Here is a 115,343-nt window from a genome sequence, read left to right as displayed (position 1 = left end):
GAACTCGGTTGTTCTTGGCGTAGAGGCCGATTTTTCCGGAGCCAACATCAAGGGACACTCCGACGAAATCGATGTTGGCCAAGGTGATACTTACGACACCAAGATTGACTGGTTTGGAACGCTTCGCGCCAGGGCTGGATATGCGTTCGACAATACCCTGATCTATGGAACCGGTGGCCTGGCCTACGGGAGTGTCGAAAACCGGTATCTCGACGGTCCCCTCAATAGCATTTCCGAGAAGAATACCAAGGTCGGCTGGACGATCGGCGCCGGACTGGAGCAAGCGGTCACGGACCATTGGTCAGCAAAGTTCGAATATCAATATGTCGACCTCCGAGACCAGACCATCGACTATGGAGTGAACTCCAACACCACATTCGACAACACGTTCAATGCGGTCAAGATCGGCATGAACTACAAGTTCTGACAACCATCCGAAATAGACGATTAACCGCGAACAGGGTAGCTTGTCGACTACGGGCAAGCGGGATTTCAGGCGGATGACAAGCGCAGGGTTGAAGCGGGCGCATGCTGCGATGCTGCTTGGCCTGCTGCTGTCCGGCGCCACCATCACCGAGCCACAGGCCGCTTCGCGGGTCTGCCGTCAGCTGGAGGCCGATCTTGCCGCGGCTTCTCGTGGCGGTGGCGGTGGCCCAGCCATGATCCGGAAATACGATGCCGCGATCGACCGGCAGCGCGAACAGATCTCTAAGGCCCGCGACCAGGCAAGCAACGCCGGTTGCGGGTTTTCGTTGTTTTCCCGCAACGTCAACCGATGCGCCGGGCTCAACGCCACCATCGATCGCATGAATGCCAATCTCGACGGTCTGCAGGCCAAGCGTGCCCAACTCGCCGGTGGCGGCGGATCGCGCCGCGACCGTGGCCGTATCTTGGCCGCGCTCGATGCCAATGGCTGCCGTGACGACACGGTTGCGCCACGCCGCGAGCCGCTGCAGGAAGCGGATCGCCGAGAAGAAGACGGCACTGCGAACCTGTTCAACCAGCTTTTCGGCAACGACAACCAGCAGAGTGATCCGCTCGACCAGTCAGAGGATTCCGGCGAGGGACGCAATGTCCGTCGCGTGCTGAACCAACCCGGCATTCCGGACTTCCCGAGCAGCGGCGGTGAGTTCCACACCACTTGCGTGCGCACCTGCGACGGCTATTTCTTCCCGATGTCGAACGCCGCCTCGGTCGGCGACTTCGAGCGTGACCAGAAGAATTGCGAATCGAGCTGTCCCGGCACCGAGATGCAGGTCTTCTATTCACGCGGCATGGACGACGATTCGGCCTCGATGGCGTCGTCCACTACTGGCAGGCCTTACGCCGAATTGCCGACCGCCTATCTCTACAAACAGACCAACGTGTCGCGGCCGCCGGCCTGCGGCTGCAATGCCGCGCAGAATTTTCAGATCATTGGCGGCAACCCGCCGCCCCTACAACAGTCACAGCCCGAACCGGACGCGGCGCCATTCGTTCCCGTGCCGGCATCCAAGCCCGATCCGGGTGCCGACCCGGAGACGTTGGCCAACATGGAAGGCGGGCTCGACCGGGAGGCCATCAAGCGGCTCTCCGCCAAGCCGGTGACGCCGCCCGTGTCGGCTGTACCGCCCGAGCAGCGCAAGGTCAGGGTCGTCGGGCCAACGTTCCTTCCCGACCCATCAGCGGCAATAAATCTGCAAGCTCCGGCCCCGAAGGCAGTCCAGTAAGGGCAAGCCTCAGCGGCATGAACAGCCCCTTGCCCTTGCGCCCGGTCGCTTCCCTGATTTTGCCGGTCCAGTCCTTCCAGACCGTGCCGTTCCAGGGCTCCTCCGGCAGCAGATCGAATGCCTGTCCGAGAAACTCACGATCATCATCGGAGAATTCCGGTCTGTCGCGTGCCCCCTCGCGCAGGATGCGCCACCAGCTTGCCGCGTCAGCCAGCCGGTCGAGATTGCCGCGCACCGCCAGCCAGAACGGCTCGGCCTGTTCGCCGGAGATGCCCAACACCATCAGCCTGTCGCGCGCTTCGTCGAACGGCATATGGTGCAACAGCACGCGGTTGAGCACGAACAGTTCGTCGGGATCGAACTTCGCCGATGATTTCGAGGTCGCGGCGGGGTCGAAATGGCCTGCGAGTTCGGTCAGGTCGTGCGCGGCCGCGACATTTTCCGAAGTGCCGACCAGGACGGCCAGCGAAGCAACGGCCATCGGCTCGATGCCGTCCTCACGCAGGCTCTCGATGGAGAGCGCCCCGGTGCGCTTCGACAGCCCCTCGCCCGACACGGTGGTCAAGAGATTGTGGTGGCCGAAGACAGGCGGCTCGGCGCGCAACGCCTTGAACAGCGCGATCTGCACACCCGTGTTGGTGACGTGGTCGTCACCGCGGATGACATGGCTGACGCCCATCTCGATGTCGTCGACGACGGAGGGCAGCGTGTAGAGATAAGTGCCGTCCTCGCGCACCAGCACCGGATCCGAGAGCGAAGCGAGATCGACCGTTTCCTCGCCACGCACCAGATCGTTCCAATGGACCTCGGTGCGTTCGGGCTGCAGCGCATCCCCGGTGAAGTTGGGAAGCAGAAGGCGCCAGTGCGGCCGGCGTCCGTCGGCGTGGTATTCGGCCACCTGCTCATGTGTCAGCGCCAGGGCTTCGCGACCATAGACCGGCGGCAGGCCGCGCGTGCGGCGCACCTTGCGCCGGAGATCGAGTTCTTCCGGCGTTTCGTAACAGGCATAGAGAACGCCCGCCGCCTTCAGCCGTTCGACCGCCGCGTCATAAATCTCGAAGCGCCGCGACTGATATTCGGTGGCGTCCGGAAAAATGCCCAGCCAATGCAGGTCGTAGAGGATGGCATCGGCGAATTCCTGCTTCGAGCGGGCGATGTCGGTGTCGTCGAAGCGCTGGATGAAGCGGCCCTTGTTGTTGAGGGCAAACAGCCAGTTGAACAGAGCGGTGCGCGCATTGCCTATATGGATGCGGCCGGTCGGTGATGGGGCGAAACGAACGGTAACTGTCATGAGCGGGGCGTACCGGATGCCTTTGTGATTGACAAGATGCGCCCCCGCACCGTGCCGCAGACATAGAACATGGCGCGCGCAATGAAAAGACCGGGGGAAATGCGAGACTCCTGTCCGACCGACAAGATCAGATCATTGGAAGCAATCAGCGGCCGAAGTCGTCGGAGCTGAGGCGGGTCCAGCGGTCGCCCATCAATCCGCCGATGAAGATATCGCCGGAGCGAACCGCTTGCGTGACCTCGTGGATGCGCGAGCGCACCATCGTCCCCCCGGCATAGCGGAAGAAAACATTCTTGTAGCTGAAGAGCTGCGGCATGAATCTGCTCTGCGTCTGCCCGATGATGCCGGCGCAACCCATGGTCCACGCGTCCGCGATCAGGCCATCCAGCGTTGCACCCCAGTGAGATCCAGTGGCCTGGATCTGCAAAAGGTTCGCCATGCCGCCAGCCTGTCCGTAGAAAGCGTAGCAACCGAGCATTTTACCGGCTTCGTCGTAGGTCCCGCCGAAGTGAAGCGGGCCATCGGCCCGCTTCTCGGACGCCAGCGCGAGCAGCCGTGGGAGCTCGCCGTCCTGCCAACGCGGTCGGAGCGAGTAGTCGGACACCAGGGTCGGCAACCGCTCCGCAAACTGCGCGGCATCCATAGACTCGCGATGGACCCGGTGTGACGAGGAATGCTGGACGGATGGCTCGAACCTTTTTTTCGTGAAGGCGTCGAATGCCTTGGCGCAAGGATCGAGCGCGAAGCGAGACAGGCTCGGCCATTTGCCGCGCACCACGGCGGAGGCCACCGCGGCCGGCCGGAAAATGCGGGTCCACCCCAGACAATGTGCCGGCAGGAGCTGGTATTTCATCGGACGGGCGAAAGCCAGGGATACCCGGTTGGCTGAATCGGTCAGATACAGATCGAATTCGCCTTGATGCAGGGCACGCAGCAATTGCGGTCCAGCCGAGCCGTGATCGGTGCCGGGATCGGCCATCAGCGGTCCGATGATCGCAGCATCCAACACCGCTCCGTTGAGCTCGTAGCGGGCTTTAAGGACACCGAGGAAGCCACCCAGATCGCCCTGCGGGTTGATCTGGACAAGAGCATTGTTCGCGCCGGACGGGCCGGCAGGGTCGAGATAGATCTTTCGCATATACTCGGCCGTCTCCGCGATCGCGCGATCGAGGAGACGGCGCCGGCGCCGAAACTTCGTCAGGAAGAGCGCGGCGACGCGCTCGAGATCTTCTGCTGCAAGCGGCCGAACCGAGCCGTGCTGAGTTGCCAGCACGGTCGGCGCAGCCACCGGTTCGGCATTTGTGGAAACAAGAGGCATCGTGAAGCCGAAATCCTGCGCTGGTCAAATCTGATCCCAGGATAGGCACGTACCATCTCTGGATTGCTTTTGAGTAAATGCAGCACAACCCATGGTAGAGGCAACGTGTCACGGCCAACGTCAAACAAGACGTCTCAAAGCTAGGGATGCCGCATGCGCATAGGTCACTCTAGCGGATAGCGCCTGATGGAAATGGCCTCCGGCCGAAACCGGAGGCCGCCCAATTCAGATGACCAGTCCCTTGGTCAGCTCGAGCGCCTGGCGCTCGAACAGGCGACGATAGATGCCGCCCTTCAGCCGGATCAGCTCGTCATGCGAGCCTTCCTCGACGATGTTGCCGCGGTCGAAGACCAGCAGCCTGTCGAGCGCCCGCACCGTCGATAACCGGTGCGCGATGACCAGAGTCGTGCGGCCGACCATCAGGCGTTCCATCGCCTGCTGGATCAGCACCTCCGATTCCGAATCGAGGCTTGAGGTCGCCTCGTCCAGGATCAGGATGCGCGCATCGGCCAGGAAAGCGCGCGCGATTGCCACACGCTGCCGCTCGCCGCCCGACAGTTTGACGCCGCGCTCCCCGACCAGCGTGCCGTAGCCCTTCGGCAGGCTGGTGATGAAGTCATGCGCGCTTGCCAGGCGTGCGGCATGCTCGATCTCCTCCTGCGTCGCGCTGGGCCTGGCATAGGCGATGTTCTCGGCCAGGGACCGGTGGAACAGGATCGGCTCCTGCTGGACGATGGCGATCTGCCCGCGCAGCGACGCCTGCGCCACCTCGGAGATGTCCTGGCCGTCGATCAGGATCTTGCCGGCATTCACGTCATAGAGCCGCTGGATGAGCTTGACGAAGGTCGTCTTGCCTGAACCCGAGTGACCGACGAGCCCGACACGTTCACCCGGCGCGATATCGACCGAAAAGTCGCGGTAGAGCGGCGACCGGTGACTGCCGTAATGAAAGGTGACATTGTCGAAGTGGATGGCCCCTCGTGTGATCCGGATCGGCTGGGCGCCGGGGAGGTCTTCGATGCCAAGCGGTTCGGACTGGAAATCGACCAGTTCCTCCATGTCGTTGATCGAGCGTTGCAAATTGCGGATATGCGTGCCGATATCGCGCAAATAGCCCTGCAGCACGAAGAACGAGGTCAGCACGAAAGCGACGTCGCCGGCGCTCGCCTGCCCCCACGACCAAAGCAGCAGCGCCAGACCGATAACGGCGGCGCGCATGACCAGCAGCAGCACCCCTTGCGTCGTGCCGTTGATGGTGCCGCGCACCCAGGTTCGCCGCGTGCGCGTACGCCATTTGGCGACAACCTTGGCGAGGCGGCGCTCCTCGCGCTCCTCGGCGCCAAAGCCCTTGACCACGGCGTTGCAGCTCACCGCGTCGGCCAGCGAGCCGCCGAGGCGCGTGTCCCAGGTGTTGGCGAGCCGTGCCGCCGGCGCGACATAGCCGAGCGACAGCATCGCCGTCACCATGATGAACAGCACCGAGCCGGCGGCGACGACCACGCCCATCAGCGGCCAGAACCAGCCAAGCAACAGGGTCGAGCCGACGAGCATGACCACCGACGGCAGCAGCGCGATCAGGATGGTGTCGTTGAGCAGATCTAGCGCCCACATGCCGCGCGTCACCTTGCGCACGGTCGAGCCGGCAAACGAGTTGGCGTGCCAATCGGTGGAAAAGCGCTGGACACGATGGAAGGCATCGGCGGCGATGTCGGCCATCATCTTCAGCGTCAGTTCGACGATGCCCATGAAAGCAAGGTTGCGCAGCACCACGCCGGTCAATGCCAAAGCCATCAGGATGAAGAACGCCGTCATCGCGGCATTCCAGGCAATGGCGTCCGCGCCGGCGCTGCTGGCGACGGCATCGACCAGCCGGCCGGAATAGAGCGGCGTCAGGACGTCTGCCAACGTCGACAGCAGGAAACCACCCATGATCAGCGAAAGCCGCCAGGGCTGGCGCCGCCAATGGATGAACGTGAAACCCAGAACGCTGCGAAAGGCGCTCGCGCGCAAATCGATCTTGAAACGAGCCATGATGTCATTCGGGCGCAAACGAGCCCGATCCCAGTAAGGACGAAAATTGAAGAAGCCGCGCAAAGGCTAGCGATTGCCCAGAAGCGGAATGGCATAGTTTGGCGTCACGCCCGTAATCGGGCGGTGATCGGCATCGGCATAGGCCTGTGCTCAATCCGGCGCCGAGACGAAGGATGAACCTTCGCGGAGCGCCTGAGGAGACCTAGGCTTCGCGGCCTCGCATTACCATGTGAAATACTGCCATTCGGACCTCCCGCAAATGAATCGCGGAACGGCCCTTATAAACGCGCCCTGATGCATCGCCAAGATCGAGGCCCGCCCAAAAGCCTATCTGGTCCAAGCACTGATGTTATTTTGCAACAAGGGCGACCTGCGCTTTACCCGCGGTCCCTAAAACGGTTGGTGATGGGATAGCGGCGGTCGCGGCCGAAATTCTTCCGGGTGATCTTTACACCCGGCGCCGCCTGCCGGCGCTTGTACTCGGCGATGTAGAGCAGGTGCTCGATGCGCGTCACCGTTGCCCGGTCATGGCCGCGCGCGACGATGTCGTCGACGCCCATCTCGTTCTCGACCAGGCATTCGAGGATATCATCCAGCACCGGATAGGGCGGCAGCGAATCCTGGTCGGTCTGGTTTTCGCGCAATTCCGCCGACGGCGCCTTGTCGATGATGTTCTTCGGGATGACCTCGCCCGAGGGCCCGAGAGCGCCCGGCGGCACATGGCTGTTGCGCCAGCGCGACAGCGCGTAGACCTGCATCTTGTAGAGATCCTTTATCGGATTGAAGCCGCCATTCATGTCGCCATAGAGCGTGGCGTAGCCGACCGACATCTCGCTCTTGTTGCCCGTGGTGACCACCATCGAGCCGAACTTGTTGGAGATCGCCATCAGGATTGTGCCGCGCGCGCGGCTCTGCAGATTTTCCTCGGTGATGCCTTCCTTGGTGCCTTCGAAAAGCTGCGTCAGCGTATGCAGAAAACCTTCGACCGGCTCGAAGATCGGCACGATGTCGTAGCGGCAGCCGAGCGCGCGGGCGCAGTCCTCGGCGTCCTTCAGCGAATCTTTCGACGTATAGCGGTAGGGCATCATCACCGCGCGCAGTCGCTCCTCGCCGAGCGCATCGACGGCAAGGGCAGCACAAATCGCCGAATCGATGCCGCCCGACAGGCCGAGCACCACATTCTTGAAGCCGTTCTTGTTGACGTAGTCGCGCAGGCCCAGCATGCAGGCGCGATAGTCGGCCTCCTCCCGCTCGGGGATCTTCGACATCGGCCCTTCCGAACAGACCCAATGATCGCCTTGGCGCTTCCAGATGGTGACGTCGACCGCGTCCTCGAACTGGCTCATCTGGAAGGCGAGCGTCCTGTCGGCGCCGATGGCGAAGGAGGCACCGTCGAAGATCAGCTCGTCCTGGCCGCCGAGCTGGTTGGCGTAGATCATCGGCAAGCCGCATTCGATGACTTGCTTGATGACGACCTGATGGCGCACGTCGATCTTGGCGCGATAATAGGGCGAGCCGTTCGGCACCAGCAGCATTTCGGCGCCGCTTTCGGCCAGCGTCTCGCAGACCGCGACGTCACCCCAGATGTCCTCGCAGATCGGAATGCCCAGCCGCACGCCCCGGAAGTTGACCGGCCCCTGCAGTTCCGGCCCGGCCTGGAAGACACGTTTTTCGTCGAACTCACCATAGTTCGGCAGGTCGAGCTTGTAGCGTTCGGCGATGATCTTGCCGCCATCGGCGACGATGATCGAATTGTGCGTGCCGCTCTTGCGCTTCAGGGGCGTGCCGATGATGACGCCAGGGCCGCCATCGGCAGTGTCGGCGGCAAACTCCTGCGCCGCCCGCTCGCATGTCTTCAGGAAGGCCGGCTTCAGCACCAGATCCTCCGGCGGATACCCGGCAAGGAAAAGCTCGGTATAGAGCACGAGATCGGCGCCCTGGCGCGCGGCGTCCGCCCTCGCCTCTCGCGCCTTGGCTAGGTTGCCGGCGACATCGCCGACGGTCGGGTTGAGCTGGGCGATGGCGATGCGCAGGATGTCGGGCTTCTTGGTCATGCCTGCTGACTTAGCGCGGCGGAATTGCCCCCGCAATGGCGTTCGTTTGGACCAATCCAACGTGGTCGATTGAGGTCAATCCCGTCTCGGCCGACAGGCGATCGACGATCAATCCTCGCCCATATACTCGCGCAACGACTGCGGCGAATGGTTCTCGCCGATCGACATCGCCAGGATGCGCGAAATGTGCCGGCGCGGCAGCCTCGTGTCCGCCACCCACTGATTGATCTGGGCCTGGATCTTGTCGAGATCCCTCTTCGAGGTCGGGCTTTCGGCGATGTCGAGGCCCGCGTCACGAAGCGCTGCCGCCATGTCGCTCGAAATGACAAAGGCATCCCAACCCAGCCAGCGCAGGAAATACTGTCCGGTATTGCCACCCAGCCGGCTGCCATGCTTGCCGAGGTAGGCCATCAGCCCGACCTGGTCGTCGGCAGGCCAGTTGGCCAGGAATTCGCCGAAGCCGCCATGTTCCTTGGAGACGCGTTCGACGAAGGCCGCGTTGTCGCGGACGGACTTGATCTTCTCCGGGTTGCGCACGATGCGCTGGTCGGAAGCCAGATCGTGCCAGAAATCGTCAGGCTGGAACAACAGCCGCTTCGGCTCGAAGCGCAGGAACGCCTCCTCGAATCCCGGCCACTTCTGTTCGATGACGCGCCAGACAAAGCCGGCGGCGAATATGCGCTCGGCCATGGTCGAAAGAATGCGGTCGTCCGCGATATCGGCGACGGCGGCATTGTCGGGCACGGGTCCCAGCAGCGACGAAAGCTGCGCCTCGCCGCCCTTGCGTTTTGCCGCGCGCTGGCGAATTTTCTGGAAATCGGTCATGGGTTCCTCACCTTAGCCCCAGATGTAACACTTCCCGTGAGGGCCTGCAGCCTCTACGTCTTATGGCAGGCAAGCCTTGGAGACGGCCATGTACAAGACAATCGACGATCTGGCGAACCGCTGGCTCAAGCGACGGCCGGACGGCCTCAGCCAGTTGGAAAGCCGGGTGCTGCAATCGACACTCGAACGCACCACCATATCGCGGGACACCAACAAGGCGGTCGCTTCCCACCAGACCTTCGGTGACCGCCTCGCCGATACGATCGCTCGCATCGGCGGCTCCTGGTCCTTCATCCTGGGTTTTTTGGCCTTCCTGATCGTCTGGACCGTTGGCAATGTCTGGCTTTTGACGCGCGACGCATTCGACCCCTACCCGTTCATCTTCCTCAACCTGGTGCTGTCGATGGTCGCCGCCCTGCAGGCGCCGGTGATCATGATGGCGCAGAACCGCCAGACCGAGCGCGACCGCATCGACGCCGCCCACGATTACGAGGTCAATCTGAAGGCCGAGATCGAGATCATGGCGCTCCATGAAAAGCTCGACGAACTGCGCCACAGCCAGATCATCGGCATGCGCGACGAGATCGTGCGGCTGGCCGAGACGGTCAAGCGCATCGACGAAAGGCTGACGCGGCAGCAGTCGGCTTCATGACTGACGCGATCCATCATTTCATCGAGCAATATGGGCTCATTGCGGTCTTTCTCGGCTGCGTCGCCGAAGGCGAGAGCGCCGCGATCCTTGGTGGCTTCTTCGCCCACCAGCATGTCTTCGTCCTGTGGCATGCCATGGTCGCCGCGGCCCTCGGCGCCTTCACCGGCGACACCTGCTTCTTCATCCTTGGGCGCAGTTTCGCCGATCATCGCTATGTCAAAAGGCTGCGCCGGCGCCCCGGTTTCAGTCGGGCCTATCGCCTGCTCAACACCCACCCCAACATCTTCGTGCTGTCGAACCGCTATATCTACGGCATGCGGCTGGTCGGCGGCATCGCGGCTGGCCTTTCGACCATACCGATGCCGCGCTTTGTCATCCTCAACGCCATCTCATCGGCAATCTGGGCGGCGCTGTTCATCACCATCGGCTATGTCTTTGGACTTGGCGCCGAACACTTCATCGGTCAGGCGCTATTGCGGCACGAGCGGTTGTTCATCGGGCTAGGCATCGGCTTGACGGTAGCGATCCTTGCCTGGTTCATCGCCGGCCACATCGCCAAGCGGGAACGTCGCCGGGAGCAGTGACGCCGCCGGCCGCCATGGCCGCTCGGAAAGTCAGATGGGAAAGCCGGTGACCCGCTCGATGAGCGCGATACCCCAGACCCCGGCGACGATGACCACCGAAATCAGCACCGCCAGCGAGCCACAGTCCTTGGCCAATTGGATGTCGACATTGAACTCACGGCTGAACGCATCACAGGCCGCCTCGATGCCGGTGTTCAACACCTCGACCATGATCAGGAGCAGCACCGCGCCGATGAGCAGGCCGTAGCCACGCCACGAAACCGAAACGAACCATCCGGCTGGCAAGGCCAACGCCAACAGCATCAACTCCTGCTGGAAAGCTTTCTCATGGGCGGCCAGTTTGCGAAACGCCCGCACCGAATTGATAAATGCATCGATCAGCCGCTGCATGCCCAAGTCCCTTTCCGAGTCACCGGCACGGGATAAAGCAATGGCCCGATCAAGGGAATAAGACAGCCCGCCCAAAATTCATTCGGCAACCGCTATAGAAGGCGTCGATTTCTCAAACTGCGGCAGCCCGTCGTCGATCGAATAATAGTCGCCCTTGTCGCCGACGAAGATATGACAGTCGGCCTTGAGACCCGTCGGTCCGTCGAACGCTCCCGCCATGACCGAAATATAGTCTTGAGTCCTTGGCTTCCAGAAAAGCACGGACCCGCATGTCTTGCAAAAGCCGCGACTGGCGAAAGCGGACGCTTCATACCAGGTGATGCTTTCCGCACCTTCGATCACGATGTCGGCGTCGGCAACATTGGTCGCGGCATAGAAATGCCCGCTTTGCTTCCGGCATTGCGAGCAATGACAGTAGACGACCCCCCGAAGCGGTCCACTTGTGCGGAAGCGAACCGCTCCGCACAGGCATGATCCATGGTGGCTGTCGCTCATTTCGGCACCCCTAGGCAAACCTCGTCCAACTCGATTGCCAGGATTCCAGCTTTGCGGTGGGTGTGCGCAAGCAAATACGACATCGATTGGCGTGGTAAAATCGGTATTTGGTGTCATCTCCAGCAGCGCGCCGCTCGGATTTCGAGTTCAAAGTCGCCAAACCGTGCTCCACTTCGCGATAATGGTGCAGAAACTTACGCATCTACAGCCACAGGTAGAGGGAAACCTGCGGAAGCCGTACGGATTAAGGAAACTTTAGCGCTACCGCATTTATAGTCATGTCAAGCGAAGGTCGCGGGTGGGGACGCGCCTCTTCGCAAGATGTTCCGGACTATCGGGTCGCGCTCCCCAGCTCGGCGATCAATGGAACCCGCAAATTCCGCGTGGGATCCGAGGGGAAGAGTGATTCAGACATGCAGCCGGCAGCAGCCCCAACCGAACGAAGCACCGATATCGCGGCCACGGTTGTGGCGACCATGCGCCAGCTTGGCGTTCTCGGTCTGCCCCGCAACTACGAGATCTTCTACGAGGCCTTGAGCGGCACCAACCGCGAGCTCAGCCTCGCCGTGCTCTCGCTGAGCAACCGGCCGACACAGGACGAGTTGGACAAGATCGGCCGTTCTTTCTTCGCCCAAAACCACGGTCCAGGTATCGTCGAGCATGCTCGGGACGTCATCGCCAGGGAGCTCGAGGAAGTCGCATCGCTGCTGCGCAGCGAACGTAGCCACATTGAGAAATACGGCAGGATCCTCGATGAGACCTCGAGCGGCTTGAGTGGCCGCAGCCTGCTCTCCCAGGATCTTCTGCAGAAGATCGCCAACGCCATGTCGGTCGCCACCAGTTCGACCATCGATCACGGCCGGCAGGTCGCCTCGATGCTGAGCGACAAGACGGCGGAACTCGAGAGCGTCAAGTCGAAGCTCGAGGAATACAAGCGCCTGGCCGACACGGATCCATTGACCCAGATCTGGAACCGCCGCGCCTTCGACAAGGAGATCACTCGGATCTACACGAGCAACAAGGGTATCCTGTTCAATGCCCTGATCCTCGCCGACATCGATCGGTTCAAGGATATCAACGACCGCTACGGCCATCCCGTCGGCGACAAGATCATCCAGATCATCGCCGAGATCTTCCAGACCAGCATTCGCGGCGACATGTTCGTCGCCCGCACGGGCGGCGAGGAATTCGCACTGATCATCGAGGGCGCCAGCGAAGATGCAACCTACGAGATCGCCGAGCGCATTCGCTCGCTGATCGAGCAGACGCCGTTCACCAGCAGCCAGACCGGCACGAATTACGGCACCGTGACGGTATCGATGGGCATCTGCATGGCGTCGGAGGCCGAAGGCCCGGAGGACCTCTACACCAAGGCCGACCGGGCGCTCTACCGTTCGAAGGTGAGCGGACGCAATCGCGTCACCAAGCATTCGACGATGGCCGGTCGCCCCGGCAAGAGCTGGCTACTCTACAAGAAGGATTAAACAGATCACCGCGCGCTGGCGAAGCCGGCGAGGTCAGACATAGGCGAAGCCGGCCGCGATGACGCCCATCGCGCCAAGCGCCAGCGAGCCGATCCAAGGCCAGCGCTTGCCGTGGGTAATGATCGACAAGGTCGCAACGGCGATCGAGATGTGCAACAGAGTCACCGCGAAGGTCAGCACATGGTGGCGATGTTCCCGGACGTCACTATCACGCAGTTTTTCGTCCACCTGATTTTCAAATTCGGTCGCCTTGGCCTGTATTTCCGCGCCGTCGGCCTCGTTGCGCTTGGCGTTGGCCCGGAACTGGTCGGCAACGGGACCGCCCATCGCGGAGGCGATCTCATAGCTGTTCTTCTTGATGCTTTTCGCCTGAAAGAAGCTCCACTGATCGCTGGCCTTGTTCTGGAGGTACGCCGCCTCGCTCTTGTCGTTGATCGCTTCGGCGGTTTCGAGCGACTCGAAACTGCCCACCGTCGCGGCAAGGACCGCCAGCACCGCAATGGTTACCGAGACCGTGGTCAGAAACGGATTGCCCTGCTGCGCGGCATGTTCGGCATGCTCGGCGGCCTCAAGGTGCTCCTGGGTGGCGTCTTCCATTGCCATTGCCGAATCCTAGCCGAATAAGGAAATCTCGGCGGCAAATCTTCGCCTCAATGTTGGTCTGGCAATGGTCGAGCGGGCATAAATTTTCGTAAGGTTTGACGCGGCGACTGTTCGGGCGGCATCGCCACGGAACGAAAAAGGCGCCAGATTCCTCCAGCGCCTTCTAACTCTTTGTTTTGGTACAATTTCAGGAAAACCGCTCACGCTTTTCCTGAAATTGCTCTGAGTCCAACAGAGACCGCGGCAGTCAGCCGTTGGCGACCTGCTTGTGCTGCACCGGATGGCTTTTCTTCAGCAGGTCCGACACCAGGAAGGCCAGTTCGATCGCCTGATCGGCATTGAGGCGCGGGTCGCAATGGGTGTGGTAGCGATCCTGCAGTTCCTCGGCGGTGATGGCGCGCGCACCGCCCGTGCATTCGGTGACGTTCTTGCCTGTCATCTCCACATGGATGCCGCCGGGATGCGTGCCTTCGGCGCGGTGCACCTCGAAGAAGGTCTGCACCTCTTTCAGGATGCGGTCGAACGGCCGCGTCTTGTAGCCGGCGGCCTCGATCGTGTTGCCATGCATCGGGTCCGACGACCAGACCACGCTGCGGCCTTCCTTCTGCACCGCGCGCACCAGCTTAGGCAGATGGTCGGCGACCTTGTCGGAGCCGAAGCGGGCGATCAACGTCAGCCGGCCGGGCTCGTTCTCGGGGTTGAGCAGGTCGATCAGCTCCAGCAAGCCGTCAGCGGTCAGCGATGGGCCGCATTTCAGGCCGAGCGGGTTCTTGATGCCCCGGCAATATTCGACATGCGCATGATCGGGCTGGCGCGTGCGGTCGCCGATCCAGATCATGTGGCCCGAGGTGGCGTACCAGTCGCCCGAGGTCGAATCGACGCGGGTCAGCGCCTCCTCATAACCGAGCAGCAGTGCTTCATGGCTGGTGTAGAAATCGGTCTCGCGCAGCGCATAATTGGTCTCCGAGGTGATGCCGACGGCCTTCATGAAGTCCATCGTTTCGGTGATGCGGTTGGCCAGCGACTCGTATTTCTCGCCCTGCGGGCTGTCGGAGACGAAGCCGAGCATCCAGCGATGCACGTTCTCCAGACTGGCATAGCCGCCCTGGGCGAAGGCGCGCAGAAGATTGAGCGTCGCTGCCGACTGGCGATAGGCCATTTCCTGGCGGGCGGGATCGGGAATGCGCGACTTCTGGTCGAATTCGATGCCGTTGATGATATCGCCGCGATAGCTGGGCAGCGTCACGCCACCCTTGGTCTCGTTGTCGGACGAGCGCGGCTTGGCGAACTGGCCGGCGACGCGGCCGACCTTCACCACCGGCTGCGCGCCGGCAAAGGTCAAGACGACCGACATCTGCAGGAAGACGCGGAAGAAGTCGCGGATGTTGTCGGCGCCATGTTCGGCAAAGCTTTCGGCACAGTCGCCGCCCTGGAGCAGGAAGGCGTCGCCGTTTGCGACCGCCGCCAGCTGCTTCTTCAGCTTGCGTGCCTCGCCGGCAAAGACCAGCGGCGGGAAGGTAGCGAGTTGGGCTTCCGTGTTCTTCAGTGCGGCAAGGTCCGGATAGGCAGGAACCTGCTTGATCGGCTTTGCTCTCCAAGAATTCGGCAACCATTTCGTCATCGCTGCACCCAACGCTCTTTCCGGCGGGTATCATCACCCGCCACTTCCCGCCCCTATATGGGGTGGCGGCTCCATACACGAAGCCGATTTCCTATTCTAGACTGGAATTTCAGTGCTGGCGAATGGGTCGGGTGGGCTACGCCGCCTTCTCCACCAACCGCGCCAACTGCGTCATGACCACGGCAGAACCTGCCAGCCGCTTCTCGGCCGTCGGCCAGTCACGGGTGAAGACGACGCTGTGATCCGGCCGGATCTTGGCCAACGCCCCCTGTTCGCCGATGAACTTGACCAGCCCGACCGGGTTGGGGAACTCACGCTTGCGGAAATGGATGACGACGCCCTTCGGCCCGGCATCGAGCTTCTCGACATTGGCCTTGCGGCAAAGCGCCTTGATGAAGACGATCTTCAACAGATGCTTCACCTCGTCCGGGAGCGAGCCGAAGCGATCGATCAGCTCGGCGCCGAAAGCGTCGATCTCCTCGGTGTTTTCGAGATCGCCGAGACGGCGGTAGAGCGCCAGCCTGAGCTGCAGGTCGGGCACATAGCTTTCCGGGATCATCACCGCCGTGCCGACGGCGATCTGCGGCGACCAGCCGCCATCCAGCACCTCGCCGGAATCCTTCACCTCGGCAACGGCCTCCTCCAGCATCTGCTGGTAGAGCTCGAAACCGACCTCCTTGATATGGCCGGACTGCTCCTCGCCCAGAAGATTGCCGGCGCCCCTGATGTCCAGATCATGGCTGGCGAGCTGGAAGCCGGCGCCCAGCGTGTCGAGCGACTGCAGCACCTTCAGCCGGCGCTCTGCGGTGTCGGTCAGCTTGCGGTTCGCCGGCAGCGTGAACAGCGCATAAGCGCGCACCTTGGAACGGCCGACGCGACCACGCAGCTGGTAGAGCTGCGACAGGCCGAACATGTCGGCGCGGTGGATGATCAGCGTGTTGGCGGTCGGGATGTCGAGACCGGATTCCACGATGGTCGTCGACAGAAGCACGTCGTACTGGCCGTCATAGAAGGCATTCATTATGTCGTCGAGTTCGCCCGGCGGCATCTGGCCATGGGCCACCGCAACTTTCAGTTCGGGGACGGATTCTTTCAGGAAATCATGGATTTCGGCGAGATCGCTGATGCGTGGCACGACATAGAAGGAATGGCCGCCACGGTAGCGTTCGCGCAGCAGCGTCTCGCGGATGACCAGCGGATCGAACGGCGAGATGAAGGTGCGCACCGCCATGCGGTCGACCGGCGGCGTGGCGATCAGCGACAGTTCGCGCACGCCCGTCAGCGCCAGTTGCAGCGTGCGCGGGATCGGCGTCGCCGACAGCGTCAGCACATGGACGTCAGTCTTCAGGTCCTTCAGCCGCTCCTTGTGCTTGACGCCAAAGTGCTGCTCCTCGTCGATGATCAGCAGGCCGAGGTTCTTGAACGAGATCGACGATCCGAGCAGCGCATGGGTGCCGACGACGATGTCGACCTGGCCTTCGGCCAGAGCCTTCTTCGTCTCCGCCAGTTCCTTGGCACCGACCAGCCGCGAGGCCTGGGCAACACGGATGGGAAGGCCGGAAAAGCGCTGCGAAAACGTCTTGAAATGCTGGCGCGACAACAGCGTCGTCGGCACCACCACGGCGACCTGGAAGCCTTCCATGGCTGCGATGAAGGCGGCGCGCAACGCCACTTCGGTCTTGCCGAAACCGACATCGCCGCAGATGAGCCGGTCCATCGGCTTGCCGGCGCCGAGGTCGTCCCGGACCGAGTCGATCGCCGTCTGCTGGTCGTCTGTTTCCTCATAGGGGAAACGCGCGGCAAATTCGTCGTACAGGCCTTCGGCCGGCACCAGCGCCGGCGCGGCGCGCATCTGGCGTTCGGCGGCGATGCGGATCAGCTGCCCGGCCATATCGAGCAGGCGCCGCTTCAGCTTTGCCTTGCGTGACTGCCAGGCGCCGCCGCCGAGCTTGTCCAGCGTCGCCTCGGCTGTGTCAGAGCCGTAGCGTGACAGAAGCTCGATGTTTTCCACTGGCAGGAACAGCCGGTCGTCGCCGGCATAGTGGATTTCCAGGCAGTCATGCGGCGCACCGACCGCTTCGATGGTGCGCAAACCGATGAAGCGGCCGATGCCGTGGTCGGCATGGACGACGATATCGCCGGCCGACAAGGCCGAGGCCTCGGCAATGAAGTCAGATGCGCGCTTCTTGCGCTTCGAGCGCCGGATCAACCGGTCGCCCAGAATGTCCTGTTCGGCGACGACGACCAGCTTTTCGGTCTCGAAGCCGGATTCGAGCGGCAGAACGGCAAGCGCCGCCTGCCCCGGCTCGAGCTTTTCGGCCTCGGCAAGCGTTTCGACCTGCTTGAGATTGCCCAGATGATGCTCGGCGAGGATCTGGCCGAGCCGGTCGAGCGAGCCTTCGGTCCAGCCGGCGATGACGACGCGGCGGCGCGCCGCGCGTTCGTCGGCGATGTGCCTGACGACGACGTCGAAGACATTCACGTTGGGATCGGCGCGTTCCTCGACGAAGCTGCGGCCATGTCGCGAGCCGGCGTGGTAGACCTTTTTCGCACCGGCATCCGGCGCGTCGAACGGCGTGAAGTCGATCGCTTCGCGCGGCCCGAGCGAGGCAATCAGGTTTTCCGGCGACAGGTAAAGCAGATCCGGCGCCACCGGCTTGTAGGGCACCGCATCCTTCAGCGCGGCGTCGGCCTGCTTCCGGCGCGCCTCGTAGTGGTCGAGGATCAGCGTATGGCGTTCAGCCAGCGCCTCATGCGCCAGATGGTCGAAAACAACCGGCGTATCCGGCAGATAATCGAACACCGTCTCCAGCCGCTCGTAGAAGAACGGCAGCCAGTGCTCCATGCCGGCGAAGCGCCTGCCCTCGCTGACCGCCGCGTAAAGCCCGTCATCGCGCTGCGGCGCGCCAAAGGCTTCGATATAGGAGCGGCGGAAGCGGCTTATGGTTTCTGGTGTCAGCGCCACTTCGCTCATCGCCTGCAGCGCCATCGATTTGCGCTGTCCGGTGGTGCGCTGGGTGGCGGCGTCGAAGACGCGGATCGATTCCAGCGTATCACCGAAGAAATCGAGCCTCAGCGCCTCGGTCCAGCCCGGGGCGAACAGGTCGAGAATGCCGCCTCGCACGGCGAACTCGCCGATGCCGCGCACCGTCGGCACGCGCTCGAAGCCTGATGTTTCCAGTCGCGCGATCAGCGCATTCATGTCGATCTGGTTGCCGGGCCTGGCGTGAAACGTCTGCGCTTCGACAAGATCGGCCGGTGGAATGCGCTGCAGCAGTGCATTGGCGGTGGTGAGGATGACGGCGCGATGCGGTTTCTTCGCCAGCGCGATCATGGCGGTGAGCGCGTCGAGACGCTTGGCCGCGGCGTCCGAACCGGGCGAAACGCGATCGTAGGGCAGGCAATCCCAGGCCGGCAGTTCCAACACCGGTAGGTCTGGTGCGGCGAAGGCCAATCCCTCGACGATTGCCGGCAGGCGCTGGCCGTCTCGCGCCACGAACAGCACCGGCTTGTCGGGCGCGATTTCGAGTGCGGCCTGCACCAGCGCGAAGGCTTCGTAGCCGTCGGCAACCCCGTCGACGATAAACTGGCCGGCACGGCCTTTCGGCAGACCTATGGTGGGAACAAGGCTCATCAAATCACGGTCTTGATTATCGCAATTCCCGTGGGAAACCGCTTTGCGCTTTTCCTGGAATTGCTTGTGTTCAGAATGTCATGGTCCGGCGGGACGCCAAGATTTTTTGCAGGACCGCACAATCGATATCCTGGGGGATCGGGCGTTCGCCAGTGATCAACGGCAGGAATTCGGTGTCGGGAATATCGAGGAGCCTTTCATATTGGTCGATTTCCCCGCCGGTCAAGGCACCGATCTCGGCGTCGGCAAAGGTGCCGAGGATGAGATCCATCTCGCGCATGCCACGATGCCAGGAGCGGAACAAGAGCTTGCGGCGGTGGGCGTCCAGCGCCTCGCTCGATCGTTTCGTTCCGGTCATTGTGCCGCATCCTCACTTGCTGCGGCGCATATAGCGTGGATAGAAGGTGCTGTCAGCCTTGCGCTGAGGCCGTCGCAACATAAGCTGACATTATGCGTCCTTCCATCCTCGATCCGCTGTTCGTCCCGATCACTTCGCTTGCCGGTGTCGGGCCGAAGGTTGGCGCGTTGATCGAGAAGGTCGTCACGGCTGATCTCGGTGATCGCGCGGCCCGTGCGGGCGACCTTCTGTTTGTGCTGCCGCATACCGTCATCGACCGCCGCAGCCGGCCAGGAATCGCAGGTGCCGCGGAAGGGCAGATCGTCACCCTCGACCTGCGCATCGACCGCCATCAGCCGCCGCCGCGCGGCAACAGGGCGGTGCCGTACCGGGTCTACGCCCATGACGACACCGGCGAAATCGGCCTGACTTTTTTCCATGCCCACGCGGCCTATCTCGAAAAAGCTATGCCCGTTGGCGAGCATGTCGTGGTCTCCGGCCGCATGGAATGGTTCAACGGCCGCCCGACCATGGTCCACCCCGACCATATCGCCCTGGCCAGCGAGGCGGAAAACCTGCCGCTGGTCGAACCGGTCTATCCGCTCACCGCAGGCCTCTCCGGCAAGGTGCTACGCCGCGCGATCGGCCAAGCGTTGGCGCGCCTGCCCGAATTGCCGCAATGGCAGGATGCCGCTTTCATGCGCCGGCATGCCTTTCCCACCTTTGCCGATGCGCTTACCCGCATCCACAATCCGGCCGACCCGATCGACGTTTCCATTGATGGCGCTGCCTGGCGCCGCCTTGCCTATGACGAGTTGCTGGCCGGCCAGGTCTCGCTGGCGCTGGTGCGGTCAAAGGTCCGCCGCCTGTCCGGGCGTCCCCTGGTTGGCGACGGCCGCATTGTCGAGAGACTGCGCGCCGCCCTTCCCTATTCGCTGACCGCGAGCCAGGAATTCGCGCTGGCCGAAATCAATGCCGACCTTGCCGATCCCGAGCGCATGCTGCGGCTGCTGCAGGGCGATGTCGGGTCCGGCAAGACGGTGGTGGCGCTGCTCGCCATGGCGCGCGCCGTCGAGGCCGGCGGCCAGGCGGCACTGATGGCGCCGACCGAAATCCTGGCGCGTCAGCACTTGGCGACCATCGCGCCACTAGCCGCCAAGGTCGGGCTGCGTGTCGCCATCCTGACCGGCCGCGAGAAAGGCCGCGAACGCACCGACACGCTGGCCGGCCTGGCGAACGGCGAGATCGACATCGTCGTCGGCACCCACGCGCTGTTCCAGGAGACGGTCACCTTCCACGATCTTGTGCTCGCCGTCATCGACGAGCAGCATCGCTTCGGCGTCCACCAGCGGCTTGCCATCACCGCCAAGGGCGATGCGCCCGACATGCTGGTGATGACGGCGACCCCGATCCCGCGCACGCTGGTGCTGACCGCCTTTGGCGACATGGATGTGTCGAAACTGACGGAGAAACCGGCTGGCCGCCAGCCGATCCGCACCGTCACGTTGCCGCTTGAGCGGCTGGACGAACTGGTCGCTCGCATGGAGGACGCCGTCGCCGGCGGCCAGAAGATCTACTGGATCTGTCCGCTGGTCGAAGAGTCAGAAGAGATCAAGCTGATGTCGGCCGAAGACCGCTTTGCTTCACTGAAGCCGCTGTTCGGCGACCGCATCGGCCTTGTCCACGGCCGCATGAAGGGAGCCGAGAAAGACGAGGCGATGCGCGCCTTCAAACAGGGCGAGACCCGCATCCTGATCGCCACCACGGTCATCGAGGTCGGCGTCGACGTGCCTGACGCCACGGTCATGGTCATCGAACATGCCGAGCGTTTTGGCCTCGCGCAACTGCACCAGCTGCGCGGCCGGGTCGGGCGCGGCGACAAGCCTTCCTCGTGCGTGCTGCTTTACAAGGATCCGCTCGGCGAGACCGCAAAACGCCGACTTTCTGTCATGCGCGAGACCGAGGACGGCTTCTTGATCGCTGAGGAAGACCTGAAATTGCGCGGCGAAGGCGAGCTTTTGGGAACCCGCCAGTCCGGCACACCGGGCTTCCAGGTGGCGCGGATCGAGGCGCATGCCGATCTGCTGGAGGCTGCCCGCGACGACGCCAGGCTGATCCTGTCACGCGACCCGGAGCTGCAATCCGACCGGGGCGAAGCGCTGCGCCTGTTGCTCTATTTGTTCGGCCGCGACGAGGCGGTACGGCTCTTGCGCGCCGGATGAGGCCCCAGTGGCGGATTGGCCACCATTCCATTGATAGGTTCGCCGTTCAGCGTCACCATCTTTGTCTTCACCTCGGGCGCCACCAGCCCTGCGGAAACGATCAGCTTGGCGCCGTCCTCGATCGTCATGTCGAGCAGCACGATGTCCGACTTCAGCACATACATAAGAAAGCCCGTCGTCGGGTTCGGCGTGCAAGGCATGAACACGGCGATCAACGGGTCGCCTTCCTGGTCGAGCTTCTGGTTGATCTCGGTTTCCTTCTCGCTGGCGACGAACACCAGCGACCACACGCCCTTGCGCGGATATTCGACCAGCCCGACCTGCCGGAACATGTCGCCCTTGTTCGACAGCACGGTCTCGAAAATCTGCTTCAGCGAGCCATAGATGCCGCGCACCAGCGGCATGCGGCCAAGCAGGCGCTCGCCGAACCCGACAATGGCGCGGCCGACGATGTTGGCGGTGAGAAAACCGATCAGCGTGATCAGGATCAAGGCGACGATCAGCCCAAACCCCGGGACCGGGAACGGCAAATAGGTGTCTGGACTATAACGCGCCGGAATATAGGGTTTTACCCAGGAATCGACCCAGCCGATGAACGACCAGGCGATGTAGGCGGTGATCGCCAGCGGCGCGCAGACGATGAAACCTGTGAGGAAATAGTTCCTCAGCCGGGTCATGCCGGAGGTCTTGGGAGCGTCGGACATGGTTCACCGGGGCGCGGGTTGCAGCGCAACATTAATGAACCGCCGCGAGCTTTGGAACTGCGAAGTTTTTAAAAAAGTGCCTTTGCAACCGCGTCGAGCGGGAGGCCCAAACGGAGCCGTTTCCGTCGACCACCAGCCGAAAACAATCGCCCTTTCTCGGGTCCGCGCAGGAGCTTGGCTCTTGCTTCGCCCGTGGATGACGAAGGTATGGGGCGAACTTACTCCACCGTCACCGACTTCGCCAGATTGCGCGGCTGGTCGACGTCGGTGCCCATGAACACGGCGGCGAAATAGGCCAGCATCTGGATCGGCAGCGCGTAGATGATCGGCGAGATGATTTCCGGCACGTCCGGCAGGATGATCGTCTCCATGGTCTTAACGCTTACCTGTGCGGCGCCCTTGGCGTCGGTGATCAGGATGATCTTGCCGCCGCGAGCCGCTACTTCCTGCATGTTGGACACGGTTTTCTCGAAAATGCGGTCATGCGGCGCAATGACGATCACCGGCATGTTCTCGTCGATCAGTGCGATCGGTCCGTGCTTCAACTCGCCCGCGGCATAGCCTTCGGCATGGATGTAGGAGATTTCCTTGAGCTTCAGCGCGCCTTCCATGGCCAGCGGGAAATTGGTGTCGCGGCCGAGATAGAGCACGTCCTTGTAGCGCGAGAGTTCTCGCGCGATGCGTTCGATCTGCTCTTCGAGCTTGAGCACCTGGTTGGCATAGCGCGGCGCTTCCGAGAGCGCGCGCACCAGGTTTTTTTCCTGTTCTTTCGAAATCGTGCCGCGCGCCACGCCGGCGCGTACGGCAAGCGACGCCAGCACCGACAGCTGGCAGGTAAAAGCCTTGGTCGAGGCGACGCCGATCTCGGGCCCGGCCAATGTCGGCAGCACCACGTCGGATTCGCGCGCCATGGTCGATTCCCGCACATTCACGACGGCGCCGATCTTCATGCCGGCCTTGCGGCAGTAGCGCAGCGAGGCCAGCGTGTCGGCGGTCTCGCCCGATTGCGAGATGAAGAAGGCGGCATCGTTGGCCGACAGCGGCATCTCGCGATAGCGGAACTCCGAGGCGACATCGATGTCGACCGGCAGCCGGGCATAGCGCTCGAACCAGTATTTGCCGATCAGGCCGGCGAGATAGGCGGTGCCGCAGGCGGAGATCGCCAGCCGGCCGATTTTGGCGAAGTCGAATGGCAGATCGAGCGGCTTCGACACGCCGGAGACGAAGTCCACATAATGGGCCAGCGTGTGCGAGATCACCTCGGGCTGTTCATGGATTTCCTTCTCCATGAAATGGCGCCGGTTGCCCTTGTCGACCATGAAGGAGGTCGACAACGATTGTTGCCGCCTGCGCTCGACCTTTTTGCCGTCGATATCGAAAATGGCGACGCCGTCGCGGCGCACCACGGCCCAGTCGCCATCTTCGAGATAGGTGATCGAATTGGTGAATGGCGCGAGCGCGATGGCGTCCGATCCCAAAAACATCTCGCCATCGCCGTGGCCGACAGCCAAAGGCGGTCCGTTGCGCGCGCCGACGATCAGGTCTTCGTCACACTTGAACATGATCGCCAGCGCAAAGGCGCCTTCCAGCCGCTTCAGGGCCTTGTGCGCGGCCTCGACCGGCTTCAACCCTTTGGCAAGCTCGCGTGCCACCAGATGGGCGACAACCTCGGTGTCGGTCTGCGATGAGAAAGAATAGCCGTCGCGGATCAGTTCGTCCCGCAGTTCGGCGAAATTCTCGATGATGCCGTTGTGGACGATGGCGACGCCGTCGGAAAAATGCGGATGCGCGTTGGTTTCATTCGGTACGCCATGCGTTGCCCAGCGGGTATGGCCAATGCCGATCGTGCCGCCGAGCGGCTCCTCCTTGAGCCTGCGTTCGAGGTTGATCAGCTTGCCTTCGGCGCGGCGACGGCCAAGTTGACCCTTCTCGATGGTGGCGACGCCTGCCGAGTCATAGCCGCGATATTCGAGCCGCTTCAGCGCGTCGACGATGAGCGGCGCAACCTGCGAATGGCCGACGATTCCAACTATACCGCACATGCAGACAGCCCCCGATTCCCCATGGAAAACCGGCGCTATTTAGGGATGGCCGGCCTGCCATGAAAGTCACATTGCATTTCGCCCGGTGTAACGGACGGTTGCGCATGCATGCACCATGCCAGACCGCTCTTGCAATCCCGTTACTGAAATCGTTTGGTTTCCGGCGGTCCGGTTTTACTTCTTCTTCGCCGCCGCGGCCGACGCTAAGCGCTCTCGCAATTCCTTGCCTTTTCCCGGGATCGTCTTCTGCCGGGCGCGGCCGAAGGCCAGCGCGTCGTCCGGGACGCTTTCGGTGATCACGCTGCCCGACGCAATGTATCCGCCCTTGCCGATCGATATGGGCGCCACCAGCGACGAGTTCGAACCGACAAAAGCGCGTTCGCCGATTTCGGTAAAGAATTTCGAATAGCCGTCATAATTGCAGGTGATGGTGCCGGCGCCGATATTGGCGCCCGCCCCGACCCTGGCATTGCCGATATAGGTCAGATGGTTGATCTTGGCGCCGTCCTCGACGACGGCCTGCTTGACCTCGCAGAAATTGCCCACCTTTGCCTTGTTGCGAAGATCGGCGCCCGGTCGCAGCCGCGCGAATGGCCCGACATCGCAATTCGTGGCGATAGTGGCGCCTTCGATATGGCTGAAGGCGTGGATCTTTGCGCCGTCGGCGATCTTCACGCCCGTACCAAACCAGACATTCGGCTCGACGATCGTATCGGCGCCGATTTCCGTATCGTGCGAGAAATACACGGTCTCCGGCGCGATCAGCGTCACGCCGGACAGCATCGCCTCATGACGCCTGCGTTGTTGCCAGATGCCTTCCGCCTGCGCCAGTTCGGCGCGATTGTTGATACCGAGCGCGCTTTCGAAACTGGCCTCGGTGGCGACGACATCGAGGCCTTGTGCGGTGGCGATCTCGACGATGTCGGTCAGGTAATACTCACCCTTGGCATTCTTGTTGCCGACGGCGTCAAGCAGCATCAGCGCATGGCCACCAGCCACTGCCATCATGCCGGCGTTGCAGAAGCCGATCTTTTTCTCCTCTTCGGAGCAATCCTTTTCCTCACGGATGGCAATCAGCCTCCCATCCTTTTCGATCAGCCGGCCATAGCCGGTCGGGCTGGGCGGCCGAAAGCCGATGACCACGACGGCTGCTCCTTCCGCCAGCCTCGACCGCGCCACTGTCAGCGCATCCGCGTCGATGAGCGGCGTGTCGCCGAACATCACCAGCACATCGTCATATCCCTTTGATATCGCTTCGCGAGCCGCAAGAACCGCATGCGCCGTACCGAGCCGCTTCTCCTGCACGAAGGTCTCTGCCTTCGGCGCAAACTTTGCCGCAGCCTTGCGCATGTCATCCGCGCCATGCCCGATCACCAGCGCCTGGCTGCTCGCCCCCGCGGCTTCTGCCGCCTTCACCACATGGGCGACCATCGGCAGCCCCGCGATCTGATGCAGCACTTTCGGCAGCGCGCTCTTCATGCGCGTGCCTTCGCCGGCGGCGAGGATAACGGACAGGCAGGATCTCTGGCTCATGGATAGGCAACCATCTGAAAAGGGTCGGGAATCAAAATCATGCTAGCAGCGGCGCCATGCTGCACCAATGCGGTTAAATTCCGGTGAGATAGGTATAGCGACCGACTTTTGATCAGTAGGTCAACAGTAAGATCCTGGGTCGCTATCCCAGCCGCCCCAGAACCGGGAAATTCTCCAGCAGCCAATACGACACGCTCTGCACCCCGCCGGTGAGGAAAAACACGCCGGCGACCACCAGCAACGCGCCGATCGCCTTCTCGACCCGGCCGAGATGGACGCGGAATTTGCCGAGGAAACGCATGAAGGCGCCGGAAAACAGCGCCGCGATCAGGAACGGAATGCCGAGCCCGAGCGAATAGGCAGCGAGCAGCAGCGCGCCCTCGCCCACGGTTTCGCGCCCGCCGGCCAGCGTCAGGATCGGCCCCAGCACCGGGCCGATGCAGGGCGTCCAGCCGAAGGCGAAGGCCAGTCCCATGACATAGGCGGCGACGGCACTGGCCGGCTTGCCCTGCGACTGGAAGCGCGCCTCGCGCGACAACAGCGGAATGCGCAATATGCCGAGGAAATTCAGGCCCATCAGTATGATCAGCACGCCGGCGGCCATCGCCAGCGGCTCCTGCCAGACGCGCAGCAGCCGGCCGATGGTCGAGGCACCGGCGCCGAGCGCCACGAACACGGTGGAGAAACCGAGCACGAAGGCGATCGAGGAATAAAGCAGGGCGCCGCGCGCGCCTTGCCTTGCCGTCACACCGGCATTGCCGCGAAAATCGTCGACCGACACACCGGCCATGTAGCAGAGATAGGGCGGCACCAGCGGCAGCACGCAAGGCGACAGGAACGAGATGGCCCCCGCCCCGATCGCGCTGACATAGCCGATGTCCAATGCCATTCCAAAGCTCCGACTGTTCCGCCGATATAGCGACGCTCCGCCATGTTGGCCAATCACCATTCTGTCGCAACCGATCGCCATCTAGGCAATCGGACTGGCCGGGATTCCCGCCGCGCCACACCCGAGTACGGCCGGACAGGGAGAATTGTTACCATCGGCTAAACGCCAAACGTTCCTGTTCGGGAAGAACCGATGGCCGGCGGGCGTTGGCATGTCGAGGCCGCAAATTCCGCGCGTCTCCAGATATCAGCCAGGGAGATTTCCATGAAGACCATAGCCACAGGGCTGGCCGCACTGCTTCTCAGCACCGCCGCATCCTTCGCCGCCGAGGCGTGGAAGGAAGCCGAGGTCAACGGCACCAAGATCTACACCGACGCCATGGGCATGACGCTCTACACCTACGACAAGGACGAAAAGGGCAAGACCAACTGCTACGACAAATGCGCCACCAACTGGCCGCCACTGAAGGCCGAAGCCGGCGCCAAGGCGGATGACGAGTGGAGCGTCGTCGACCGCACCGATGGCACCAAGATGTGGGCCTACGACGGCAAGCCGGTCTACACCTTCATCAAGGACAAGAAAGCCGGCGATGTGACCGGCGACGGCGTCGCAGGCGTCTGGCACATCGCCAAGGCCAACTGAGTCTTCACACCATTCCCGCCTGCTGGCGGGACGTCAGCTGGTCGCCCGCATCCTCCATGCGTCTGGCGACCAGCTTCGTCTGATGGGGCGTTCGAACGGGTCCGGCACGCAACGCAATTCGTCGACTCACCGGAAACGAGTGACCATTTCCGGTGACCGGTGGCCATCATCTCGCCTGAGCGAAATTCTGTGATTTTCTCCATACACTCTTAGAGTGTATTGCTGCGGACAGCCCTGCAATTTGGGCGCTTCCCCTTGACCGGATGGAAAAGCGCGGCCATGTGAGCGACAAACAGAAACGAGATTTCGTCGCGCGCAGCGGAATTCTTCTGGCGCATCACAGCAGATAAGAGACCTCATGGACGTCGTCGTCGTCGAATCGCCGGCCAAGGCGAAGACAATCAACAAATACCTCGGCAGGAACTACAAGGTTCTGGCCTCGTTCGGCCACGTCAGGGATCTGCCGGCCAAGGACGGCTCGGTGCGCCCGGATGAAGACTTCGCCATGTCCTGGGCGGTCGACACCGCGTCCGGCAAGCGCCTCGCCGACATTGCCAAGGCGGTCAAGGACGCCGACGGCCTGATCCTCGCCACCGACCCGGATCGCGAGGGCGAGGCCATCTCCTGGCATGTGCTGGAAGTGCTGAGGCAGAAGCGCGCGCTGAAGGACAAGCCGGTCAGCCGCGTCGTCTTCAACGCCATCACCAAATCGTCGGTGCTGGAAGCGATGGCCAACCCGCGCCAGATCGACGTGCCGCTCGTCGATGCCTACCTCGCGCGGCGGGCGCTCGACTATCTCGTCGGCTTCACGCTGTCGCCGGTGCTGTGGCGCAAATTGCCGGGCGCCCGCTCGGCCGGCCGTGTCCAGTCTGTCGCATTGCGTCTGGTCTGTGACCGCGAATCCGAGATCGAGCGCTTTATCCGCGAGGAATACTGGCAGATATCAGCTCTCCTCGGCACCCCGCGCAACGAGACCTTCGAAGCGCGGCTCACTGCCTTCGAGCGCAAGAAGCTGCAGAAGCTGGACATCGCCAACAAGACGCAGGCCGACGACATCAAGGCGATGCTCGAGGGCGCTGTTTTCAAGGCGTTGTCGGTGGAGGCCAAGCCGACCAAACGCAATCCCGGTCCGCCCTTCACCACCTCGACGCTGCAGCAGGCCGCCTCGTCGGGCCTCGGTTTCTCGGCCACCCGCACCATGCAGGTGGCGCAGCGCCTCTATGAAGGCATGGACATTGGCGGCGAGACCGCCGGCCTCATCACCTATATGCGAACCGACGGCGTCCAGATGGCGCCCGAAGCGATCGACGGTGCCCGCGACGCCATCGCCAAGGAATTCGGCCCAAAATACCTGCCCGAAAAGCCGCGCCAGTACACCGCCAAGGCCAAGAACGCCCAGGAAGCGCACGAAGCCATCCGCCCGACCGATTTCATGCGCACGCCGGCATCGGTCAGGCAATATCTCGATGCCGATCAGGCGCGGCTCTATGAGCTGATCTGGAAGCGCGCCATCGCCAGCCAGATGCAGCCGGCCGAGATCGAACGCACCACCGTCGAGATCGAGGCTGTGAACGGCGCCCGCACCGCCGAGCTTCGCGCCGTTGGTTCCGTGGTTCGCTTCGACGGCTTCATTGCCGCATACACCGACCAGAAGGACGACGACGCCGAAGACGAGGAAAACCGCCGTCTGCCCGAAATCCGCGCCGGCGAGCAGCTTGCCCGCCAGGCGATCAACGCCACCCAGCACACGACCGAGCCGCCGCCGCGCTATTCCGAGGCGTCGCTGATCAAGAAGCTGGAAGAGCTCGGCATCGGCCGGCCCTCGACCTACACGGCGATCCTGAAGACGCTCGAGGACCGCGACTACGTCACGATCGACAAGCGCCGGCTGGTGCCGCAGGCCAAGGGCCGCCTGCTGTCGGCCTTCCTGGAGAGCTTCTTCGAGCGTTACGTCGAATACGACTTCACCGCCTCGCTGGAGGAGAAGCTCGACGAGATTTCGGACGGCAAGCTCGCGTGGAAAGACGTGCTGCGCGATTTCTGGAAGGATTTTTCCGGCGCCGTCGCCGACATCAAGGAACTGCGCGTCACCGACGTGCTCGATGCGCTCAACGAGGAACTGGCGCCGCTGGTGTTTCCCGCGCGGGAGGATGGCTCGAACCCCCGCATCTGCCCGAAATGCGGCACCGGCAACCTGTCGCTCAAGCTCGGCAAGTTCGGCGCCTTCGTCGGCTGCTCGAACTATCCCGAATGTTCGTTCACCCGCCAGCTCGGCGACGCCGCCAACCCGAATGGCGAGAATGGCGGCGGCGAGGACGGCACCAAGGTGCTCGGCAAGGACCCTTATACGGCCGAGGAAATCACGCTGCGCTCGGGCCGTTTCGGCCCCTACCTGCAGCGCGGTGACGGCAAGGAAGCAAAACGCTCGAGCCTGCCCAAGGGCTGGACGCCCGAATCGATCGACCATGAGAAGGCGCTAGCCTTGCTAGGGCTGCCGCGCGACGTGGGAAAACATCCCGAATCCGGCAAGATGATCTCGGCCGGGCTCGGCCGCTACGGCCCGTTCGTGCTGCATGACGGCACCTACGCAAATCTCGACAGCATCGAGGACGTGTTCTCCATCGGCCTCAACCGCGCCGTCACCGTGATCGCCGAGAAGCAGTCGAAGGCCAAGGGCGGCCGCAACGGTGGCACCGCGGCGGCCCTCAAGGAGCTCGGCGACCATCCGGACGGCGGCGGCAAGATCGTCGTGCGCGACGGCAAATACGGACCTTACGTGAACTTCGGCAAGGTCAACGCCACGCTGCCAAAGGGCAAGGATCCGCAATCGGTGACCGTGGAAGATGCGCTGGCGCTGATTGCCGAGAAGGAAGCCAAAGGCGGCGGCGGCAAGAAGCCGTTCCGCAAGGCGGCAGCGGCCAAGGCCCCCGCTGCCAAGAAAACGGCGGCAAAAAAGCCGGCCGCGAAGAAAAAAGGGTAGGACGGCGTGGCGCGCAGGATTTCCGGACGAAGCCACGGCGATCCGCGCACCGCCGACACCAGGGCCAAGGTCAAGGACGACTACCGGCCCTCGCGCGACGAAATCCTGCGCTACATCGCCGAAAACCCCGACCGTGCCGGAAAGCGCGACATCGCCAAGGCGTTCGCGCTGCGCGGCGACGACCGCATCTGGCTGAAAGACATTCTGCGCGACCTGCAGGAGGAAGGTGTGCTCACCAAGGAGCGCAAGCGGCTGGCCCGCGTCGGCGCCCTTCCCCATGTCGCCGTGCTCGACATTTTTGGCCGTGACGGCGACGGCATCCTGCTGGCGCATCCGGCCGAGTCCGTGGGCACCGGCGAACCGCCCGTCGTATCGATCCGCGTGTCGCGCGGCGGCAACGGACCGGCGCCGGGCATCGGCGACCGCGTGCTGGCCAAGACCTTCCCGACCGATGATCCCTCCGGCCCCGCCTACACCGGACGGGTGATGAAGATCTTCGAGAAGCGCAACGATGCCGTTCTCGGCGTCTTCCGCGTGCTGAAGGACGGCACATTCCGCATCGAGCCGGTGGAACGCCGCCAGCCCGAACTGATCGTCGACAAGGAATTCCAGAACGGCGCCAAAAACGGCGACCTGGTCGAGGTCGAACCCGCACGCGCCTCCCGCTATGGGCTGCCGCGGGCAAAAGTACTGAACGTGCTGGGTTCGCTGACCAGCGAAAAGGCGGTCTCGATGATCGCCATCCACGCCCACGACATACCGCACATCTTCCCGGCCGACGTCATCGCCGAATCCGAGGCGGTCAAGCCGGCGACGCTCGATCACCGCGAGGACTGGCGCGACCTGCCGTTGGTTACCATCGATCCCGCCGACGCCAAGGACCATGACGACGCTGTCTTTGCGACGCCCGACCTCGACGAGAAGAACCCGGGAGGCGTTATCGCAACGGTGGCGATCGCCGATGTCGCCGCCTATGTGCGCTACGGCACGGCGCTCGACCGCGAAGCCTTGAAGCGCGGCAATTCGGTGTATTTCCCTGATCGCGTCGTGCCGATGCTGCCCGAACGCATCTCGAACGATCTCTGTTCGCTGCGCGAAGGTCAGGATCGCCCGGCGCTTGCCGTGCGCATGACCTTCTCCGCCGACGGCCACAAAATCAGGCACTCCTTCCACCGCGTGATGATGAAATCCGCGGCGAAGCTTGCCTATCCGCAAGCGCAGGCGGCCATCGACGGCGTGCCGGACGACAAGACCGGCCCGATCCTCGACACGGTGCTGAAGCCGCTCTGGGACGCCTATGCGATCATCAAGCGCGGCCGCGACGATCGCCAGCCGCTCGAACTCGACCTGCCGGAGCGCAAGATCCTGCTGAAGGACGATGGCACGGTCGACCGCGTCATCGTGCCGGAAAGGCTCGATGCCCACAAGCTCATCGAAGAGTTCATGATCCAGGCCAACGTCGCCGCCGCCGAGACGCTGGAGGCGAAGAAGCACGCGTTGGTCTACCGCGTCCACGATGCGCCCTCGCTCGCCAAGCAGGAATCGCTGCGCGAGTTCCTGCAGACGCTCGGCCTGTCGCTGGCGCGCGGCGCGCAGATGCGGCCCAGCCAGTTCAACGGTATTCTGGAGCGCGTGCGCGGCGCCGACAACGAGGCGCTGGTCAATGAAGTGGTGCTGCGCTCGCAGAGCCAGGCCGAATATTCGCCCAAGAACATCGGCCATTTCGGCCTCAACCTCAGGCGCTACGCGCATTTCACCTCACCGATCCGCCGCTACGCCGACCTGATCGTTCATCGCGGCCTTATCGCTGCGCTCGGCCTTGGTCCGGGAGGACTGACGCAGGATGAAGCGGCGCGGCTGGAAGATGTCGCGGTATTGATTTCCGGCACCGAACGGCGTGCCATGGCGGCCGAACGCGATACGGTCGACCGGCTGATATCGGCCTATCTCGCCGAGCGCATCGACGACCGCTTCGATGCCCGCATCTCCGGCGTCACCAAATCAGGACTTTTTGTCCAATTGCCGCAATATGGCGCCGATGGTTTCATCCCCGTGTCAACTCTGGGCGGCGATTACTATATATACGACGAAACGGCTCGCTCCCTATTCGGAGAGCGCTCTGGCAAAGGCTACCAACTGGCGGACCGCGTCGAGGTCCGCCTTGTCGAGGTGGCACCGATGGCCGGAGCGATGCGTTTCGAGATGTTGACCGACCCGAAGCCCCTGCCAGGCTCCAGCAGGTCGTTTCACAAGGCCAAAGGCCGCGCCCGTGCGTCGCAATCGCGACCGGGTTCGCGCGGCAGGAGACGATGATGCAAAAAGAACTAGGGATACAAGAACAGGTTTTCGGCGGCGAACATCATACGGGCCGGGCCGCCCGCCCGTTGTGGACGGCGATGAAGCGTGGCCTTCTGGGCCGCTGCCCGAATTGCGGCGAAGGCAAGCTTTTCCGCGGCTTCACCAAGACCGTCGAAACCTGCAGCGTCTGCGGCGAGGAAATCCATCACCATCGCGCCGACGACCTGCCGGCCTATCTGGTCATCGTCATCGTCGGCCACATCGTGCTTGGCGCCTTCATGGGTGTCGAGGCGACATCCGACCTGTCGACCTGGCAGCACATCGCCATCTGGGTGCCCTTGACCATCCTCTTGTCGGTTGCCCTGCTGCAGCCTGTCAAAGGCGCCGTCATCGGACTGCAATGGGCATTCTATATGCACGGCTTCGGTGGCGAAAAGGATGGGACCGAGACCCATCACGGCGCCTGACGCGCCGCTGGCGCAACACGCCAATCGCTAAGGCCACTTTCGCATGCAAGAAGTTTCCGCTAGGTCCTGCGCATGGAAGCAATGACCAAGGCGGCCGTCGACAAGCTCGACAAGGGTCTTGCCGCGCATCGCGGCCGGCCTCTGCGTCCGCGTGATGCCGCGACCCTGATCCTGCTCGACCGCAAAGGCGACGAGGTGCTGGTGCTGATGGGCCGCCGCCACGCCGGCCACGCCTTCATGCCCGGAAAATTCGTGTTCCCCGGTGGCCGCACCGATCCGGCCGACAGCCGCGTCGCAACGGCGACGGCATTGCATCGCGACGAGGAAGCAAAGCTGCTTGCCGGCCCCGGCCGTACCAGTGCCGCGCGGGCTCGCGCCGTCGCCCTGTCCGCCATCCGTGAGACCTACGAGGAAGCCGGGCTGCTGATCGGCCAGAAGGCAGCCTTTGCGACCGACATGAGTGACTGGCAAGGTTTTGTCGAACACGGCGTCAGGCCTTCACTCGAAACGCTGCGTTACATCGCGCGCGCCATCACCCCGCCCAACCGGGTACGCCGCTTCGACACGCGCTTTTTCAGCGCCTGGCGCAACGATGTCGCCGTCGAACTACCGGGCGGTGGTCCGACCAACGAACTCGAGGAACTGGTCTGGCTGCCGCTTGCCAAGGCCAGGGAAGCCGACATACCCGACATCACTCGAATGATCCTGGACGAGCTGGAAAAGCGCCTCGCCCATGATCCACTGCTGCGTCCAGGAGGTCCCGTCCCCTTCTACCGGCTTGTCCGCAACCGCTTCACCCGCGAACTTCTTTAGAGCAATTCCAGGAAGTGTGACGCGGTTTCCGTCCGGAATTGCGTAAGATAACAGACAGAGTATTCAGCATCCCATGACGGTCGATACCCAACCACAGGGCGACGAACGCGTACACTGGCTGCCGATGGTGGCGGCGATATCGTCGATCAGCGTCGTCGGCATTGCCATTGGCCTCGGCATGCCGCTGCTCAGCGTCATCCTGGAAACGCGTGGCCACTCGGCTTCCATGATCGGCCTCAACACCGCCGTCGCCGGCCTGGCCTCGATTGCCGGTGCGCCCCTCGCCACGCCGCTCGCCATGCGCTTGGGTGTCGCCTGGACCATGATCGCCATGATCGCCGCCGGTGCGCTCGCCTTCGTCGGCTTCCATTTCGCGCCCGACTTCTGGATGTGGTTCCCGCTGCGCATCGTGCTGCACATCGCACTGACGGTGCTGTTCATCCTGTCGGAATTCTGGATCAGCACGTCGGCGCCGCCGCACCGGCGCGGCCTTGTCCTTGGCATCTACGCCACCGTCCTTTCGCTCGGTTTTGCCGCGGGACCGTGGCTGTTCGCCCATCTCGGCAGTTCCGGCTTCAGGCCGTTCGGCGTGATCATCGCGCTGGTGACGCTGGCCGCGATACCGGTGCTGGCAGCGCGGAACGAAAGCCCCTCGATTGTCGCCGATGGCGAAACCAGCAATTTCCTGCGTTACATCTGGCTGGTGCCCTCGGCTACCGCCGCGGTGCTGGTGTTCGGCGCGGTCGAAACCGGCGGCTTTGCGCTGTTCCCTGTCTATGGCAACCGGATCGGCTATTCGGAAGCCGACGCCGCCTTGCTGCTGACCATGATCGGCCTTGGCAACGTGCTGCTGCAGATCCCGATCGGCATGATCAGCGACCGCGTCAGCGATCGCCGTTATCTGCTGCTCGGCTGCGCCACGGTCGGCCTCGTCGGCACGGTGTTCATGCCGTTCTTCGCCCAGAACTGGCATCTGATGGCTGCTCTTTTGTTCGTCTGGGGCGGCGTGGTGGCCGCCATGTACACGATCGGCCTTGCCCATCTCGGCTCGCAGCTTTCCGGCCACGAACTGGCGTCAGCCAACGCCGCCTTCGTGCTCTGCTATGGCGTCGGCATGGTGCTTGGCCCGCAGGCGATCGGGATCGGCATGGATGCTTTCGGACCATCCGGTTTCGGCTGGTCGCTCGGTCTGTTCTTCGGCGCCTATATGGCGCTGGTCGGCGTCAGGCTCGTCCGCAAGATTCTCCTCTGACGCTGCGACGCAGCAACCGCTGCTGACAGAACCGTGTCAGCAGCGCCGGGTTAAAAGAGTGTCCCAAAAACATCGGAAGTCGAGGACACTCCCATGATCGACAGCGGCTTTGAAACAACGTCCCTGCGAATGACGCTCCTGCTGCTCGTAACCTTCCAGGCTCCTGCCGCGGATGTCGACCGCATCATGGACGCGGTGGTTGCGATCGCCCCGCTGGCCATGGGCAAGTATGACCGCAACGCCTATCAGTCCGCCCATGGCGTCGAGCGCTACAGGCCGCTCGAGGGTGCCGCGGCCGGCGCTGAAACCGAATTGCGTCGCCGCCCGGGCACGGTCGAGGTTTCGTTCGAACTGCCGGACGACCAGGCGCTGGCGGCCCGTGTCGTCGAGTCGATTTTCCAGGCGCATTCCTATCAGGAGCCGGTAATCCGCATCCAGCCGATCCTCGCCAGCCGCTCCAAGGGGCTGGATGACCGCGCCAATCCGAATCGCTGGTGGAACACGACTGGAGACTGGAAGAAGGTCGCGGCGCCTGAGGCGGAAATCGCCTGATTTGCGCGTAATGGGCTGCGCGGGCGGATCACTTCGGGTCCGCCGGGCTTGACTTTCCAGGCACGTTCTTTATGTGTCGCGCCAAGTTTCCCGCGTCCGGGTGTTTTCCCCGTGCTCCAGCGGCCAAAACTCCACGAACGAACGGACTGATACCATGGCCAAAGCCGCAAACATCAAGATCAAGCTTCTGTCGACCGCCGACACCGGTTTCTTCTACGTGACCAGCAAGAACAGCCGTACCAAGACCGACAAGCTGTCGTTCCGCAAGTACGACCCGGTCGCCAAGAAGCACGTCGAATTCAAGGAAACCAAGATCAAGTAATCTGGGTTTTCCCTTTGAAATGCCGAAACGCCGCCCCTCGGGCGGCGTTTTTGTTTGCAAGGCAGCTACTTCAGGCTGAACCCCTCAATCCCGGCTCGGTTTTCTTCAGCCCGGACTGAGGCTGCTCAACCGATTCGATCACCGCTTTTCGCATCGAAAAGATGTAGCGACGCGGGATCAGCCGCCAGACCCACAACATCGCCGGGCCTCACGCCGGCGCGGCCCATGGCAAAGACGCAAAGCTGCTGGCCGGCCAGTTTGACGTAGAACTGAGTCGAAAGGCCGAGCGGCTCGACCACACCCACCTCGCCCCGCAGCGCGCCGTCTTCGGCCAATCTTATATGCTCGGGCCGCAGACCGATTGTGATCGCATCGCCATCCCTAAGCGGCAGGTCGTCGGGCAGGCGCAGCGCCTGGCCATCGGCCAGCACCGCTTCCGATCCACTGCCCTTGCGAACCGTCGCCGGCAGGAAATTCATGCCCGGCGAGCCGATGAAGCCGGCGACGAACATGTTGGCCGGGCGGTCGTAGAGATCGAGCGGCGCGCCGACCTGCTGTATCAGCCCGTCATGCATGACGACGATCCGGTCGGCCATGGTCATCGCCTCGATCTGGTCGTGCGTGACGTAGACAGAGGTGGTTTTCAGCTGCTGGTGCAGCGCCTTGATCTCGGCGCGCATATGGACGCGCAACTTGGCGTCGAGGTTCGACAGCGGCTCGTCGAAGAGAAAAACCTTGGGATCACGCACGATGGCGCGGCCCATGGCGACACGCTGGCGCTGGCCCCCGGACAGCTGGCGTGGCAGGCGCTGAAGGTAGGTGTCCAAACCCAGCCGCTTGGCCGCGCCGTCGACCCTGGCGTCAATCGCCGGCTTCTCGGCTTTCCGCAGCATCAGGCTGAAGCCCATGTTCTTCGACACATCCATATGCGGATAAAGCGCATAGGACTGGAACACCATGGCGATGTCGCGGTCCTTGGGCGCCACGTCGTTGACCAGCCGTTCGCCGATGCGGATCTCGCCGCCGGAAGCTTCCTCCAGCCCGGCGATCATGCGCAAAAGCGTGGACTTGCCGCAGCCGGACGGGCCGACCAACACGACGAACTCGCCATCGGCGATCTCAAGGTCGACCGCATGCAGGACGCGGACGGCGCCATAATCCTTGCGGACCTTTTCGAGAGTGACAGAAGCCATCGATCTACCCTTTGACGGCGCCGGCGGTCAGGCCGGTGACGAGATAGCGTTGCAGGAAAGCGAAGAAGATGCAGACCGGGATCAGCGCCAGGATCGACGCCGCCATCATCTGTCCCCAGTCGACGGCGAACTTGCCGATGAACGTGAGCAGGCCGACAGCAAAGGTCTTCTGGCCATCGCTGGAAATCAGCATCAACGCGAACAAAAGCTCGCTCCAGGCGGCGGTGAAGACGAAGCCCAGGGTCGCGCCCATGCCGGGCAGCGTCAACGGCACGATCACGCGGCGCATCGCCTGCGCGCGGGTGCAGCCATCGATCATCGCCGCCTCCTCCAGATCCTTGGGGATGCCGTCGAAGAAGGACTGCATCAGGAAGGTGGCGAAGGCGGTGTTGAAGGCGGTGTAGATGATGATCAGCCCGGTCAGGCTGTTGATCAGGCCGATCTGCCCCATCACGCGGTAGATCGGCGGAATCACCATCACCAGCGGAAAGGTCTGGGTCAAAAGCAGCATCAGGGCCAGTGCCGCCTTGCCGCGAAAGGTGAATCGCGACATGGCGTAGCCGGCGAGCGTGGCAATGACCGTCACCAGTGCAGCTGTCGATACCGAGACGATGACGCTGTTGAGGAAATAGCGCGGGAAATCGGTGGCCTCGAGCACGGTGACGAAATTCTGCAATGTCATGCGCGACGGCCAGAAGGTGATGCCTTCGGAATAGAGAAGCCGCTCCGGCGTGACCGAAATCTTCAGCGTCCAGTAGATTGGGAACAGGGCGAAGACCAGATAGGCCGCGATCGCGGCATAGAGGCCGATGCCGCCGAAAAATCGTTGTGAAGTCGAGCGTCCCGCGATCATCAGACGTGCCTCACCAGGGAGCGGCGGATGGCGATCAGCGCGATCGCATAGGCAATCAGCAGGACAAGCAGCAGCACGGCGACCGCCGAGGCGTAGCCCTTGTCCAGTGACTTGAAAGCGCTGACATAGATGTAGACCGGCACCGTGTTGGTCGAGCCGGCCGGCCCACCCTCGGTCATGACGAAGATCAGGTCGGCGAAGGTGGCGATCCAGATGGTGCGCAGCATGACGGTGATGGCGATCGTCGGCGCCAGGAACGGCAGCGTCACCTTGGTGAAGCGCTGCCAGGGCGAAGCGCCGTCGATCGCCGCCGCCTCGTGCAGTTCGGACGGGATGGATTTCAGCGCCGCCAGAAGCGTGATGGCGAAGAACGGAATGCCGAACCAGACATTGGCGATGATCGGCCCCCACATCGCGGTGGCAGGATCGGAAAGCACATTGGTCGGCTCCGCCTTCAGACCCAATGCGAACAGCCAGTGCGGCAGCGGTCCGACGATCGGGTTGAACAGCCAGGCCCAGGTCAGGCCCGACAGGAAGGACGGCACGGCCCAGGGCAGGAACACCAGCGCCTGCACCACCTTGCGGCCCCAGAACGGCTTGTCGAGCAGCAGCGCCAGGCCAAGACCGAGAAAGAACTGGAAGAACAGGCTGGCGACCGTCCACCACAGCGTGTTGACCAATGCCTGCCCCAGCACTTGATCCGACAGCATCGCCTGGTACTGGCCAAGCCCGACATACTCCGACTTGAAAGCCGAGAATTTGCGGAAGGAGTAGCTGATGCCGATGACCAGCGGCACCAAAAGCACCACGATCAGCAGGATGATCGCCGGGCTGAGATAAAGCCAAGGCTCGAAATTGGCATAGGAGAGCCGCCTCTTTCGCGGCTGTCCTGCGGATCGAATTTCGGACACGGCATAGGTCATTGGCTGAGGAACGGCTCCCTGGAGCGGTGGCGGAGACAGTGTCCTTCGGCCCGTTCAACGGGCGGAAGGTGCCGGTTCACCCCTCCGTAGCAGCGGCGCAGCTGCTGCGAAGGAGGGCAGGCAGATGGGGGGCAGCGCGATCCTACAGAGGCATGGCGCCGCCCCTCATCCGTCACTTCGTGACACCTTCTCCCCATAAACGGGGAGAAGGACGAGGGCGCTGGCGCCTACTTCTTGTTCTTCGCCATCCAGTCCTGCTGTTCCTTGGTCAGGAAGGCAGCCCATTGGTCGGCGACGTCCTTGGCCGTCTTTTGGCCAAGCAGAACTTCCTGGAAGTTCTTGATCGCCACCTGGTCGACGAAATTGCCAAGGTTTTCCAAGTGCGTCGGCGGCGTCACCATTTCATATTTGGAGCTGTCGCTGAGCTCCGTGAACCAGCCCTTGAACTGCTCGGTCTTGAAATGCGGATCCTGGTCGGCGCCCTTGTGGATCGGGACGACGCCGACTTCCTTGGCCCATTCCAGATTGTCCTTGGGTGACAGCAACGTTGCCATCAGCTTCCAGGCATCGTCCTTGTGCTGCGAGTTGGCGAACATCGCCCAGCCGGCATAGCCGAGCGTCGGGTAGGATTTGCCGCTCGGTCCAACGGGCAGCGGCGCCACGGCGAAGTCGTCGGCACTCATCTTGTCGGCGATGCCGAGCAGCGCGTCGGGATCCTGGTTGAGCATGGCACAGGTGCCGGAATAGAAGCCGGTGACGGTTTCGTTGAAGCCCCAGCTCACGGCATCCTTCGGCGCCAGGCCGTCCTTGTACATGTCGGCCAGCATCTGCAGGCCCTTGACCGAGCCCTCGTCATTGATGGTCGAGGTGCCGTCCTCGTTGAAGTAGCCGCCCTTGCCCTGAGCGATGTTCATGAACATGTGCATGCCGTTGAAGGCACCGGGGCCGCCGCGCAAGCAATAGCCGTATTTACCCGGGATGGCCGAAATCTTCTTGGAGTCGGCGACGAACTCGTCGAGTGTCGCCGGCGGGCCGTCGAGGCCGGCTTGCTTGAACAGCTTCTTGTTCCAGAACAACGCGTTCACATAGTAGCCATAAGGGATCATGAACTGGGTGTTGTTGACGGTCGAGCCGAACTGTTTGGCGCGGTCGCCGAGCGTCTTGGCGTCGTCCCATTTGGCCATGTAGGGGCCGAGATCCTCGAGTTGGGCATTGTTGGCATAGAGGCCCATCCAGCGTTCCGGCATTTCCACCACGTCGGGCGTATCGCCGGCCTGCACCATGGTCAGGAACTTTTCGAACGCCTGGCCCCAGGGCAGCGAGATCAATTCGACCTTGATGCCGGGATTGGCGGTTTCGAATTCGGCGATCTGTTTTTTGAGGAATTCGGTGCGCGGCGGGCTGGTGATGACTTCGACCATTTTCAGGGTCGAATCGGCCAGCGCGCTCCCGGCGGAAATCGCCAGCCCCGCGACGGTGGCAAGCATGACGGTCAGTTTCTTCATGTTCAAGACTCCCATTTTGAACCCGCTTGTTATTTTCTGGCTTTTTCGAAGGCCTGGGCGATGTCGGCCCAGAGGTCTTCGACACTTTCCAATCCGACATTGAAGCGGATGGTTCGGGGGCTGACGCCGAAGCGCGCCATCGAATTCAGGCCCGGCGTCTGCTCCAGCGACGCCTTGGCCGGCACGACCAGGCTCTCATGCCCGCCCCAGCTGACGCCGATGCGGAAATATTTGAGCGCGTCGACGAAGACCGGGATGTCGATGTCGTCCGTCACCTCGAAGGAGAACAGGCCGGCATAGCCTGCCAACGTCGCCTTGCCCGGATGGTTCGAATAGACGGGATGGTTGACCCGCTCAACATTGGCATGCGCCTTCAGCCGTTCGGCAATGGTAAGCCCGCTCTTCATGTGGTGCGGCAGGCGCAGCGGCAGCGTGCGCAGGCCGCGCAGCAGCAGCCAGGCCTCGAACGGCGACAGCTTGCCGCCGAGGTAGGAATAGGTCTGTTCGTTGATCTGCTTGATGTGCGCGGCCGAGCCCGCCACCACGCCGGCGACCGTGTCGCTGTGGCCGCCGAGATATTTCGAGGCCGAGTGCAGCACAAGGTCGACGCCATGCGAGATCGGCTTCTGGAACACCGGCGAGGCCCAGGAATTGTCGATCGTGGTGACGATGCCCTGCTCTTTCGCCAACCGCGCCAGATGCGCGATGTCCTGGAGCTCGAACATCATCGAGGTCGGGCTTTCCAGGTAGAGCAGCTTGGCGCCGGGAAGTGCCGCCGCCACCGCATCCGGGTCGGAACCGTCGACATAATCGACCTTGATGTTGAGCCGAGGCAAAAGCCGCTCGAACAGCCGGTAGGCATCGCCATAGCAGTTGCGCACGGCCACGATGCGCTCGCCCGCTCCGACGAAGGCAAGCACGGTCGCGCTGATTGCCGCCATGCCGCTGGAGAAGCCCCGCGCCGCTTGCGCGCCCTCGAGCGCGGCGACGCGCGCTTCGAACTCCATCACTGTCGGATTGTCGCCGCGCGAATAGATCGGCTGTTTTCGTTTGCCGGCAAAGGTGTCGGCCATTTCGGCATAGTTGGCGAAGGTGAACAGCGACGTCTGGTAGATCGGCGGCACCACCGCGCCGCCTGGAAACGGTTCGTCATGCGCCAGGACCGTCGCCGCCTCGGCGAGATAGTCGTGATCGAAACCGGTCGGATGCTCGTTCATGTCTGGCTCGAAAGTTTGAGTTTGGCCGCACCGCGCTTCAAATCGTCCTCGACGGTGGCGATCAGCTTGAGCGCCTCGGCGCGGGCGCCATGCGGATCGCGCGCCGCGATGCACTGGTAGATGGTGCGGTGGTAGGGAAAGCTGGCATGGCCGAAGTCGCGCACGCCGAGGGGGTGCTCCCAGAAGCGGTGGAACAGTTCGTGCATCGCGGCGATGATCTGCTCGAACAGCGGATTGCCGGAGACCCGGTAGATCGCCTGGTGAAATTCCCAGTCTTCTTCCGAAGACATGCCGTCGCGGGTGCGGAACGCCTGTTCCATGATATCGAGCTTGCGCTCGATCTCGGCAATGTCGGCCGGGCTGGCGCGCTCGGCGCAAAGGGCCGCGGCCTCCGCTTCCAGCGCGCGCCGGATTTCAAGCGTGTGCATGAGCGAGGTGAAATCATTACCGCCGGCCAGCGTCAGCGGCATGTGCAACATGCCGGGTGACACAGCCGCCTTGAGATAGGTGCCGCTGCCTTGCCGGCGCTCGACGAGACCGAGCCCCTCCCAGCGCGTCAGCGCCTCGCGCACCGTATTGCGACTGACCTTCAGCCGCTCGGCCAGAATACGCTCGGTCGGAAGCCGCTCGCCGGGCCGCAGGGCCTCGGCGCGAACAAAGCCCACCAAAGCCTTCAGCACGGCGTCATCGCGCGCCGTCGTCTGAATGGGTGGCAGGCTGTTCTGGTCCACATCCCCTCCCCGAAGCGATGCACAAGTGGTCCAATGGTCCAACCAATTCTGCATAGATGAAACCTCCTGTCAATCCGTTGTCAGGAGGACTGCGAGCTTTGCCTCGTCGCAAGCTGTCAAGCGATCGGTCTTCAAGAGGTCAAGTGTGCTCACCTGCACTAACCTGCTGACCAGCAGGCTGCCCGAACCAGGTGGTCAGGGCCTCAGCCAGCCCCTCTTGGGTTCCCACCCCAACCCAAGCCACATAGCCATCGGGCCGGACCAGGACGGCGTCGGGCGCGGTGACCGTCCCGAGGGCCGGAAGCTCCCAGGCACCGGCATACCCGACGTCGATTTGCCAGACCCGATCCGCCCAATACGCGATGTCCAGTCTGTCCGGTTCGCCGAAGTTGAGAAGCAACGGCCGCGCGTCATGCAGCAAGCTGAAGACCCGTAACGGTCCATTGGTGGTGATCAGATCAAGATCGGGCATTCGCCGCCCAAGCAGCTTGTGCCCTTCGCCGAGATCGTACTGAACGCCCAGACCGGACATCTCCGCGGCGATCCGTTTGCGCGGCTCTTCCATGCCAAGCAGCTCGGTAAAGACGTCGCCCAACGCCTTTGTGCGGTCATCCGTACGACGAAGCGCGACCTGTGCCATCGTGTTGCGCAGGACGCGTGCGGCAACCGGGTGGCGCTCGGCGTGGTAGCTGTCGAGCAAGCTTTCCGGCGAGGTCCGCTTGACCACCTGGGCCAGCTTCCAACCCAGATTGACCGCGTCCTGCACGCCGATATTGAGCCCCTGTCCGCCCATCGGCGGATGGATATGCGCTGCGTCGCCGGCCAGCAGGACGCGTCTGTCGCGGTAAGTGGCGGCCTGCCGTGTGATGTCGGTGAAACGGGAAATCCAGGTCGGGCTGTGGACCCCGAAGTCGGTGCCATAGACAGCGACAAGCGCTTCACGGAGATCGCGCAGCGTCGGTTCGCCGCCTATGGTCAGTTGCCTCTCGGTCAGCACGACGCTCACCCGGTCGCTTCCCTCGATCTTGCCCACCGCGTGAAATCCGTAAGCATCGCTGCGAAAGCCCAATGCCGGTTCCCTGGACATTTCGACCTCGGCGATCATCCAGCTCATCGTCGGATCCCATCCGGCGAACGCGATGCCTGCCGCCTTGCGGATCGTGCTGCGTCCTCCGTCGCAGCCGACGAGGTATTGCGCCCTCAGCCGTTGGCCTCCGCACAAATCCAGGTCGACACCGTGATCATCCTGCGCGAAGTCGGTGACCTCCCGTCCGCGATGGATGGGCACCCCCAACTCGTTGACCCAGTCGGCCAATATCCGTTCGATATGGTTTTGTCGCAGCGCCAGCAGATAGCTGTGCCGGCTGGGAAAGTCGCCGATGTCCAAACGGATCATATGGAAGCCGACGGTCGGGAAGCGCTGCCCCTGCGACAGGAACCGCTCGGCAATTCCGCGCTGATCGAGAACCTCGATGGTGCGGGCGTGCAGGCCACCCGCGCGCAAGCCGATCAGTTGCTGATCGGGACGTCGCTCGACAATGGCGACATCGATCCCCGCCAACGCGAGTTCACCCGCCAGCATCAACCCCGTCGGACCACCTCCCGCGATCACCACCGCATGATCCCGACGCATTCCATCCACAGGCGGCACCACACCCATTCTCGTCACTCCCTTTCGCTGGCCAATTCAGGCTCGCGGTTTTACGGGAGCAGGCGGGTCTTGCCGCAAGCCCCTTGTGCGCCATATGTACGAAGTGGAGAGGGTGCTCTCCTGCCCTTGACGAACGACAACCAAACGACGGTCCGCGGTTGCGCAGCCGCAATGACGCCACCTTTGCCCAGGAACCGTTTTCCAGATTTTGCCGCGCACGAAAAAAGCCCCTTTCGGGGCTTTTGCGGAACCTTGAGATAAAGGGGGCCGGTCGGCGTTTGGCAGCGGTACGAGGAGGCCACTATGTGCCAGCGCCGGCCGGCCGACCCCACGGACCCAGGAGATGCGGCGGACCTGAGCATCATGGGGTATTTCAGGGACCGAGCCGGCTATCTACCCTCGTGCCGGCTTCGTCTTGGCTTTCACATTTGCGCAAGAGCTCAAGAAAATCAACAGTTTCTTAACCAAGGCTCGCGAATCGCTTGGGTTAAGGTAAATGGCTAACCCTACCGGGTTGACGGGATATCCGGGCCTGGACGCCTATGCTGCCTTGGCAACCACGCGGTTGCGGCCGCCGCTCTTGGCTTCATAGAGCGCGAGATCGGCGCGCTTCATCATGGCCGCCACCGTATCCACGCCCTTCAGCACAGATGACACGCCGACGCTGACGGTGACCTCGATCGTCTTGCCTTCGGCGCCGATGGCGAACGGCTGTTGGGCGATTTCTGCCCGGATGCGTTCGGCCACTTTCTCGGCCACGGCGCCATCGGTGTCCGGCATGACGACGACGAACTCCTCGCCGCCGAACCGGCAGGCAAGGTCGATACCCCTGACATTCTTGCGCAGCCGCCGCGCGAATTCCCGCAGCACCTCGTCGCCGCCATCATGGCCATGCGCGTCATTGATCGACTTGAAGCGATCGAGATCGGTGATCATCACCGATAGCGGCCGGCGCCGCGCCACGGCGCGGTCGAACAACGTCTGCAGATGGCTGTCGAGATAGCGGCGGTTATGCAGCCCGGTCAGGCCGTCGGTAACCGCCATCTCGATGGTCTGGGTCACACTTGCGCGCAATTGGTCGTTATACCGCTTGCGGCGCACCTGGGTGCGCAGCCGGGCCGTCAGCTCCTGCTGGTCGATCGGTCGCATCAGATAGTCGTTGATGCCGAGCTCGAGGCCACGGATGATGCGCTCCTCCTCGCCCTCCTCCGCCAACAGGATGATCGGCACGAAACGGGTGCGGTCGAGCGAGCGCAATTGCGAGCAAAGCCGGAGCGGATCAAAGTTCGCGAAGGCCGTCGAGATCATCACGCATTCATAGGACGTCTCGGCCGCCTGGAAGAAACCGGCATGCGGATCGCTGGTGACGTCGAGGTCGGCACGGTCGCGCAGCATCTTCTGGATCCGCTCGACCGACGATTTGCGCTCGTCGATCAACAGCACTTTCGGCGTCGTGTCCTCGGACGCGAAATTGCGGCTGAGCAGTTCCTCAATGCCGATATTGCGTGTCGTCGAGGCGCGCAGCCTGAGCTCGTCGGTGAGAGATTTCAGCCGCACCAGGCTCTTGACCCGCGTCATCAGTTGCAGGTCGTTGACCGGCTTGGTCAGGAAATCGTCGGCGCCGGCTTCCAACCCGCGCACGCGGTCGGACACCTGGTCGAGCGCGGTGATCATCACCACCGGGATATGCGACGTGGCCGGATCGCTCTTCAGCCGCCGGCAGACATCGAACCCGTCCATGTCCGGCATCATCACGTCGAGCAGCACGACATCGACCTTGCCGTTCTCGCAGGTCTCGATCGCGTCGGGCCCGTTGGTGGCGGTCAGCACCTCGAAATATTCGGCCAGAAGCCGAACCTCCAGCAGCCTCACATTGGCAGGGATGTCGTCGACGACGAGGATCCGCGCAGTCATTTCACAAGGCTCCGGCTCGGTTGGAAGGGCACATCAGGCATCGCCCAGATAGGATTTGATGGTTTCGATGAAACGCGGCACCGAGATCGGCTTCGAAATATAGGCCTCGCAGCCGCCCTGGCGGATGCGTTCCTCGTCGCCCTTCATGGCAAAGGCAGTCACCGCGATGACCGGGATGACGTGCAAATCGTCATCTTCCTTCAGCCATTTGGTCACCTCCAGCCCCGACACTTCGGGCAACTGGATGTCCATCAGGATGAGATCGGGCCGGTGCTGACGCGCTAGGTCGAGCGCCTCCAGACCGTTGCGGGTGCGCACCGTCTCGTAGCCGCTCGCTTCGATGAGGTCCCGAAAGAGCTTCATGTTGAGCTCATTGTCCTCGACGATCATGACCTTCTTAGGCATCGACATCCCGTCCCGGCCGTCCCTCCGCTCGAAGGCGGCCGTCATGCGCTCGTCCTTGAACGCACCAAACCCTGCTTCACTATACGGCAATATGATTGACGAAACGGAAACCTTCGGGCTGCAAAGCAGCGCGAGTTCCACCTCGCCCGCCAGCGCGTCCAAACGGCGCGCTGCACTGTAAAGGCTTGCCGCGGGCAAATCTTGCCATTACTGCGGAAGAGACTCATTCCACATGCCGAAGGTAGTGATGGCAAACGCGGCGTCAATGCGCGAAGAGGCGGAAACCATTGCCGTAAAGGCGCTGGGCTTCGTCGCCTCCGATCCAGAACTGTTGCCGCGCTTTCTGGCGATCACCGGAATAGAGGCGCATTCGATCCGCAAGGCCGCCGGCGAGCCGGGTTTCTTGGCCGGCGTGCTGCAGTTCATTCTCGCCCATGAGCCGACGCTGATGCGCTTCGCCGAGGAGACCGGCACTCCGCCGGCCGCCGTCGGCAAGGCGTTGCGCGCACTGCCGCTCGGCGATGACAACCATGAGCATTCCATATGAGCGATGATCCGGAAACCGCGCGCCAGATCGAGGAACTTTCGGCCGACGACCGGCCGCTGCTCGTGCTCGACGTCGACGACGTCGTGCTCGAGTTCATCCGCCCCTTCCCGCATTTCCTCAAATCGCGCGGCTACGGGCTGACACTGGCCTCCTTCCGGCTGACTGGCAACATTGCCGAAACGGCCAGCGGCCGGTTGATCGAACAGCCCGAAGTCACGGCACTCCTTGGCGATTTCTTCGACGCGCAAGCCGATTGGCAAAGCGTCACCGACGGCGCCGCGGATGCCCTGGCAAGGCTTGGAGACCGCGCCGAAATCATATTGCTGACGGCCATGCCGCACCGCCATCGCGCCGTGCGCCGCGCCCATCTCGATGGGCTGGGGCTGAACTATCCGCTGCTGACCACCGAAATGGCCAAGGGACCGGCGGTGGCCAGGCTGCGCGGCAACAAGGGCAGGCCGGTGGTCTTCGTCGATGATCAGCCGCACAATTTGGCGTCGGTGCGGGAATCGGTCGCCGACGCCAGCCTTGTCCACTTGATGGCCGACAATGCGCTGCGCGCGTTCCTGCCGCCGGTCCCGGACGAGGTCATCGTCGTCCAGGACTGGCACGAAGCCGCGCCAAAGATCGCGGGCGCGCTGGGGCTGTAGAGCCGAACCCTCAAGGGTTCAGCTTCGCGCCGGCCCCGCCATTGTCGCCGCCGCCACTGTCGGCGCCACCGCCATTATCGCCGCCGCTGCTATCGGCCGCGCCGTCACCGTTGTCGACGCCATCGCCCGCCGCCGGATCGGCGGGCTTCAGCATGACGCCGTTGACGGTGACCGAGCCGTCGGCCTTGGTGTTGACGACCCATTCCAGCCGGCCATCCGGCAGCGTTTTGGCAAAACCCTTCACCATCAGGGCGGCAGGCACGTACTGCCCCACCTCTGGCTCCGACTTTGCCGCGTCCTGCAGATGCGTCATGATCTTGTCGAAACCGGCGACATCGACAGTGAGATTTGCGTCGGGCTTCTCACCGAAGCTTGTCATCTCGCCTTCCAGCGCGATCTCCAGGTCCTTGTTCTTCACCGTGCTGTGGCCGATGACGACCTTCGGCGCCTTGGCCAGGAAATCGGCTTTGAGCTGGTCGCCGAACTCGGGTGACAGCGGCGGATCCTGATTGAGATCAAAGGCTTCGATCGCCTTCTTCGCCATGCTGTCGAGATCGATATTGGCGCCGCCGAAGTTCAGGTCTATGTCTGTGGGCAAGAGCGCCACGCTCCAGCTAGGCAAAAGCTGCTGCGGCACGGTCAGCCCCGAGGCCTTGATGCCGTAGGTGACCTTGCCGTTCTGCGAAACGCCGTCGCTGCCGAACGCGGTGCTGAGCTGCGTCGCCCCGAAAGTGCCGATCGGGCTGTCGACCGCGAAATCCTTGAAGCCATAGTTGCCGTCGATGCGCTCCCACACCGGAAGTGCTGCGAGCAGAAGCGACTTCAGCTGCGCCTGGTTCGCCTTCAGCGTCTTCTCGTCCTCGTTGGCCACGGCGAATGCCAAGAGGTCGAGCAGCGGCCTCGTCTGCACGCCCTTGCCGCTGGCTTCCACCGACAATTCCGGCGACTTCACGGTGACTGGAAAATTTAGCCCCTTCTCGGGATCATTGAACTTTATCGTCTCGACGAAATTCGAGATCTTCTGCGACGTCGTGAAATCGACACCGCCATTGGCGGCCTTGGTGCCGGTAATGGTCGCGGTGCCCGCGCCAGTGCTGGCTTCCGTCTGCTGCTTGGCATCCTTCGATGCCATGGTCATGCCAGCCAATGAACTGGCGCCGCTGATGAAGGCGGCAAGCGCGGGGTCGTAGACGCCGGAACCCTTGCCATCCTTGATCGAAAACTGCGTGCTTTGCAGCCCCTCGGGTCCGTTGAACTCGAAGGACGCGCTCTGCGAAAAGTCCATCGACACATTCCAGGTGCCGTCGCTGCGCGGCTTGACCAGCAGGGCGTAGGGCGCGAAGTCGAATTTCACCTGCCCCTGCTTCGGCAGAATCTCCGCCAGTGCCTTGAAATCAAAAAGAATCTTGTAGGCATCGCCTTCAACCGAAACCTTCAGGATACCCTTGTCGAGCGCCTGTTTGCCGACATAACGGGACAGGTCATCGGACAATTGCTTGGCACCCCGGCTATCGACGGTCTGGCCGAAAGCAGGCGCGCAGAACAGAAGCGCGGTAAAGGCAACTGGCAACATACGGTTCACGGGAATTCTCCGTTGGGTCGAAAGGCAAAAATCAATTTCGTACTTCTGGTAGGAAAATACCATCACAACTGCAAGATGATGACAGTCACGCAATCGGCCTCAGCACCAGCCGCATCAGCGGGCGGCCTGCCTTGCGCTCCACCAGCCGCTCGAAACCGGCCTTCTCGAAAACCCCCGACGAGCCGACGAACAGGCCGATCGAGCGTGAATCGCGCGACAGGTCGATCGGGCAGGCCTCGACAAGCCGTGCTCCGTTGCTGCGGGCGAAATCGATGCCGCCTTCGACGAGGCGATGCGTGATGCCGCGGCCCCGAGCCTTGGCGCGGATGAAGAAGCAGGAAATCGCCCAGACGGCCGGATCGGAAGCATCGGCGGGATCGACAGGCGCCGAGCCCCGGCCCTTGTTGTTCCATTCGGGCACGTCGGCGCGCGGCCCGATCTGCATCCAGCCGACCGCCTTGCCATCCTCGAAGGCCAACAGACCCGGCGGCGGGCCGGCTTCGATGCGCGCCTTGATATGGTCCTTGTTACGCTCGCGGCTGCTCTCACGCCGCGCTACCGGCGCCAGCCGGAAATGCGTGCACCAGCAGCCGTAACAGGCGCCTTGCTTGCCGAAAAGGTCCTCGAAATCCGGCCACAGCTCAGGCGCCAGCGGTACTATGGTCGTGCTCATGCGGTTCTCCCCAGGCCAAGCTTGTCGCTGGCCTTGCACTGTCGTACCATTGCTTTTGTTCTCTTTATGTTCGCAGCGATGGCGGCCCCTGTCAACAATCCCGAACACGGTTTTTGCCGTGACTGCCTTACCTTTCAGCGCAGTGAGACGCGCCGCTGCGAGCGCTGTGGCAGCCCTCGCCTTGCCCGTCATCCTGAGTTGTACCGGCTGCATCTGGCCCATATCGATTGCGATGCCTTTTACGCGGCGATCGAAAAGCGCGACAATCCGGCGCTCAAGGACAAGCCGCTGATCATCGGCGGCGGCAAGCGCGGGGTCGTCTCCACCGCCTGTTACATCGCCCGCATCCGGGGCGTGCGCTCCGCCATGCCGATGTTCAAGGCGCTCGAGGCTTGCCCGGAGGCGGTCGTGATCCCGCCCAACATGGAAAAATATGTGCGTGTCGGCCGCGAGGTGCGCGCCATGATGCAAGCGCTGACGCCGCTGGTCGAGCCGCTGTCGATCGACGAGGCGTTTCTCGACCTCGCCGGCACCGAACGGTTGCACGGCCTGCCGCCGGCCGTGGTGCTGGCGCGCTTTGCGCTGGCGGTGGAGAAGGAAATCGGTATCACCGTTTCATCAGGCCTCTCCTACTGCAAGTTCCTCGCCAAGATAGCGTCCGATTTCCGCAAGCCACGCGGCTTTTCGGTCATCGGCGAAGCCGAGGCGGTCGGCTTCCTGGCGGAGCAGCCGGTGACGATGATCTGGGGTGTCGGCAAGGCGTTCAACGCCACGCTGGAACGCGACGGTATCCGCAGCATCGGCCAGCTTCAGAAGATGGAGCGTGGCGACCTGATGCGCCGCTATGGCACGATGGGCGATCGGCTCTACCGGCTTTCGCGCGGCGAGGACGTCCGCCGCGTCGACCCCGACCAGGACGCCAAGAGCGTATCGGCCGAAACCACCTTCGACACCGACATCGCGTCGCTGGAAGAGCTGGTCTCTGTCCTGAGAGGTCTTTCCGAAAAGGTTTCGGCGCGGTTGAAAAAGTCAGGCATCGCCGGACGCACCGTGGTGCTGAAACTGAAGACACAGGATTTCAAGCTGCGCACCCGCAACCGCCAGCTCGGCGACCCGACAAGGCTCGCGGACCGCATCTTTCAGACCGGGGTGGAGCTTCTTCGCAAGGAAACCGACGGAACGAAATTTCGATTGCTCGGCATCGGCGTCAGTGACCTCTCGGATGACGACAAGGCCGACCCGCCGGATCTGGTCGACGTCCAGTCGCGCAAGCGCGCCATGGCCGAAGGCGCCATCGATGCACTGCGCGACAAGTTCGGCCGCAAGGCGGTGGAAACCGGCTACACGTTCGGCAGGGGCCGCGATGCCCACCCGCCGGAGCCGCTGGAGGACTGACACCGGGTGTGTTGAGATTCAGGTCAGGCCGAATCGAGAATGATGGTTTTCGAGAACCGGCCTTCGCCGGCCGTAGCCTTCATAGAGCGGAGGCCCTTATGGGGCTTCGGCCGGCGAAGGCCGGAGCGGAGCGTATTTGAAGTACGTGAGCACCGGACGCGCAGGAAACCATCGTTCGCAGGTCGGCCTCACCGAAGATCGACACATCCGTCAGGTCCGCGTCAGATCGATCCTGCTCGTCACCACGTTCTTGCCGGTCATCGGATCGGTGTCGATGACCGTCAGCCGGATGCCGTTCTCGCCTCTCTTCTCTACCGTCATCCGCGCCTTCCGATCGCCGTTGACATCCTTCGCCCAGCGTATGCCGAGGTTGATGGCATTGCCCGACCGGCTGCCGTTGAGCTGCGCCGGACCGGTGCGTGATCCCACATAGACGCCGCTGTATTTCGCACCAGTGACCTTCAAGTTGGCGCTGATGGCCCGCGTCACCAGCACGAGACCGCGGCAGTTGCCATCCAGCGAGAGCGAGGTTGAGGTCGCGTTCGACTTGAAGCTGCAAGACACGCTGACGTTCGGCACATCCGTGGTTACCTGGACAGTGCCCTTGCCTGCGAAATTGCCCTTGAACGACTGCAGGAACCTGGTCTCGTCGGCATGTGCCGAGCCCGCCGCGACCAATAAACAGCCTGCAAGCGCAAATGGCGCAAATGATCTCATCGAAGTCTCCTTGTCGGTGCTGGAATGCAAGACGCCCTGCGAAGCACGGCTGAATAGCGGGACTCAACGCCTCTTGCCGTATCAGGTTCCGCCAGCAACGTGACTGTTTCGTAACGCCGTCGCCACAACTGGCCCAGAAGAATACATGAGCTAGCAATTGCGGCAAAAGCCTCGGCCTGCGAGATAAAGACCATGGCACCCACCCCCTCTATTCCCAAGGCAGCCTTCTGGATGGCGCTGTCGATCGCGTCGTTCCTGGCGATGTCGGTCGCCGGCCGCGCCACCACGGCCGAGCTCAATGTCTTCCAGGTGCTGGAACTGCGCTCGGTGATCGGCTTCTTTATCCTCTTGCCGCTGGTGCTGAAGAGCGGCGGCTTTGCGGCGATGCGCACGCAGCGTCCCCTCGCCCATATCGCCCGTAACGTCATCCACTATACGGGGCAGGCCGCATGGCTCTACGCGCTCACCTTGATTCCACTGGCCGTGTTGATTTCGATCGAGTTCACGACGCCAATCTGGACAGCGATCCTGGCGGTGACGTTTCTCGGCGAAAGGCTGAGCCGGCCGAAACTGGCGGCGGTCGTGCTTGGCCTGATCGGCGTCGTCGTCATCGTACGCCCGGGCGTCGGTTCGGTCGATCCGGGACATCTGATCGTGCTGGGCGCCGCGGTCTGCTTCGGCATTTCGGTGGTCCTGGTCAAATCGCTGACGCGTACGGACAGCGTCGTGCGCATCATCTTCTGGATGCTGATCACCCAGTCGGTCGTCGGCCTCGTTCCAGCCCTTTATGAATGGCGCAATCCACCGCTGGAGCTGTGGCCATGGATCGTGCTGATCGCCTTCACCGGCATGTCGTCGCATTTCTGCATGGCCCGCGCGCTCACCTATGCCGACGCGACGGTCATTTCGCCGATGGATTTCCTGCGGGTGCCATTGTCGGCGCTGGTCGGCTGGCTGCTTTATCAGGAACAGATCGACGCCTTCACCGCCGGCGGCGCGCTGCTCATCCTGATGGGCAACCTGCTCAACCTGCAGCGCAAGCCGGCACAGCCAGCTGAAGTGGCTGCATCGTAACGGTCAGATCCCGTCATCCGGTATGTTGAGAACGTGCCCGCAGGCCTTGCAGTGCACCGCATCCGGCTCATGCCGCTGCAGCCCGCATTGGGGACAAGGGAAAAACACCTTGGCCGGCCTGAAGATCGCCTGCGCCAGCCTGACGAACAGCGATATGCCGATGATCATGGTGACGATCGCCGTCAGCTTGCCGGCGATGCCAGGCAGCACGATGTCGCCGAAGCCGGTCGTCGTCACCGTGGCGACGGTGAAGTAAAGCGCGTCGACATAGTTTTCCAGCCCGCGCCGTTGCGGAAGAAGAACGTGTAGACGAAGCCGGTAATGACGAAGAGGAACGTCAAAAGGTTGATGACGGCATGGCTCGCCTCGCGCCAGGGCCTGAGGCCACGCATCTCGAAATGCCGCCAGATCGAACCGCTGCGCGACAGCGACCATAGCCGCAGGATGCGCAAAAAGCCGAGATTGGCGAGCGCTGTTGGCATCAGCAGCGTCAACAGGATGAAGACATCCACCCAGGAGGTCGGCTGCTTCATCAGGCGCAGCATGTCATTGGAGGCCAGCAGCCTGGCAAAGAGATCGGCACCGACGAGAACCGCCACCGCATAGTCCAGCCACAGGAACGAAGCCGATTGCTGGATCACCGGTGTCGCGATGAAGAAAGCGATGATGGCCAGATCGATGACGATTGCCACAACCTGAAACCGAAAGGCCGCCGGCGTGCGCCCGTGGTAGAGCCGGCGCAACTTGTCACGCACCCGCGCCACTGCGGACCTGCCCTGCGGTACGCCCTTCCGCGCGACCTTCATGCCGATCGCGATGACATGGGACAAAGACGCCGGAACCTGCCAAGGGCGGCGATCACACCAATTCCACTTCGACCACGCCGGGCACTGCGCGCATCGCCGAGGCGATCTGCGGCGAGACGCGGAAGCCACCCTGCAGGGCGATCTCGACCTCGCCCTGCGCCTCTTCCTTGATCACGATAATGCTCACTTGGCTTTCGCCGCGCTGGGTGAGCTGGGCTTGGATCATCGAGGCAGGCCCCTCGTTCCTGACGAAGATGCGCAACGCCTTCTGGATGCGGCTTGCCTCGTCTTCCAGCGATTGCACGGAATTGATGCGCAAATTGACGCCCTCGGGCCTGTCCTCCGCCGCGACCGTGATGACGACGGAGCGGCCGGCCTCCAGGAGGTCACGGTACTGGGCCAATGCTTCCGAAAACAGCACCGCCTCGTACTGGCCGGACGTGTCGGAAAAGGCCACAACGCCCATCTTGTTGCCGGTGCGCGTCTTGCGCTCCTGCTTGCTGGTCACCGTGCCGGCAAGGCGGCCGGCGGAAGCGCCGCGTTTGACGGCGGCCGAGAATTCGCCCCAGTTCTGCACGCGCATCTTCTGCAGGGCCGCCTTGTATTCGTCGAGCGGATGGGCAGAGAGATAGAAGCCGACGACCTGGAATTCGCGGTGCAGCCGGTCCGCGGCGAGCCAAGGATCTGTCACCGGCAGGTTGAGCGCCTGCGACTGTGCGCCGAGCGAGGCGCCGAAAATGTCGGCCTGGCCGGAAACCGCGTTCTGCTGGGCCAGCGATGCCAGCCCCATCATCCGTTCGACGCCGGCCATCATCTGGGCGCGGTCGTGGCCGAAACAGTCGAGCGCGCCAGCCATGATCAGGCTTTCGAAGACACGCTTGCCGACGATCTTGGGATCGACCCGCTCGCAGAAATCGGCAAGGTTCTTGAACGGCTTTTCGCCCCGTACCGCAACGATATGCTCGACCGCCGCGTCGCCGACGCCCTTGAGCGCGGCCATCGAATAATAGATGCGGTTCTCACCGACCTCAAAAGGCCGAAAACTGGTCATCACCGACGGCGCCAGAACCTCGATGCCAAGGCGTAGCGCGTCCTGCCGGAAGTCGGCGAGCTTGTCGGTGTTGCCCATGTCGAGCGTCATCGAGGCGGCGAGGAACTCGACCGGATAATGCGCCTTGAGATAGGCGGTCTGGTAGGAGACGACGGCGTAGGCTGCGGCGTGCGATTTGTTGAAACCATAGTCGGCGAACTTGGCCAGCAGGTCGAAAATGAAGTCGGCTTGCGGCTTGCTGACGCCACGCTCCACCGCACCGGTAACGAACCGCTCGCGCTGCTTGTCCATTTCGGCGCGGATCTTCTTGCCCATGGCGCGGCGCAGAAGGTCGGCTTCGCCGAGCGAATAGCCGGACAGTTCCTGCGCGATCTGCATCACCTGTTCCTGGTAGACGATGACGCCCTGCGTCTCCTTCACCAGATGGTCGATCTTGGGATGGATCGAGGCCATCTCCTCCTCGCCATGCTTTCTGGCGTTGTAGGTCGGGATGTTCTCCATCGGGCCCGGCCGATAGAGCGCGACCAGCGCGATGATGTCCTCGATGCAGTCGGGCCGCATGCCGATCAGCGCCTTGCGCATGCCGGCACTTTCCACCTGGAACACGCCGACCACTTCGCCGCGCGACAGCATGGCGTAAGTGTCTGGATCGTCGAGCGGGATCGTTGCCAGATCGATGTCGATGCCTCGCCGGCGGATCAGCTTCACCGCCGTCTCCAGGACTGTCAGCGTCTTCAGGCCGAGGAAGTCGAACTTCACCAGCCCAGCCTGCTCGACATATTTCATGTTGAACTGGGTGACCGGCATGTCCGAGCGCGGATCGCGGTACATCGGCACCAATTCCGACAGCGGCCGGTCGCCGATGACGATGCCGGCGGCGTGCGTCGAGGCGTGGCGGTAAAGGCCTTCCAGCTTCTGCGCCATGTCGAGCAGCGTCTGGACGATCGGCTCCTTCTCGGCCTCCTCGGCAAAGCGCGGTTCGTTGGCGATGGCATCGGCGAGCTTCACCGGATTGGCCGGGTTCTGCGGCACCATCTTCGACAGCTTGTCGACCTGGCCGTAGGGCATCTGCAGAACGCGGCCCACGTCGCGCAGCACGGCGCGAGCCTGCAGCGTACCGAAGGTGATGATCTGGCCGACCTGGTCGCGGCCGTACTTCTGCTGCACGTAGCGGATCACCTCTTCACGGCGATCCTGGCAGAAGTCGATGTCGAAGTCGGGCATCGACACGCGGTCGGGATTGAGGAAGCGCTCGAACAGCAGCGAGAAGCGCAGCGGATCGATATCGGTGATGGTCGTCGAATAGGCGACAAGCGATCCGGCGCCCGAACCACGGCCCGGCCCGACCGGAATGCCTTGTGCCTTGGCCCATTTGATGAAGTCGGCAACGATCAGGAAGTAGCCTGGAAATTTCATCTTCTCGATGATGCCGAGCTCGAATTCGAGCCGCTCGCGATATTGCTCAACCGTATAGCCCGGCGTCGGTCCGTGCAGGGCAAGCCGAGCGTCGAGCCCCTCGCGCGCCTGGCGGGCGAGTTCGGCGGCCTCGGCCTTTTCCGCCGCGTCCTTGTCGGAGGCATCGCCGCCGGTGAAACGCGGCAGGATCGGGCTGCGGTTCTTTGGATAGTAGGAGCAGCGTAAAGCGATCTCGACGGTGTTGTCGATCGCTTCCGGCAGGTCGGCGAACAGCTTTGCCATATCGGCCTGGCTGCGCAGGAAATTGTCCGGCGACAATCGGCGGCGGGTGTCGACGGCGACGACGGAGCCCTCGGCAATGGCGATCAGCGCGTCATGCGCCTCGTAATCGTCGCGCGAGGAAAAAAACGCCTCATTGGTGGCGACCAACGGCAGTTCGTGCGCGTAGGCGAGATCGATCGTCTGATGTTCGACGACCCGGTCATAGCCCGCGACCCGGTCCAACTCGACATAGAGCCGGTCGCCGAACAGTGCTTTGAGCGTCAATAGCCGCGCCTCGGCCAGATCGCGGCGATCCTCCTTCAAGGCGTTGCCGATCGGCCCGCGTGGTCCGCCGCTGAGGCAGATCAACCCATCGGTCTGTCCATTCAGCGTCTCGGTGGTCAGGTGCACCGCCTCGCCCGGCGGTGTTTCCAGATAGACGCCGCTGACCAGCCGGACCAGGTTGGAATAGCCGGTTTCTGTTGCCGCGATCAGCACGACCGGCCGCATCTCCGGCCCTTGCCGCCGGCGGTCGCGTTGGCCGTCGCTGTTTTCACCGGAAAAGGCGAGCGCGATCTGGCAGCCGATGATGGGCTGGATGCCGTCCTTGACCGCCTTCTGCGCGAACTCCAAGGCACCGAACAGATTGTTGGTGTCGGTGACGGCGATGGCCGGTGCCTCGTCCTTCACGGCGTGGCCGACGATCTTGCCGAGCTGGAGGGCCCCCTCGAGCAGAGAATAGGCCGAATGCACGCGCAGATGCACGAACGGCCGCGCCGGCACCTCCGGACGCGCCGCCGCGATCGCGGCTTCGCGCTTCAGGGGATCGCGTGGAAGTCTGTCATCCGCCATGGTTTCTCGCGCTGCCTGAGGGCTTTGAGTCGATGCAGATGTATTGTCCGGGACCGGGCAATGCCAGTCCAGCACAAACGGCTACTGACCACAGGCTTCCAGCCTGCTCAGGCGAATTCCATGATCACGGCGTCCACCGCAAGACTGTCGCCCGGCTTGGCGTTGAGCTTCGACACGACGAGATCGCGTTCGGCGCGAAGCACGTTTTCCATCTTCATCGCCTCGACGACGGCAAGCGTTTCGCCGGCCTTGACCTCCTGCCCCTCGGCAACGGCGATCGACACGACGAGGCCGGGCATCGGGCAGAGCAGCAGTTTGGACGTGTCCGGCGCCACCTTCTCCGGCATCAGGCGCTCGAGCTCGGCGGTGCGCGGCAGCATGGCGCGGGCGGTCACCGACATGCCTTTCCAGGCGATGCGAAGACCGTTGGCGACAGGCCGGATCTGAGCGACAACAGAGCGCTTGCCGACCGTTCCGCGCCAGATCAGGTCGCCTGGCCGCCAGTCGGATGACACGGTCAGCGCCTTGCCGCCATCGATCGACAGGTCGATCTCCATCGGAATGGAAATCATGCCTTCGAGGATGGATGCATGGAGATACTCCTCGCCGATCTTCACCACCCAGTCGCGCTTGAGCGCTCCCGAATGTGGCGCCAGGCGGCCGCCCAGTCGGTCGAGCCGGTCGCGACGCAGCAGTTCCACGGCGGTGGCGATCGAGGCAAGCACGGCTTTTTCCCGGACGTTTGGTACGACAGGCGCAAAGCCGTCGGGGTATTCCTCGGCGATGAATCCCGTCGATATCGCCCCTTCCCGCCAGCGCGGGTGCTGCATCAGGGCAGCCAGGAACGGAATATTGTGCTCGATGCCATCGACGACAAAACTGTCGAGCGCTTCAGACATGGCGTCGATCGCCCCAAGCCGCGTCGGCGCCCAGGTGCACAGTTTGGCGAGCATCGGGTCGTAGAACATCGAAATCTCGGATCCCTCGGTGACGCCGGTGTCGTTGCGGATGACGACATCGCCGAATTGCCCCTCCTCCGGTGGCCGGTAGCGCGTCAGCCGGCCGATCGACGGCAGGAAATTGCGATAGGGATCCTCGGCGTAGAGCCGGCTTTCGACCGCCCAGCCATTCAGCGTGATGTCGCTTTGCTTCAGGCCAAGTTTTTCGCCGGCGGCGACGCGGATCATCTGTTCGACCAGATCGATGCCTGTAACAAGCTCCGTCACCGGGTGCTCGACCTGCAATCGGGTATTCATTTCAAGGAAATAGAAGTTCTTGTCCTTGTCGACGATGAATTCCACCGTGCCGGCACTCTGGTAGTCGACAGCCCGGGCCAGCGCCACCGACTGCTCGCCCATCGCCTTGCGCGTCTTGGCGTCGAGAAACGGCGACGGCGCTTCTTCCGCTACCTTCTGGTTGCGGCGCTGGATCGAGCACTCGCGCTCGCCGAGATAGAGCGCGTTGCCATGCGCGTCAGCCAGCACCTGGATCTCGATATGACGCGGATCGACGACGAACTTTTCGATGAACACACGGTCGTCGCCGAACGAGCTCTTGGCCTCCGAGCGCGCCCGGTCGAAACCGTCGCGCACTTCCGACTGGTTCCAGGCGATGCGCATGCCCTTGCCACCGCCCCCGGCCGACGCCTTGATCATCACCGGATAGCCGATCTCGCCGGCGATCTTTTCAGCATGATCGGCGTTCTCGATCACGCCGAGCCAGCCGGGAACCGTCGAAACCTTGGCGGCGTTGGCGAATTTCTTCGATTCGATCTTGTCGCCCATCGCCTTGATCGCCTTGGGCTTCGGGCCGACGAAGACGATGCCTTCCGCTTCCAGCGCCTCGCAGAATGCGGCGCGCTCGGATAGAAAGCCATAGCCGGGATGCACGGCCTGAGCTCCGGTTTCCTTGCAGGCGGCGATGATCTTCTCAGGCAGCAAATAACTCTGTGCCGCGGGCGACGGGCCGATATGCACCGCCTCGTCGGCCATCTCGACATGCACGGCATCGCGATCGGCGTCGGAATAGACGGCGACCGTCGCAATCCCCATCTTGCGCGCCGTCTTGATGACGCGACAGGCGATCTCGCCACGGTTGGCGATCAGGATCTTCTTGAACATTCGGATGTCGTTCCTCCGGCGAAGTGGTCCAGTTCTATGGACAATTCCGGTGCGCCTCAAGTGGCCGGGCGGTTGCAAGCGGCATACGGCGACAACGCCGAAAAACGTCGCAAGGGAAGTTGGACGCCAAGAAGGAAGTCTATAAGGTGGCATGGGCTCACTGCGGAGGGCTGGCGGACATTCGCTTCGCCGGGCAGGCTCGACAAGCCGGCCACATCAAAACAGATTATGTCGATTGCCTTTGGGAGGAACCGCCTGATGAAAACCCGCGCCGCTGTCGCTGTCGCCGCCGGAAAGCCGTTGGAGATCATGGAGGTCGACCTCGACGGTCCGCGCGAGGGCGAGGTGCTGGTCGAGATCAAGGCGACCGGCATCTGCCACACCGATGAGTTCACGCTCTCGGGCGCCGATCCGGAAGGCTTGTTTCCGGCCATTCTTGGCCATGAGGGCGCCGGCGTTGTCGTCGATGTCGGCAAGGGCGTCACCTCGGTCAAGAAGGGCGACCACGTCATTCCGCTCTATACGCCGGAATGCCGCCAGTGCCCGTCCTGCCTGTCCAGGAAGACCAATCTGTGCACCGCCATTCGCGCCACACAGGGGCAAGGGTTGATGCCCGACGGCTCGTCGCGCTTCTCGATCGGCAAGGACAAGATCTTCCACTATATGGGCTGCTCGACCTTCTCGAACTTCACCGTGCTGCCTGAGATCGCGGTGGCCAGGGTCAACCCCGACGCTCCCTTCGACAAGATTTGCTACATCGGCTGCGGCGTCACCACCGGCATCGGCGCCGTCATCAACACCGCCAAGGTCGAACAAGGCGCGACCGCTGTTGTCTTCGGCCTCGGCGGCATCGGCTTGAATGTCATCCAGGGCCTGAAGCTGGCCGGCGCCGATATGATCATCGGCGTCGATCTGAACAACGACAAGAAGGCCTGGGGCGAGAAGTTCGGCATGACGCATTTCGTCAATCCGAAGGAGATCGACGGGGACATCGTCCCTTACCTCGTCAACATGACCAAGCGTGGCGCCGATCAGATCGGCGGCGCCGACTACACGTTCGACTGCACCGGCAACACCAAGGTGATGCGCCAGGCGCTGGAAGCCTCGCATCGCGGCTGGGGCAAGTCGGTTATCATCGGCGTCGCCGGCGCCGGCCAGGAAATCTCGACGCGGCCGTTCCAACTGGTCACCGGACGAACCTGGATGGGCACCGCCTTCGGCGGCGCGCGTGGCCGCACCGACGTGCCGAAAATCGTGGACTGGTACATGGACGGCAAGATCCAGATCGATCCGATGATCACCCATTTGCTGAAGCTGGAAGACATCAACAAGGGGTTCGACCTCATGCATGAGGGCAAGTCGATCCGAAGCGTCGTCGTTTACTGAAGCAAGGCCACACGCCGCCGACCGACCGGCCTGCGACCACTGTGGTTCACAACTGGGAGGAGAAAAGAATGGCGGAGAAACTGCATCCGAAAATCGACAATGGCCTGCCGAAGGAGAGCGCGAGCTTTGCCGGCGGCACGCTGGTCTGCGCTTGCACCAGCAAGCCGGTCAAGGTGAAGGTCAAGGGGCAGATCGCCCACAACCACGCCTGCGGCTGCACCAAATGCTGGAAGCCGGAAGGCGCGGTATTCTCGGTGGTTGCCGTTGCCGGTACCGGCGACGTCACCGTCACTGAGAACGGCGACAAGCTCAAAGTGGTCGACCCCTCAGCGCTGATCCAGCGCCATGCCTGCACCGGCTGCGGCGTCCACATGCACGGTCCGGTCGAACGCGACCATCCGTTCAAGGGCCTGTCCTTCATCCATCCCGAACGCTTCGTCGAGGATGGCTGGTCGCCGCCGGGCTTCACCGCCTTCGTCTCGTCGATCATCGAATCCGGCGTCGATCCGAAGCGGATGGACGGCATCCGGGCGCGGTTGAAGACGATCGGGCTGGAGCCCTATGACTGCCTCAACCCCGGCCTGATGGATTACATCGCCACCTGGACGGCAAAGAGGTCCGGCGCTTTGCCGGCCTGAACATTGTGAGATTTCAGGCAGGGGCCGGACACGTTCCGGCCCCTGCCCGTTTCGGAGAGACAATGCCCGCACCCGCCATCTACGTCGACGCCGATGCCTGCCCGGTCAAAGCCGAAGTGGAGAAAGTCGCCGAACGCCTTGGCGTGGTCGTCACCTACGTCTCCAACGGCGGCCTGCGGCCATCGCGCGATCCGATGATCCGCAATGTCGTCGTCTCCAAGGGCGCTGACGCCGCCGACGACTGGATCGTCGAGAATGCCAAATCCAACGATATCGTGATCACGGCGGATATTCCGCTTGCCGCCCGCGCCGTTGCGCTCGGCGCGCATGTGCTCGGCCCGACCGGGCGCCCGTTCACCCCCGAAACCATCGGCATGGCGGTGGCCATGCGCGACCTCAAGCAGCATCTGCGCGAGACCGGCGAGAGCAAGGGCTACAATGCTTCCTTCGCGCCGCAGGACCGTTCCCGGTTCCTCGGCGAACTCGACCGTATCTTGCGGCGAGCGCTGAAATCCGCCACACCGGGCTAGCAACAAAGCGCCATCCAGGTGGAGACCGCCATGGCCGCCGACCCCCCGATCCAGACCCCCATGCAGCGCCACATGCTGTTCGCAATGTCGGCGTGTTTCGGAGCATTTGCGCTGCTTGTGGCGTTGCTGCTGCACGCCCCGCTCGCCTACTCGATCGGCGCCAACGCATTTTTCGCCGCTTACGTCACTCTCGTCGTCGGTCAGATGCCGAAATTGACTGGCAAGTATCTGAGCAAGAATGCGCGCGCCACCGACATGCCGGTGCTGGTGATCTTCGCCGTGACGCTCGTCGTCGTCATCGTCGCCGTTGTCTCCTTGTTCTTGCTGATCAATCAGAAGGACAGAGGCGATCTCGTCGGACTCGGCTTCGCATTGCTGTCGATCCCGCTCGGCTGGTTCACTATCCACGCCATGGCGGCGCTCCACTATGCCCATGTCTACTGGATGGACGGCGACGAGGTCGACACCAAGACCAAGAAGAATATCCCGGTCGGCGGACTGCTGTTTCCCGGCGACAAGAGGCCGGAAGGCTGGGATTTCCTATACTTCTCGGCCGTTATCGGCATGACGGCACAGACCGCCGACACCAACATCTCGACCACGCATATGCGTTGTGTGGTACTTGTCCATTCGATCCTGTCGTTCTTCTTCAACACTGTCATCGTCGCCGCCGCCGTCAATCTCGCCGTCAGCCTGGGCGGCCCGTAATAAATCCGTGATCGGATGAAACATCGGTTCGGATCGCGACGTATCAGGAGGACAATGGACGCATAGGCCACGTCGCGGGGCCGGGAGACGAGACAAGATGGAATCGATTGCCAGAAGCCAATCCGCCACCGGCCCGGGCGTTCCCGCATCAACGGAGAGGCCGCTGATCTACCGGCAGTCGCGCTGGACACGGCTGACGCATTGGCTATGGGCCATCTCGTTGTTCTTCATGCTGCTTTCCGGCCTGCAGATCTTCAATGCCCGTCCCCAACTCTACATCGGCAAGCAATCCGGTTTCGGCTACCACAACACGATCCTCGAGATAGGCGCCGAGAACACGAGCGCCGGTCCACGCGGCTTCACCGAAATCTTCGGACACCGCTTCGACACGACGGGCGTGCTCGGCTGGTCAGGCCCGGCCGGCAACGAAACGGCGCGCGGCTTTCCGTCCTGGGCGACCATACCGTCCTATTATGATCTCGGCACCGCCCGCGTCATTCATTTCTTCTTCGCCTGGATCCTGACGACGACCTTGCTCGTCTGGCTGGTCGCCAGCCTGATCAACGGCCATATTAGGCGCGATCTCGCACCGCGCCTCGACGACCTCAAACGGCTGCCGCAGGACATCGTCGACCATGCGAAGCTGAAATTCCACCACACGCGCGAATACAACACGCTGCAGAAGATGGCTTATGGCGGAGTGCTGTTCGTGCTGTTGCCGCTAATGATCATCACCGGCCTTGCGATGTCGCCGAGCATGAATTCGGTGCTGCCGTTCCTCAACGAATTGCTCGGCGGCCGGCAGACGGCGCGCACCATCCATTTCACCGTCATGCTGCTGCTCGTCGGCTTCTTCATCATCCACATCCTGATGATCCTGGCAGCCGGCCCGATCAACGAACTGCGCTCCATCATCACCGGCTGGTACCGCACCGACCCTCCCGCGCATAACGACAAGACGAGCGAGGCCTGACATGACGAAGTTCCAGATCAGCCGTAGAAAATTCCTGACTGCCGCCAGCCTCGGTGCCTCCGGCATGATGCTGTCGGGCTGCGACGCTTTCGACAGCCAGTTGAGCATCGGCAGCGGCCTGCGCAGCTTCCTCGAAAACGCCAATGGCCTGACCTATCGCGCGCAACGGCTGCTTGCCGGCCGCGATGCGCTGGCGCCGGAATTCACCGAAGCCGATATCCGCCAGCCACAGCGGCCGAACGGCGTCACCTCTCCTGACGACGACACCTACAAGGGCCTGCTCGCCAACAATTTCGCCGACTGGCGATTGGAAGTTTCGGGCCTGGTCGAAAAGCCGCTGTCGCTGACCCGCGAGCAGTTGCAGAACATGCCGAGCCGTACCCAGATCACCCGCCACGACTGCGTCGAAGGCTGGAGCTGCATCGCCAAATGGACCGGCACACCGCTGTCGCTGCTGCTCGACCAAGCCGTGGTCAAGCCGCAGGCGCGCTATGTCATGTTCCACTGCCTGGACACGATCGACCGCAGTCTGTCGGGCGACATCAAATACTACGGCACCATTGACCTGATCGACGCCCGCCACCCGCAGACCATCCTCGCCTACGGTCTCAACGGCAAGCCGTTGCCAGTCGAGAACGGTGCGCCGCTGCGTGTCCGCGTCGAACGCCAGCTCGGCTACAAGATGCCGAAATACCTCTACAAGATCGAATTGGTCGACGGTTTCGCCAATGTCGGCGGCGGCCGCGGCGGCTATTGGGAAGACAATGGCTATGACTGGTATGGTGGGATTTGATGCCCTCTCGAATAGAGGCTGAGCACGACCTGTCGCCCACCGCACTGGGTGCCTTGGAGGACCGACTGCATAGCGAGAACCGGCGCCTCACACGCCGCGGCGATGACAAAGGATTAGCTTTTGTAGTTCGTGACGACGCAGGACGAACGATTGGTATAGCAGCTGGACATTCGTGGGCAGGCACGTCTGAACTTAAATTGATGTGGGTTGACGAAGCCTATCGAGGTCGAGGCCACGCAAGGCAGTTGCTCGATGCTTTTGTCGCTGAGGCCGCCGGTCGCGGCGTTCGGTGGATATGGGTCTCGACACACGACTTTCAGGCGCCGCGCCTATACGAAAAGGCCGGCTTCGAGCGCGTCGCTGAGCTCGCGGATTGGCCCGAGGGCCATTCCAACATTATTCTGCGCAAAACGATCGCGGCGGATGCCTTGCCTTAGGCCACCTTGTCCAGCAGCGGCTTCAGCGCCGGGTGAATCTCCGGCGACGCGTGCTTGATCAGCGTCAGCAGCGCGCGCTCGTTCTCGTAGAGAGGCCTGTCCACGCCGATATGTCCGACCAGCCACTTGGCTTCGCCGGCATCGATCGTCTCGGCACGGCGGGCGAGTGCTTCGGCCGCCCTGTTCCTGGCTTCCCATTCCGCCTCGATGTCATCAGGTGACCGATAGGCCTCGATGATGCCGGCAAGGCCACCCGAGACCATGCGGCTGAAGAAGCCGCCGATTTCCGGATCGGCGTCGTCGAGGAAGTTTTCCTGGCGCAGCGCCACATCGCGGGTCGGAGCCTCATAGCCGGCGGAGCACATGACGAAATTGGCGATCGCCTTGACGAACAGATCGTTCCAGGAAGGATCGTTCTTGGCGTGCGCCGTCTGTTCATTGATCCTGAACAGCACCTCGGCCTCGCCGCGGGTGACGGCGATGTTGCCGTCACCGCCGTGGGCATGGAGGATGCGTCGCAGCAGCTCGACCTCCGCCTTGGCGATCAGTCCCGGCACCAGGGCGCCGCCCAGCATCAGCGGCCCCTTGCCATCGATGACGGCGTGGGCCACCTGCTCCAGCGCGTAGACGCAAAGCCGGGTCGGCGAGGATCTTGCGCCTTCCAGCACATGAACCAGCAATTCGAGTTCGGTCCGGCTGTCGACCATGCCGTCGCGCGAGATCGTGCGGACCAGCCAGTCGGCATTGGCCTGCGAGATGTAGCCGGACGGCTTTTCCTGATGGACGATGTAATCAGTCACCGCCTCGACGAAGAATGGCGCCCAATCCGCGCATTTGTCCCGCGCCGTCTGGTCGAGCGCGAATAGCGCCTCGGCCTCTCCGCGCGTCACCACGCCATCGGCGAACACGTCGCGGCGCAGCATCACTACATCCTCCGAAGCGATGCGGTTCTTCGAAGTCAGCCCCGCCACCGGCGCGCTCATGATCAATTCGCCCATCTGTCGTCCCCGTTCCGCCCCAAAGCGTTACATGGGCCTCCTATATCAGGAGTGTCTTGAAAAACCGGCAAACGGCTTGGTTAGCGAAGACTTGTCGGCGAGCCGCGCTTCAGGTGTGTTGAGATTCACCTGAATATCACCGCACCTTTGATGTCGCTGGGAGGTGACAAGGTGTCGCCGACGGGCTATGGATGGCGCGTCGAGGGCTCAGGGTTTGAGTCCTACCTGTTTGCGGGAGAGAGCAGCGCGAGCTGCCGCCGAAGGGGAAATCGCCCGAAATCTCTCAGGCAAAAGAACCGTAGACGGGAAAGACACTCTGGAAAGTCGGGGCTTGCCCCCGCGCCGAAGGTGTAAGCGCCGCTGACAGAGTTCCGGCTGCGCGAGTCTCTCAGGCTTCAGACAGAGGGGCACGGACTGGTCGCCATTCGCGGCCGATTGCGTGCGACTCTGGAGACGACATGACGGGCGACGACTCAAGACACCTACCCCTTGAAGATATTCACGCAGCCGCCGGTGCGCGCTTCGGCGCCTTTGCTGGCTGGTCGATGCCCCTGACCTATCCGGCCGGCGTCATGAAGGAACATCTGCATACACGCGAACATGCCGGCCTGTTCGACATCTCGCACATGAAACTGTTCGAGGTCGGCGGGCCCGGCGCGATTTCCCTTCTCAGCCGTGCTTGCCCGCTGGATGCCGGCGCGCTCGAGACCTCGCAGTCCAAGCTGACGTTCTTCCTGAATGAGGCAGGCGGCATTCTCGACGATCTGATCGTCACCCGACTTGGCGACGACCGCTTCATGGTCGTCGCCAATGCCGGCAACGCCATCGCCGACGAAAAGCATCTGCGCGCGCTGGCCGCAGATTTCGATGTGAAGGTCGAGCCGCTCGACCGCGTCTTCCTGGCCATTCAAGGCCCTGAAGCCTGGGCTGCCCTTTCCCGCGCCGGCATCGAAACCGGCTCGCTGCTGTTCATGCACGGCGCCGAGCCACGGAAAAACTGGTTCATGAGCCGTTCTGGCTATACCGGCGAGGACGGTTTCGAGATCGGCCTGCCTGAGGCGGACGCACGGGATCTGGTCGGGAAACTGCTCGAAGACGAGCGTGTGCTCTGGATCGGCCTCGCCGCGCGCGACAGCCTGCGGCTGGAAGCGGGGCTTTGCCTGCATGGCCAGGACATCACGCCGGAGACCGACGCGGCCGCCGCCGCGCTGATGTGGGCGATCCCCAGGGATGTCCGCGCCTCTGGCACCTTCATTGGCGCCGACGCCTTGCGCGCCGCCGTCGAACGCGGCCCGGCGCAAAAGCGTGTCGGGCTCAAGCCGGAAGGCCGCCAGCCGGTGCGCGCCGGTGCCGCGCTGTTCGACGCCGACGGCAATCCCTCCGGCCACGTCACATCGGGCGGCTTCGGCCCCTCGGCCGGCCACCCGGTCGCCATGGGTTATGTCGCCGCGGCGCTGGCAAAGCCCGGTACACGGATTTTCGCCGAGGTGCGCGGCGCCAAGATCCCCGTCGATATCAGTTCCCTGCCCTTCACCCCTCATCGCTACCGCAAAGGATGAATTCCATGGCAACGACCTATTTCACATCGGATCACGAATGGCTCCGCGTCGAAGGCGGCATCGCCACCGTTGGCATCACCGACTACGCGCAGGAACAGCTCGGCGATCTCGTCTTCGTCGAATTGCCGGAAACCGGAAAGAAACTGACCAAGGGCGATGCCGCCGTCGTGGTCGAATCCGTCAAGGCGGCCTCGGATGTCTACGCGCCGGTCGATGGCGAGATCACCGAGGCCAACGGCACGCTGTCGTCCGATCCGTCGCTGGTCAATTCGGCCGCCACCGGCGCCGGCTGGCTGTGGAAGATGAAGCTTGCGGACGAAAGCCAGCTCGCCGGCCTCATGGATGAGGCCGCCTACAAAGCCCATATCGCCTGATAGCAGGATTTCAAAACGATGAGCGCAGCACTTACCCCCTTCTCGGCCCGCCATATCGGTCCTGGCGTCAGCGATGTCAGAGCCATGCTTGCCGTTATCGGCGTTCCCTCCGTCGAGACGCTGATCAGTCAGGCCGTGCCCCAATCGATTCGTCTCGACATGCCGCTGACCTTGCCCGCGCCGGCCAGCGAAGCCGAAGCGTTGGCCGAATTGTCGGCGACGATGGCCGGGAATATCGTGCTGAAGAGCTTCATCGGCGCCGGCTATCACGGGGTCCATGTACCGCCGGTCATCCAGCGCAATCTGTTCGAGAATCCGGCCTGGTATACGGCCTACACCCCCTATCAGGCCGAGATCAGCCAGGGCCGGCTGGAAATGCTGTTTAATTTCCAGACGCTGGTCACCGAACTGACCGGCCTGCCGGTGGCATCGGCCTCGCTGCTCGACGAGGCGACCGCCGTGGCGGAAGCTGTCGGCATCGCGCTTCGCCACCACCGCGACAAGCGCACCAAGGTGGCGTTCGCGGGCACGCCGCACCCGCAGACGCTGGATGTCGTGCGCACCCGCGCCGAACCGCTCGGCATCGAGATCGATGGCGAGACGATCGACGACAATACGGCTGCCCTGCTCGTCTCCTGGCCCGACACCTTTGGCGTCTACGGCGACCACAAGGCCGCGATCGACAAGGCCCGCGCCACCGGTGCAATCGTCGTCTTCATCGCTGATCCGCTTGGTCTGACGCTGACCGATGCGCCGGCAAAACTCGGCGCCGACATCGCTGTCGGCCCCATGCAGCGCTTTGGCGTGCCGATGGGCTTTGGCGGCCCGCATGCCGCCTATTGCGCCGTCTCCGACAAATTGACCCGGCTGATGCCCGGCCGCCTGGTCGGCCAGTCGACCGACAGCAAGGGCAGGCCCGGCTACCGCCTCGCCTTGCAGACGCGCGAACAGCATATCCGCCGCGACAAGGCGACCTCCAACATCTGCACCGCGCAGGCGCTGCTCGCCAACATGGCGACAGCCTACGCCATCTGGCACGGGCCCGCCGGGCTGCAGGCGATCGCCGGGCGTATCCACGCGCTGGCCAACCGCTTGGCAAGCGGCCTCGAGGCCGCTGGGCTTTCGGTGCTTGGCGCCAGCCGCTTCGACACGGTGACGGTGGCGGTGAAGGGCAAGGCGACGCGGATCGCCGAAGCTGCCGAAAAGAGCGGACGGCTGCTGCGCGTCCTCGACGCCGACCATGTCGGCATCGCCTTCGACGAGACCTCGACCGACGCCGATCTCGATGCGATCGCTTCCCTGTTCGGCGCCAAGGCCGCTGCCTCGGCCGACAGCACGGTACCCGGCAAGCCGCGGGGAAAAGAGTTTCTCACCCAGCCGGTCTTCCATGAGAACAAGTCGGAAACCGACATGATGCGCCTGTTGCGCCGGCTGGCCGACAAGGACCTGGCGCTCGACCGCTCGATGATCCCGTTGGGATCCTGCACCATGAAGCTCAACGCGGCGGCCGAAATGATGCCGGTGAGCTGGCCAAGCATCGCCAATCTGCATCCCTTCGCACCGGCCAGCCATTCGGCCGGCTACCGCGCCATGATCGGCGAACTCGAGGGCTGGCTGTCGGAAATCACCGGCTTTGACGCAGTCAGCCTGCAGCCCAATGCCGGCAGCCAGGGCGAATATGCCGGCCTGCTCGCCATCCGCGCCTATCACCGCTCGCGCGGCGAAGGCCATCGCACTATCTGCCTGATCCCCTCCTCCGCGCATGGCACCAACCCGGCAAGCGCGGCGATGGCCGGCATGAGCGTCGTCGTCGTGCGCTGCCTTGAGGACGGCAACATCGACATGGACGACATGCGGGCCAAAGCCAACGAGCATTCCAAAGACCTCGCGGCACTGATGTTCACCTACCCCTCGACGCACGGCGTCTACGAGGAAGGCGCCCGCCACCTCTGCGCCCTCATCCATGAGCATGGCGGCCAGGTCTATTTCGACGGCGCCAATCTCAACGCCCTGGTCGCGCTCGCCCGGCCCGCGGATATCGGCGCCGATGTCTGCCATATGAACCTGCACAAGACCTTCTGCATCCCGCATGGCGGCGGCGGCCCCGGCATCGGCCCGATCGGCGTCAGGGCGCACCTGAAACCCTATCTGCCGGGCCATGTCACCGAAGGCTCGGCGCATGCCGTGTCGGCAGCACCCTTCGGCAGCGCCTCCATCCTGCCGATCACGTGGATGTATATCCGCATGATGGGCGCCGCCGGGCTGAAGCAAGCAACGGAGACCGCCATCATCTCGGCCAACTATGTGGCGACACGGCTCGCGCCGCACTTCCCGCTGCTCTACAAGGGTCGGCACGATCGCATCGCGCATGAATGCATCCTCGACACGCGTGTGCTCAAGGAGAGCGCCGGCATCAGCGTCGACGACATCGCCAAGCGCCTGATCGACTACGGTTTCCACGCGCCGACCATGTCGTTTCCGGTAGCCGGTACGCTGATGGTCGAGCCGACCGAATCCGAACCCAAGCGCGAGCTCGACCGCTTCTGCGAGGCGATGATCGCGATCGCGGGTGAGGCAGCCAAGGTGGCTAAGGGCGAGTGGCCGCTGGCCGACAATCCGCTGGTCAACGCGCCGCACACCGCCGCCGAGGCCCTAGCCGGACCTTGGACCCATCCATACTCGCGCCTGGAAGCGGCCTATCCCGCCGGCGACGCCGACACCGCGGCCAAGTATTGGCCGCCAGTGTCGCGCATCGACAATGTCGCCGGCGACCGCAACCTGGTCTGCTCCTGCCCGCCGCTCTCGGATTATCTCGGTGCAGCGGAATAGCTGTCTCTCAGCCTACGCGGAGCGCAAGGCCGGCTCGACCGGCTCGGCCTTGCTCATTCTCTTGCGGCTGATGACGCAATTGCGGCCGGCGCGCTTGGCCGCGTAGAGCGCGGCGTCGGCTTCGGCCAGCACCACGTCGAGGCTGCGGCCGTCGGCGCCGCCAAAGCCAATGCCGCCACTGACCGTGCTGCGCAACGGACCGAGCGGGGTGGCGACGACCTCGGTGCCGAAGGCAACGCCGATCTTGCTGGCGAGATCATGGGCGCGCTCTTCCGTCATCCGCGACATGACGATGGCAAACTCCTCGCCGCCCAGGCGGAAGGCGTCGACACCGGTTCTGGCATATTTCCGGATGACGGCGGCGAAGCGGCACAGGACCTGGTCTCCGACCGGGTGACCATAAATGTCGTTCGTCCGCTTGAAGTGATCGAGGTCGAACATGACGACCGCCGTGAACGGACCGAAGGGCCGCTCGCCGTGGAGTGACGTCAACCCGCGACGGTTCATCAGCCCGGTCAACGGATCGGTCATCGTCTCGGCCTTCAGCTCGATCTGCGCCTGCAGATGGTGAAGCGAGAGCGTGAGGGCGCCGAGACCAGTCATGCAGGCCACGGCCACGACGGAATTCAGACGTTCGGCCCAATTGTCGGGCGCCGCCCCGAGCGTCCATTGCCCCTTTGCCATCAGAACTACGGCGCAAAGGGCAAAAGACACCGCGCAGGTGCCGCTCAGGAACGAAACCACCAGCAGGATGCGGCGGTCGTGACTGCCATTGATCCAGAACATGACCCCGATCGCCGCAAGCAGCACGGTGGCCGTCGCGTAGGTGACGACAAAGCCGACACCGTCCAGGCCGACGAAGGTGACCGCCGCGCAGACCGCCATGGCGGCAAGTGTCGGCAGGACCGCCCGCCTGTAATCCGGCACGCCGAGATACTGCATGGCCGAAGTACAGATGATCAGGAAGCCCAGGTTGAGCAGCGCCAGCGCGATCTGGCAAAGCAGCGGATCGGGCTCCTTGGTGTATCGCCAGAACAAAACCACATGCGCCACCAGCACGAGAATGCCGCACGCCACGGTCAGTACGAAACGTGCCCGCGGCGCGGTGAGCCAGATAGCAAACATGGTAACGGCGAGGCAGGTGCCCGACAGCGCGGCCGCGAGCAGGAGCGAACTGAAATCCAGCATATCGGGCGGGGGCCTCTCGAGCGTCGGCGGTTGCGCCGCATTCTAGGTCAGCGGCAGCCCTCGGACATGGTTTTCAGCCGATCTTTCGACCCAGGCTGCGGTTAGGGTTTACAAAGCGTCGCCACCACCTGTCCCGAAACCGCACCTGTAGCCCGGCGCGAGGATCAAAGACGCATCAGCCTTTGTTCAGCAACGCTAGATTGGCGTTGACGACAGTGGGATCGGCCATGCCGGCCTTCGCCTCGAGCAGCAGCGCCCTGGCCTTCTTCTTGTTGCCACGCAGCAACTGCGAATAGCCCATATTGTTGACGATCTGCGGCTTGCGCCCGGCGACCTTCAAGAGCTGGCCATAGGCGCGGTCGGCGAAGTCGAAGCGGCCAAGCTCGTCATAGGAGGCGGCCAGTCCCATCCAGGCCTCCGCATTGTCGGCCTTAAGCTCGACGGCCTTGCGGAAATGCTGTTCGGCGAGACCATAGTTGGCGTCGCGAAACTGCGCCTTGCCTTGCGCCAGATCGGACGTGTCGACGTTCTTTGCCGCAGGCGGAATGGCCGTGGTCTTGGTCGTGTCGACGTTGGTGTTCGTCGTGCACCCGGTAATCATCAGGACGGCCACCATCGCGGCCGCCGCCGTAAATCTTGTCTGACGCATGCCCTGCCCCGTCGCCCGATTTGCCGGGTCGTTCTTCAGGCAAGACACTACGGCACAGCGATTAAGCTTCGGTGCCGAAATGCAGCTAAGATTTGGTTTCAAAAATACCGCCAATTAAAAAGACGCGAGCAGCGCTCTCATGGCGGGTCGAGCGCGTTGAGTGCGCGCGGCACCGGATAGCGGCTGCCGTCATAGCGCAGCCGGTAGGTCCGGCTCACGGACTTGCCGGGGTGCGACTGGCACTCGCCATCCTTGTCAGGCAATGGCTCATCCGTGTCCTTCCGCTCGACCGCGATGATGTCGTGGTAGCCGCGATGGATCGTCGGTCCCATCGACAGGTTGACTTGGCTGGAATGAAAGGATCCCGCGCAATTGGTGTCGCTTTCGCCGCCATTCTCGGCAACGACAAGACCATCGAGCACCAAGTTCAGGACATCGCCGGCGACGGCATAGAGCCGCAGGTCGGTTTCACTGAAGGGATTGGGCTGCGAATGGTTGGCCATCTCGATGCGCAGGCCAAAAGCGGTGACACCGGGCGCCAGCCCATAGCGGCCGGTGTCGAGTTCGATCTTGCGGATAGCCACGGCATCGTCGCTCATCAAGCCGGGCTGACGCAGGCGCTGGCGCACCTGCAGCGTCTTCCTGTCGACGACCAGAAGCTCAATATCGCCAGAATGCTGGCCGTCGCCGGACTGGGCGCTGTCGATCAACGGCACCGCGACCAGCAGCAGATCGTCATGGGCGGGCCAGATCTTGCAGACCAGGCCCGGCGTGCCGTCCTGCGGCCCCGGCAACGCTATGCTGGTATGAGGTTCGAGCGTGAACGAGCGGCCGTCGGCGCTTTTCTGTATCTTGGGATAAGCCTGCCGCAACAGTACGGCAACATCGCTGCAATCGTCGGCCGCGGCCTGGGTGGGCGATAGGCTGGCAGCGGCGAAAGCGAGGGCAAGAAACAGCATTCGCATAGGATTCTCACGTCGCAGGGCAGCGCTCGGGCGTGATGACGTTGTTAGCCCCTGATCTAAATTTGTCGACTCTCATTTGCCGCTGCGGACTTCGACGACCTGCAGATTAATATCAATGAAAGCCGCCGGTCGTCATTTTGACGATGATCGGAATGATCGCGATCATCAGCACCACGGGCAGGATGCACACCGTCACCGGTATAGACATCTTGGCCGGCAGAGCGTGCGCCTTCTCCTCGGCCAGCGACATGCGTTTGTGGCGCATTTCGTCCGAGAAGACGCGCAGCGCGCCCGACAGGCTGGTGCCGAGCTCCTTCGACTGCTGCAACAGCGTGGCGAAAGAACGAACCTCGTCCAGGCTGAGACGTTCGGCGAGCGCCTTCAGCGCGTCGTCGAGGCTGCGCCCGGCTCGCAATTCCAGCGAAACCAACTGCAAATTCTGGCTGAGCGCCGGATAGGTCTTGGCGAGTTCCTTGGAAACGCGCTCGATGCCGGCCTCCATGCTCATGCCAGCATCGGAGCAGACGATCATCAGATCCATGAAGTCGGGAAAGCCGTTGCGGTATTCGCGCATTTTTTCCCGCACCTTCTGGGTCAGCACCAGACCGGGCAGGAAATAGCCGGCCACGCCCGACAGGATGACGAAGGCCCAACGGCTGGTCATCGTCGCTTCGGCACTGGCCAGCCAGCGGTTGAGAACAAAGGCACCGATCGCGCAACCGATCAGCGCGGAAAAGCGGATGATGAAGAACGTGCCGACGGCGCGCGGCTCCATATAGCCCGCCTGGATCAGCTTCATGCGCAGCCGGGCGACGTTTTCCGGATCGCTCTTGGCGTAGAATTCCTGCGCCCGCTTCACCGCCTTCTCGCGCACCGCGTTCGTGTTCTTCTTTTGCAGCGGCTCGGATTTCACCGCCACCGCGCCATGATCGAGCTTGAGCCGCCGCTTCACTTCGTTGCGGTCACCCTTCGCCGTCACCATCGGCCAGGCCACCGCGACGCTGCCAAGGGCCAAAAGCAGGACTGCCACCGGCATCAACGAGGTCGGTGCAAGCGAGGCGAGGAACTCGACGAGGCCCTGCATGTCAGAACCTGAAATTCGACATTTTGAACATCATCAGATTGCCCAGCATAAGCCAGGTCACCGACCCGCCGATCATGTACCAGGTTTTCGGTTCGTCCCAGACATCGCGGTAGAAGCCCGGCATCAGCGCCATGATGGCGGCGAACAACAGCGCCGGTATCGCCGTGAGGATGTAGGCCGACATGCGGCCTTCGGTCGAGATGGCGCGCACCTTGCGGCGCAGCTTGCCGCGCTCGCGGATCGTCAACGCCAGACCGTCGAGGATCTCGCGCAGATTGCCACCCGAACTGGACTGGATCGAGACGGCTGTGATGAACAGCGGCAGATCCTCGTGGCCGACCCTGTCGAACAGCGAATTCAAAGCCGAAACCAGATCGGAACCATAGGTCACCTCATCGGCGACGACACCGAATTCGGTGCCGATCGGATCGGGCATCTCGCGCGACACCATGGCGATGGCCACCGGCACGGGGTGACCGGCCTTGAGGCCGCGCGTGATCAGTTCCAGTGCCTCGGGCAGTTGCACGCCGAAGCGCTTGAGCCGGCGCTTGCGCTTGAAGCGCATCACCATCACCGGGACCAACGGCAGCAGCACGACGAACAGCAGAAGCCCCATCAGCAGCGGCAAGCCATACCAGAGGGCAATCAGCGTCATGGCCATCGCCACGCCGGAAGTGATCATCAGGAATTTCGACAGCGGCATGATCATGCCCGACTGCGTACGCAGCGCGCGGAACCGGTCGGGCGAGAACAGCGAGGTGCCCGCATCGAGGCCACGCTCCTTGCGCAACTGGATCAGCACCTGCTCCTGGCTGATCTTGTTTTCCTGCAGCTTCATGCGCCGATTGATGGCCGTGCGCTTGTCGCTGCGGCCGGCGTAGAGGAGATAGCAGGCCTCGGCGATCATGATGCCGGTAAGCGCTGCTCCGGCATAGACGACATAGATCGCGCTCAGCCCGTCGAACACCTCGCTTACTCCTGCGGCCGGCCGGGTTCGAAATAGCGTCCGGGAAACTCGATGCCCATGGCGCGCAGATCCTCGAGGAAGCGCGGCCGGATGCCAGTCGCCTCGAAATAGCCCAGAATGCCGCCGTCGGCATCCATCCCGGTGCGCACGAAGCGGAAGATCTCCTGCATCTGGATGACGTCGCCTTCCATGCCGGTCACCTCGGCGACGCTCGTCACCTTTCGCTTGCCGTCGGAAAGCCGGGTCAGCTGGACGATGATGTCGATGGCGCTGGAAATCTGGCTTCGGATCGACTGCACCGTCATCGGCATGCCGGTCATGCCCAGCATCTGCTCGAGACGCGAAATGGCATCGCGCGGCGTGTTGGCGTGGATGGTCGCCATCGACCCTTCGTGGCCGGTGTTCATCGCCTGCAGCATGTCGAAGGCCTCCTCGCCGCGACACTCGCCGAGGATAACGCGGTCGGGACGCATGCGCAGCGCGTTCTTGACCAGGTCGCGCTGCTTCAGTTCGCCATGGCCCTCTATGTTGGCGGGGCGCGTCTCCATGCGCGCGACATGCGGCTGCTGCAGCTGCAATTCGGCCGCGTCCTCGATGGTGATCAGCCGCTCGTCCTCGGGAATGAAGGCCGACAGCGCGTTGAGCATCGTCGTCTTGCCGGTGCCGGTGCCGCCCGAGATGATCGTCGTCTTGCGGGCGTGGACCGCCGCCGCCAGCACCTCGGCCATGTTCTGGGTAATGGCGCCGAATTCGACCAGCCTGTGCAGGCCGAGCTTGTTCTTGGAGAACTTGCGGATCGATACCAGCGGCCCGTCGACGGCCACCGGACGGATGGCCGCGTTGAAGCGCGAGCCATCCAGCATGCGAGCGTCGACCATCGGCTGCGATTCGTCGACGCGACGGCCGACCGCGGCGACGATCTTGTTGACGATTCTAAGCAGATGCGCCTCATCCTTGAACGGGATGTGGATCTGCTGCAGCTTGCCTTTCTTTTCGATGAAGCAGTTCTGGTGGCCGTTGATCAGGATGTCGTTGATGTCCGGATCCTTGAGCAACGGCTCGAGCGGACCAAGGCCGACCATTTCGTCGACGATATCATCGACCAGCGCTTCAAGTTCGACCGTGTTGATCGCCATGCGCTCCTGGCGGGTCTTTTCGGAGACGAAATCATGCACCTGCCGGCGCATCTCCTCCTTGGGCAAACGCTCTAGCGCCACCAGGTTGATTTCTTCGAGCAGCATCCGGTGAATGCGCACGCGCGCATCGAGCACCTTGTTGGCGTTCTTGGCCGGCGCGACATCCGGCTTTGCCGGCAAGGCCTTTCGGCTGCTCGGGATGACGACCGCATGATGCGCGACCGGCGCTGAGTCCGCCGGACGTTGCGGACGCGCGTCACGGTTCTGCAGGGTTGAAAAACGGCTGGTCATCCGGCCTTCCTCTTCAAGAAGCCCTTGCCGAGACCGAACAGCGACTTCGACTTGGTGCCAGTAGCGGCCGCCTCTTCCGGAAGGATGATCTTCTTCAAATCGTTGACGACGTTGGCATTGGGGTCGATCTCGTGCAGAGGCACTCCACGGTCGACCGCCTCTCGCACCAGCCGGTAATTGTTGGAAATGCCGCCGACGAAATGCTCGCCGAGGATCTCCTGGACATCGGCCTGCTTGATACCGTTGTCGAACATCTTCTGCTCGAAACGGTTGACGATGACGTTCGGCTTCACTTCCTTGCCGGCGGTCTCATACACCGCCTGGATCAGCCTTTGCGTGTGGCGCAGGCACGGCACCGTCATCTCGGCGACGATATAGAGCTTGTTGGAGCCGAGCAGCACTGTCTCCGTCCAGGGAAACCAGGTGCGCGGCATGTCGATGACGACGTTGTCGAAATAGGCCGAGACGAGATCCAGCATGCGCACCACGACATCGGTCTTGAACGAACGCATCTCCGACGGACGCGTCGGCGCCGCCAGCACGCAAAGTCCGCTGGCATGCTTGGACAGCATCACGTCGAGCAATTGCCGATCGAGGCGTTCAGGCTGGTTCTCGATCTCGGTGATGTCGAAACGTGGCTCCAGGTCGAGATATTCGGCGCAGGCACCCTGCTGGAAATTGAGGTCGACCACGCAGGTCGACGCGCCGCGCGTCACCGAATGATGCAGCTGGAAGGCGGTCTGCAAGGCCAGCGTCGTGGTGCCGACGCCGCCGGCCGCCGGCATGAAGGTGTAGATCTGCGACTCGGTGTTTTCCTCCCGCCCCGGCCCTTGCAGGGTGCGCACCACCGACCGGACCAGGTCGGCGGTGGTGATCGGCTTGACCAGGAAGTCCGCGACCTTGAGCTGCACCAGGATGCGCACGGCGGCGGCGTTGAACTCCTGGGTGACCACGACCACCGGCGCCTTGCCCTCCAGCCGGCGCATGATGCGCTGCAGCGACTCGACCTCTTCCAGCCTCGCCGCGTCCATGTCGACGATGATCGCGCCGAAGTCGGCCTCCTGAATCTCGCCACGCAACTCGGTGACATTCTTCTCCACCGCCGAGAGCTGGATGATCTCCGATGCGGCGAATGCGGTCCGCGTGTCCTGCACGAAGGTCCTGTCCGTCGATACGAGCAGGATTTTTCGTGTCTTGATGCCGTTTGCCATTTTTATCAGCCTGTGGGCTCGATCGCCCTTTGGGGTCAGTTGCCCGTGGTCGTCTGCGATGCTTTCGAAGCGGCGGCCTGATCGGGGGTGACGGGTCCGGCATCGCCACGCTTGGCAGGCACGAGAAGCCTGGTGTTCTGGACACCGTACTTCCACGGATCGACCATCTGCATGACGGTGTTGGCGGCCTGGGCGTTGCCGGCGCCGGTCGTCGGCCCTTCGCTTCGCACATAGTCGTCACTGGTGCAGCCGGCCGCGAAGCCGGCCAAAAGCAAGGCAATGCTCGATCTCAGGATCAGACGCATGGCTTCAGTCCTTCGGCAGGTCGAGGAAATGCCCGACCGTGGTGGCGGGAGTGGCTCGTGCGGCACTGCCATCAGCCAGCGCCAGAGCGCGGCCGCTGTCCGATGCCTTAACTTCCTCGGTGTTGTTGAGGAAATAGTCGACATTGCTGGCCGGCTGCGTGCCGTCAGTCGGCTCGGCCATCTTCTTCGATGGATCGACCGGCTTGACCAGATAGGGCGTGACGATGATGACCAGATCGGTTTCGCGGCGCTGATAGGATTTCGACGAGAACAACGGTCCAAGCACCGGCATCTTGCCCAGGCCGGGAATGCGCGATGTGGTGATGTCGTTTTGCGACTGCAGCAGCCCGGCGATCATGAAGCTCTGGCCATTCTTCAGGTCGACCGACGTCTTGGCGCGGCGGACGATGAAACCGGGCACGGAGATGGTACCGATGTTGTATGAGGCCGACGCATCGATCGAGGACACTTCCGGCGCGATGTCGAGGCTCACCAGCCCGTCCTTGAGCACGGTCGGCGTGAAATCGAGGCTGACGCCGTACTTCTTGTAGCTGACCGAGATCTTGCCGTTGTCCTCGGAAACCGGGATCGGAAATTCGCCGCCGGCGAGGAAGCTCGCCGTCTGCCCCGAACGGGCAATCAGGTTCGGCTCGGCCAGCCGGCGGGCGAGGCCGCGCTCTTCGAGCGCCTTGATGGCAACATCGATCGATACGCCGTTCGACAACAGCCGGCCGATGATCTCGCCCGTTCCGGCCGCCGGCACGGTTCCTGGATCGATGGTGACATCGCGCCCACCGATACCGTAGGCGAAATTGGCGCTGTATTTGGCGCCGAGATCCTGGCTTGCCTGGCGATTGATCTCGACAAAGCGGACATTGAGCTGGACCTGCTGCGACGACGAGATATTGACCGAGTTGATCACCTCCTCGTTGCCGGAAAAGCGGGTGGCGATCTTGTTCGCCTTGTCGGCGGCGACCGCGTCATCCGCCTCTCCCGACAGCACGACACGGCCATTGGCCGAGCCGACCTTGATCTTGGCGTCCGGCACGCTGGCGCGGATGGTGCTGGCCAGTTGATCCGTGTCGAGCGTCACCTCGATGTCGACCGTGCCGACCAACTGCTTCTTCTCGTCAAACAGCGCAATGCCGGTGGTGCCGAGATTGTTGCCGAGCACATAGAAGGATTTGTCGGTCAGCGGATTGACGTTGGCGATCTCCGGGTCGCCGATGACGATTTGGTAGAAGGCGGCACTGGTCACGATCGTCTTGGGCTTGCCCTTGGCGACCTTGATCGATGCATTCTTGGTCGCGGAGACATAGACGATCTCATTGTCCGCCTTGGCAGCGCCGGGCAAGACGAGCATTCCGCCCGCCGCCAGAGCAACCGCCATCGCCAGGGCGCGCAAGCAGCGCAACCGGCCCGTCATTGGATATTGGGTACGCATCAACATTGTCCCGCCCTGCCGGTCCCCACCGGGCTTTACTTCTGGTCCCGCGCGGGAACCTTATATTCCTCGGCCTTCGTGCCGCGCGTCACGATGACCGTCTTGAATTTCGGCTTCTCCGGCTCCTTCGTCATCGCATCGAAGAGCGAACCGGCTGCTGCCTGGGCCTTGCCCGCCACCGATCCACCAAAGGAAGAGATGGTGGTGACGCCGTCCTTGCCGTCACCGCCTTCGCCCGCCGAACGAAGCGACAGCGACAGCGTGCCGACGGTGCGGGCGAGCGCCACTTTCTGCGCGCCTTCGGTCGTCACCTCGATGGTCACGGAATTGGCGATCTGCGGTGTGGTCTGGCGCTCGTCGGCGCCCTGGCCGACGCTCAGCACCTTGGCGTCGGAAACCACGATCTCGGAGGTGATGGTCGAACCGGCCGCGCCTTGCGCGTTCTTGGCGACTTCCTGGATTTCACCGGCATCGCGCGTCAGCATGACATCGACGCGGTCGCCCGGCGTGACGAAGCCGCCGACACCGGCGATCTCGTCGGTGCGGATGGTGACCGCCCGCATTCCCGGCGTCAGCATGTTGGAGAGCGTCGCGCGGCCGTTCGGTCCCGACAGCTTGGTCAGCAGAACCGGTTCGTTGACTTCGATCGGCGACAGCACGATGCGATTGCCTTCGCCGAGCAATCCTTCAATGGTGGCAAAGGCGCCCTGCGGCAGGGAATCCTGCGGCCATGGGATTTGGATCAGCTTGGCGCGGTCGAGTTCCATGCCGTAGCGCAACGGTGCGTTCGCCACCACGATGGTTTTGAATTGGATCTTGGGCGGTGCCGGAGCGGCGATCGACGCCGTCTTTTCCTCGGCATCGGGCTTGGCCTGGCTCTTGACCCAGAAATCCGCGGCAAAGATCGAGATCGCGCCGAAAACGGCGGCGATGCCGATCATCGTTATGGCCTTGCCCCTCACGCCGAAACCCCTGATGCCTGCCGTTTCTTGTTATGTTGGGCTCACGTTAGGCCGCTTTGTTAAAGAATCAGGAATGCGTAACGGCGGTATTGGACCTATTTCCGCCCGCTTGGTTATCGAATGGTTTTAGGATAAGAGGGGTCAAATCCCCGAACGTAACAGGAACCTCCGTCGCTTGGCGCCGAAAAGCGTGCCAGTATCGACGAGTGATTCGCAGCACCGGACGCTATGGCAGGCATGGACGACAACAACGATCTTTTCGGCAACATCGACAAGCAGCCGCAGCCGGTTCGCACACCGGCGCGCCCAGCGGACCCGCTGGTGCAGGCAGCGGCCAAGCGCCCGGCCGCCACCAAGGACGGCAGCGAGGGCTATAGCGCCGCCGACATCGAGGTGCTCGAAGGCCTCGAGCCGGTGCGCCGTCGGCCGGGCATGTATATTGGCGGCACCGACGACAAGGCGATGCACCATCTGTTCGCCGAGGTCATCGACAATTCGATGGACGAGGCGGTCGCCGGCCATGCCACCTTCATCGATGTCGAGCTTTCGGCCGACGGGTTTCTGACCGTTACCGACAATGGCCGCGGCATCCCGGTCGATCCGCATCCGAAATACAAGAAGCCGGCGCTCGAAGTCATCATGACGACGCTGCATTCGGGCGGCAAGTTCGACTCCAAGGTTTATGAGACCTCGGGCGGTCTGCACGGCGTCGGCGTTTCCGTGGTCAATGCGCTGTCCGACCATCTCGAGGTCGAAGTCGCGCGTGGCCGCCAGCTCTACCGTCAAAGATTCTCGCGCGGCATTCCGGTCAGCGGCCTCGAGCACCTCGGCGAGGTCCACAACCGCCGCGGCACCAGGACCCGCTTCCATCCCGACGAGCAGATTTTTGGCAAGGGCTGCGCCTTCGAGCCGGCCCGGCTCTACCGCATGACACGCTCGAAGGCCTATCTGTTCGGCGGCGTCGAAATCCGCTGGACCTGCGATCCGTCGCTGATCAAGGAGAAGGATCCGACACCGGCCAAGGCCGAGTTTCATTTCCCCGGCGGTCTCAAGGACTACCTGAAGGCATCGCTCGGCGACGACTTCCAGGTGACGCGCGAAATCTTCGCCGGAAAAAGCGAAAAGCAGGGCGGCCACGGCTCGCTCGAATGGGCGGTGACCTGGTTCGGCGGCGATGGCTTCATCAATTCCTACTGCAACACCATCCCGACTGGTGAAGGCGGCACCCACGAGGCCGGCTTCCGCAACGTGCTGACCCGGGGCTTGCGCGCCTATGCTGACCTCGTCGGCAACAAGCGCGCCTCTGTCGTCACCTCGGAAGACGTCATGATCTCGGCGGCGGGCATGCTGTCGGTGTTCATCCGCGAGCCGGAATTCGTCGGCCAGACCAAGGACAGGCTGGCGACGATCGAGGCGATCCGCATCGTCGAGACCGCGATCCGCGACCCGTTCGACCATTGGCTGGCCGACAATCCGCAGGAAGCCTCGAAGCTGCTCGAATGGGTGATCGCGCGCGCCGACGAGCGCGTGCGCCGACGCCAGGAAAAGGAAGTGTCGCGCAAAAGCGCGGTGCGCAAATTGCGCCTGCCGGGCAAGCTCGCCGACTGCACGCAGAATGCCGCGGCCGGCGCCGAACTGTTCATCGTCGAAGGTGACTCGGCCGGCGGCTCGGCCAAGCAGGCGCGCGACCGCGCCAGCCAGGCCGTGTTGCCGCTGCGCGGCAAGATCCTCAACGTCGCCAGCGCCGGCAACGACAAGCTGGCCGCCAACCAGCAGATATCGGACCTGATCCAGGCGCTCGGCTGCGGCACGCGCTCAAAGTATCGCGACGAGGATTTGCGCTACGACCGCGTCATCATCATGACCGACGCCGACGTCGACGGCGCCCACATCGCCTCGCTGCTGATCACCTTCTTCTACCAGGAAATGCCGGCGCTGGTGCGTGGCGGCCATCTCTATCTGGCGGTGCCGCCGCTTTACTCGATCCGGCAAGGCGGCAAGGTCGCGTATGCCCGTGACGACGCGCACAAGGACGAACTCCTGCGCACCGAGTTCACAGGGCGCGGCAAGGTCGAACTCGGCCGCTTCAAGGGCCTGGGCGAAATGATGGCCTCGCAGCTCAAGGAGACCACCATGGACCCGAGGAAGCGCACGCTTCTGCGGGTCGATGTGATCGATGCCGAGGCCGCCACCAAGGACGCGGTCGACGCGCTGATGGGCACCAAGCCGGAAGCCCGCTTCCGCTTCATCCAGGAACGCGCCGAGTTCGCCGAAGCGGAAGTGCTGGATATCTAGGCTCCCGCTGCCCTACCTTGTCCGTGCGGATACGGAGTCGAGCATGTGACCTGGGCGCGGCTGAAAGATTATCTCGGGGCACGGTTCGCCGACCTCACTCGACCAACGCGCTCGGACTGGATTTTCGCCCTTAGAACCGTGTCGGCCGGCCTGATCGCCCTTCTGGCTGCCTATGCGCTAAAGCTCGATCATCCGCAGTGGGCGATGATGACCGTGTTCATCGTCGCCCAACCGGTCGCGGGCATGGTGTTGGCCAAGGGTTTCTACCGTTTGCTCGGCACGCTGGCGGGCGGGTTGGCGGCGATCGGCATCACCACAGTCTTCGGTTCCAATCCGTGGTTGTTGGTGACGGTGCTTGCCGTGTGGATCGGCATCAGCACCTTCGTCTCGTCGCTGCTGCGCAATCCCGAGGCCTATGGCGCGGCACTTGCCGGCTATACGGCGATGATCATCGGCCTGCCGGCCTTCGGGCAACCCCATCTGGTCGTCGATCTCGCTGTCGCCCGTTGCGCGGAAATCGTGCTCGGCATCGTCTGCGCCGGCGTGACCAGCCGGCTCATCTTGCCCAAGCTGGCAGGCGAAGCCATCATCGAAAGGCTGAAGCGCAGCATTCTCGACCTTGCCGTCTATGCGGGCGGTGCCTTCTCAGGCCGCGATGCAGCCATACTGGCCGACCTCCACCGAAAATTGATCGCCGAGGCAGAGACACTCGGCGAGATGCGGGTCTATGCCAGGTTGGAGGCGCCGAGCCTGGCAACGCGCGCCCATCCTGTCCGGCGCACCATCGGCCAGTTGCTTTCGGCCCTGTCGGCGGCACGCGCGTTGCATGCACATGCCGCACCGAAAAACGCGGCGCTAATTCCCGTGCGTGCCGACCTGCAGGCTCTGGTTGGTGAACTTGTTGCCAGACCAGCGGCTCTCGACGACACGACGCCGTGGGTGGCGCGCCTCGATGCGATCGCCGCCCGGGCAAGGCAGATGCCCGACATGCCGGACGGACAGGCCGAGGAGAGACTGGGGGCCATCACGCGCCTCACCATCGCCGCCGATTTCGCGGAAGCCTTTAAAGAAGTGCTGCGTGGCCTCGACGCCTTGCGGGCACCCGCGTCGCGCGCGGGGCGCGTGCGCAAGCAGCCTGCACTCATGGTGCACCGCGACTACCATGCGGCCTCGCGCAATGCCGTCCGCGCCGCTCTCGCCACGCTGCTGGTCGCGGCCTTCTGGCTGACGACGAAATGGTCGGAAGCGGCGGGCACGGTCATTCTCGTCTCGGTCGTCTCCAGCCTGTTTGCCGCCCGTCCCGACCCGGTGCAAGTGGCCTGGGGCTTCTTCAAAGGCACATTGCTGGCCCTGCCCTTTGCCTTCCTTGTCGGCCAGATCGCGCTTCCGGCCTTGCCAGGATTCGGCTGGTTCATGGTCTTTGTCGTGCCGATCCTGGTGCCTGCGGCACTGGCGATGGCCAATCCGCGCTATGTCGGCGTCGCCACGGCCTTCGCCATCAATTTCCTGGCCTTTCTGAGCCCGCATCAGGGGATGACCTATGATCCCGGGCCCTTCCTGGCGGGCTGCGCGTCAATCCTGGTCGGCATTCTCCTGGCGATCGGTGTCTTCATCGTCGTGCTTCCCTCCGATCCGTGGGTCTTCGTCAACCGAATCGTGCGCGTGATGCGCGAAGATCTGGCGCGCCTTTGCCTGCACGAGCGCGTGCCCAGGCGCACCGCTTTCGAGAGCCTTGCCTATGACCGCGTCAACCAGCTTATGTCGCAGACACAACGCACCGGAAAGAAGGGCGACTCTGTTCTGGACGGCAGCATAGCGGGTGTCACGGTCGGTATCGAAATCCTGCGCCTGCGCCATGCGCTGCAAAGTTCAACCCTGCCGGCCGAAACGGCTCTCTCGATGTCGAATTTTCTGCGCGGGCTGGCACGCGAGCTGCTTTTCCGGCGTCCCGGCGAGCCGCGGACGTCGACAGTAACTGTCGCCAGGCAGTATGCCGGCACGATTGCCCAGCGAAGTAGCGCCGGTGAAACGCTGCAGGTAGCAGCTTCGCTGCGCATCATCGCAGCGGCGATCGAAGATTTTCCGGACTTCTTTGCGAAGGATCGAGGTTAGTGCATGTCGCCCAGAAGTGTGCAGCGGTTCTGGACAACGACATGCATCAAAACAAAGGCTTAAAGCGCGTCGCGTGAGTCCGTTTCAGGACGACGCGCTTTAGGCAGCGGCAATCGCCAGTGCGTGCCCCCGCGCATTCTCGCGCAGTGCGTCGAGATGGATCGACTTGACCAGGGCGGCGAGATCGCCTTCGGCGGATTGGCCGCCCAATTCCTTGAGCATCAGCCAGCTGACTTCCTGCACGCCGGCGACGCGTTTGCCATTGGCGACCTCCCGCCAGATTTTCAGCGCGCGCAGGATGACCGGATGGGTGGCGGCCGCCAGCCCCGCGCTGCGGAACAATGCCTGCAAGGCCACATCGTGCCCACCGGCCAGCAGCGCCCTCACCCGCGGTTCGGACTGCTGGCCGAGCGCCACCAGCGTGGAGCCGAAGAAGTCGACCTTGCCATGCGCGATGGTGCGGATGAGGAAGCTCGCGGTGAGATCGCCACGCAGCCTGAGATGCTCGATCAGTGCTGCGTGTTCTTCCTGGCGCGTGCCCTCGATGAGCGTCACCGAGGCTTTGACGCAGGCGTCCCGCATGACACGGTCGGCACGCGCGGCGCCCATCAACGCCATCACCAGCGGCGATGTCTTCAATGTCTCGCCAAGCTTGATCAGCAGCATATGCCGGCAGTCGGCAGGCAGCCTGATATCCGATATCAGCGCCTCGCGCACCATAGGCAGATGCCCGTGGCGTTCGGCCATGCGGCGAAAACTCAGCGAGGCGATGTCGGCGCCGCAATTGCCCAGCAGCACGGCGCAGGCTTCCGCCTCGCCGATCTCGGCGATAGCCGCCGACAGCGCCATCGAGACGAACGGCCGGTCGGCGATCAGCTTCTGCGTGGCCTTCTGGCTCGCCGCCACGCGATTGATCAGGTCGGCGTCGGTGAGCAGCGGCGAGCGCGCCAGCACGACGCCGGCGACCTCGGGCTGGTCGGAGGCCAGCGCACTGATGATCTGCAGCGGCGCCAGGGGGCTCATCGAGAGCGCTTCCGCCATTGCCAGCCGCACCTTCGACGAGGCGTCGTCGAGCAGCAGGGTGAGCGCCGCCTCCGCCGCGCAGCGATCCTCGAACGGCAATTCGGAATTCACATAGGCCCGGGCCAGCGCATTGGCCGCGGCGGCGCGCTCCGACACCCTTGCCGTGTAGATCCATTTCAGGAAATGCGAAACAACAACCATGCCCGTCCGCTTATGCCCCTCTCCGGAAGGTTTCCAGCCCCGCTCACGACGGTAGGCAGAAATGGTTTACGAACGGTTCACCATGTTCATTAACTGGCTTGCGAGCGCTGGATGCAGCGCCTATCAACCGTCAATCAGCGCAGGAGACTGAAAATGGCCGGGCTATATCTCGAGGAGTTTGTCGTCGGCCATGTCTTCCAGCATACACTGCGCAAGACAGTGACCGAGAGCGACAACATGCTGTTTTCGGTGATGACGCTGAACCCGCAACCGTTGCATATCGACTTTGATTTCGCCTCCAGGAGCGAATGGGGCAAGCCGCTGGTCAACTCGCTGTTCACGCTCGGCCTGATGATCGGCATTTCGGTCAATGACATCACCGTCGGCACGACGGTCGCCAATCTCGGCATGAAGGAAACCACCTTTCCGCATCCGGTCTTCCACGGCGACACCATTCGCGTCGAGACCACGGTCATCTCGGTTCGGGAGTCCAAGTCGAAGCCTGATCGCGGCATCGTCGAATTCGAACACCGCGCCTACAACGAGAATGGCGACCTCGTTGCCAAATGTACCAGGCAAGCGATGATGCTGAAAAAGGCCGCCTGATGCGCTCGCTGCTCTTCGTTCCCGGCGATTCCGAGCGCAAGCTCGAAAAAGGATTTGCCGCCGGCGCCGACGTGGTGATCATCGACCTCGAAGATTCCGTGGCGCCGCAGAACAAGGCGACGGCGCGCGGCGTCGCGGCACGCTTCATTGCCGACCACAGGGCACAGACCAGCTCAGCAATCTACATCAGGGTCAACGACCTCTCGACCGGGTTGACGGACGACGATCTTGCCGCGCTCGTTCCGGCAAAGCCGGACGGCATCATGCTGCCCAAATCCAACAGCGGCCAGGACGTCCAGCAGCTCTCGGCAAAGCTCAGGGTTCGGGAGGCCGAGAATGGCCTGCCCGACGGCGCGGTAAAGATTCTGCCGATCATCACCGAAACCCCGGCCGGTGTGCTCGCCGCCGCCACCTATGCCGGCGCGAGCGCGCGGCTCACCGGTCTCACCTGGGGCGCGGAGGACCTTTCGGCGGCGATCGGCGCACGCGCTGCCCGCGACGAGAGCGGCCGCTACACCGACGTGTTCCGCCACGCTCGCTTGACGACCATCCTCGCCGCCGGTGCAGCCGAGGTCGCGGCGATCGACACCGTATTCCCGAACTTTCGCGACATGGCGGCCTTCGCCGCCGAATGCGCGGAGGCCGAGCGCGACGGCTTCACCGGCAAGATGGCGATCCACCCTGATCAGGTACCCGTCATCAACGCTGCTTTCACACCCTCGGCCGAGGCCGTGAGACAGTCGGCGGCGATCGTCGCGGCGTTCGAGGCTGCCGGAAATCCCGGCGTCGTCGGCATCGACGGTAAGATGTTCGACCGTCCGCATCTGCGGCTGGCCGAACGGCTGCTGGCGCGCGCGAGAGCGGCAGGGATTTCGGCTTAGTCCCGCGCCAGCACGATGATCCGGTGTTCCGGCAGATAGGCCAGCGCTTCCGACTTCAGCGGGTTGACGGTGACGCCGCCCAGCGACCGCTGGTCGGCGTCTCCGGCGCGGATGCGCCGGTAACGACTCCCAGAATGCTTCGATCGCCGGTCACTCTTTGCCCCAGCGTGGCCGGCGCATCGAAAAGACCTCGTTGACGCTGGCATAGTCCATGTAGCCGAGACGAGCCACGTTGCCGGCCTTGGTGATGTCGAACAGGCCGTCTTTCAGGAAAGCATCGTCGATGTGCACGCCAACCACTTCGCCGGCGACGACGACCGCGCTCGTCGGGGTTCCGTCCAGCGCCTTCGGACGAAACACCTCCGTCACCCGGCATTCGAGCGCGGCGGGCGCCGCCGCCACGCGCGGCGGCCTGACGAGACGCGAAGGCGCCATGGCGAGATCGGCATAGACGAACTCATTGACGCCACGCGGCGCGTCGACGGACGTATAATTCATCTTCTCCGCAAGATCGCGGCCGACCAGATTGGCGACGAACTCGCCGGTCTCCTGGGCGAATGAAGCGCTGTCCTTCTCTCCCTCCGAGGAGAACCAGACGATGAAGGGCCGCGTCGAAAACGCATTGAAGAACGAGTACGGCGCTAAGTTGATCTCGCCGGCCCCGTTCAGCGTCGATATCCAGCCGATCGGACGCGGCGCCACGATCGCCTTCGACGGATCATGGGGCAACCCGTGCCCCTTGGACGGCTCGTAGAACATTCAGCTCGCCCAGGGTCCTGAGTAATCGGCATAGAGCTTTGCCGGGTCAGGCCGTGGCCGCTCCGGCGCCGGGCCGGCATAAGAGCCGATATGGACGAAACCGACGACGCGCTCCTGCGGCGCCAGTCCGAGGATCGCCCTGCCCTCCGGCACGTCTGAATACCAGTTGCTGATCATGTTGGTGCCATAGCCCAACGCATTGGCTGCGATCATCAGATTCATAGCAGCCATGCCGCCGGACAGGAACATTTCCCATTGCGGAATCTTGGGATTCTCTTTCGGCACCGACACCACGCCGATGACCAGCGGCGCGCGCGAGAAGCGGGCCAGTTCCTGGTTCCGGCGGCCCTCCGCCAGCGGCCCTTCCCGCTGTTCGGCAAGCGCCGCCAGCTTTTTGCCGATCTCGACGCGGACGTCGCCGCGATAGAGGATGAAGCGCCAGGGTTCAAGCCGGCCATGGTCGGGCACGCGCGTGGCGGCTGCAATCATCGTGGCGATATCGGCATCGCCTGGCGCCGGCTCCTTGAGATCCGGAACCGGCGCCGAATTTCGGCTCAGCAGGAAGTCGATGATCGGCGACGCCATGGGCGCAAGTCTCCTGAAACACTCTGTTTGAGCTGAAGCGCGCCATCGGGAATTCGGGCGGCTCGGGCAAAAGGCGCGCAAACGCCGGGCTGAAGAGTCGTCGATTGGACTCTTAAGCCTTGAAATTGCCACCGCCATGGGGTTCAACGCAAGGCATGTTTGAGGGGCGACTGCGTCTTTTCCTGGTCCGGCTTTGCGCCGCGCTGTTCCTGCTGCCGGTATCACTGGCCGCCGCGCAGGAAAAAGACGGCGTCGGCGACCTGAAACTTCCCGGAATCTCGAGCTATGCGACGCCCAAGAGCGAAACCCCGCTGGCACTTGGCGGCGGTGGCGCCATCACTTTGTCGGCCCAGCTGACCGACAAGGGCACCGACATCACCCGCGGACTGGTCTGGCGTGTCTTCAAGCCCGAACCCGTCAACGGCAAATTGCCGATGGTGGCCTCCGCGCATGGCGGCAGCGCCGTTTTCCAGCTCGAGCCCGGCAGCTATCTGGTGCATGCCTCCTATGGCCGCGCCGGCGCCACCAAGCGCATCACCGTCGGCAAGGAAGCCAAGCGCGAAAGCCTCGTGCTCGATGCCGGTGGCTTGAAGCTCGACGCGGTTCTGTCCGGCGGCGTGCGCATCCCGCCGAAGAAGCTGCGCTTCTCGATCTATGAGGGCACCGCCGAGGCCAATGGCGACCGCGCGCTGATCATTCCCGATGTCGAGCCCAACAGCGTCGTGCGGCTCAACGCCGGCATCTACCATGTCGTCTCGACCTATGGAGCCGTCAACGCCGTCATCCGCTCCGATATCCGCGTCGAGGCCGGCAAGTTGACCGAAGCCACAGTCGAGCATCATGCCGCCGAGATCACGATGAAGCTGGTGCGCGAAGCCGGTGGCGAAGCCATCGCCGACACGTCCTGGTCGCTGCTCAACGAATCCGGCGATCCGATCAAGGAGACCGTGGGCGCCTTTGCCTCGATGGTGCTTGCCGAGGGCGACTACACCATCATCGCCAAGAACCGCGACCGCATCTACCAGAAGGACTTTACCGTCGTGGCCGGACAGAACCAGGAAATCGAGGTTCTGGCGACCGAAGCGGCGGCGATGGATCCCGAAGAAGGCGCGGACTAGCCCTAGGCTGCCAGCTTTGTTCGCGCCGGCAGGAATGGCATCCGGCGGCGCGGCGCTGGCGGCGCGAGATCGAACACGCCGCGATAAAGCCGGTCGAGCAATGCCTTGCGGTCGCGCAGCGGCTCCAGTTCGCTCCAGCTCAGTATCTCGCCGACACGCACGTCTATCGCCTTACCTGACAACCGCGCGAACTCGTGGATGAGCATCGAAAGGCGCAGGGTCAGCGAGGCCTTGCCGACGAATTTGGCGACGCGGCCGTCGCGCTCGGCCATGTTCATCGGCCCGCTGACCAGATGGAACAGCCTGCCGTTCTGACCGGAAAAATGCATCGGAATGACGGACGCCTTGGCATCCTGGACGAGGCGAGCCGGAAACATCTTCCATGGCAGGTCGCGCGCCCGGCCAAAGCCTTTCGGCGCGGTGGCCACGCCACCGGCGGGAAACACCACGATGGTGACGCCCTCCTTCAGCAGCCGCACCGCCTCGTGGCGCACGGCCATGTTGTTCTTCAGTGCGTCCTTCGTCTCGGAGAAGTCGATCGGCAGCGAATAGGGCTCCATCTCGCGGATCTTGAGCAAATCCTTGTGGATCATCACCCGGAAAGGTCGCCCGAGCTGCTCCACCAAGGAGAGCACGGCAATGCCGTCGCCGATGCCGAACGGATGGTTGGCCACGATCACCAGCGGTGTGTCCGGCAATGGCGCTGGCGGCCACTGGTCGGCGGTGCGTATCCGCACCTCGATCAGGTCGAGCATGCGGCTGAACACGCGCTCGCCGGTCGGCACCACCTGGCGGCGCCAGAAATCATAGAGCGCGGCATACCGGTCGCGGCCCGACAGGCCTTCTATGGAATGGATGACCCAGCGCGTCAGCGCCGGTTGGCGCGGATTGGCATAGGAAAGCTCTGGAAACGGTTTTTCGCGCAATTTCAGTTTGAGCATCGTTGCTCGTTACAAGGTTGGCGTGACAGGGATATGAAAATGGCGGTGGAGCGCTCCACCGCCATTCCTTGTGACCATGACGATCAGGCGGCGCGTTTGCGCCGGCGATCGGGCGTGATCGCTTCTTCGGTCAGCCGTTCGATCGCCTCGGCAAGGCCAAGCGATTCCTGGTCGCGCGAGCCGAGCCGGCGGATGTTGACCGTCTGCTCCTCCGCCTCGCGCTTGCCGCAGACGAGGATGACCGGCACCTTGGCCAAACTGTGCTCACGGACCTTGTAGTTGATCTTCTCGTTGCGAAGGTCGGCCTCCGCCAACAGGCCTGCGGCCTTCAGCTTTGCCACCACTTCGGTCGCATAGCCGTCCGCCTCGGAGGTGATCGTCGCCACCACGACCTGCAGCGGTGCGAACCACAGCGGGAAATGTCCGGAATAGTTCTCGATGAGGATGCCGAGGAAGCGCTCCATCGAACCGCAAATGGCACGGTGCACCATGACGGGCTGCTTCTTTTCCGAATCCGAGCCGATGTAGAAGGCGCCAAAACGTTCCGGCAGGTTGAAATCGACCTGCGTGGTGCCGCATTGCCATTCACGGCCGATGGCATCCTTCAGCACATATTCGAACTTCGGCCCGTAGAAGGCGCCCTCGCCCGGATTGATCGAGGTCTTGATCCGGTTGCCCGATCTTGTCCTGATCGTCTCCAGCACGTTGCCCATGATCGCCTCGGCGTGGTCCCAGGCCTCATCGGTGCCGACCCGCTTGTCCGGCCGCGTCGACAGCTTGACGCTGACCTCTTCAAAACCGAAATCGGCATAGGTCGACAGGATCAAATCGTTGATGCGCAGGCATTCCGCTGCCAGCTGCTCTTCGGTGCAGAAGATGTGCGCATCATCCTGCGTGAAGCCGCGCACGCGCATCAGACCGTGCAGTGCTCCCGACGGTTCGTAGCGATGCACATTGCCGAATTCAGCAAGTTTTACGGGCAGATCGCGATAGGACTTCAATCCATGCTTGAAAATCTGCACATGTCCGGGGCAGTTCATCGGCTTCAACGCAAAGACACGGTCGTCGTCGGTGTCGTCACCGGCGACCGTCACCTTGAACATGGCGTCGCGATACCAACCCCAGTGGCCCGACGTTTCCCACAGGCTCTTGTCGAGCACCTGAGGGGCATTGACCTCCTGATAGCCCTGCTCGTCGAGGCGACGGCGCATGTAATTGACCAGGTTCTGGAACATCTTCCAGCCCTTGGCGTGCCAGAAGACGACGCCCGGTCCCTCTTCCTGGAAATGGAACAGGTCCATCTCCCGGCCAAGCTTGCGGTGGTCGCGCTTTTCAGCCTCCTCCAGCATCGTCTGGTAGGCTTCTAGCTGCGCCTGGTCGGCCCAGGCCGTGCCGTAGATACGCGTCAGCATCGGATTGTTCGAATCGCCACGCCAATAGGCGCCCGCCACCTTCATCAGCTTGAAGGCGTTGCCAATCTGGCCAGTCGAGGCCATGTGCGGGCCACGGCAAAGATCGAACCAGTCGCCCTGCGCGTAGATCTTGAGATCCTGGTCCTCGGGAATGGCGTCGATCAGCTCGAGCTTGTAGCGCTCGCCCTTGTCGGCGAACACCTTTTTCGCCCTGTCGCGCGACCAGACCTCCTTGGTGAACGGCTTGTTGCGCGCGATGATCTCGCGCATCTTCTTCTCGATGACCGGAAAGTCGTCGGGCGTGAACGGCTCGTTGCGGGCGAAGTCGTAATAGAACCCGTTCTCGATCACCGGTCCGATGGTCACCTGCGTACCCGGCCACAATTCCTGCACGGCTTCCGCCAGCACGTGCGCGGTGTCGTGACGGATAAGCTCGAGAGCGCGCGCATCGTCTCGGGTGATGATCTCGACCTTGCCCGACTTGCCGAGCGGGTCCGAGAGATCGCGCACGGTGCCGTCGATGGCGTAGGCGACAGCTTTCTTGGCGAGCGACTTCGAGATCGATTCGGCAAGGCCGGCGCCGGTCATCGCCGCGTCGTAGTCGCGGACGGAGCCATCGGGAAATGTCAGGGAAACGGAATTCAGCATTGGTATCTCCTATCCAGTCCCGCAAACGAGCGCGGGTGGTCGTGGGAAAAGCCGGAGGCATCCGGCAGCGGCGAGGTTTTAGAGGCAGCATTGCGTCAGGTAAAGAGCGGCAATTGGTGCAACCGTCAGGAAATGTCACCACAGATGTCGCTGACCGATCGCAAATGCTTGCGAAAATGCACGACATAAACTGGAATCACCAGCATGGAAGACGCAACACCCAGCCGAACCGCCCTTGGCGTCGCACGCATGAGGGCTCTGCATCAGTTTTCGCCGCAAGCAGGGCTGTTTCGCGATCCCTATGCCATCGCGATTCTGGGTGAAGCGGCTCCCGCGGCACAGGAGCTTGAGCAGGAAGACGAGCGCGGCCGGCTCATGCGCCTGTTTGTGACCGCGCGCGCCCGGTTCGCCGAGGACTGGCTGGCGGTGGCGGTGCGTCGTGGTGTCCGTCAGCTTGTCGTGCTTGGCGCCGGCCTCGATACGTTTTCGCTGCGCAATCCGTATCCGGATCTCGGCGTGTTCGAAGTCGACCACCCGGCGACGCAAGCCTGGAAGCGCAACTGCATGGCTGATAGCGGTCTTGCCGAGCCACCCGTCACCAGATTCGTGCCGGTCGATTTCGAGCGGCAGAGCCTGGCCGCGGAACTGGATGCGGCCGGTTTGCGGTCGACCGAGCCAAGCTTCTTCATCTGGCTGGGGGTCGTCCCCTATCTGACCAGGGAAGCGATCTTCGGCACACTGTCCTGGATAGCGGCCATCCCCGGCTCGGAGGTCGTGTTCGACTATAGCGAGCCGGCCGAGAACCGCGATGCGGCGGGAAGAGCTGCTCTCGCCTACCATGCGGCGCGCGTCGCGTCTGTCGGCGAGCCATGGATCAGCTTCTTTGTGCCAGCAGAACTGACGAAATCCCTGACCGAGCTCGGCTTCGACGAGATCGAAGATATCCAGAGCGGCGATATTGCCGCGCGCTTTTCCGGGGCACCGAAAGCAATGACGAGCAATTCCGGCGGCCACATCATCCGTGCCCGCCGAACCGCCTGACCAGATTATTTCACCAGCAGCGGCAGATCCTTCAGGAACGCTGCCCGCGTCTTGAGCCCCTTGGGCATATCGGTGCGAGTGGCGTCGACGACCAGGCGCGCAAAGACGATCTGCTGGCCGTCCTTTTTTGCCCAGCCGACGAACCACCCCAGCGAACGCTTGTCCCTGACCTTGTCGGCATCATTGGCCAGCCTTGTGCTGCCGGTCTTGCCTTGCACCGTCCAGCCTCCGGCCTGGAATGTCGGGATGATGGCTGACGTCATGTCGTAGGCCTTGGCCGAGACCGGCAGCTTACGGGCAAGCAGCTTGCGCAGGAAATCGACCTGCTCCACCGGTGTGATCTTGAGCGAGGAGTTCACCCAGGAATGGGTCAGGCCATCATTCTTGCCGGGATTGCCGGAAACGTCATTGTTGCCGTAGTCGAGTTTCGAGACATAGCCGGCAAACTTTTCAGCACCGAGTCGCCGCGTGATCTCCCGCGAGAACCACAGAATCGAATCGCGCTCCCAGATCACCGGATCGACGGTCTTCTGATCCCGCTTCACCGCATTGAACTCGGGTTTGTAATCCCAGCTCGGCGTGTGTTCGTCGCTCAGGATGCCCGCATCATAGCCGATCAGCGAAAGCGGCACCTTGAACGTCGAGGCCGGGCTGAACCGCTGGTCGCAAGTGCCGTCCTGATAGAGCGTCTTGCCGGTCGCCGCATCGGCGATCAGCGTGCACTGCACGTCCCCAAGCGGCGCCGATTGCGCGCGCATCGGGAACCCCAGCAGCCAGGCGAGCAGGAACAGCACTCCAGCCAGGATAAAGGGAAACCGGTCGATGTTACGCATTGATGCTCGCTCCAGAAAGGGTATTCGCGAGCGGGCTTAGCGAGGTCTCTTGTCTCGATTTTGTCTCAAATGCGCAGTCTTTGTGCAGGCTTGCGTTAACCCTACCCGATCGTAAACGCGCGCTTCCATGCGAAGCGTGACCGGTGCATTCATGCCTTGGTTTCGGCACTCTTCTTGCCGATCCGCCAATAGCGCCACGGCATAAACCAGACATAACGATCCGACAGCGCTTCCGGCACCAGGTCGATGCCATGCGTGCCGAAGGGCCCGCAGCGCAGCACACGGAAAAACCCCATCCAGCCGCCGGCCCACAGGCCATGGCGGGCGATCGCCTCATGCGCATATTCGGAACAGGTCGGCAGATGCCGGCAGGAATTGCCGACAAAGCCCGACAGCGTCAGCTGGTAGAAGCGCACGACCGACGTGCCGAGGAGACGGCCAGGCGTCTTGCGCCACGGGCCGGGCCAGTTGCGGCCGCGCCCCGGCGGTCTGGCGGTGTGGGCATGCCCATGCGGGTCGTGCACCGCAATCTCCATCTCGCGTTCTTCCCAGCGATAGATGTGAGCTTCGTCGGAAGAACGCAATCCCCACCCCTGTATGCCCTGCCGTCATGGCCGGAAGCGCCGTAAACGCCGCCTTTCAACCGGATGCGCCCGGCGGCTAGGGATGGCAGGCTCATCGCAACGTTCAGCATGGTGCCTTTCGTCGCGCCATTGGAACGTTGCGATCCGCATGACATCGCCGAAAATGTCCAGGAACTGGATCATGGTCGTGTCTCCTTTGACGCGATTAGACCGCCGCTGGCGTTCGCCTTCAAACGAGTATAATTTCCACTTCGGATGATCCTGGGTTATGCGAAAATGAAGCGCGCGCGCCTGCCGCTGACGGCATTGAGGAGTTTCGAGGCGGCGGGCCGGCATCTGAGCTTCAGCAAGGCCGCCGAGGAGCTTTTCGTCTCGCAGGCTGCAATTAGCCGCCAGATCCGTGAACTCGAAACCTTCCTGCGCCAGCCCTTGTTCGAACGTCACCATCGACGCGTCGAACTGACCGACGCCGGCCGCCGGCTGCTTGATCAGCTTGTAACAAGTTTCGACGCCATCGATCGGCTGCTCTGCGAATTGGCGGCAGCCCCGGGGCAGTCGGTGGTTCGCGTCAGCATCGAGCCGTCGCTTGCCTCCGTCTGGCTGGTCCCCCGGCTCAATCGGTTTCGCCAGTTACGGCCTGACATCGACGTATCACTCGAAGTCGATGTCAGGCTGATCGAATTCCGCAGTGACCAGCCCGAGCTTGCCCTGCGCTTCAGTCCCGCCGCCACCTCCTGGCCACGCAGCCAGGCGGAGCGGCTTGCCTCCACGGTCGACTCGCCGGTTCTGTCGCCGGCACTGCTCGCCTCCGGTCCCCCTCTGGAGAAGCCGGTCGACCTTGCCCGCTACACGCTTTTGCATGAGGAAAATCGCCAGGGTTGGACGCGCTGGTTCGAAGCGGCTGGCGTGCCAGCGGATGCCGTGCCCGCGCGGGGTCCGATGCTGGCGGACGCATCGCTTTCCAAGCAGGCTGCCCTGCTCGGACATGGCGTGGCGCTGGGCGATCTCCTTCAGATCGGCAACGAGGTCAAAACCGGCGCGCTGATCAAGCCCTTCGACATCGATGTTGCCTCGGGCGCGTACTGGCTGGTGGCCAGGGATTTGGGCGGTCTATCGGAACCGGCATCCGCGTTCGCCGACTGGTTAAGAGGCGAATTTGCCGAAAGCAGACACGCGCTGCAGGAGCAGGCTTAAGCCGCTTGTTCGGCGCGCTTCTTCTCGATCTGGCCGATGGCGTCGACCACGGCATCGAAGGTCAGCATGGTCGAGGCATGGCGCGCCTTGTAGTCGCGCACCGGCTCCAGATATTTGAGGTCTGCGAAGCGCCCTTCCGGCGGCTCGCCATTTTCCTTCAGCATTTTCAGCATGGTGTCGCGCACCGCGCGCAATTCCTCGGCACTCGCGCCGACGACATGCTGCGCCATGATCGAGGACGACGCCTGGCCGAGCGCGCAGGCCTTCACGTCATGGGCGAAGTCGGTGACCACGCCATCCTCCATCTTGAGATCGACGGTAACGGTCGAACCGCACAGTTTGGAATGCGCCTTCGCGGTCGCGTCGGGATGATCGAGCCGGCCGATGCGGGCGATGTTTCCGGCAAAGCCGAGAATTTTCGCGTTATAGACGTCGTTGATCATTATTTTCCAATCCGTCGCCGCCAAGCGAACAGCGATTGCCGCTGCCGTATCTTCCTTTCGCTCGCTACGATCTTATATAATGCTCACAGTCCGGTAACGACAAGGCGATGAGCGCCGCTGTCCTGGCCGGGGAGTTCACGCCGCTTACGGGGCTGGAAACGGGGCGAGTTTCCGACACCGAAAGGTCGTGGTCCGTTCAACTCGTTCCTCCTTGGAGAGGAACTACGGGAGACGCCTTTTATGGATGCCGTCATCAAGAAACTCATGCCCCAGTCCGCCTATATGGAAAAGCCGGTCACCGACCGTCCGAGCGAAGCCGAGGTCGAGGCCGCCGTGCGCACGCTTTTGCGCTGGACCGGTGACAATCCGGACCGCGAAGGTCTGATCGACACGCCCAAGCGCGTGGCCAAGGCCTTCCGCGAAATGTTCGGCGGCTATGACATGTGTCCGGCCGAGGAGCTCGGCCGCACCTTCGAAGAGGTCGCCGGCTACGACGATCTCGTCATCGTCAGGGACATCCAGTTCCATTCGCATTGCGAGCACCACATGGTGCCGATCATCGGCAAGGCGCATGTCGGTTATCTGCCGGACGGCAAGGTGGTCGGCCTGTCCAAGATCGCGCGCGTCGTCGATATCTTCGCGCATCGCCTGCAGACGCAGGAAGCGCTGACCGCGCAGATCGCCGGCGTCATCCAGGATGTGCTCAATCCGCGCGGCGTCGCTGTCATGATCGAGGCCGAGCATATGTGCATGGCCATGCGCGGCATTCGCAAGCAGGGTTCGACCACGCTGACCTCCACCTTCACCGGCGTCTTCAAGGACACGCCGGAGGAGCAGGTTCGTTTTGTCACCATGGTGCGCGGCGGGGCGTGAGCCCCTCGCCGGCGTCACGGTCAACAGGAAAATAGACCGGCGATGTCGGCACTGGAATTTCCCAAAGCTTCGTCAGACAAGAAGGCCCTGGAAGAAGGCGCGGTGTTGTCACCGCGCTTCGACGCCGCCGGCCTCGTCACCGTGGTCGTCACCGATGCCGAAGACGGCATGCTGCTGATGGTCGCACACATGAATGCGCAGGCATTGGCTCTGACGCTGGAAACTGGCATCGCCCACTACTGGTCGCGCTCGCGCAACGCGCTGTGGAAAAAGGGCGATACCTCGGGCAATTTCCAACATGTCGTCGAGATGCGCACGGACTGCGACCAGGACGCATTGTGGCTTCGCGTGAAAGTGTTGGGCCACGACGCAACCTGTCACACCGGCCGGCGTTCCTGCTTCTATCGGACGGTGGGGCTGACCGACGGCAAGGCGACGCTTGCCGACGATGGCAGCAAGCCGCTGTTCGATGCGGAAAACACGTATCGGAAGCCTTTGTGAACCATTCCATATTCACAAACCACTCACGTTCACTATTCTCAAACATCCTTCTGATACAAGGGATGTGGGACAAGGGAGATCATGATGCTCGAGTGGGCGTCATTGCGTAACAGACCAGACGTTCGAGAAGCCAACGGCCTCTCCTCGTCCGGCGGCGCACCGGAAACCAAATCTCCAGGAAAAACAGGCATTTCGCTCGCTTTGGGCGGCGGTTGCGCCCGGGGCTGGGCCCATATCGGCGTGCTGCGCGCGTTGGACGAAGCGGGCATCGAAGTTTCGATGATCGCCGGCACCTCGATCGGCGCGCTGGTCGGCGGCTGTTATCTCGCCGGCAAACTGGACGAGTTGGAAGAGTTCGCCCGCGGCCTGACCAAGCGGCGCATTTTCGGCCTGCTAGATCTCAATCTGCGCGGCAGCGGCCTGTTTGGCGGCATGAAGCTGGATGCCCGCCTGCGCGAACATGTGAACGGCGTCCGTTTCGAGGAGCTGCCCAAGCCTTTCGTCTGCGTCGCATCGGAAATCCGCACCGGCCACGAGATCTGGCTGTCGAGCGGCTCGCTGATCACAGCCATGCGCGCGTCCTACGCACTGCCTGGCGTGTTCGAGCCGGTAAACTGCAACGGCCGCGTGCTGGTCGACGGCGCACTGGTCAACCCGGTTCCTGTGTCGGTCTGCCGCGCCTACGAGCAGCCGCTCGTCGTGGCGGTCAACCTTCACTACGACCTGTTCGGCCGCGCCGCCGTGATCAAGCACAGCGCTGGCGAGCTGGTTGTCGAAAAGGACGCAACGCGCGGCGGGCGCGTCGATGCCGAGCACCAGTCGCATCAGACACGCCTCGGCATCACCGGCGTCATGGTCGAGGCCTTCAACATCATCCAGGATCGCATCTCGCGCGCCAGGCTGGCCGGCGATCCGCCCGACATGTCGCTGCAGCCCAAGCTCAGCCATATCGGCCTCACCGAATTCCATCGCGCCGACGAGGCAATCCAGCTCGGCTACCAGGCAACGATGGCGCAGATTGGTGAGCTGAGCCGGCTGCAGACCGTTCTCGCCTGATCAAACCTCACGCGCGCGCCGCATCGACAATGCGGAACTGCACAGTGCGGTTGCCGTTCCAGTAATTGCCCGACAACGAGCCTGCCACATGCACGGTCTTGCCTCGGTTCTTGAACAGGAACTCGCCAAGCACCGTATCGACGGCGCGAAAGGCGATCGCCTGGATGCGGCCACCGCTGTCCGACTGCAATTCGCAGCGTATATGGTTTGTGCCGACCGGCCGTGCGTCGGCCAGCCGATGACGCGGCAGCACGAAAACCGGAGGGACATGGCCGGCGCCGAATGGGCCAGCCTTTTCCAAGGCGTCGAGCAGGTTGAGCGTTGCGCCCTCGGCAGCGAGCGCACCGTCGATCGCCAGGCTTTCCTCGTCCTGCAGCCGGAAAACGTCAGCGGCCGCCCGTTCCTCGAAGAACGCCCTGAGTTCGCCGAGCTTGGCGCGCTCCACGGTTATGCCGGCCGCCATGCCATGGCCGCCGCCCTTGACGATCAGTCCGGCAGCGGCGGCCTCGCGCACCAAACGGCCGAGATCGAAGCCCGACACCGAACGGCCCGAACCGGTACCGATTCCCACGGCATTGAAGGCGATGGCGAAAGCCGGCCGCCGCGCGTGATCCTTGAGCCTCGAGGCGAGCAGGCCGACGATGCCGGGGTGCCAGCTGTTGCTGGCGGTGACGATGATCGCCGGTCCGTTGCCACCGGCAAGCTCCGCATCGGCTTCGGCGCGCGCCTGGGCCAGCATCTCCTGCTCCATCTGTTGCCGTTCCTGGTTCAGCCGGTCGAGCGTCTCGGCGATGGTCCGAGCCTCGACCGGATCGTCCGTTGCAAGCAGCCGGCTGCCAAGCGCCGCATCGCCGATACGCCCGCCGGCATTGATGCGCGGACCGATCAGATAGGCGAGATGAAAGGTGCTGATCGGCTCGCCGATGCGAGAAACCCGCGCCAACGCGGCCAGCCCTTCATTCTTCTGCTGGCGCGCCATTTGCAGCCCTTTGACGACGAAGGCACGATTGACGCCGGTGAGCGGCACCACGTCGCAAACGGTAGCCAATGCAGCGAGATCGAGCAGCGAAAGCAGGTCGGGCGGCGCAAAATCGCTGAGGCCACGCAGGATTTTTGCGGCCTGCACCAGAGCGAGGAAGACCACGCCGGCGGCACACAGATGGCCCTGCCCGGAAAGATCGTCGTCGCGGTTTGGATTGACGACGGCAATCGCCGCCGGCAAGGCTCCGCCGACCTGGTGGTGGTCGAGCACCACGACATCGGCGCCGGCTTCATTGGCCGCATCGACGGAAACGGCGCTGTTGGTGCCGCAGTCGACGGTGACGATCAGCGTCGCGCCGCGCGACACGAGTTCGCGCATGGCATCGGGATTGGGGCCGTAGCCCTCGAAAATGCGATCCGGGATATAGATTTCCGACGGCACCGAGAAATGCGCCAGGAACCGCTTCAGCAAGGCGGACGAGGCGGCGCCGTCGACATCATAGTCGCCAAAGATCGCTACCTTTTCCCTGGCCATCACCGCGGCCGCGATGCGGGCGGCGGCCTTGTCCATGTCGGTCAGTGACGCAGGATTGGGCAACAGGTCACGGATCGTCGGATCAAGGAAGCGCTCGGTCTCATCGGCGGTGACGCCGCGTCCGGCCAGAACGCGCGCGACGATGTCGGGCACGCCATGGCCCTGCGCGATGGCAAGCGCCGTCATGTCCTGCCGTTCGGTCAGCCGGTGCTCCCACGAGAGACCGGTCGCCGATTGCCTGACATCGAGGAAGAGGCGCCTGTCGCCCATCATGCGTTTTGCCAATTCATTGTTGGCGGCAGGATAGTGCATGTCGCCCAAAAGTGCGCGGCGGTTCTGGGATAGGCACAGCCAGGAAAATTCACTACGCTTTCCGACTTGCGGCCCGACGCCGGATCCATTCGTCGGCCGCATCCCCCATCGCCTTTTCCCGACCGTCCTTGAGCCAGGCCATGAAAGGCCGGTCGAACCTGAACGCATCGCCGCATTCGCGGGTGAGAAAGCGGCGGACATTCTGGGTATTGCGATAGGATTTCGTGACGGGCGTGGCACGCGAAATCGGATCCGCGTGCCAATCGAACGCTTTCATCGTCAATCCTCGCGCGGCCAGGTTCAGATGCGGCCAAGGGCTAACAACTGCGGCGCCGCTTCGCAAGGATGTCTAGAACTTATCCAGATCCTGATGCCGGGCCTTTATCTCCCGCACTGTTCGTGACGAGGAGCGCAGCACGATCGTGTGCGTGGTGATCGTGGTGCGGCCGAACTTGACGCCGGCCAGCATATTGCCGTCGGTGACGCCGGTGGCCGCGAACAGCACGTCGCCGCGCGCCATGTCTTCCGCATGATAGATCCGCTTTGGATCGGAAATGCCCATCTTCGCCGCGCGGGCGATCTTCTCGGGTGTGTCAAGCAGCAGTCGGCCCTGCATCTGGCCGCCGGTACAGCGCAGTGCGGCCGCAGCCAGCACGCCTTCCGGCGCACCGCCGGTGCCGAGATAGATATCGATGCCGGTTTCTTCCGGGTCCGTGGTGTGGATGATGCCGGCCACGTCGCCGTCGCCGATCAGCCGGATCGCTGCTCCCGTGGCGCGCACGGCCTCGATCAGCCTGGCATGGCGCGGACGGTCGAGGATGCAGGTGGTGATTTCGGACACGGCGACACCCTTGGCCCGGGCCAGGCTTGCGATGTTTTCGGCCGCCGGGGCATCGATATCGATGACGCCCTCGGCATAGCCCGGACCAATGGCGATCTTGTCCATGTAGACGTCGGGCGCGAACAGCAGGCTGCCCTTCTCGGCGATGGCGATGACGGCCAGTGCATTGGGCAGGTTCTTGGCGCAGATCGTCGTGCCTTCGAGCGGATCGAGCGCGATATCGACCGCCGGACCTTTGCCGGTGCCGACCTCCTCGCCAATATAGAGCATCGGCGCCTCGTCGCGCTCGCCCTCGCCGATCACCACCGTGCCTTTGATGGCCAGGCGATTGAGCTCCTGGCGCATGGCGTCGACCGCGACCTGGTCGGCAGCCTTCTCATCGCCGCGGCCGCGGAGCCTGGCGGCTGCCACGGCGGCCCGTTCGGTGACGCGCGCCAGTTCCATGGTGAGTATCCGGTCAAGGCCGGCGACGATGTTCTGGGCCACATTCATTTTCGGGAAATCCTCGTTCGCATACCACCTCCCGCCGGAGGCGCGCCTGTTTTGTCAAACGAGCATGACAACGGCAAGACCTGCCGCAAATTTTATCGAAAGACAAGCAATATCAATCGATTGAACCATCTTCCGAAAAGAGTCGCGGCCCGGTCACAAACAACCGGGCCGCCTTTCAAGAGGTATAAATGGTGGCTTCCGCGACCTAGAAAACCGCGAGGTATTTGAGCAGCGAAATGATGCCGATGATGATGACGATGATCTGCACGATCTGCCGCATCCTGGCGTCGAGCGGCAGGCGCTGCACCAGATAAAGAACGAGAATGATGACGAGGAATGTGATCAGGATGCCGATCAACATGGATGAAGCCAAAATGCCCTCCTTGGAAAGGATTTCTGAACGAGGGCCGGCAATGCCGGCTCTCGGCCGACGCGCTCAATACCAGCGGCGCGATGTGTCGTTGTTCATCGACTGGCCAACGGCAATCCCGGCCAGAAAGCCGAGCAGACCGATCACGCCGATCACCGCCGTCGTCGTACCCGGATTTTCACGTGCGACTTCCGAAACCGCCTGGGCCTGGCTGCGCAACTGCTGTGCCGTGCGCGATGCACGCGCCGCGGCCGTGTCGTAGAAATCCGAAGCCTGCTCGCTGGCATCATCGAGCATTTCCGCGCCACGCGCCGAAATGTTGATCTTGGTGATCTCCTTGCGCAGTTCGGCGATCTGCTTTTCCAGCGTCTTCTGGATATCGTCGATCTGAGGGCTGTCGGACTTGTTGGTATCGGCCATGAATCGGCTCCCTTGGTTGCTGACCAAGAGAACGGCGCCGGCGCGGATTCGTTCCGACCTCGGCTGCGCGATGGTGGGACGCAGCTACCCTGCCCGCTCGATGCGGATCACCTGCGGCTTGTCGGTCAGGTGGCCGTCCTTGGTGATGCCGTCGACAGCCTTGCGCACGGCGGCCTCGGTGGTCTCGTGAGTGACGAGGATCACCGTCTTCTGCGCCGCCGCCTCGCCGCTGACCGCGTGCTGGACGATCGATTCCAGCGAAATATCGTTGTCGGCCATGCGCTTGGCGATCGCGGCGAAGACGCCGATGCGATCATGCACCGTCAGCCGGATGAAGTAGCCGCCGGCATGGCTACGCATTTGCGCCTTCTTGTAGGGCTTCAATTCCTTGGCCGGCCGGCCGAAGACCGGGCCATGCTGGAAGCCGGGCCGGCTCTTGGCGATATCAGCGACGTCGCCGATGACGGCCGAGGCGGTGGCGTTGCCGCCGGCCCCGGGGCCTGAAAGCAGCAGCTCGCCGAGGATGTCGGTCTCGATCGCCACCGCATTGGTGACGCCATGCACCTGCGCGATGACGGAGGCCGTCGGCACCATGGTCGGGTGCACGCGCTGCTCGATCCCGCTTTCGGTGCGCTGAGCGACACCGAGCAGCTTGATCCGGTAGCCGAGATCGCCAGCCGCGCGGATGTCGGCCTGGGTGATGTTGGAAATGCCTTCCATGTAGATGTCATTGGCGGCGATTTTCGTGCCGAAGGCAAGGCTGGTCAGGATCGACAGCTTGTGCGCGGTATCGTGGCCCTCGATGTCGAAGGTCGGATCGGCCTCGGCGTAACCCAGCCGCTGCGCGTCCTTCAGCACGACGTCGAACGAGACGCCCTCGGCCTCCATGCGGGTCAGGATATAGTTGCAGGTGCCGTTGAGGATGCCGAACACGCGGGTGACCGAATTGCCGGCCATCGCCTCGCGCATCGTCTTGATAACGGGAATGCCGCCCGCCACCGCCGCCTCGTAGTTGAGCAGCACGCCCTTCTTCTCGGCGATCTCGGCCAACGCCACGCCATGCTTGGCGAGCAGCGCCTTGTTGGCGGTGACGACGTGGCGGCCGGCTTCGAGCGCCGCCTTCACCGACAAACGCGCCGGCCCCTCATCGCCGCCGATCAGTTCGACGAACACGTCGATATCGGCGGTCTGCGCCATCTTGACCGGATCGTCGAACCATTTTGCCGAACTGACATCGACGCCACGGTCGCGCTTCGGATCACGCGCCGAAACCGCCGACACGACGATGTCGCGTCCACATTGCCGGGTCAGTTCCGTTGCTTTGTCGCGCAACACCCGCGCCACCGATGCACCGACCGTGCCCAGTCCGGCAATTCCAACACGCAGAGCTTCAGCCATGGAAGGCGACGTCCCTCAAAATCAGATCGAATTTTGCTTACCGGTGAGCGGACAGCGGCACCACATTGTTGGGCTGCTTGGCGCTGGTCGACAGGAAGCGCTTGATGTTGCGCGCAGCCTGGCGGATCCGGTGCTCGTTCTCCACCAGCGCCACGCGCACGAAATCGTCGCCATGTTCGCCGAAGCCGACACCGGGTGCCACCGCCACGTCGGCGTGCTCGATGAGCAGCTTGGAGAATTCAAGCGAACCGAGATGCTTGAACGGTTCGGGGATCGGCGCCCAGGCGAACATCGAGGCGGCCGGGGCCGGAATGTTCCATCCGGCGCGCCCGAAGGCGTCCACCATGACGTCGCGGCGCTTGTGGTAGATATCGCGCACCTCGGCGATATCGGCGCCGTCGCCATTCAGCGCATGCGCCGCCGCCACCTGGATCGGCGTGAAGGCGCCGTAGTCGAGATAGGACTTCACCCGGGTCAGCGCCGAGATCAGCCGTTCGTTGCCCACCGCGAAGCCCATGCGCCAGCCGGGCATGGAAAAAGTCTTCGACATCGAGGTGAATTCGACGCAGACGTCGATGGCGCCCGGCACCTGCAGCACCGAAGGCGGTGGATTGCCGTCGAAATAAATCTCCGAATAGGCAAGATCGGACAGGATGATGATGTCGTTCTTCTTGGCGAAGGCCACCACGTCCTTGTAGAAATCGAGCGACGCGACCAACGCCGTCGGGTTCGACGGATAGTTGAGGATCAGCGCCAACGGCTTCGGGATCGAATGGCGGATGCCCCGCTCCACCGCCGGGATGAAACCATCATCGGGCTCGACCTGCAGCGAACGGATGACGCCACCGGACATAATGAAACCGAAGGCGTGGATCGGATAGGTCGGGTTCGGGCACAGGATGACGTCGCCCGGAGCGGTGATCGCCTGCGCCATGTTGGCGAAGCCTTCCTTCGAGCCGAGCGTGGCCACAACTTGCGTGTCGGGATTGAGCTTCACGCCGAAGCGGCGCTGATAATAAGCGGCCTGGGCGCGGCGTAGGCCCGGAATGCCGCGCGACGAGGAATAACGATGCGTGCGCGGATCGCGCACGACTTCGCACAATTTGTCGACGATGGCCTTGGGCGTGGGCAGGTCCGGATTGCCCATGCCCAGGTCGATGATGTCGGCGCCGCGTGAACGGGCGCTGGCCTTGAGCCTGTTGACCTGCTCGAACACGTAAGGCGGAAGCCGGCGAACCTTGTGAAACTCTTCCATGGCAGTTCCAGACAGCAAAAGGGGTATTGGGCGCGCGCTATATACTCATTTGCAGGTAGGGTCGAGGGCGGGATCGCATTTGCCTTCGATCTGCTTCAGCGTCTGCGGGCCGTGCTGCTTGGCCAGATCAGTGAGTGCCGCCTGACTGCCGGGTACACCACCGCGTTTGGCGCCCTGCGCGTTCTTGGCGGCCTTGAGCTCGGCGAGCTTGGCCTTGCTCTCGTCGGCGGTGAGTTGTTTGGCCGCCACTTGCGGCGGGATGTTGAGGTTCGGAAATGTGCCGGTATCCTTCGGGCCCGCATCCTCGGCCATGGGCACCGGACCGCCGGTATTGGTGCTGGAACAGCCGGCGACAGCCAGGACGACGATCGCCGCACCGATGCGGCAAAAGCGTGCGGCATCAAAAAAAACAGTCTCGCCAATATTAATCGTCATATTGTTTCCTTGGCAGCCGGGGTAGAGCGAGATTGGACCCTGTCGGATGTCCCATGTTAATATGTCAAGAAAACGCTTCGGGAGGAACCCCGCGAACCATGTCCAAAACACCCGATTCGGGCAAAGCGGAAGATGACGAGCGTTCGACCGTCGAGCAATATCTGGTGAAGGATCCGGAACGCTTCGCGTTGAATATGGCGCGCATGGTTGAGCAGGCGGGCAAGGCGGCATCCGCCTGGGCCGAACCGCGCGAAAAAGGCGAAGTGCGCGACCACGTCGCCGAACCGGTCGTCGACATGGTCAAGACCTTCTCCAAGCTTAGCGAATACTGGCTTGCCGACCCGCAGCGCGCGCTCGAAGCGCAGACGCGGCTGTTCGCCGGCTATATGACCGTGTGGGCGAATGCCATCCAGCGCGTCAGTACCAACGCCGAGGCCCCGGACGACGCAGTCAAGCCGGAGCGCGGCGATAAACGCTTCCAGGATCCGGAATGGGGCCGCAACGCCTTCTTCGATTTCCTCAAGCAGGCTTATCTCGTCACCTCGCGCTGGGCGTCTGAACTGGTCGAGCACGCCGAAGGTCTGGACGAGCACACCCGCCACAAGGCGAGCTTCTACGTCAAGCAGGTGTCCAACGCCATCTCGCCGTCGAATTTCATCCTGACCAATCCGGAGCTGTTTCGCGAAACCGTCGCTTCCAACGGCGAAAACCTGGTGCGCGGCATGAAGATGCTGGCCGAGGACATCGCCGCCGGCAAGGGCGACCTGAAACTGCGCCAAGCCGACTACTCGCCGTTCGAGATCGGCAGGAACATCGCAATGACGCCGGGCAAGGTGGTCGGCCGCAGCGATGTCGCCGAAATCATCCAGTATGATCCGGCTACCGAGACGGTGCTGAAACGCCCTCTGTTGATCTGCCCGCCTTGGATCAACAAGTTCTACATACTCGATCTCAACCCGCAGAAATCCTTCATCCGCTGGGCGATCGAGCAGGGCCACACCGTCTTCGTCATCTCCTGGATCAATCCCGACGAGCGTCACGGCGCCAAGAACTGGGAGGCCTATATCAGGGAGGGCCTGCAATATGGCCTCGACACGATCGAGAAGGCCACCGGCGAGCGCGACGTCAATGCGATCGGCTACTGCGTCGGCGGCACATTGCTGGCCGCGGCATTGGCGCTGATGGCTAGCGAAGGCGACGACCGCATCAAGTCGGCGACCTTCTTCACCACGCAGGTCGACTTCACCTATGCCGGCGACCTGAAAGTATTCGTCGACGAAGAACAGGTCGCGGCGGTGGAAAAGTCGATGAACGAAAAGGGCTATCTCGATGGCACCAAGATGGCGACAGCCTTCAACATGCTGCGTTCCGGCGACCTGATCTGGCCCTATGTCGTCAACAATTATATGCGCGGCAAGGATCCCCTGCCCTTCGACCTGCTTTACTGGAACGCCGATTCGACCCGCATGGCGGCGGCCAACCATTCTTTCTATCTGCGCAACTGCTATCTCGAGAACAACCTCTCGCGTGGCACGATGGAGCTTGCGGGCCACACCGTATCGCTCGGCGACGTCACAATTCCGATCTACAACCTCGCCTCCCGGGAAGATCACATCGCGCCGGCGCTGTCCGTCTTCCTCGGTTCGAAATATTTCGGTGGCAAGGTCGACTATGTGATGGCGGGATCCGGCCATATAGCGGGCGTCGTCAATCCGCCGGCATCCAACAAATATCAGTACTGGACCGGTGGCGCGCCGATCGGCGATTTCGGCGACTGGGTGGCCAAGGCAACCGAGCATCCCGGATCATGGTGGCCGCACTGGCAAAGCTGGATAGAGGCCAAGGACAATACCCGCGTGCCTGCCCGCAAACCCGGCAAGCATATGAAAACCTTGGGCGATGCCCCCGGCACCTATGTGAAGGTGCGTGTGTAACCGGCTGTAATGTGTGGTGAGTTGACGGCCCGGCAAAAGCGGGCGAAATGGTGTCGTCAACCATCAAGCGGCCGCAATTCGGCAATCACTGCAAAAAAACTTCCAGGCTTGCGGATTTGACACAGGTCTCGTTTCCGGATCGGAGACAAGGTGACCTCGGCGCAGACGTCTCAGGGTTGCGCCAAGGACATGCCGACCGGACATCGAGGGGGAATTTGACTTTGAAATCAGCAGGATGGAGCCTCGCAAAGGGAGAACGCCGCGCCATCGTGGCCGCACTCTGCTCCGTGCTCCTGGCCTCCTGCACCTCAGCCGGCGACCCGTCAATGTCGGTCGGGATGCCCGGCTACACCACGTCTTCCTCGGACATCAATGCGGCCGCCACCGGCAAGCCGGTAGCCAGCGCCGATTCGACCGCGCAGACAACAGCCACGCAAACGACCGTGATGAGCGAAGGCGATACGACGCTGCCCGAAAAGGTCGCCTACGTACCAATGGCCAAGCCGCAAGCCGTCTTCCCGCTGACGGCGCCGGCCGGCGCTGAAACGATCGTGGGACAAACGCCGCAGGCCTTGCAGCAACCGACACAGACGGCGCAGCAGACGGACGCGGTCGCCCAGAAGATCGCCGCCGCCGATGCCGCCGTGACGGCGCAAAAGCCGGCCGCGGCACCGGAGATGAACAATCCGGTCTATGTGACCGCAGGTGAGGCGCCCCAGACCGAGGCGCCGAAGAAACGAGGTTTCCTGGCCTCGATGTTTGGCGCCACGCCAGCTTCCGCCACACCGGCTCCACTGATCAACACGCGATCGGGCGGACAGCCGGTGGTACAGGCCAAGCCCGCGCCCGAGGCGGCGGCAAAGCCGATCATCACTTTGGCCTCGGCCAACTCCGTGGCAAAGCCGATACAATTGGCCTCGACCGGTGACGAGGCCGGTCACATCACGGGCAGTGATGCCTTGCCCGGCGTGCGCCAGACCGCCCTGTTCGAGATCAAGCGCAAATCCGGCCTCGACGACGAAAGCGACGTCGACCTCAATGAAGACGAAGGACCAATCGGCGGCAGCTATCAGGTCGCGTCCGCCGCCGGCATGGCCAGGCTCGCGCCCAACGGACTACTGAAGCAGAACGAAAGCGTCGACGTCGCCTGCCTGAAGCCGTCGCTGGTGCGCGTGCTGAAGACGATCGAAGGCCACTACGGCCGCAAGATGATGGTCACCTCGGGCTATCGCGACCCCGCCCGCAACCGCCGCGCCAACGGTGCCAAGAATTCACTGCACATGTACTGCGCCGCAGCCGACATCCAGGTGCCCGGCGTCTCCAAATGGGAACTGGCGAACTACATCAGGACCATGCCCGGACGCGGCGGCGTCGGCACCTACTGCCACACCGAATCGGTCCATGTCGACGTCGGCCCCGAGCGCGACTGGAACTGGCGCTGCCGCCGGCGCAGCGGCGGTGGCGATGACGGCTAGCGCCGTGCGCGCCTGAGTGAAGCAATCCATTCGAGATTGGCCGAAGCACCCCCAAGCTCGTCATCCACGGGCGGAGCAGGAGCGAAGCTCTGTCGCGAAGACTTGAGGATCCATGCCGGGAGTCAACTGAGAAGCGCAGCGGACCCAAATCCTGCACCGCTGCGGGGTTCAAAAGTCGCGGCATGGATTCTAGGGTCTGCGCCGCGTCGCTTCGCTCCTTGCTCCGCCCTGGAATGACGACGCGACGGCGCCGCCGCCGAATGATCAAGCCAGGCGATCGCGATGAACCCTGATTCCATAGCCCGCAAAAAAGTTGTCCAAGGCGGCACCTGACGGGTTGCCGGTTGTGCTCAACGTCAGTATAAGCCGCTTCGTCTGAGCGCGCCCATCGTCTAGCGGTTAGGACACCGCCCTTTCACGGCGGTAACAGGGGTTCGATTCCCCTTGGGCGTACCAGCAATTTCAAGCAATGAGTTCCATCCTCCCGAATTGCTGAGCTTCAGAGCAACCCCTTTAACCAGCTTATTAGCAAGTACTTGTATTCCTCCTGAAGCAGGATCATTATTCAGATCCTAAGGTCGCCGAAGGGGTAGAGCGCCATGGAACTAAGTTGCTATGATCCGAGCGGAAGCATTTTTGCATCACCCGCATTCGTGAACCTCACGGCTGTTTTGATAATCTTGGCTGCATTCGCGGTTGCGCGGCTGATTGCGATGTCACGCACGGATTTTTTCGACCAGCTTCAGCTCGCGCCGATCCAACCCGCAAATTAGAACTGTTGTTTCTTGCCATCAGCGCCCATGCTCTCGACAGAGGGCGCAATAGCGATGTCGTGGGAGCTCCGTCTTGTTCGTTGACTACTACGAACTCCTGGAAATCAGCCCGAATGCTAACTCGGAAACGATAGAACGGGTTTTTCGTTATTTTGCCATGCGCTACCATCCTGACAATCAGGACACCGGCGATGAATCACGCTTCAGCGAAATCCTGGAAGCCCACAATGTGCTCAAGGATCCCGCCAAACGTGCGAGCTATGACATTCAGTACAAAGACCATCTGAACCTGCGAACGGAATTGGCCGGAGAAGCCGGCAACAACACAACGATCGAACGTGACGTAGCCATTCAGGAAAAGCTACTCTCGCTGCTTTATGTCAAACGCCGACAAGACGTAAACAATCCCGGCATTGGTGACACTGAAATCGAACGGTTGTCCGGCTGTCCGCGAGAGCATCTCGAGTTCCATCTCTGGTACCTGAAAGCCAAGGGTTGGATCGGAAGGATCGAAAACGGGACGTTCGCGATCACCGTGGAAGGCATCGATCGCGCCAATGCCGAACATCATCGTGACACCACGACAAGACTACTGGACCATGCAGGCTGAAAGGCGGCAGCTTCGCGTCAGCCTCGTATTGGCTAACCGCCGACCAGCGGCACGGTGACGGTGGTCGCGTAGTTGATTGGGAAGGTGTCGAGATAAGGGAAGTCGACGACAAAGGCATAGGTGGCGGTCAGATGCGCCATACGGAAGCCGCCGCTCGCTGGGTCGATGGTGATCGTCACGTTCACATCCTTCAAGCCCAAGGCCTGCAATTTCTGCGTGGCGATCGATTGGATGTCGGCCTGGGTCAGCGTGTTCTGAAGCTGCAGTGAACGTGACGATGTCTCCAGCGTATAACGAACGCTGGACACGGAGTTCATCGACCAGCCCAAGGCGAAGATGCCGAACAGCACTATGATGAGGAACGGCGCGATCAACGCGAACTCCAGCCCGGCCCCGCCCCATCGATCTCGCCTGAACGTGCCTGCCCCAGGGCAGTTCCAGGAAAAGCATGAAACGGTTGTCGCGGTAAAAGCGCGCAGCGCCTTCCCTTGGCACTTGCGGCCAAACATAGAGTCAGGGCGCTTCGCCGATTCCATAGATTGGTGACCTGCCCTAGCGGACACGGATCACCTCCAGATGGCCGATGACGCTGGGGGCAGCAAAGACGCCGAATGTGAAGGGCGGCGTCCAGGTGGCGGATGCCTGGATCTGAACGTAGACCGATGGCACCTTTGGCCCACTGCACAGGGTGGAAGCGTCGACCACGCTTGTCCCGCACATGTAGATTCGGCTCAATGTGACCTGGCCGTCCACGGGCCGCTTCTCCCAGCTGGAAATGGCGACAGCCTGCGTCGCCGTATCATTGCTCGAGCCTTCCATGACCAGGTTCGCGGCGGTCTTCACGCCGGCACGCATCGACAGCGAGCTCGTCACATAGGACCAGCCATCGATGATACCGAGCAACGCCACGCACAGGAAAGGCAGCACCATGGCGAACTCTACCGCCGCAACGCCGCAATCATCGCCAAGTATCCGGTTTGATCGGCGTTCCAAGTGAGGCTACTCGACCAGTGCCACGGACTGGGTGGCCGGAATGTCGCGCATTCCAAGGCTCGTGCAATCCTGGCTGATGGTTGAGTTGCCCGACCATTGGATCAGGTCCGCGACGACCTGGGTGCAGCCGTTCTGGCCCGAGAAATTGCCGAGATAGTTGACCTGCTGCTTGGGAAAATAGAGCGCGCCGGTCAGCAGCGAGGTCGCGGTGCCGTTGAAGGTGCTCTGTCCGCCGGTGCTCGTTCTGTCGCCATACATCAGCACGCCCGAATAGGTGCCGGACGTCGGCGCGCTCAGGGAAACGGTTGCGTTGCCGTTCATCGAGACACGCGAAGCTCCAGCGAGGTAAATGGTGACGCCGTTGCCAGAGACGTTGGCGTTCGCATTGACTTTGAAATCGCCGCTCTGGATGACATAGACGCCAGGCTGCAGGGTGACATTGCCGCTGAGGCTCAGTCCGTTGCAGTAGGTACCGGGCCCCAACGTCGTTTTGTTGGCGTTCTGACAGGGGTTCGAAGCGGCCGGGGCCGGCAAGTCGGCAAATGGATCGGCGGCAGGCAGCGCCTGGGTTATCGGCGCCGCGCAGACGGTCGTGACGGGATTGCTGAGAGAAACACCACCCCCCGATATCAGGCAATCGGCCTGGAGGCTCGCCGAGCCCTGGAGCTTGATGGCGTCCGAGGCGATCGAATTCGCCATCACCGAGCAGCCGGTGACCTTTACGCTCGTGCTGCCGGAAAACAGCGCCGCCTGCGAGGCGGATGGATCGAGCGCCAGCATGCAGGCCTTAGAAGCGTTGGTGATGAGGGCCACCGCCCTCGCCTGCTCGGGCACCTGGCCTTGCGTGAAGATCGAGGTGAACATCCGGTCGAGCTTCTGGCCGACGATGACCTCTACCGCTTTCTTCGCCGTATTCGGCCCAGACACAGGTGGCGTGTTGACGACGATCGTGCCTGAGCCCAGCCCGTTCGCCGCCGCCGACTGCGTCGCGGCCGCGACGATCGTCGGCGTGTCGGAACCCGAGATTTTCTCCAGTGCGCCGGCATAGGCCGCCGCATCCGCCGTCGCCTGCAGCCTCAGGCTGTTGTAGTACCAGTAGGAGGTCTCCACGCCGAAACCGGCGGCGCCGACAACGATCGGCAGGCTGAGGGCGAAGATCGTGGCAACATTCGCCTTCGTACTCCGGCGTATACCGGTCGCCATGAGCCAAATTCGGGTGAAGTGATTGAAAGCCATAGTTTAAATTAGAAAACATGCATGTATGAAGGAACGGCTAAAAAGATCCGTCCATTTTTGAGCAAGTCTCCGTCTGCTGTCATCGACAGCTGCGAGCAAGCGATCAGCTACGACTTTGGTCCGAGGTTTCGGCGACATACGTCCCATATCTCGCCTTCATCGGTCCTAGTATGTCCTTTACGGGGGAGAACGCAGGAATAATCCAGAAACTGGCCACGTTGCCTCCACGTCAGCAAGGAGGACCATCATGCCAAAATCGACTTCGACCCAGTTCCTCAGTTTCGCACTGCGTGCATCGACAGCGTTGGCGCTCACGATAGCACCCTATCAACTGAACCTTCATGTGGGGGCCAAGATTGGGCCCGCGGCAGCCTACGCCAAAGGCGAAGGCGGTGACGGTGGCGGTGGCGGTGACGGTGGCGGTGGCGGTGGCGGTGGCGGTGGCGGAGAGGGCCATGGCGGCAGCTCGGGTTCTGCTGGCAATTCCGGCTCCGGTGGAGGAGATGACGGCGGTAATTCCGGGTCCGGCACGGGAGGTGACGATGGCAATTCCGGATCCAGCGGTCATGACGATGGGGCGGGCGACAACCATGATGCTAACGAGCATGTGAACCAGACGACCGGCGACAAGGTCGAAGTGGACGGCGACAAGGTCGAGGTCACCCATCCCGATGGAACCAAGGAGGAGGTCGAGAACGGCACGTTCGAGATGAAGGATGCAACCGGCCGCACCATCATTGAGCGCCCGGCCACGCCTGCCGACATTGCCCGCCTGCAGGGCGCATAAGCCCAGATGACTTGAGGCGGGGTTGGTTCATCAAGGCCCCGCCTCTTCAATGTCCCGCTTCGCGGACCAGTTCCTGCGTTGCTACCAGTTCAGCCTGCGTCCGACACCGCCACGGCACTAATTCCTAGCTAATGCAAGCTATCAGGTTGCAGCCGCAATGGGCTTCCCCGAGAACTTCTGGTCCGGATGTGCTTTAGGCAGAAAGAACTGGCGTTACCTCAGAGGTCGCCCCAGCTAGCAATTCTTTCTGTACAGCCAGGAAGAACCTGCGCACTTCATCACCGGCTGCGGATCTATCTCTGCCTGACCTGACAACGAGATCAAGCAGCTCCGCCGCTTTAGCCCTCCAGAACGAAGCCGCGGTCTCGCCATGCAGAGTGTCGAGCTTGGCGGCAACTTCCTTGACCAAGAATAGCTGACGGTCGATCGGGAACGCACGGACTTTTTCTGGCGACATCTTCCAAACCATGAACTGACGCAACGAATCAACCATTGCTGAACAAGCAATGGCGTAGCCGCCAAGGTGGAAACGGAAGCTTAACGCCGCGGCTGATGCGCCGCGTGGTAGGAGATGCACGCGAGATTTTTCTCGTGCGTTCAAGTCAGATTGGTTGGAAGACCCTCAGGCCTGCAACGCGCTTGCCTCGCCGCCACGCTTGCGCGGCGTCATCATGTCGCTGGCC

The 115,343-nt window shown here is 62.9% G+C and carries 104 protein-coding genes, 1 tRNA gene, 1 pseudogene and 1 riboswitch (2 of these 107 cut by a window edge); of the genes and pseudogenes, 43 read left to right on the top strand and 63 right to left on the bottom strand.

Going from position 1 to position 115,343, the window contains the following annotated elements:
- Both EB233_RS18385 and EB233_RS18380 read left to right on the top strand, forming a co-directional pair.
- Nucleotides 1-427, top strand: partial view of an outer membrane protein gene (locus tag EB233_RS18385; RefSeq protein WP_064988538.1) — the 3' portion only. 254 nt of this gene lie to the left of the window's left edge; the window shows 427 of its 681 coding nt (coding positions 255-681); the start codon falls outside the window, past its left edge; it ends in the stop codon at nt 425-427.
- 73 nt (nt 428-500) lie between these two features.
- Complete coding sequence (locus EB233_RS18380; protein WP_064988537.1) at nt 501-1,709, top strand: DUF2865 domain-containing protein; 1,209 nt, start codon at nt 501-503, stop codon at nt 1,707-1,709.
- On the opposite strand, the gene EB233_RS18375 is transcribed toward EB233_RS18380, so the two are convergent.
- The 5 genes from EB233_RS18375 to EB233_RS18355 all read right to left on the bottom strand — a co-directional run bounded on the left by EB233_RS18375 (nt 1,627) and on the right by EB233_RS18355 (nt 9,228).
- Nucleotides 1,627-3,000 carry a glutamate--tRNA ligase gene (locus tag EB233_RS18375; protein WP_064988536.1) on the bottom strand — a complete coding sequence of 458 codons (1,374 nt, stop codon included), beginning with the start codon at nt 2,998-3,000 and terminating at the stop codon, nt 1,627-1,629. The two genes, EB233_RS18380 and EB233_RS18375, sit on opposite strands and share 83 nt — an antisense overlap.
- Nucleotides 3,001-3,145: 145 nt before the next feature.
- On the bottom strand, nt 3,146-4,318 hold the full coding sequence (locus EB233_RS18370; protein WP_064988535.1) for a hypothetical protein: 1,173 nt from the start codon (nt 4,316-4,318) through the stop codon (nt 3,146-3,148).
- Between the two features lie 225 nt (nt 4,319-4,543).
- On the bottom strand, nt 4,544-6,349 hold the full coding sequence (locus EB233_RS18365) for an ABC transporter ATP-binding protein (protein ID WP_081293990.1): 1,806 nt from the start codon (nt 6,347-6,349) through the stop codon (nt 4,544-4,546).
- A gap of 377 nt (nt 6,350-6,726) precedes the next feature.
- The gene (locus tag EB233_RS18360; RefSeq protein WP_064988533.1) at nt 6,727-8,403 is read right to left on the bottom strand and encodes an NAD+ synthase; all 1,677 of its coding nucleotides are present in this window, start codon (nt 8,401-8,403) and stop codon (nt 6,727-6,729) included.
- A gap of 108 nt (nt 8,404-8,511) precedes the next feature.
- Nucleotides 8,512-9,228 carry a DNA-3-methyladenine glycosylase I gene (locus tag EB233_RS18355; RefSeq protein ID WP_064988532.1) on the bottom strand — a complete coding sequence of 239 codons (717 nt, stop codon included), beginning with the start codon at nt 9,226-9,228 and terminating at the stop codon, nt 8,512-8,514.
- Between the two features lie 88 nt (nt 9,229-9,316).
- Between EB233_RS18355 and EB233_RS18350 the strand changes: the two genes are divergently transcribed.
- Nucleotides 9,317-9,880: a DUF1003 domain-containing protein gene (locus tag EB233_RS18350; RefSeq protein ID WP_064988531.1), complete on the top strand. Its 564-nt coding sequence runs from the start codon at nt 9,317-9,319 to the stop codon at nt 9,878-9,880.
- Nucleotides 9,877-10,464, top strand: a complete 588-nt coding sequence (locus tag EB233_RS18345) for a DedA family protein (RefSeq protein WP_027052019.1) — start codon at nt 9,877-9,879, stop codon at nt 10,462-10,464. The genes EB233_RS18350 and EB233_RS18345 overlap by 4 nt, the downstream gene beginning before the upstream one ends.
- A 30-nt stretch (nt 10,465-10,494) precedes the next feature.
- On the opposite strand, the gene EB233_RS18340 is transcribed toward EB233_RS18345, so the two are convergent.
- Complete coding sequence (locus EB233_RS18340; RefSeq protein ID WP_027052020.1) at nt 10,495-10,854, bottom strand: diacylglycerol kinase; 360 nt, start codon at nt 10,852-10,854, stop codon at nt 10,495-10,497.
- Nucleotides 10,855-10,932: 78 nt separating this feature from the next.
- The gene (locus tag EB233_RS18335) at nt 10,933-11,349 is read right to left on the bottom strand and encodes a GFA family protein (protein ID WP_064988530.1); all 417 of its coding nucleotides are present in this window, start codon (nt 11,347-11,349) and stop codon (nt 10,933-10,935) included.
- 413 nt (nt 11,350-11,762) lie between these two features.
- On the opposite strand from EB233_RS18335, the gene EB233_RS18330 reads away from it, so the two are divergent.
- Nucleotides 11,763-12,833, top strand: a complete 1,071-nt coding sequence (locus tag EB233_RS18330; RefSeq protein ID WP_027052022.1) for a diguanylate cyclase — start codon at nt 11,763-11,765, stop codon at nt 12,831-12,833.
- A 33-nt stretch (nt 12,834-12,866) separates the two neighbouring features.
- On the opposite strand, the gene EB233_RS18325 is transcribed toward EB233_RS18330, so the two are convergent.
- The 4 genes from EB233_RS18325 to EB233_RS18310 form a co-directional block, all read right to left on the bottom strand.
- Nucleotides 12,867-13,436, bottom strand: coding sequence for a DUF4337 domain-containing protein (locus tag EB233_RS18325; RefSeq protein ID WP_244277599.1), 570 nt, complete (start codon nt 13,434-13,436; stop codon nt 12,867-12,869).
- A gap of 247 nt (nt 13,437-13,683) precedes the next feature.
- Nucleotides 13,684-15,057, bottom strand: a complete 1,374-nt coding sequence (locus tag EB233_RS18320; RefSeq protein WP_064988528.1) for a class II 3-deoxy-7-phosphoheptulonate synthase — start codon at nt 15,055-15,057, stop codon at nt 13,684-13,686.
- Nucleotides 15,058-15,193: 136 nt separating this feature from the next.
- Nucleotides 15,194-18,691 (bottom strand): transcription-repair coupling factor, encoded by a 3,498-nt coding sequence (gene mfd, locus EB233_RS18315; protein ID WP_064988527.1) that lies wholly within the window; start codon nt 18,689-18,691, stop codon nt 15,194-15,196.
- A gap of 70 nt (nt 18,692-18,761) precedes the next feature.
- On the bottom strand, nt 18,762-19,049 hold the full coding sequence (locus EB233_RS18310) for a succinate dehydrogenase assembly factor 2 (protein ID WP_064988526.1): 288 nt from the start codon (nt 19,047-19,049) through the stop codon (nt 18,762-18,764).
- Nucleotides 19,050-19,141: 92 nt separating this feature from the next.
- Between EB233_RS18310 and recG the strand changes: the two genes are divergently transcribed.
- Nucleotides 19,142-21,250, top strand: coding sequence for an ATP-dependent DNA helicase RecG (recG, locus tag EB233_RS18305; protein ID WP_064988525.1), 2,109 nt, complete (start codon nt 19,142-19,144; stop codon nt 21,248-21,250).
- On the opposite strand, the gene EB233_RS18300 is transcribed toward recG, so the two are convergent.
- The 4 genes from EB233_RS18300 to EB233_RS18285 form a co-directional block, all read right to left on the bottom strand.
- Nucleotides 21,202-21,954 (bottom strand): DUF502 domain-containing protein, encoded by a 753-nt coding sequence (locus tag EB233_RS18300; protein ID WP_027052027.1) that lies wholly within the window; start codon nt 21,952-21,954, stop codon nt 21,202-21,204. The genes recG and EB233_RS18300 overlap by 49 nt on opposite strands.
- A gap of 218 nt (nt 21,955-22,172) precedes the next feature.
- Nucleotides 22,173-23,996 (bottom strand): glutamine--fructose-6-phosphate transaminase (isomerizing), encoded by a 1,824-nt coding sequence (gene glmS, locus EB233_RS18295; protein ID WP_064988524.1) that lies wholly within the window; start codon nt 23,994-23,996, stop codon nt 22,173-22,175.
- Between the two features lie 174 nt (nt 23,997-24,170).
- Nucleotides 24,171-25,529, bottom strand: coding sequence for a bifunctional UDP-N-acetylglucosamine diphosphorylase/glucosamine-1-phosphate N-acetyltransferase GlmU (glmU, locus tag EB233_RS18290; RefSeq protein ID WP_064988523.1), 1,359 nt, complete (start codon nt 25,527-25,529; stop codon nt 24,171-24,173).
- A gap of 142 nt (nt 25,530-25,671) precedes the next feature.
- Nucleotides 25,672-26,418 (bottom strand): cytochrome c biogenesis CcdA family protein, encoded by a 747-nt coding sequence (locus EB233_RS18285; protein WP_064988522.1) that lies wholly within the window; start codon nt 26,416-26,418, stop codon nt 25,672-25,674.
- Nucleotides 26,419-26,682: 264 nt separating this feature from the next.
- Between EB233_RS18285 and EB233_RS18280 the strand changes: the two genes are divergently transcribed.
- The 8 genes from EB233_RS18280 to rpmG all read left to right on the top strand — a co-directional run bounded on the left by EB233_RS18280 (nt 26,683) and on the right by rpmG (nt 35,744).
- Nucleotides 26,683-27,060 (top strand): COG4315 family predicted lipoprotein, encoded by a 378-nt coding sequence (locus tag EB233_RS18280; protein WP_064988838.1) that lies wholly within the window; start codon nt 26,683-26,685, stop codon nt 27,058-27,060.
- Between the two features lie 358 nt (nt 27,061-27,418).
- Nucleotides 27,419-30,040, top strand: a complete 2,622-nt coding sequence (topA, locus tag EB233_RS18275) for a type I DNA topoisomerase (protein WP_064988521.1) — start codon at nt 27,419-27,421, stop codon at nt 30,038-30,040.
- A gap of 6 nt (nt 30,041-30,046) precedes the next feature.
- Entirely contained in the window at nt 30,047-32,353 is a 2,307-nt protein-coding gene (rnr, locus tag EB233_RS18270; protein WP_064988520.1) for a ribonuclease R, read from the top strand.
- Nucleotides 32,353-32,805, top strand: coding sequence for a DUF983 domain-containing protein (locus EB233_RS18265; RefSeq protein WP_064988837.1), 453 nt, complete (start codon nt 32,353-32,355; stop codon nt 32,803-32,805). The genes rnr and EB233_RS18265 overlap by 1 nt, the downstream gene beginning before the upstream one ends.
- Nucleotides 32,806-32,877: 72 nt before the next feature.
- Nucleotides 32,878-33,618 (top strand): NUDIX hydrolase, encoded by a 741-nt coding sequence (locus EB233_RS18260; RefSeq protein WP_064988519.1) that lies wholly within the window; start codon nt 32,878-32,880, stop codon nt 33,616-33,618.
- A 73-nt stretch (nt 33,619-33,691) separates the two neighbouring features.
- Nucleotides 33,692-34,870 carry an MFS transporter gene (locus tag EB233_RS18255; RefSeq protein ID WP_064988518.1) on the top strand — a complete coding sequence of 393 codons (1,179 nt, stop codon included), beginning with the start codon at nt 33,692-33,694 and terminating at the stop codon, nt 34,868-34,870.
- 93 nt (nt 34,871-34,963) lie between these two features.
- Nucleotides 34,964-35,422: a YqfO family protein gene (locus EB233_RS18250; RefSeq protein WP_064988517.1), complete on the top strand. Its 459-nt coding sequence runs from the start codon at nt 34,964-34,966 to the stop codon at nt 35,420-35,422.
- Between the two features lie 154 nt (nt 35,423-35,576).
- Nucleotides 35,577-35,744: a 50S ribosomal protein L33 gene (gene rpmG, locus EB233_RS18245; protein WP_006201775.1), complete on the top strand. Its 168-nt coding sequence runs from the start codon at nt 35,577-35,579 to the stop codon at nt 35,742-35,744.
- A gap of 125 nt (nt 35,745-35,869) precedes the next feature.
- On the opposite strand, the gene EB233_RS18240 is transcribed toward rpmG, so the two are convergent.
- The 9 genes from EB233_RS18240 to EB233_RS18200 form a co-directional block, all read right to left on the bottom strand.
- A complete protein-coding gene (locus tag EB233_RS18240) occupies nt 35,870-36,937 on the bottom strand; it encodes an ABC transporter ATP-binding protein (protein WP_064988516.1) in 1,068 nt (355 codons plus the stop codon).
- Between the two features lie 4 nt (nt 36,938-36,941).
- Nucleotides 36,942-37,790, bottom strand: a complete 849-nt coding sequence (locus EB233_RS18235; protein ID WP_064988515.1) for a carbohydrate ABC transporter permease — start codon at nt 37,788-37,790, stop codon at nt 36,942-36,944.
- Nucleotides 37,790-38,713, bottom strand: coding sequence for a carbohydrate ABC transporter permease (locus tag EB233_RS18230; protein ID WP_027052040.1), 924 nt, complete (start codon nt 38,711-38,713; stop codon nt 37,790-37,792). Before EB233_RS18230 ends, EB233_RS18235 begins: the two co-directional genes overlap by 1 nt.
- Nucleotides 38,714-38,940: 227 nt before the next feature.
- Nucleotides 38,941-40,218, bottom strand: a complete 1,278-nt coding sequence (locus EB233_RS18225; RefSeq protein WP_064988514.1) for an ABC transporter substrate-binding protein — start codon at nt 40,216-40,218, stop codon at nt 38,941-38,943.
- Between the two features lie 29 nt (nt 40,219-40,247).
- The gene (locus EB233_RS18220; RefSeq protein WP_064988513.1) at nt 40,248-41,435 is read right to left on the bottom strand and encodes a PLP-dependent transferase; all 1,188 of its coding nucleotides are present in this window, start codon (nt 41,433-41,435) and stop codon (nt 40,248-40,250) included.
- Entirely contained in the window at nt 41,432-42,166 is a 735-nt protein-coding gene (locus EB233_RS18215; RefSeq protein WP_064988512.1) for a FadR/GntR family transcriptional regulator, read from the bottom strand. The genes EB233_RS18220 and EB233_RS18215 overlap by 4 nt, the downstream gene beginning before the upstream one ends.
- A gap of 139 nt (nt 42,167-42,305) precedes the next feature.
- On the bottom strand, nt 42,306-43,826 hold the full coding sequence (locus tag EB233_RS18210) for an FAD-dependent monooxygenase (RefSeq protein ID WP_064988511.1): 1,521 nt from the start codon (nt 43,824-43,826) through the stop codon (nt 42,306-42,308).
- A gap of 531 nt (nt 43,827-44,357) precedes the next feature.
- Nucleotides 44,358-45,731, bottom strand: a complete 1,374-nt coding sequence (locus EB233_RS18205; protein WP_064988510.1) for a PleD family two-component system response regulator — start codon at nt 45,729-45,731, stop codon at nt 44,358-44,360.
- A 33-nt stretch (nt 45,732-45,764) separates the two neighbouring features.
- On the bottom strand, nt 45,765-46,136 hold the full coding sequence (locus EB233_RS18200; protein WP_006334976.1) for a response regulator: 372 nt from the start codon (nt 46,134-46,136) through the stop codon (nt 45,765-45,767).
- Nucleotides 46,137-46,383: 247 nt separating this feature from the next.
- Between EB233_RS18200 and EB233_RS18195 the strand changes: the two genes are divergently transcribed.
- The gene (locus EB233_RS18195) at nt 46,384-46,683 is read left to right on the top strand and encodes a DUF3572 domain-containing protein (protein WP_027052046.1); all 300 of its coding nucleotides are present in this window, start codon (nt 46,384-46,386) and stop codon (nt 46,681-46,683) included.
- Nucleotides 46,680-47,333: a hypothetical protein gene (locus tag EB233_RS18190; RefSeq protein WP_064988509.1), complete on the top strand. Its 654-nt coding sequence runs from the start codon at nt 46,680-46,682 to the stop codon at nt 47,331-47,333. Before EB233_RS18195 ends, EB233_RS18190 begins: the two co-directional genes overlap by 4 nt.
- A 10-nt stretch (nt 47,334-47,343) precedes the next feature.
- Here EB233_RS18190 and EB233_RS18185 read toward each other — a convergent pair whose 3' ends face one another.
- Both EB233_RS18185 and EB233_RS18180 read right to left on the bottom strand, forming a co-directional pair.
- Nucleotides 47,344-48,915: a hypothetical protein gene (locus EB233_RS18185; protein WP_064988508.1), complete on the bottom strand. Its 1,572-nt coding sequence runs from the start codon at nt 48,913-48,915 to the stop codon at nt 47,344-47,346.
- Nucleotides 48,916-49,000: 85 nt separating this feature from the next.
- Complete coding sequence (locus EB233_RS18180; RefSeq protein WP_064988507.1) at nt 49,001-49,588, bottom strand: GNAT family N-acetyltransferase; 588 nt, start codon at nt 49,586-49,588, stop codon at nt 49,001-49,003.
- A gap of 66 nt (nt 49,589-49,654) precedes the next feature.
- Between EB233_RS18180 and EB233_RS18175 the strand changes: the two genes are divergently transcribed.
- Nucleotides 49,655-50,983, top strand: coding sequence for a DNA polymerase IV (locus EB233_RS18175; protein WP_064988506.1), 1,329 nt, complete (start codon nt 49,655-49,657; stop codon nt 50,981-50,983).
- Nucleotides 50,984-51,193: 210 nt separating this feature from the next.
- Here the strand turns inward: EB233_RS18175 and EB233_RS18170 are convergent, their stop codons facing one another.
- Entirely contained in the window at nt 51,194-51,700 is a 507-nt protein-coding gene (locus tag EB233_RS18170) for a hypothetical protein (RefSeq protein WP_064988836.1), read from the bottom strand.
- 192 nt (nt 51,701-51,892) lie between these two features.
- Here EB233_RS18170 and EB233_RS18165 point away from each other — a divergent pair, with 192 nt between their 5' ends.
- Nucleotides 51,893-52,774, top strand: coding sequence for a DMT family transporter (locus EB233_RS18165; protein WP_064988505.1), 882 nt, complete (start codon nt 51,893-51,895; stop codon nt 52,772-52,774).
- A 3-nt stretch (nt 52,775-52,777) separates the two neighbouring features.
- Here the strand turns inward: EB233_RS18165 and EB233_RS18160 are convergent.
- The 3 genes and pseudogenes from EB233_RS18160 to EB233_RS18150 form a co-directional block, all read right to left on the bottom strand.
- A pseudogene (locus EB233_RS18160) lies at nt 52,778-53,580 on the bottom strand (ion channel).
- A gap of 52 nt (nt 53,581-53,632) precedes the next feature.
- Nucleotides 53,633-57,160, bottom strand: coding sequence for a DNA polymerase III subunit alpha (gene dnaE / locus EB233_RS18155; protein WP_064988504.1), 3,528 nt, complete (start codon nt 57,158-57,160; stop codon nt 53,633-53,635).
- A gap of 107 nt (nt 57,161-57,267) precedes the next feature.
- Entirely contained in the window at nt 57,268-59,280 is a 2,013-nt protein-coding gene (locus tag EB233_RS18150; protein WP_064988503.1) for an acetyl-CoA carboxylase biotin carboxylase subunit, read from the bottom strand.
- Nucleotides 59,281-59,538: 258 nt separating this feature from the next.
- Between EB233_RS18150 and EB233_RS18145 the strand changes: the two genes are divergently transcribed.
- The 7 genes from EB233_RS18145 to EB233_RS18115 all read left to right on the top strand — a co-directional run bounded on the left by EB233_RS18145 (nt 59,539) and on the right by EB233_RS18115 (nt 64,745).
- Nucleotides 59,539-60,666, top strand: coding sequence for an S-(hydroxymethyl)glutathione dehydrogenase/class III alcohol dehydrogenase (locus EB233_RS18145; protein ID WP_064988502.1), 1,128 nt, complete (start codon nt 59,539-59,541; stop codon nt 60,664-60,666).
- 68 nt (nt 60,667-60,734) lie between these two features.
- Nucleotides 60,735-61,304 carry an S-(hydroxymethyl)glutathione synthase gene (gfa, locus tag EB233_RS18140; RefSeq protein WP_064988501.1) on the top strand — a complete coding sequence of 190 codons (570 nt, stop codon included), beginning with the start codon at nt 60,735-60,737 and terminating at the stop codon, nt 61,302-61,304.
- A gap of 62 nt (nt 61,305-61,366) precedes the next feature.
- Nucleotides 61,367-61,834 (top strand): YaiI/YqxD family protein, encoded by a 468-nt coding sequence (locus EB233_RS18135; RefSeq protein ID WP_019858415.1) that lies wholly within the window; start codon nt 61,367-61,369, stop codon nt 61,832-61,834.
- Between the two features lie 30 nt (nt 61,835-61,864).
- On the top strand, nt 61,865-62,542 hold the full coding sequence (locus EB233_RS18130) for a DUF1345 domain-containing protein (protein WP_027052057.1): 678 nt from the start codon (nt 61,865-61,867) through the stop codon (nt 62,540-62,542).
- A 97-nt stretch (nt 62,543-62,639) separates the two neighbouring features.
- A complete protein-coding gene (locus EB233_RS18125; RefSeq protein ID WP_064988500.1) occupies nt 62,640-63,515 on the top strand; it encodes a cytochrome b/b6 domain-containing protein in 876 nt (291 codons plus the stop codon).
- Nucleotide 63,516: 1 nt separating this feature from the next.
- Complete coding sequence (locus EB233_RS18120) at nt 63,517-64,308, top strand: molybdopterin-binding protein (protein ID WP_027052059.1); 792 nt, start codon at nt 63,517-63,519, stop codon at nt 64,306-64,308.
- Complete coding sequence (locus tag EB233_RS18115; RefSeq protein ID WP_064988499.1) at nt 64,308-64,745, top strand: GNAT family N-acetyltransferase; 438 nt, start codon at nt 64,308-64,310, stop codon at nt 64,743-64,745. The genes EB233_RS18120 and EB233_RS18115 overlap by 1 nt, the downstream gene beginning before the upstream one ends.
- Here EB233_RS18115 and EB233_RS18110 read toward each other — a convergent pair.
- Nucleotides 64,742-65,743: a hypothetical protein gene (locus EB233_RS18110; RefSeq protein ID WP_064988498.1), complete on the bottom strand. Its 1,002-nt coding sequence runs from the start codon at nt 65,741-65,743 to the stop codon at nt 64,742-64,744. The two genes, EB233_RS18115 and EB233_RS18110, sit on opposite strands and share 4 nt — an antisense overlap.
- 222 nt (nt 65,744-65,965) lie before the next feature.
- Nucleotides 65,966-66,052, top strand: a riboswitch (glycine riboswitch).
- A 149-nt stretch (nt 66,053-66,201) separates the two neighbouring features.
- On the opposite strand from EB233_RS18110, the gene gcvT reads away from it, so the two are divergent.
- From gcvT to gcvP, 3 genes are read left to right on the top strand one after another with little or no spacing between them, the layout of a single operon-like run.
- Nucleotides 66,202-67,302, top strand: coding sequence for a glycine cleavage system aminomethyltransferase GcvT (gene gcvT / locus EB233_RS18105; RefSeq protein ID WP_064988497.1), 1,101 nt, complete (start codon nt 66,202-66,204; stop codon nt 67,300-67,302).
- Nucleotides 67,303-67,307: 5 nt separating this feature from the next.
- Nucleotides 67,308-67,676, top strand: a complete 369-nt coding sequence (gene gcvH, locus EB233_RS18100; RefSeq protein ID WP_064988835.1) for a glycine cleavage system protein GcvH — start codon at nt 67,308-67,310, stop codon at nt 67,674-67,676.
- Nucleotides 67,677-67,694: 18 nt separating this feature from the next.
- The gene (gene gcvP, locus EB233_RS18095) at nt 67,695-70,505 is read left to right on the top strand and encodes an aminomethyl-transferring glycine dehydrogenase (protein ID WP_064988496.1); all 2,811 of its coding nucleotides are present in this window, start codon (nt 67,695-67,697) and stop codon (nt 70,503-70,505) included.
- Nucleotides 70,506-70,517: 12 nt separating this feature from the next.
- On the opposite strand, the gene EB233_RS18090 is transcribed toward gcvP, so the two are convergent.
- From EB233_RS18090 to cpaB, 10 genes are all read right to left on the bottom strand, one after another.
- Nucleotides 70,518-71,693 carry a GGDEF domain-containing protein gene (locus EB233_RS18090; protein ID WP_064988495.1) on the bottom strand — a complete coding sequence of 392 codons (1,176 nt, stop codon included), beginning with the start codon at nt 71,691-71,693 and terminating at the stop codon, nt 70,518-70,520.
- 175 nt (nt 71,694-71,868) lie between these two features.
- Nucleotides 71,869-72,342, bottom strand: a complete 474-nt coding sequence (locus EB233_RS18085; protein WP_027052066.1) for a hypothetical protein — start codon at nt 72,340-72,342, stop codon at nt 71,869-71,871.
- 137 nt (nt 72,343-72,479) lie between these two features.
- The gene (locus EB233_RS18080; protein ID WP_064988494.1) at nt 72,480-73,307 is read right to left on the bottom strand and encodes a PA3715 family protein; all 828 of its coding nucleotides are present in this window, start codon (nt 73,305-73,307) and stop codon (nt 72,480-72,482) included.
- A gap of 112 nt (nt 73,308-73,419) precedes the next feature.
- The gene (locus tag EB233_RS18075) at nt 73,420-74,391 is read right to left on the bottom strand and encodes a type II secretion system F family protein (protein ID WP_064988493.1); all 972 of its coding nucleotides are present in this window, start codon (nt 74,389-74,391) and stop codon (nt 73,420-73,422) included.
- A 1-nt stretch (nt 74,392) separates the two neighbouring features.
- Nucleotides 74,393-75,358: a type II secretion system F family protein gene (locus EB233_RS18070; protein WP_064988492.1), complete on the bottom strand. Its 966-nt coding sequence runs from the start codon at nt 75,356-75,358 to the stop codon at nt 74,393-74,395.
- 5 nt (nt 75,359-75,363) lie between these two features.
- A complete protein-coding gene (locus EB233_RS18065) occupies nt 75,364-76,785 on the bottom strand; it encodes a TadA family conjugal transfer-associated ATPase (RefSeq protein WP_064988491.1) in 1,422 nt (473 codons plus the stop codon).
- Complete coding sequence (locus EB233_RS18060) at nt 76,782-77,996, bottom strand: CpaE/TadZ family protein (protein ID WP_064988490.1); 1,215 nt, start codon at nt 77,994-77,996, stop codon at nt 76,782-76,784. The genes EB233_RS18065 and EB233_RS18060 overlap by 4 nt, the downstream gene beginning before the upstream one ends.
- 35 nt (nt 77,997-78,031) lie before the next feature.
- On the bottom strand, nt 78,032-78,301 hold the full coding sequence (locus tag EB233_RS18055) for a hypothetical protein (protein WP_064988489.1): 270 nt from the start codon (nt 78,299-78,301) through the stop codon (nt 78,032-78,034).
- Between the two features lie 4 nt (nt 78,302-78,305).
- Nucleotides 78,306-79,751, bottom strand: coding sequence for a type II and III secretion system protein family protein (locus EB233_RS18050; RefSeq protein ID WP_064988488.1), 1,446 nt, complete (start codon nt 79,749-79,751; stop codon nt 78,306-78,308).
- 29 nt (nt 79,752-79,780) lie between these two features.
- Entirely contained in the window at nt 79,781-80,707 is a 927-nt protein-coding gene (cpaB, locus tag EB233_RS18045; protein ID WP_244277598.1) for a Flp pilus assembly protein CpaB, read from the bottom strand.
- A 237-nt stretch (nt 80,708-80,944) separates the two neighbouring features.
- On the opposite strand from cpaB, the gene parE reads away from it, so the two are divergent.
- Both parE and EB233_RS18035 read left to right on the top strand, forming a co-directional pair.
- Nucleotides 80,945-83,002, top strand: a complete 2,058-nt coding sequence (parE, locus tag EB233_RS18040) for a DNA topoisomerase IV subunit B (RefSeq protein WP_064988834.1) — start codon at nt 80,945-80,947, stop codon at nt 83,000-83,002.
- Nucleotides 83,003-83,047: 45 nt separating this feature from the next.
- On the top strand, nt 83,048-85,114 hold the full coding sequence (locus EB233_RS18035) for an FUSC family protein (protein WP_064988486.1): 2,067 nt from the start codon (nt 83,048-83,050) through the stop codon (nt 85,112-85,114).
- Between the two features lie 99 nt (nt 85,115-85,213).
- Here EB233_RS18035 and EB233_RS18030 read toward each other — a convergent pair whose 3' ends face one another.
- On the bottom strand, nt 85,214-86,338 hold the full coding sequence (locus tag EB233_RS18030; RefSeq protein WP_064988485.1) for a DUF2336 domain-containing protein: 1,125 nt from the start codon (nt 86,336-86,338) through the stop codon (nt 85,214-85,216).
- Nucleotides 86,339-86,491: 153 nt separating this feature from the next.
- On the opposite strand from EB233_RS18030, the gene EB233_RS18025 reads away from it, so the two are divergent.
- Entirely contained in the window at nt 86,492-86,944 is a 453-nt protein-coding gene (locus EB233_RS18025) for a MaoC family dehydratase (RefSeq protein ID WP_064988484.1), read from the top strand.
- Nucleotides 86,944-87,825, top strand: coding sequence for an HpcH/HpaI aldolase/citrate lyase family protein (locus EB233_RS18020; RefSeq protein ID WP_064988483.1), 882 nt, complete (start codon nt 86,944-86,946; stop codon nt 87,823-87,825). The genes EB233_RS18025 and EB233_RS18020 overlap by 1 nt, the downstream gene beginning before the upstream one ends.
- A gap of 150 nt (nt 87,826-87,975) precedes the next feature.
- Here the strand turns inward: EB233_RS18020 and EB233_RS18015 are convergent, their stop codons facing one another.
- The gene (locus tag EB233_RS18015) at nt 87,976-88,584 is read right to left on the bottom strand and encodes a flavin reductase family protein (protein ID WP_027052080.1); all 609 of its coding nucleotides are present in this window, start codon (nt 88,582-88,584) and stop codon (nt 87,976-87,978) included.
- Nucleotides 88,585-89,169 (bottom strand): nitroreductase family protein, encoded by a 585-nt coding sequence (locus EB233_RS18010; protein ID WP_064988482.1) that lies wholly within the window; start codon nt 89,167-89,169, stop codon nt 88,585-88,587.
- 155 nt (nt 89,170-89,324) lie between these two features.
- Between EB233_RS18010 and EB233_RS18005 the strand changes: the two genes are divergently transcribed.
- On the top strand, nt 89,325-90,287 hold the full coding sequence (locus EB233_RS18005) for a hypothetical protein (RefSeq protein WP_027052082.1): 963 nt from the start codon (nt 89,325-89,327) through the stop codon (nt 90,285-90,287).
- A gap of 2 nt (nt 90,288-90,289) precedes the next feature.
- On the opposite strand, the gene EB233_RS18000 is transcribed toward EB233_RS18005, so the two are convergent.
- Both EB233_RS18000 and thrS read right to left on the bottom strand, forming a co-directional pair.
- Nucleotides 90,290-91,228, bottom strand: a complete 939-nt coding sequence (locus tag EB233_RS18000) for a lysophospholipid acyltransferase family protein (RefSeq protein WP_064988481.1) — start codon at nt 91,226-91,228, stop codon at nt 90,290-90,292.
- A gap of 83 nt (nt 91,229-91,311) precedes the next feature.
- Complete coding sequence (gene thrS / locus EB233_RS17995; protein ID WP_064988480.1) at nt 91,312-93,288, bottom strand: threonine--tRNA ligase; 1,977 nt, start codon at nt 93,286-93,288, stop codon at nt 91,312-91,314.
- A 249-nt stretch (nt 93,289-93,537) separates the two neighbouring features.
- Here thrS and EB233_RS17990 point away from each other — a divergent pair, with 249 nt between their 5' ends.
- On the top strand, nt 93,538-94,329 hold the full coding sequence (locus EB233_RS17990) for an SAM-dependent methyltransferase (protein WP_425487709.1): 792 nt from the start codon (nt 93,538-93,540) through the stop codon (nt 94,327-94,329).
- Between the two features lie 5 nt (nt 94,330-94,334).
- Here EB233_RS17990 and blaOXA read toward each other — a convergent pair whose 3' ends face one another.
- The 3 genes from blaOXA to EB233_RS17975 all read right to left on the bottom strand — a co-directional run bounded on the left by blaOXA (nt 94,335) and on the right by EB233_RS17975 (nt 95,929).
- Nucleotides 94,335-95,162, bottom strand: coding sequence for a class D beta-lactamase (gene blaOXA / locus EB233_RS17985; RefSeq protein WP_064988478.1), 828 nt, complete (start codon nt 95,160-95,162; stop codon nt 94,335-94,337).
- 149 nt (nt 95,163-95,311) lie between these two features.
- The gene (yidD, locus tag EB233_RS17980; RefSeq protein ID WP_064988833.1) at nt 95,312-95,686 is read right to left on the bottom strand and encodes a membrane protein insertion efficiency factor YidD; all 375 of its coding nucleotides are present in this window, start codon (nt 95,684-95,686) and stop codon (nt 95,312-95,314) included.
- Between the two features lie 84 nt (nt 95,687-95,770).
- On the bottom strand, nt 95,771-95,929 hold the full coding sequence (locus EB233_RS17975; protein WP_081293950.1) for a hypothetical protein: 159 nt from the start codon (nt 95,927-95,929) through the stop codon (nt 95,771-95,773).
- Nucleotides 95,930-96,022: 93 nt separating this feature from the next.
- Between EB233_RS17975 and EB233_RS17970 the strand changes: the two genes are divergently transcribed.
- The gene (locus EB233_RS17970; RefSeq protein WP_064988832.1) at nt 96,023-96,940 is read left to right on the top strand and encodes a LysR substrate-binding domain-containing protein; all 918 of its coding nucleotides are present in this window, start codon (nt 96,023-96,025) and stop codon (nt 96,938-96,940) included.
- On the opposite strand, the gene EB233_RS17965 is transcribed toward EB233_RS17970, so the two are convergent.
- A complete protein-coding gene (locus tag EB233_RS17965; RefSeq protein ID WP_027052090.1) occupies nt 96,937-97,383 on the bottom strand; it encodes an iron-sulfur cluster assembly scaffold protein in 447 nt (148 codons plus the stop codon). The genes EB233_RS17970 and EB233_RS17965 overlap by 4 nt on opposite strands.
- 240 nt (nt 97,384-97,623) lie before the next feature.
- On the opposite strand from EB233_RS17965, the gene folE reads away from it, so the two are divergent.
- The 3 genes from folE (at nt 97,624) to EB233_RS17950 (ending at nt 99,813) form a co-directional block, all read left to right on the top strand.
- Nucleotides 97,624-98,256, top strand: a complete 633-nt coding sequence (gene folE, locus EB233_RS17960; RefSeq protein WP_064988476.1) for a GTP cyclohydrolase I FolE — start codon at nt 97,624-97,626, stop codon at nt 98,254-98,256.
- Between the two features lie 42 nt (nt 98,257-98,298).
- Nucleotides 98,299-98,757 carry a phosphoribosyl-AMP cyclohydrolase gene (gene hisI / locus EB233_RS17955; RefSeq protein WP_064988475.1) on the top strand — a complete coding sequence of 153 codons (459 nt, stop codon included), beginning with the start codon at nt 98,299-98,301 and terminating at the stop codon, nt 98,755-98,757.
- Between the two features lie 84 nt (nt 98,758-98,841).
- Nucleotides 98,842-99,813, top strand: coding sequence for a patatin family protein (locus EB233_RS17950; RefSeq protein ID WP_064988831.1), 972 nt, complete (start codon nt 98,842-98,844; stop codon nt 99,811-99,813).
- A 7-nt stretch (nt 99,814-99,820) separates the two neighbouring features.
- On the opposite strand, the gene recJ is transcribed toward EB233_RS17950, so the two are convergent.
- The 8 genes from recJ to EB233_RS17910 form a co-directional block, all read right to left on the bottom strand.
- Nucleotides 99,821-101,602 (bottom strand): single-stranded-DNA-specific exonuclease RecJ, encoded by a 1,782-nt coding sequence (gene recJ, locus EB233_RS17945; RefSeq protein WP_064988830.1) that lies wholly within the window; start codon nt 101,600-101,602, stop codon nt 99,821-99,823.
- Between the two features lie 91 nt (nt 101,603-101,693).
- Entirely contained in the window at nt 101,694-101,918 is a 225-nt protein-coding gene (locus tag EB233_RS17940) for a DUF6434 domain-containing protein (RefSeq protein WP_027052095.1), read from the bottom strand.
- A gap of 72 nt (nt 101,919-101,990) precedes the next feature.
- A complete protein-coding gene (gene glpX, locus EB233_RS17935; protein ID WP_027052096.1) occupies nt 101,991-102,974 on the bottom strand; it encodes a class II fructose-bisphosphatase in 984 nt (327 codons plus the stop codon).
- A gap of 205 nt (nt 102,975-103,179) precedes the next feature.
- Nucleotides 103,180-103,347 carry a Thivi_2564 family membrane protein gene (locus tag EB233_RS17930; protein ID WP_081293949.1) on the bottom strand — a complete coding sequence of 56 codons (168 nt, stop codon included), beginning with the start codon at nt 103,345-103,347 and terminating at the stop codon, nt 103,180-103,182.
- 63 nt (nt 103,348-103,410) lie between these two features.
- Nucleotides 103,411-103,764, bottom strand: coding sequence for a hypothetical protein (locus tag EB233_RS17925; RefSeq protein ID WP_064988474.1), 354 nt, complete (start codon nt 103,762-103,764; stop codon nt 103,411-103,413).
- A gap of 84 nt (nt 103,765-103,848) precedes the next feature.
- Complete coding sequence (locus tag EB233_RS17920) at nt 103,849-105,162, bottom strand: homoserine dehydrogenase (protein WP_064988473.1); 1,314 nt, start codon at nt 105,160-105,162, stop codon at nt 103,849-103,851.
- A gap of 37 nt (nt 105,163-105,199) precedes the next feature.
- Nucleotides 105,200-106,417, bottom strand: a complete 1,218-nt coding sequence (locus EB233_RS17915) for an LL-diaminopimelate aminotransferase (RefSeq protein WP_027052099.1) — start codon at nt 106,415-106,417, stop codon at nt 105,200-105,202.
- A 45-nt stretch (nt 106,418-106,462) separates the two neighbouring features.
- Complete coding sequence (locus EB233_RS17910; protein WP_155765298.1) at nt 106,463-106,852, bottom strand: hypothetical protein; 390 nt, start codon at nt 106,850-106,852, stop codon at nt 106,463-106,465.
- A 98-nt stretch (nt 106,853-106,950) separates the two neighbouring features.
- On the opposite strand from EB233_RS17910, the gene phaC reads away from it, so the two are divergent.
- The 4 genes from phaC (at nt 106,951) to EB233_RS17890 (ending at nt 111,644) form a co-directional block, all read left to right on the top strand.
- Nucleotides 106,951-108,786, top strand: coding sequence for a class I poly(R)-hydroxyalkanoic acid synthase (gene phaC / locus EB233_RS17905; RefSeq protein WP_064988471.1), 1,836 nt, complete (start codon nt 106,951-106,953; stop codon nt 108,784-108,786).
- A 215-nt stretch (nt 108,787-109,001) separates the two neighbouring features.
- Nucleotides 109,002-110,261, top strand: coding sequence for a YcbK family protein (locus EB233_RS17900; RefSeq protein WP_064988470.1), 1,260 nt, complete (start codon nt 109,002-109,004; stop codon nt 110,259-110,261).
- A 381-nt stretch (nt 110,262-110,642) separates the two neighbouring features.
- Nucleotides 110,643-110,717 (top strand) — tRNA-Glu (locus tag EB233_RS17895).
- A gap of 390 nt (nt 110,718-111,107) precedes the next feature.
- The gene (locus EB233_RS17890) at nt 111,108-111,644 is read left to right on the top strand and encodes a DnaJ domain-containing protein (protein WP_064988469.1); all 537 of its coding nucleotides are present in this window, start codon (nt 111,108-111,110) and stop codon (nt 111,642-111,644) included.
- A 32-nt stretch (nt 111,645-111,676) separates the two neighbouring features.
- On the opposite strand, the gene EB233_RS17885 is transcribed toward EB233_RS17890, so the two are convergent.
- From EB233_RS17885 to EB233_RS17875, 3 genes are read right to left on the bottom strand one after another with little or no spacing between them, the layout of a single operon-like run.
- The gene (locus EB233_RS17885) at nt 111,677-112,180 is read right to left on the bottom strand and encodes a TadE/TadG family type IV pilus assembly protein (RefSeq protein WP_246298413.1); all 504 of its coding nucleotides are present in this window, start codon (nt 112,178-112,180) and stop codon (nt 111,677-111,679) included.
- Nucleotides 112,181-112,196: 16 nt separating this feature from the next.
- Nucleotides 112,197-112,637 carry a TadE/TadG family type IV pilus assembly protein gene (locus EB233_RS17880; RefSeq protein WP_064988468.1) on the bottom strand — a complete coding sequence of 147 codons (441 nt, stop codon included), beginning with the start codon at nt 112,635-112,637 and terminating at the stop codon, nt 112,197-112,199.
- 6 nt (nt 112,638-112,643) lie between these two features.
- A complete protein-coding gene (locus EB233_RS17875; RefSeq protein ID WP_027052106.1) occupies nt 112,644-113,873 on the bottom strand; it encodes a pilus assembly protein TadG-related protein in 1,230 nt (409 codons plus the stop codon).
- Nucleotides 113,874-114,120: 247 nt separating this feature from the next.
- Between EB233_RS17875 and EB233_RS17870 the strand changes: the two genes are divergently transcribed.
- A complete protein-coding gene (locus EB233_RS17870) occupies nt 114,121-114,660 on the top strand; it encodes a hypothetical protein (RefSeq protein ID WP_064988467.1) in 540 nt (179 codons plus the stop codon).
- 193 nt (nt 114,661-114,853) lie between these two features.
- On the opposite strand, the gene EB233_RS31845 is transcribed toward EB233_RS17870, so the two are convergent.
- Entirely contained in the window at nt 114,854-115,261 is a 408-nt protein-coding gene (locus EB233_RS31845; protein WP_244277595.1) for a DUF6074 family protein, read from the bottom strand.
- A gap of 21 nt (nt 115,262-115,282) precedes the next feature.
- Nucleotides 115,283-115,343, bottom strand: partial view of a DUF982 domain-containing protein gene (locus EB233_RS17860; protein WP_064988466.1) — the end only. It continues 236 nt past the right edge of the window; 61 of the gene's 297 nt are visible here — the last part of the coding sequence; its start codon lies off the right edge, out of view; its stop codon occupies nt 115,283-115,285.

This window comes from Mesorhizobium erdmanii (genome assembly GCF_013170725.1).
Lineage (GTDB): Bacteria > Pseudomonadota > Alphaproteobacteria > Rhizobiales > Rhizobiaceae > Mesorhizobium > Mesorhizobium erdmanii.
This window is presented reverse-complemented; position numbering and strand designations above follow the sequence as displayed.

Coding starts and splice junctions, on each gene's coding strand:
- EB233_RS18380 (WP_064988537.1), top strand. CDS start 501: ATGACAAGCGCAGGGTTGAAGCGGGCGCATGCTGCGATGCTGCTTGGC.
- EB233_RS18375 (WP_064988536.1), bottom strand. CDS start 3,000: ATGACAGTTACCGTTCGTTTCGCCCCATCACCGACCGGCCGCATCCAT.
- EB233_RS18370 (WP_064988535.1), bottom strand. CDS start 4,318: ATGCCTCTTGTTTCCACAAATGCCGAACCGGTGGCTGCGCCGACCGTG.
- EB233_RS18365 (WP_081293990.1), bottom strand. CDS start 6,349: ATGGCTCGTTTCAAGATCGATTTGCGCGCGAGCGCCTTTCGCAGCGTT.
- EB233_RS18360 (WP_064988533.1), bottom strand. CDS start 8,403: ATGACCAAGAAGCCCGACATCCTGCGCATCGCCATCGCCCAGCTCAAC.
- EB233_RS18355 (WP_064988532.1), bottom strand. CDS start 9,228: ATGACCGATTTCCAGAAAATTCGCCAGCGCGCGGCAAAACGCAAGGGC.
- EB233_RS18350 (WP_064988531.1), top strand. CDS start 9,317: ATGTACAAGACAATCGACGATCTGGCGAACCGCTGGCTCAAGCGACGG.
- EB233_RS18345 (WP_027052019.1), top strand. CDS start 9,877: ATGACTGACGCGATCCATCATTTCATCGAGCAATATGGGCTCATTGCG.
- EB233_RS18340 (WP_027052020.1), bottom strand. CDS start 10,854: ATGCAGCGGCTGATCGATGCATTTATCAATTCGGTGCGGGCGTTTCGC.
- EB233_RS18335 (WP_064988530.1), bottom strand. CDS start 11,349: ATGAGCGACAGCCACCATGGATCATGCCTGTGCGGAGCGGTTCGCTTC.
- EB233_RS18330 (WP_027052022.1), top strand. CDS start 11,763: ATGCAGCCGGCAGCAGCCCCAACCGAACGAAGCACCGATATCGCGGCC.
- EB233_RS18325 (WP_244277599.1), bottom strand. CDS start 13,436: ATGGCAATGGAAGACGCCACCCAGGAGCACCTTGAGGCCGCCGAGCAT.
- EB233_RS18320 (WP_064988528.1), bottom strand. CDS start 15,057: ATGACGAAATGGTTGCCGAATTCTTGGAGAGCAAAGCCGATCAAGCAG.
- mfd (WP_064988527.1), bottom strand. CDS start 18,691: ATGAGCCTTGTTCCCACCATAGGTCTGCCGAAAGGCCGTGCCGGCCAG.
- EB233_RS18310 (WP_064988526.1), bottom strand. CDS start 19,049: ATGACCGGAACGAAACGATCGAGCGAGGCGCTGGACGCCCACCGCCGC.
- recG (WP_064988525.1), top strand. CDS start 19,142: ATGCGTCCTTCCATCCTCGATCCGCTGTTCGTCCCGATCACTTCGCTT.
- EB233_RS18300 (WP_027052027.1), bottom strand. CDS start 21,954: ATGTCCGACGCTCCCAAGACCTCCGGCATGACCCGGCTGAGGAACTAT.
- glmS (WP_064988524.1), bottom strand. CDS start 23,996: ATGTGCGGTATAGTTGGAATCGTCGGCCATTCGCAGGTTGCGCCGCTC.
- glmU (WP_064988523.1), bottom strand. CDS start 25,529: ATGAGCCAGAGATCCTGCCTGTCCGTTATCCTCGCCGCCGGCGAAGGC.
- EB233_RS18285 (WP_064988522.1), bottom strand. CDS start 26,418: ATGGCATTGGACATCGGCTATGTCAGCGCGATCGGGGCGGGGGCCATC.
- EB233_RS18280 (WP_064988838.1), top strand. CDS start 26,683: ATGAAGACCATAGCCACAGGGCTGGCCGCACTGCTTCTCAGCACCGCC.
- topA (WP_064988521.1), top strand. CDS start 27,419: ATGGACGTCGTCGTCGTCGAATCGCCGGCCAAGGCGAAGACAATCAAC.
- EB233_RS18265 (WP_064988837.1), top strand. CDS start 32,353: ATGCAAAAAGAACTAGGGATACAAGAACAGGTTTTCGGCGGCGAACAT.
- EB233_RS18260 (WP_064988519.1), top strand. CDS start 32,878: ATGGAAGCAATGACCAAGGCGGCCGTCGACAAGCTCGACAAGGGTCTT.
- EB233_RS18255 (WP_064988518.1), top strand. CDS start 33,692: ATGACGGTCGATACCCAACCACAGGGCGACGAACGCGTACACTGGCTG.
- EB233_RS18250 (WP_064988517.1), top strand. CDS start 34,964: ATGATCGACAGCGGCTTTGAAACAACGTCCCTGCGAATGACGCTCCTG.
- rpmG (WP_006201775.1), top strand. CDS start 35,577: ATGGCCAAAGCCGCAAACATCAAGATCAAGCTTCTGTCGACCGCCGAC.
- EB233_RS18240 (WP_064988516.1), bottom strand. CDS start 36,937: ATGGCTTCTGTCACTCTCGAAAAGGTCCGCAAGGATTATGGCGCCGTC.
- EB233_RS18235 (WP_064988515.1), bottom strand. CDS start 37,790: ATGATCGCGGGACGCTCGACTTCACAACGATTTTTCGGCGGCATCGGC.
- EB233_RS18230 (WP_027052040.1), bottom strand. CDS start 38,713: ATGACCTATGCCGTGTCCGAAATTCGATCCGCAGGACAGCCGCGAAAG.
- EB233_RS18225 (WP_064988514.1), bottom strand. CDS start 40,218: ATGAAGAAACTGACCGTCATGCTTGCCACCGTCGCGGGGCTGGCGATT.
- EB233_RS18220 (WP_064988513.1), bottom strand. CDS start 41,435: ATGAACGAGCATCCGACCGGTTTCGATCACGACTATCTCGCCGAGGCG.
- EB233_RS18210 (WP_064988511.1), bottom strand. CDS start 43,826: ATGGGTGTGGTGCCGCCTGTGGATGGAATGCGTCGGGATCATGCGGTG.
- EB233_RS18205 (WP_064988510.1), bottom strand. CDS start 45,731: ATGACTGCGCGGATCCTCGTCGTCGACGACATCCCTGCCAATGTGAGG.
- EB233_RS18200 (WP_006334976.1), bottom strand. CDS start 46,136: ATGCCTAAGAAGGTCATGATCGTCGAGGACAATGAGCTCAACATGAAG.
- EB233_RS18195 (WP_027052046.1), top strand. CDS start 46,384: ATGGCAAACGCGGCGTCAATGCGCGAAGAGGCGGAAACCATTGCCGTA.
- EB233_RS18190 (WP_064988509.1), top strand. CDS start 46,680: ATGAGCGATGATCCGGAAACCGCGCGCCAGATCGAGGAACTTTCGGCC.
- EB233_RS18180 (WP_064988507.1), bottom strand. CDS start 49,588: ATGAGCACGACCATAGTACCGCTGGCGCCTGAGCTGTGGCCGGATTTC.
- EB233_RS18175 (WP_064988506.1), top strand. CDS start 49,655: ATGTTCGCAGCGATGGCGGCCCCTGTCAACAATCCCGAACACGGTTTT.
- EB233_RS18170 (WP_064988836.1), bottom strand. CDS start 51,700: ATGAGATCATTTGCGCCATTTGCGCTTGCAGGCTGTTTATTGGTCGCG.
- EB233_RS18165 (WP_064988505.1), top strand. CDS start 51,893: ATGGCACCCACCCCCTCTATTCCCAAGGCAGCCTTCTGGATGGCGCTG.
- dnaE (WP_064988504.1), bottom strand. CDS start 57,160: ATGGCGGATGACAGACTTCCACGCGATCCCCTGAAGCGCGAAGCCGCG.
- EB233_RS18150 (WP_064988503.1), bottom strand. CDS start 59,280: ATGTTCAAGAAGATCCTGATCGCCAACCGTGGCGAGATCGCCTGTCGC.
- EB233_RS18145 (WP_064988502.1), top strand. CDS start 59,539: ATGAAAACCCGCGCCGCTGTCGCTGTCGCCGCCGGAAAGCCGTTGGAG.
- gfa (WP_064988501.1), top strand. CDS start 60,735: ATGGCGGAGAAACTGCATCCGAAAATCGACAATGGCCTGCCGAAGGAG.
- EB233_RS18135 (WP_019858415.1), top strand. CDS start 61,367: ATGCCCGCACCCGCCATCTACGTCGACGCCGATGCCTGCCCGGTCAAA.
- EB233_RS18130 (WP_027052057.1), top strand. CDS start 61,865: ATGGCCGCCGACCCCCCGATCCAGACCCCCATGCAGCGCCACATGCTG.
- EB233_RS18125 (WP_064988500.1), top strand. CDS start 62,640: ATGGAATCGATTGCCAGAAGCCAATCCGCCACCGGCCCGGGCGTTCCC.
- EB233_RS18120 (WP_027052059.1), top strand. CDS start 63,517: ATGACGAAGTTCCAGATCAGCCGTAGAAAATTCCTGACTGCCGCCAGC.
- EB233_RS18115 (WP_064988499.1), top strand. CDS start 64,308: ATGCCCTCTCGAATAGAGGCTGAGCACGACCTGTCGCCCACCGCACTG.
- EB233_RS18110 (WP_064988498.1), bottom strand. CDS start 65,743: ATGGGCGAATTGATCATGAGCGCGCCGGTGGCGGGGCTGACTTCGAAG.
- gcvT (WP_064988497.1), top strand. CDS start 66,202: ATGACGGGCGACGACTCAAGACACCTACCCCTTGAAGATATTCACGCA.
- gcvH (WP_064988835.1), top strand. CDS start 67,308: ATGGCAACGACCTATTTCACATCGGATCACGAATGGCTCCGCGTCGAA.
- gcvP (WP_064988496.1), top strand. CDS start 67,695: ATGAGCGCAGCACTTACCCCCTTCTCGGCCCGCCATATCGGTCCTGGC.
- EB233_RS18090 (WP_064988495.1), bottom strand. CDS start 71,693: ATGCTGGATTTCAGTTCGCTCCTGCTCGCGGCCGCGCTGTCGGGCACC.
- EB233_RS18085 (WP_027052066.1), bottom strand. CDS start 72,342: ATGCGTCAGACAAGATTTACGGCGGCGGCCGCGATGGTGGCCGTCCTG.
- EB233_RS18080 (WP_064988494.1), bottom strand. CDS start 73,307: ATGCGAATGCTGTTTCTTGCCCTCGCTTTCGCCGCTGCCAGCCTATCG.
- EB233_RS18075 (WP_064988493.1), bottom strand. CDS start 74,391: ATGCAGGGCCTCGTCGAGTTCCTCGCCTCGCTTGCACCGACCTCGTTG.
- EB233_RS18065 (WP_064988491.1), bottom strand. CDS start 76,785: ATGACCAGCCGTTTTTCAACCCTGCAGAACCGTGACGCGCGTCCGCAA.
- EB233_RS18060 (WP_064988490.1), bottom strand. CDS start 77,996: ATGGCAAACGGCATCAAGACACGAAAAATCCTGCTCGTATCGACGGAC.
- EB233_RS18055 (WP_064988489.1), bottom strand. CDS start 78,301: ATGCGTCTGATCCTGAGATCGAGCATTGCCTTGCTTTTGGCCGGCTTC.
- EB233_RS18050 (WP_064988488.1), bottom strand. CDS start 79,751: ATGTTGATGCGTACCCAATATCCAATGACGGGCCGGTTGCGCTGCTTG.
- parE (WP_064988834.1), top strand. CDS start 80,945: ATGGACGACAACAACGATCTTTTCGGCAACATCGACAAGCAGCCGCAG.
- EB233_RS18030 (WP_064988485.1), bottom strand. CDS start 86,338: ATGGTTGTTGTTTCGCATTTCCTGAAATGGATCTACACGGCAAGGGTG.
- EB233_RS18025 (WP_064988484.1), top strand. CDS start 86,492: ATGGCCGGGCTATATCTCGAGGAGTTTGTCGTCGGCCATGTCTTCCAG.
- EB233_RS18020 (WP_064988483.1), top strand. CDS start 86,944: ATGCGCTCGCTGCTCTTCGTTCCCGGCGATTCCGAGCGCAAGCTCGAA.
- EB233_RS18015 (WP_027052080.1), bottom strand. CDS start 88,584: ATGTTCTACGAGCCGTCCAAGGGGCACGGGTTGCCCCATGATCCGTCG.
- EB233_RS18010 (WP_064988482.1), bottom strand. CDS start 89,169: ATGGCGTCGCCGATCATCGACTTCCTGCTGAGCCGAAATTCGGCGCCG.
- EB233_RS18005 (WP_027052082.1), top strand. CDS start 89,325: ATGTTTGAGGGGCGACTGCGTCTTTTCCTGGTCCGGCTTTGCGCCGCG.
- EB233_RS18000 (WP_064988481.1), bottom strand. CDS start 91,228: ATGCTCAAACTGAAATTGCGCGAAAAACCGTTTCCAGAGCTTTCCTAT.
- thrS (WP_064988480.1), bottom strand. CDS start 93,288: ATGCTGAATTCCGTTTCCCTGACATTTCCCGATGGCTCCGTCCGCGAC.
- EB233_RS17990 (WP_425487709.1), top strand. CDS start 93,538: ATGAGGGCTCTGCATCAGTTTTCGCCGCAAGCAGGGCTGTTTCGCGAT.
- blaOXA (WP_064988478.1), bottom strand. CDS start 95,162: ATGCGTAACATCGACCGGTTTCCCTTTATCCTGGCTGGAGTGCTGTTC.
- EB233_RS17975 (WP_081293950.1), bottom strand. CDS start 95,929: ATGATCCAGTTCCTGGACATTTTCGGCGATGTCATGCGGATCGCAACG.
- EB233_RS17970 (WP_064988832.1), top strand. CDS start 96,023: ATGAAGCGCGCGCGCCTGCCGCTGACGGCATTGAGGAGTTTCGAGGCG.
- EB233_RS17965 (WP_027052090.1), bottom strand. CDS start 97,383: ATGATCAACGACGTCTATAACGCGAAAATTCTCGGCTTTGCCGGAAAC.
- folE (WP_064988476.1), top strand. CDS start 97,624: ATGGATGCCGTCATCAAGAAACTCATGCCCCAGTCCGCCTATATGGAA.
- hisI (WP_064988475.1), top strand. CDS start 98,299: ATGTCGGCACTGGAATTTCCCAAAGCTTCGTCAGACAAGAAGGCCCTG.
- EB233_RS17950 (WP_064988831.1), top strand. CDS start 98,842: ATGCTCGAGTGGGCGTCATTGCGTAACAGACCAGACGTTCGAGAAGCC.
- recJ (WP_064988830.1), bottom strand. CDS start 101,602: ATGATGGGCGACAGGCGCCTCTTCCTCGATGTCAGGCAATCGGCGACC.
- EB233_RS17940 (WP_027052095.1), bottom strand. CDS start 101,918: ATGAAAGCGTTCGATTGGCACGCGGATCCGATTTCGCGTGCCACGCCC.
- glpX (WP_027052096.1), bottom strand. CDS start 102,974: ATGAATGTGGCCCAGAACATCGTCGCCGGCCTTGACCGGATACTCACC.
- EB233_RS17925 (WP_064988474.1), bottom strand. CDS start 103,764: ATGGCCGATACCAACAAGTCCGACAGCCCTCAGATCGACGATATCCAG.
- EB233_RS17920 (WP_064988473.1), bottom strand. CDS start 105,162: ATGGCTGAAGCTCTGCGTGTTGGAATTGCCGGACTGGGCACGGTCGGT.
- EB233_RS17915 (WP_027052099.1), bottom strand. CDS start 106,417: ATGGAAGAGTTTCACAAGGTTCGCCGGCTTCCGCCTTACGTGTTCGAG.
- EB233_RS17910 (WP_155765298.1), bottom strand. CDS start 106,852: ATGACGATTAATATTGGCGAGACTGTTTTTTTTGATGCCGCACGCTTT.
- phaC (WP_064988471.1), top strand. CDS start 106,951: ATGTCCAAAACACCCGATTCGGGCAAAGCGGAAGATGACGAGCGTTCG.
- EB233_RS17885 (WP_246298413.1), bottom strand. CDS start 112,180: ATGGAATCGGCGAAGCGCCCTGACTCTATGTTTGGCCGCAAGTGCCAA.
- EB233_RS17875 (WP_027052106.1), bottom strand. CDS start 113,873: ATGGCTTTCAATCACTTCACCCGAATTTGGCTCATGGCGACCGGTATA.
- EB233_RS17870 (WP_064988467.1), top strand. CDS start 114,121: ATGCCAAAATCGACTTCGACCCAGTTCCTCAGTTTCGCACTGCGTGCA.